This is a genomic window from Paenibacillus sp. RU5M, assembly GCF_900221055.1.
Lineage (GTDB): Bacteria > Bacillota > Bacilli > Paenibacillales > Paenibacillaceae > Paenibacillus > Paenibacillus marchantiae.
On record NZ_OBQM01000004.1, the window covers coordinates 346,030 to 461,372 of the forward strand.

Genomic DNA, 115,343 nt, shown 5'->3' on the forward strand with positions numbered 1-115,343 from the left:
TTCCATGCAGACCACCCTTTCATTGATTCAGATTGGAAAGCTTCTATATGAAATGAACCGACAATGTCTAAACGAACAGTTGCATCAAATTTTAGCTATTTCTCCAATCCGCGTCAATGATGACGTCAGGTAATTACGTTTTTATCGGGATGGGTCAGTTGGAATTGTCCCACAAGCTGTTGCAAGAAGACCGTGATGGCTTCGACATTGTGCGATGAATGCTGAACGTGCAGCATGTCGTTAATAAGCTCGACCATCTCGGCTTCCACCTCCGAAGACGTGGAACGATTTTTGTGGCTGATGGCAGCGATATTCTCCATCAATACCACGACCTGATCTACAACCTGTGTTCTTTGGGGTTCTTCAGCCGTTGCACTTTGGAGTAACTGCGAAGCAGCCTGAACAAGCGTGGTGCCTTCAGCCAGCACCTGATCGCCTTCCTTGATGGATTGCGAGGCTGCTCCTGCCGCTACTGAGATATTATCCAGAATCTGATGAATATCTTCCGTGGAGGAACGGGATAATTCTGCAAGTTTGCGGATCTCACCAGCAACGACGGCAAATCCACGTCCGTGTTCGCCAACATGAGCTGCTTCAATGGAAGCATTTAGTGCGAGCAGATTGGTCTGTGCCGAAATTTCATCAATGACAGCAAGTGCGCGGTAGATATCCTGCATGGTCGCCATAAAGGATAGAATCGTATGGTTGGTGTCGGACACGGCTCCCGAGATCTGAGTCATTTTGTCTCCAATACGCTCCACTTCCTGGCGGGCAACGTCAATCTGCTCTGTGGACGACACTTCAAGCTGTTGTAGGGTGAGGCGCATTTCGTCGGCGGCTACTTTGGCCTGATCCAGGTCCTCAAGCTGCTTGCGTATCCCCTGAATCATAGAGCCAAGTTTGAGATTTACACGTTCGGTTGTTCCCTGTGTAGTTTCCGTTGACGCCCGCATCTGGTGCTGGTTGTTCATCACATCCACGGTGGCAAGCTGTACCTTGAGCATAATTCCTTCCAGAGAGTCGATCATATTGTTGATCCATTTCGCCAGTTCACCTGATTCATCCTGGGCAAAAGCCGACGTGTCCAGACGCTGAGTCAGATCCCCTTTGCCTTCGGCGTTAATCCGAATAAAGCGGCTAATGCGGCGCAAATCCTCATGGCCCCGTTGAACATGTTTTCGTTGCAGCTGGCTTGCAGTCAGGAATCCATAGATGAAATTAAAGGCAGCGATGGCTGCTGCGCTCCATGCACTTCCAGTCAGCGCATATACAAGTGCAGCTCCCGCAATGCCTGACAACAGGATGTACAAGCTATGCTGCTTGAATTGGCGCCAGCCAATGCTGCGTATCCGATACACTTCCTCCAAATCGCCTTCACACATCATGCCCCACAGATCCGGACAGTGGGGAAGCTGGAACGTGATGCCTTTTCCAATAACTGATATATGACGATAGTCTGAATAACCCGGAAAAGCCACAAACAGATTGGAGCCATTGCGAATGGTATTCGCTACACCGGGATGAAGTTCGTTGGTAGAAGGATCGGTAAACATCAGTTCCAATTCGGTATGTTCTTTAACAGATACAACGCCCCATTCGGTGGTTACGCCGTCTTTCAGATTCTCCCCATGGGTGAATGTATGATCCTCGAAGCGGCTGCGGGACAGGGCAGTCCCGGGTTGAAGCGTGGGCCGCAGTTTTGATTCAGCCATAAAAAGATAATTATCCCCCGAATCAGGGTAGATGTGGCCTGATTCACGCTGGATCAGATCGCCCAATACATCATTAGGTACACGACTGCACAGGGAACCGATGTAACGGCCGTTTTCCATGATCGGTACGATAAACGTCAAGGTTACATCATCGTGAAACGTGGAAGAACGTGGTCCAATTTCTAGTGTGAGCGGATCAGAATAAGGTCCAAACAGGCACTTTTGTCCGTTGATATCCGCTTGGGTATACCTAAGTCCTGGCCCGATCAAAGCATTTCCATCTTCGTAGACTTGTCCAATATGATTCTTATATGTAGAAAATACAACCTGGTTTTGCTCGTTCAGCATAAAAAGCTCAGTACTATCCGTAGCGCGTACATAACTTGCTGCGAACCATACCTCCAATCCGTGTACATCTTCTGTGCCTTGTAACATACCCTGCGGATGAACGGCTCGTACCTGCTGAAGCAATCGATCCAGATGATTCCACTGCTCCTCAGCCCAATCCATCAAAAGCTGCCGCCGGGTCTCGGCGATACCCTCAAAGATTTCCTCCACGTCTTGCTTCATATTTGCATTCAACCGATACGACCGCCACAGCGGCCACCCTTTTCTCCATCCCAGCCAATCAAACATACGGACCACCCCGATTTCTGATTTTGAAAATCTTTTGCGAGACTGTTCGGAAACGCGATTATCCAGCCAATATGGGTGGTGGACGGGAATCAATGACACCGCCTTCATGATCCCAGAACCAGACACCGTATCGGGGCGAGAGTTCACGTCCTTCTATATGAGCATTTTGCAAAATGCTGTTATCAATGTTTATACAAGAAAATCAACAAGAATACGAGGGTATATGTCATATTTTCCGAATATTTATTCAATAAATACAAATGATTATGCGCCTTTACTTGGATATTACAAGAGTTCTGTATAAGTGAAGCAGATGTTAGATAACATACACGGACATTGACATGTTTAGGACTGAGAATCGGTATCATTTTACACTGTGTAACATGAACAGGCCCATACTCAAAACAGTCTGTATAATGTAATCCCCGCCCAAAGATATATAGTATTACCTAACAAGCAAAACCTGTTACGTTCGTGTATATAAACCTTCCATTCAGCCTTGGTGTGAAAAGATTGCGAGCTTCCCGCGAAAAGGAGAATGCCCATGTCCTCAATCATTGTCCCCGATACCTGCCATATTGAGCTGGATCACGTATCCGTTGTATTTGGCAGTGGAGCACAACAAGTTACCGCCCTGTCCCACGTTTCGTTTCAAATCCATTCCAATGAATTTGTCTCTCTGCTTGGCCCCTCGGGGTGTGGCAAGTCCACACTGCTGCGACTCGTAGCCGATTTGCTCCAGCCAACGACAGGCAGCATCCGGGTTGCCGGGGAAGAACCAGAGCGGGCGCGGTTGCAGCGCCAGTTCGGTATTGTCTTCCAGACTCCAGCTCTGTTCGATTGGCGCACGGTACGCCACAATGTGGAGCTTCCCCTGGAGCTGCTCGGCACAAGCCGGAAGGAGTGCCGTCGCATGAGTGGTGAACTGCTTGAAATGGTTGGGCTGACTCGCTTTGCTGACCATTATCCATGGCAGCTCAGTGGGGGCATGCAGCAGCGTGTTTCCATTGCACGTGCACTCGCGCTTAATCCGCCATTGCTGCTTATGGATGAACCTTTCTCCGCACTGGATGAATTCACGAAGGAGAAGCTGCAATTGGAGCTGCTCGATATTAAGCGATCTACAGGCAAGACATTCCTGTTCGTTACACACAGTATCCCCGAGGCCGTATTTCTATCTGACCGCATCATCGTCCTCTCCGCACACCCTGGTCAGGTGCACTCCATTCATTCCGTTAACCTGCCAGCCGAGCGGGATCGAGAGCTGAGGGAAACCGAAGCCTTTTACCGCATGATGACCACCATCCGCAATTGTTTCTATGAGGAGCGTGATCCAATCCATGTTCCTGCACACCAATAAGCTGGGTTTTCGCCCCTGGGTAGTGATCTGGATTTTGTCCGTATTGCTGCTGTGGGAAGGTATCGCCTGGATTCTCCATTTGTTCATGTCACCCCAGCAGGCAGCATCCCGTCTTCCTTATCTGCACGAGGTTCTAGCAGCCCTGTTTCGTTACTCAGGCACATTGGCTGAACAGGGGGCCGTAACGTTTGGGAATGCAGCAATTGGTTTTGCCGGTGGAACTGCGTTAGGCCTGCTGCTGGCCCTGCTCATGAGTGTGGCGGTTTGGGTGGAGCGTACCTTATCTCCGTATGTCATCTCTTCCCAGATGGTGCCCGTAATCGGTCTTGCGCCCATTGTCTATGGCATTATCCATAATGCCGAGTGGGCCCGAATTATAATGGCGGCTTACGTTACGTTCTTCCCGATTATCATCCACACACTCAAAGGATTAAAAAGTGCAGCGCCGGAGCATCTGGAGCTTATGCGTTCCTGTGGAGCTTCCCTGCCTGCTCGTTATATCAAATGTTTGCTGCCTTCTGCGCTACCGGGTCTGTTTTCCGGTATGAAAATAGCTGCTCCACTTGCAGTCACTTCTTCCATTGTGGTGGAGCTGATGGGAGCCCCGGATGGACTTGGTGTACTAATGGTCAGTTCCTTGTATTATGGTAGTGCCCAAATCGGCATGTTCTGGGCAACCATCATGCTCAGCATTGGCATTGGACTCATCTCGTATCTTGCCATCAGCCTTGCTGAGCGCTGGCTAACCCCATGGCAGCCCGAATTCAGGGCCAAGGGAGGGCGTGCTGCATGATGAATGAAAGTGTGGTGGTAAGCCGCAAAGGTGAGGAGGGTGCGACGGTCGCTGTCTCTGGCACGGGCTCCATTGGGGAATCTATTGTGGATTCGATTAAGGTGCCAACTGATTCAGGCTCGGATATCCATGGGCAACAGGGACAAGCCGGACAGAGACTGCGGGGTAGTAGTGTTCGCAAAAGATCAATTGGATTGCGCCTACTGCCGTGGCTTGCCGGAGCCTTATTTCTTACCTTATGGCAACTTCGATTGTTCCATCAGTTATTCTCGCTTGAAAGTTACCAACTGCCTGTGCCATCAGCAATTGCAACGTCCATCAGCGAAAATGCAGAAATGCTCTTCCGATACGCGATGTACAGCGGAACTGAGATGCTGGGTGGCTTTCTGCTCGGCTCCTTGCTGGGAGCCTTGGCGGCTGCGGGTGCATCCTTCTTCCCGACGAGTGGCAGGGCGGCAGTTGCTTTAATGTCAGCCCTGAACGCCGTTCCGATTGTTGCGCTGGCCCCGATTATGAACAACTGGTTTGGGGATGGTATCTGGTCCCGAATTGCCGTCGTGGCTGTAATTACGATGGCTGCCATGGCTGTGAGTTTATTTAAGGGCTTGACCTCGATTCAGCCGCAATACAGTGATCTGTTGGGTGGTCTTGCCGCCAGTAGGATGCAGGTTTTCGTGAAGCTGCGCTGGCCTCATGCACTGCCTTCCCTCTTCGCAGGTCTGAAAATTAATATGTCGACCAGCATTATTGGCGCCATTGTGGGTGAATTTTTCATCGCCTCCCAGGGGCTTGGATACTTGCTCTCGGATCAGATCCGACTGGCGAACATGCCACTTGCCTGGTCCTGTATTGTTATCGCGGCTGTGCTCGGTATTGTGCTGTATGAAGTCGTCGTTCTGGCCGAGAAACGGCTGATCCCGTGGAATCGTGCACGTACAGATCCATAAAAGCTCATTCAGATGCCAACCTTCCACAGATCGATTGACTCGTGAAGCAGGGCTACACAGTACCTGATTGAAAATCCTTATATAAACAGGGGGTTGTTCTGTATATGTACAAAACGTTAAAACCGGGTTTTCTGGTGTTGGTACTGTTGGTCGTTGCGATGCTGGGAGCGTGCTCCGCAAAATCAGAGCCGTCCGTCACTCCTGCTGCTGCCAGCTCTGAGGGAGCGGGAGGGTCAGATCAGCCCTTAACCAAAGTGAAGATCCAGCTCAAATGGGTACCGCAGGCTCAGTTCGCGGGGATATACGCCGCCAAGGAGAAAGGTTTTTTTGCAGATGAAGGTATTGATGCCGAGATCATTCCGGGCGGCCCGGATATTGTGATCGAACAGCAGGTGGTCAACGGCGCAGCCGATGTCGGGATCACCGGCGTAGATAGTTTGCTGGTCAGCCGGGATAACGGCCTTCCGCTCGTCTCCCTCGCCCAGATTTCGCAGAAGAGCAGTTATCGATTGATTGCCAAGAAGTCCGCAAGTATTACCGATCCCGCCCAGATGAAGGGCAAGAAAGTGAGCACATGGTTCGGCAGCCAGCAGTTTCAGGTTCTCGCTTTTATGGAGAAGAACGGCCTTGATCCCAAGAAGGATATTGAACTGGTGAAGCAGGGCTTCACGATGGATCAGTTCTTCAACGATCAGGTGGATGTTGCCACGGCGACGATCTATAACGAATATCACGTGGTACTGGAAAGTGGGACGAAGGAGTCCGATCTGGATGTATTCAACATTGAGGATGCCGGGGTAGGCATGCTGGAGGATACGCTGATCGCGAAGAAGGATTGGGTGGACAGTAATAAAGAGCTGGCGGTGAAAGTGACCCGTGCCGTTCTGAAAGGCTGGAACTACGCCATCGACAATCAGAATGAAACGGTGGATATCGTCATGAAGAACGTAACCGACGGCAGCACGACCCGTGAACATCAGGTGACCATGCTCGAAGAGATTGCGAAGCTGATTCGCCCGGAAGGATTTACGGAGAAACAGGTGGGCAGTTTCGTGGATGAGTCTTTTACCCGGACTGCGGATATTGCCCTGAAGTACGGCCTGATCAAGAAAGCCGCTAATCTGGACGAAGCACTGGAGAAAAGCATCTATGAAGAAGCGGTGAAGGATATCACGAACTAAATAAGTGTGGAGCGTTCGGAAGAGGGTACTGCAATCGAAGTGGTCAATTGTAAAGTCTTAGGTTCAGCTTGGAGAGGAGGATGACGAATGAGCTCAGTGGATCAGCAACCCCAGCCGTTTGGTGGTACGAAGGAAGAGTGGCTGGAGAAGGATCGCAAATATGTGTGGCATCACATCTCGCCTCATAACGATCATCCGATGATTGCCGTAAGCGGGGAGGGCAGCTGGATCACGGATCAGGATGGCACACGGTATCTGGATGCGATGTCGGGACTGTGGTGTGTGAACGTCGGGCATGGACGCGAGGAAATTGCCCAAAGTGCCTATGAGCAGATGAAAGCTCTCGCGTACGTACCCATGACCCAGAGCCATGAGCCGGCGATTCTGCTGGCAGAGAAGCTGAATGACTGGCTGGAGGGGGAATATCGCATTTTCTTCTCCAATTCAGGTTCGGATGCCAATGAGGTGGCGTTCAAAATAGCCCGTCAGTTTCATCATCAGAATGGTGAGCCCACTCGTCACAAATTCATCTCCCGTCACCGTGCCTATCACGGCAACTCCATGGGCGCACTGGGCGCTACCGGGCAAGCCGCCCGCAAAATCAAATACGAGCCGCTGGGCGTAGGCTTCTCTCATGTACCGCCTCCTTATTGCTACCGCTGTCCATTTGGACGAAACAAGGATGGATGCGGATTGGAATGCGCCACCATCTATGAGGAGGTTATTCGCTGGGAAGGGCCGGAGACGGTAGCTGCGGTCATTATGGAACCGGTCATTACAGGGGGCGGCATGATTGTCCCGCCTCCGGATTACATGCGCACTGTGCAGGAGATTTGTCAGCGCTATGGTGTGCTGTTGATTGTGGATGAGGTCATTTGCGGGTTTGGTCGCTCCGGGCAAAAATTCGGTCATCAGAATTATGGCGTGCAGCCCGATATTGTCACGATGGCAAAGGGCATGACGAGTGCGTACGCTCCACTATCGGCGACAGCCGTTCGAGCGGATCTGTATGAAACGTTCAGAGAACCCGGAACCGATTCACACTTTCGTCATGTGAATACGTTCGGCGGCAATCCTGTATCCTGCCGTGTGGCACTGGCGAATCTCGAAATTCTGGAACGAGAGAATCTGGTCAGCCGTGCCGATGAACTTGGATACCTGCTTCGGGATAAGCTGGAGCCGCTGCTGGAGTTATCGATGGTTGGAGATATCCGCACATTTGGCTTCGCCTGCGGGGTGGAGCTGATTGAAGCCGATGGTTCGCCTGCTCATGCGGATAAGGTCATGAACGTGCTGGCAAGCTGCAAACAGGACGGTGTCCTGATTGGCAAGAATGGCGACACCGTGCCGGGATTTGCGAATATTTTGACCATCTCACCGCCGTTTGTCACCACCGAGGAAGAATTGGACCTGATCGCTGGTAGTTTGCTGGCTGCACTACGCAGTCTGGATGCAGGGTAGCGATGGAGGAGAGGTACTAATCTAGTGGGATCTCTAATTATATCGTGCTTGTGAATATGTAAGGAGGCGATGGAGGATGCAGACCACCACCGGGAAAATCATCAATCAGCTGCGTCTGGATGATCGAATTGAACAGTTGTCCTGTATTGGCCGAATTGTAGAGACGGGTGTCTGCCGACTCGCGTTGACTCCGGAAGATATGGAGGGCATTATACAGGTTCGCCTCTGGATGGAAGAGGCCGGGCTTGTGACTCGCCTTGATCCGTTTGGCAATCTGATTGGTCGCCTTGAAGGTACAGATTCGTCCCTGCCGATCCTTATGATCGGTTCACATATTGATTCCCAGCCGTATGGGGGTCGGTATGATGGAGCCATCGGTGTTCTTGGTGCGTTAGAGGCTGTACAGTGTCTGATGGAACAAGGCATTCGCCCTCCAATGCCCATTGAGGTCATTGCCTTTTGTGATGAAGAGGGCTCGCGTTTTAACAAAGGATTATTTGGTTCACGTGGCATAACCGGACAGCTGGAAGAGGGAGAATTGGAGCGACAGGACAAAAATGGGGTGACCCGCCGAGAGGCATTGCAGGCCTTTGGCTGTGCACCAGAACAATTTGCTGAAGCGATCTATCCGGCTGGCTCTATTTGCAGTTATCTGGAGCTGCATATTGAGCAGGGACCTGTGCTCGAATCGCTGGACGCTCCGGTAGGCCTGGTGACTGGCATCTCGGGCCCGCTTTGGCTCACGGTGACCATGAAAGGCATGGCAGGGCATGCCGGGTCCGTACCGATGGGGATGCGGCATGATGCGCTGGTGGGCAGCGCCAAGGTCATTGCGGCTTTTGACGATATGGTCAGAGAAGATCCGGAAGCTCCAACAGTAGGGACCGTGGGGAGCCTCCGTGTCTTCCCAGACTCACGCAATATCATTGCTGAACAGGTCAGCTTTACGGTTGATTTGCGAGATATGGAGATGGAACGCAGAAATCGGCTTGAAGGAAGGTTAATGAGCCTCTTGGATGACGTTAGCTCGGAATACGGCCTGACCTACTCTTTGACCGAAGATACCAACAGCGAGCCGCGATATTGTGCAGAACGAATCAAGAATGCCATTCGCTCGTCTGCCGAAGAAATCGGCCTGCCTTTACCAGAGCTGATGAGTGGTCCGTTCCATGATGCACTTGCCCTTTCTTACGTGTGTGACTATGGCATGATCTTTGTTCGCAGCAAGGATGGCATCAGCCATCATCCAAGTGAGTATTCTTCGCCCGAGGACATTGCTCTCGGTACAGAAGTGCTGTACCGCACGATCAGGCAGATGTGCAGCCCGGAAACCGGTGAGTAACGAGGGGAACATACCAGGAGGGAGGACGATGGAAGTTCATTTCGTTGGTAACCATCCGATTGATATTTCAAATCCAATCATATTCGGTGGGGTTTTACAGTCATATAAGATGATGGTGATTTTCATATAAACGGACAGCGGACAGTTTCTTAGAGGAGGCGAAGTGGCGTTATGGGTAAAATCAGCATCGGGATGATTCAAGCTTCACACGAGGTGGAGGGCTCGGCCCCAATTGAAGTGCATAAGGAGGCCGCCATTCAGAAACACATTGCGCTGGTGCGTGAAGCGGCTGCTCGGGGAGCGCAGATTATCGGCTTGCAGGAAGTGTTCTACGGGCCTTACTTCTGCACGGAGCAGAGCCCCAAGTGGTATGCATCTGCCGAGCAGGTACCGGAAGGACCGACGACCAGGCGTTTTCAGGGACTCGCGAAGGAGCTCGGCGTGGTGATCATTCTGCCTGTATACGAGGTGGAAGGGATCGCTTCGTATTACAATACGGCTGCTGTTATAGATGCGGACGGCTCCTACCTGGGGAAATACCGTAAACATCATATTCCGCATGTGGAGGCGGGCGAAGGCACGAATGGGTTCTGGGAAAAATACTATTTCAGGCCCGGTAACCTGGGGTACCCGGTATTTGATACAGCCTATGCCAGAGTGGGTGTGTACATCTGTTATGATCGTCATTTTCCGGAAGGAGCACGGCTGCTTGGGCTAGCGGGTGCAGAGATTGTATTCAACCCTTCCGCAACGGTAGCCGGAACATCGGAATATTTGTGGAAGCTGGAGCAGCCTGCCCATGCGGTAGCTAATGGCTATTATGTGGCTGCCATCAACCGAGTGGGAGTGGAATCGCCATGGAATATGGGTGAATTTTATGGTCAGTCGTATCTGGTGGACCCGCGAGGCAGGATGGTGGCCATGGGCAGCAGGGATCAGGATGAGGTCATCATTGGCGAGATGGATACGGAGTTGATTCGGGAAGTGCGCAATGTATGGCAATTTTACCGCGATCGACGGCCTGAGACCTACGAACATCTTGTTAACTTGTAGCTGAGCGAAGATAGTTTTGGCATCGCAGTCCCTGTGTGAGTCAGTCATTAACTTTATCCGGCGGCGAAAGGAAAAACAGAGATCAACCTTATGGAGGTGCATGATATTGATGAACAGCGCAGGAGCAACGCTGTCCGACTACGGATGGGAGAGTCGTTTTACCGAAATGAAGCCTGCAATGACGGGCAAGGAAGCGATGGAGGAATCGAACCGCTGTCTGTACTGTTATGATGCACCCTGTATCAAGGCATGTCCAACCGACATTAATATTCCTTCGTTTATCAAAAAAATCTCAACAGATCACCTCAAAGGCTCGGCTCGGACTATTATGGAAGCCAACCCGGTAGGTGCTAGCTGTGCACGGGTCTGCCCGACAGAGGAACTTTGCGAAGGCGCTTGTGTACTGAACGAGTCATCTAAGCCGATTCGGATCGGTGATTTACAGCGATATGCAACAGACTGGGCACGGACGAATAATGAACCGTTATTCAAGGCAGCGCCTGCCAACGGAAGAAGTGTTGCAGTTGTAGGCGCAGGGCCTGCGGGATTGTCTGCGGCCAGAGAGTTAGGGCGTGCAGGGTATGAGGTGACGATCTATGAAGCCAAAGCGAAAGGCGGAGGACTTAACACGTATGGTATCGTGTCCTTTCGCCTGCCGGAATCCGTAGCCTTATGGGAAGTCGAACAAGTGCAAGCACTGGGGGTGCAGGTTCGGTATGGTGTACGCATTGGGGTGGATGTATCCGCTGAAGAGTTATTGGAGCAGCACGAAGCCGTTATTCTGGCTTGCGGGATGGGCGCTGTTCCGATGCTCGGCATTGAAGGAGAGACGCTGGAGGGAGTCTATGATGCCATTGAGCTGGTGGAATCCACGAAGCAGGGTGTGCCTCCGGCCCTGAACGGTCTGAAGGTTGCCATTATTGGTGCGGGCAATACGGCAGTGGATGCAGCGACCTGTTCGGTACGCCTAGGTGCCGAGCGTGTGCAGATGCTTTATCGACGCGGTGAGAGCCAGATGACAGCGTATGCCTTCGAATATACATTTGCGAAGCAGGAAGGTGTGGAATTTCGCTGGTTCACCATGCCGAAGCGCATTATTGGAGACGAGAATGGTCGAGTCCAGGCTATAGAATGTATGAAAATGAAGCTGGTTACTCTACCTGGAGGTGGTCGGGCATTGCCTGTGCCGATTGAGGGATCGGAGTTCATGCTTGAATGTGACACCGTTGTTCGAGCCATTGGACAGAACCGTTTGCTGCCATTAATTGAGGTATTTGGCCTGCGTCATCACTGGGGCGTTGTTGAAGTGGAACCACAGACGTACCGTACGTCCCATCCAAAGATCTATGCGGCAGGCGATGTTATCTTCGGACAGGGGCAGGGCGAAGCGATGGTGGTCTCCGCAGCTCAACAAGGCAAACTGGCGGCTGCATCGGTGATGAAGGCGTTGCCTGGACAGGTGGAAGAGACGGCTTGAAATACGAGGTGTACGGTTCGTTAGAATGTTTCAACAAATTATGCCAACAGGTTGGCAACACCAACCACTCAACTTAACCCTTATGAAGCAGAAGTCCTAGGTAATAAATACGTGAGGTTCCTGTGTAACTTGTGAAGTTGAAACAAACACCGTTGTGGGTTCTATCTACACCAAGGAGGGATCGTTATGGCTGACTTATCCATTAATCTGGCAGGTATTCGATCGCCCAATCCATTCTGGCTGGCTTCTGCGCCGCCGACGAATACCGGATATCAGGTTCAGCGCGCCTTTGAAGCAGGCTGGGGTGGTGCCGTCTGGAAGACGTTGGGCGAGCCGATCATTAATACCTCTTCGCGTTTTGCAGCCGTTCATTTTGGTGGACAGCGCGTCGCGGGTTTTAACAATATTGAGTTAATATCTGATCGTCCGTTGGAGGTGAATCTGCGTGAAATTGCTGAGACCAAGAGGCGTTTCCCAGATCGGGCAGTGGTTGCTTCACTCATGGTGGAACCGAAACGCGAGAAGTGGCATGAAATTGTGAAGAAAGTCGAAGCTGTCGGCGTAGACGGGCTGGAGCTGAACTTTGGTTGTCCGCACGGCATGGCCGAGCGTGGTATGGGAGCAGCGTCTGGTCAGCAACCGGATCTGGTTGAATTACAGACGATGTGGGTGAAGGAAGTGGCGACCACACCTGTTATTGTGAAGCTAACGCCTAATATCACCGATATTACGGCGACTGCCCGGGCGGCCGTGCGCGGCGGTGCGGATGCGATTTCCCTGATTAATACGATCAACTCCCTGGCGGGTGTGGATCTCGATTCCTGGAATACCGTGCCGCATGTAGGTGGCAAAGGGGCGCATGGCGGCTACTGCGGTCCGGCTGTGAAGCCAATCGCGCTGAACATGGTTGCCGAGTGTGCGCGCAATCCGGCAGTTGGGGTGCCGATCTCCGGCATCGGAGGCATATCCGATTGGCGAGATACCGCAGAATTTTTACTTATGGGCGCGACGGGGGTCCAGGTATGTACCGCAGCCATGCATCATGGCTTCCGTATCGTGGAGGACATGATCGATGGATTGAACGATTATTTGGATGAGAAAGGTCTGCGAAGTGTATCTGAATTGATTGGTCAGACGGTTCCGCGTTATTCGGATTGGGGCAATCTCGATTTGAATTACAAAGTGGTAGCCCGCATCAACCGCGATGTCTGCATCAATTGCAACAAATGCCATATCGCCTGCGAAGACACCTCGCATCAATGTATTGATATGTTGTCTGACCCCTCTGGCTCGTATCTGGAGGTCGTTGAGGAAGATTGCGTCGGATGTAATCTGTGCTCGATTGTTTGTCCGGTGGACGGCGCAATTGAGATGGTAGAGATCGCACATGAACAGGAACCGTTAACCTGGAATGACCGTCAGTCTGCGATTGCCCTGCTGCAATCGGCCAGAGATCAATCCACCAAGGAGGCTATATCATGAGTACCCGCAAATTGATTCGTAATGGAATGTTGGTCACGGCGTCGGATACGTTTGAAGCGGATATCTACATTGAAAATGGAAAGATCGTGCAGATAGGCTTGGGACTTGTGCCGGATGAACGAACGGAGGTTGTGGATGCGTCCGGCTGTTATGTCATCCCTGGCGGGATTGATCCGCATACTCATCTGGATATGCCGTTCGGCGGAACGGTGACGGCGGATGATTTTGCAACGGGTACCGCAGCTGCTGCCTTCGGCGGGACAACAACGGTCATTGATTTCTGTTTGACGCAAAAAGGCCGACCTTTGCTGGAATCCCTTCAGGAATGGCATGCCAAAGCCGAGGGCAAAGCCGCCATTGATTACGGGTTTCATTTGATGATTGGCGAGATGAATGATCAGGTGCTGGAGGAACTGCCACAGATCATTGAAGAAGAGGGCGTGTCTTCCTTCAAGGTGTTCATGGCTTATAAAAATCAGTTCCAGGCCGATGACGGTATTCTCTTTCAGACGCTGCAAAAGGCCAAAGAGTTCGGTGCACTCGTCATGGTGCACGCCGAGAATGGCGATGTTATCGATCTGCTGGTCCAGCAGGCGCTGGCGGATGGTAGAACCGAGCCGATCCACCATGCACTTACCCGACCTTCCATGTTGGAAGGAGAGGCTACAGGGAGGGCGGCCCGACTGGCAGCACTTGCCGATTCACAGCTCTATGTGGTGCACGTCACCTGTGCTGAAGCCGTGGAGCAGATCGCCCGTATGCGAGACATGGGCTATCGAATCTGGGGCGAGACCTGTCCGCAGTACTTAACTCTGGATCAATCGAAGATGGATCAACCGGATTTTGAAGGCGCGAAGTATGTATGGTCCCCACCGCTGCGTGAAGCCCATCATCAGGAAGTGTTGTGGAATGCACTCAAGAATGGTCAATTGCAGACGATTGGCTCGGACCATTGTTCGTTTAACTTCAAGGGACAGAAGGATCTGGGACGGGATGATTTCAGCAAAATTCCAAATGGAGGGCCTGTCATTGAAGATCGGCTCAGCATTTTATATTCCGAAGGGGTAGTGAAGGGGCGAATTTCGCTTAATCAGTGGGTGGATTTATGCTCTACACGGGCAAGCAAGCTATTTGGTTTATTTCCGCAGAAAGGAACCCTTGCTGTGGGGACAGATGCGGATATCGTTATTTTTGACCCATCTATCTCAAGGGTGATTTCGGCAGCTACCCACCATATGAATGTGGATTATAGCGCCTTTGAGGGCATGCAGGTTCAGGGATGTCCGGTGACAGTGCTATGCCGCGGGGAATATGTGATTCGGGATCGACAGTTTGCCGGAGTGGCAGGAGCGGGTCAGTATGTGAAGCGTGACAAATATGATGCCGGTGCACCATTACCTGTGAGACAGCCTGTGACGGCAGTGAATGGAGGGTGAAGCTGATGTCTGACCATGATGTATTTGAAGAGGAAAAGATAGCGATTGAACGAATGGTGGCCCAGGGTTACCGGATCTATGCCGTTCGGGAACATCTGGAGGGTGCTCATGTCGTGTGGGGGCACCCCGATCTTCCCGGAGAAAAACAGGAGCAATATGTGGGTACAGCGTCTGGACGGAAGTGGTTCAGTCATATCCTGATCAGGCAGCTTCAAGAGCAAAAAGGAGCGTAGAAGGTCACGCGAGTGGTCCGTGAACATATTCATATGCATAGATAGCTAGTTCGATGGCGACACGTTTCTCGGGGAGAGTATAGTCATCACCCAGGAGTGTCTCAATTTTGTGTAATCTGTGATATAACGTCTGTCGGACGATAAATAAAGCCGTGGCCGTCTCCTGTTTGGAGCAGCATAGAATAAAATATTGTTTAAGCGTCCGCAACAACTGACCGCCTTTTTCGGCATCATAACGAATGACTGGCCCAAGATATTCCTCAATGAAATCATCCAGACTGCCGCTCTGCTTCATGCTGGCAATAATGCGGTAGCAGTGAAGATTGCTATAAAAGGGCTGCTGCATCACACCGATGTCCTTCTGAATGCGCAGGGTATCCTTGGCTGCCTCAAGGCTGTCTTTCAGACGTGATAGATCAGCGCAGCTGTGACCGATGCCGAACAGACCCGAGAAGAGGCGATGGGTCTGTTCCTGTTCATGCTGCTGCAACTGTTCAATGCAGCGCCATAGACTGCTTTTTCGCTGAGATCCAGGCAGAGGGTCAACAATAATCAGAATGATCTGGTGGTTTAGCACGGTGCTGTACAGGGCGAATCCTTCCCGCGCGAACACGGAACGGGCAATGATGTTGCGTTGAATTAGCAGTTTCTGTAGCTTGAGACTGTCTGTGTAGCTGGGATTGCTATCGAACAAAATGACGGTACCTTTTCCAGAAGCAAGCTGGGCATTGGCAGCAGATACATATTCATGAATTTCTTTCGCAGAATGATGTCCGTTAAGCCAGTCAATGACCCACATATCTTCCTTGTAGCGTCGCTTTTCCTCCATGTATTTGGTGCGCATCCAGTCCTGAGCAATGGCGGCTGCGCAACGTTCCAGTGCCTGGATGATGAACTCATCAGAGGGTCTATTATGCAGATCCTGATCGTGATCCGACAGCTTGTCGAGCATCAGCACCAGATCGGCAAATGCATAATCAAGCGCCTGTACAGGCAGAGTGAGTGCATCCGGTGAATGCACCGAATGATTCCTCTGTAAAGAATGCTCTCCCAAATGCTCTCCCTCGTCCGAATGACCACGACGTGACAACCACTCCTGCCGACGAATCTCCAATTGGGCTGGAGGGCAGTAGGGAACGGCACTTGCTTCCCCATCCAGTGGATATAGCGCTACAGGATAACCCGTTGTTCGAGACAACAGTCGGAGCAGTGGTTGTACACCGTCTCCATTCAAAAGAAGTTGGTTGAACGAGGTAGTGAGGCTGTCGAGATCAGCGAGCATACGCTGGTGGCTGCGAATCAGGGCGAAATGCAGGTCCTGTGTAATATCGATATAACGTACTTGTTCGTGGAACCAGATCAGTGGAAAATCCTCTTCTGCTGCAAGTTCCTTCATAGGTCCGAGCTGGGACTTGGTGTGAGCCCCCAGTTCGATACAGAGTCCCGCAGCTCCACGAGCAATTAACTGGCGCATGAAAGACAGTCCCTGCTTTTCATCATCCTGCCAGCCAATGCCAGTCGTTAGCACCAGTTCCCCGCCATTCAGCAAGTTGCCTACTTCGGTAACCTCCATAATGTGCACCCAACGCACATATCGCTCCAATGCCCGTTCACTGGCGAGTACCTCAGCCTTGCGGAACACTGGACGTTTCAGCATGTCTCTCATCTGAATATGCAGCGTCGTTTCCCCCACAAAACCACCGTCCTTCCCTCAAATACATGCAGTTTACATACCCGCTTTGTAAGTCGAGCTTCTGAAGAGCGTTTGTCTTGATTATAAGTCTGTTAACAACAGATGAGCTGAAATCTCACGTTCATTTGTTTTATTTCACAAAATGATCTCTTCCTTTTATGAAATAAAACAAATGGGATTAATTCTATGTAGATTTATCTAACATTTAGATGTTGCTATGACCATTCATAAGAGCTCATATCTAAATGTAAAACACCCCTTAGCCGGAGATCAGAATGTACAAACCATTCTAATGTGGACTAAGGGGTGTTCTAAGTTAGAAGCTTATCTTAATTCTGAATAATGATTTAATTCGTTCAACAGAAGGTATCGATTAATCTTCAATTCTTTTCTTTTTGAACTTCATCAGGAACTCATACACGATTGGCACGATAACCAGAGTCAGCAGCGTAGAGCTGATCAGACCACCGATTACGGTAATTCCGAGACCTTTCGAGATGATCCCTGCGCTTTCTTCAAGTCCTGTCACCAGTGGCAGCAAGGCACCAATGGTAGCCAGAGCTGTCATCAGAATTGGACGCAGACGTGTTGCTCCGGCTTCCAGCAAGGCTTCACGAGTAGGCATTCCCTCTTTTTCCTTGTGAATAACACGGTCGATCAAGACGATGGCGTTGGTGACCACGATCCCGATCAGCATCAGTCCACCCATCATGGCAGATACGTCAAGCGTACCACCAGCTACGAACAGGCCGACCATAATACCAATGACGGTAAATGGCAGGGAGAACAGGATGGCAAATGGCGCCAGTCCACCGCCGAACGTAACAACAAGCACAAAGTATACAATCGCAATGGCTGCCAGCATGGCAAGACCAAGTTGGGTAAACGTGTCATTAATCTGTTCAGTTGTACCGCCAAACTTCACTTCAACACCATCTGGCAGATCCAGTTTGTCGATGTTCGCCTGCAAGTTTGATGATGCTTTTTGTACATCGGAAGCTAAGATGTTGGCTGATACCTGCACAACGACTTTGCCATCAATACGCATGATGGAGTTCGGTGAAGTGCCTTCTTCCACTTTCGCGACATCTTTGATTGGTACTTCAATGCCGAGTGGTGAAGTAACTTTTTCGTTTTCAATATCAGCAATGCTGGTAAATGTCTTTTTGTCAGTCTCTACATAGACCTTATACGTTTTGTTTTCAATATCCACTTCTGTGAGTACAGGGCGTTCACGTGCAGGGCTGAGGGTCATAGCCAGTTGGCCAGCAGTCAGACCGAGCGAGCTCAGTTTTTCCTGATCCGCGACGAGCGTGTATTGCCCGTAGGTATCAGAGAGCGTAGTGTCGGCTTTTTCAAAAGATTCGGTATCTGCTTCAACCAGCTTCAGAATTTCATCCGAGACAGGTTTGATCTGATCTACATTGTCACCATAGATGGAAAGGCTCAAGCTGCTGCCTCCCAGTCCCCCGGACATATCAAGCTCATTCCAAGTTCCTACAGTAACTTCTTTCTTCAGACCTTCCACAAGCTGTTCTTTCACTTTTGTAAAGTCTTTCGTATCTTCGTTATATTCAATATAGAAGAGAGCAGAGTTGGAGCTGCCTCCACCCATGCTGCTCAGTGGATTGCTGCCGCCGATGGAATACTGCATTTTCTCCAGACCTGGCTGCGTCAGCAACCATTTCTCGGCTACGAGTGCTTCTTTTTCAACATCTTCACGCAAAGCGCCAGTTTCCGGGCTATACGTAATGGTCACATATTTATCCTGTTGTTCCGGCAAGAAACTTGCACCGATGAACGGATACAGGAACAAACTGCCGACGAGCAGCAATACAGCAACGCCGACGGTGATGAGTTTGTGTGACAATGTCCAGTTCAAGAGACGTTTGTAACCTTCCGCCATCTTGCCTGGTTTTTCCTCATGATTCTGCTTGTTCTTCAGACCTTTGCGGAACAGCGTATGTGCCAGCATCGGTACAATCGTAACAGCCACAATCAGGGATGCCAGCAAAGCAAAGACCATGGTCAAGGCAAATGGCATGAACAGCTCACCGACCATACCACTCACCAGTGCCAGCGGCAGGAATACCGCAATGGTTACGATCGTGGAAGAAAGGATCGGAATGAACATTTCACGGGTAGCTTCCCGGATCAAATCACGGCCTTTAAGTTTCTCTCCCTTGAGTGTCAGTCTGCGATAGATATTCTCGATAACAACGATGGAGTCATCGACAACCCGTCCAATCGCGACCGTCATGGCACCCAGGGTCATCATGTTCAGCGTAATGTCCATCATATTCAGTGCTGTCAATGCAATGAGCAAGGAGAGCGGGATGGAGACAATGGAAATAATGGTGGAGCGAATATCACGCAGGAACAACAGAATGATCAAAATGGCGAACAAAGCACCAAACATCGCTTTGAACAACATCGTGTTTACGGAGTCCTGGATAGGTTTACCTTGGTCAAGCAAAACAGTCAACTCGGCGTTTTTGAACTGCGTCTGCAACTCTTCCGCTTTGTCTTTAACTGCCTTAACGACATCAACTGTATTGGCATCATTGGACTTAACGATGGAGATCCCGATGGATTCCTTACCGTCTGTCCGGGAAATGGACTCCGCCTGACCAATGACTTCAATTTTGGCGATCTCGCTTAATTTAACCGTTGGAATTCCAGGTGCGTTTGCGGCACCTGAAGTGCTGCCTACACTGGCATTTCCACCTGCGGCTTGTCCTGCAGCCTGGTCAGAACCTTGTGCAGAGCCTTGAGCTGCTCCACCAGCTTGTGCGCCGGCGCCTTGTGGTGCTGTGGCTGAACCACTGCCTGCTCCTGCACCGCTTGGTACAACCGGAATAGCGAGATTTTTCAAATCATCCAGATCGATGATGTTGCCATCAACAACAACAGCTTTCTGTGCTTTGTCCAGTTCAAACAGTCCGAGTGGTACACGGACAGAAGAGCCTTGAACGATGCCGTTGACTGTATCTTCAGTCAAACCGAGTTCATTCATTTTTTTCTGATCAAACTTCAGTTGAACTTCCTTAACATATTGGCCGGAAACTTGGACTTGAGCTACACCGTCAATATCTTCGAGTGCAGGCTGGATATCCGTTTCAACCAGTCGAGTCAATTGTTCCAGATCGCCGCCGTCCTTGTCAGACAAGCTGAGCGAGACAACCGGGAAGGAGTTGATGCTGAACTTCGAGATGGTTGGTTTCTGCACACCATCCGGCAACTGCACCTCATTCAGTGCTTCGCGTACCGCTGCGGTAGCGTTGTCCAGATCGGTACCATAATCAAATTCGAGGGTGATGGAAGAAGCATTCTCCATGGAAGTAGAGGTGAGTGTCTTAATTCCCTCTACATTTCTTAAGGTCTGTTCGAGTGGTTTGGTGACATCCTCGACAATACCTTCTGGAGCTGCCCCTGGATCAATGGCCGTTACACTCAAGAATGGCACATTGATGTTTGGAATGGTCTCCTGTTTCATCGTCAGTCCGCTGTACAAACCGGCGAAGGAAACGATGATGGTCAGAATCCAGATCGCAAACTTGTTGTTCAGTGAAAAATTAATAATCCCTTTCATACGATGGTTTCTTCTCCTCTCTGTTTCTCCCTGTATTTCTTTATTGTTGTGACGAGTCAGCCTGGATGAACCGGCTATACATGGCATCCATAATGTGCTGAAGCTCGGAGTGCAATGGCTGGATGACAGGAATGTGATCCAAATTACGCATCATGCCCAGGATAATGGCACGTCGCGGTGTGAATTCCATCATTTCCTGTCTCAGGATGGCGATGGTCTCCAACGCGTCATTGCGCAATTGCCCTGGAGGCATATCAGAAGTGATGATATCCTTCATCTGTTTGATGATATGAATGGGATGACGCATCATTGTGGAATCTGTATCTGAATCGCTGCTCCATGCTGGCCAATGTTCCAAAGGAACCAAAGGGGCAGGGCGTTGATCGAGCAATCCGCGAGCTGCATAATCGATCGTTTGCAGCATGTTGCTTGCCATCTTGGATACGGTAAGGGAGGGCATTTCCGTAAACCAGATTTTGATGTAGGAGAGGAACAGACCATGCGTGAGCAAAATAAGGTCTAAGGTATAGGGTCCAATCTCCGGTCCGTACAGATCCTCCAGTTTGTCCTTGAACCAGTGCAGGGTACGGATCTCCAGATCCTTGTTTTTCGGTTTGCACTTTTCCTTGCGATGCTGCTCTTCATCCATCATCATGCTGCGCATTTGCACGCGTAGAAATTCTTTCAGCTCGGATACATGGACAAGCAGTGTTTCAATCTGCCTGTGCAGACGTTCTCTCGAAGTGAGCCCAGCTTCATGTTCAATCTGGGAAATTTCGTCCATGAGCGTGAATATGCAGTACTCCATCGTACTGGCCTCTAATTCCTCTTTGGATTTGAACATGAGGTAGAGGCTACCTTTCGACATCCCACATATTTCTGCAATCTCCTGCATGGAGGTTGCAGCACTGCCTTTGGCTGAGAACAGTTTGAGTGCTGTGGTAATAATGAGCTTTTTCTTCTCATTCATTTCATGGATAGGGTTCATTAACGATACATCCACCTCACCTGCGGAACTTATGAGTTCTTGAATTGACTTTAGGGTCAAACCAAGTATAAACGATAAAGACAATGGAATTCAAATGGGAGAAAAATGGAAAAAGAAGAGGGTGTACTATATGGGGACTGGAGCATTTTTCCTACGTAATGCAGACGCAGTAAAGGCTGTATATATGAGCGACGAATGTTCATTGCAATATGTATGATCTATTTCATGATCCGCCTTTAAAGACGTAAATGGCTAGAAGAATAATAGCTACAAGAGCAATCAAATAAAAGGTTCCCACAGCGACCAGAAAGATATATCCGGTAAATGAACCCATACGCGCGAACCATTTCTTCATCATCACGACTTCCTTTCTTACGTAACAGAGTGTGGTGAGGTTTCTTACTTACATCATATCCCAAAAAGACGACTTTCTGATCGAAAGTCGTCTTTTTGGGATAATTAAATATTATGGAAGATATATAATGGAGGTATTTACGTTACGTAATCAGTTTCAATCCGATCGCCGCCACCAAAATCATGGCAATAAACAGCAGCCGCTTGGCTTCCTTCCGCTCACCGAACAGGAACATACCTGTTAACGTACTGCCCACCGTACCGATTCCAGTCCACACCGCATACGCGGTACCCATGGGAATAGAAGTCATCGCGTAGGATAACAGGGAGAAGCTGAATGCGAACGATACGAGCATGAGCACGATATAAGGCCAGCCTTTTCGGGTAGAAGCACCATTAATGCCGATGACGCCAAAAATTTCACATATGCCTGCGCCCACAATTGCCATCCAAGCCATTATGCTTCACCTCCTTTTGCCGATTGTTGATCCGTGACCAGTTTCAGTCCGATCACACCACATAGCAACAGGCCGATTAACAAAACCTTGGCAAGTGAGAATGCTTCACCAAATAGCAGCATTTCAGCCAGTACCGTACCTGCAGTACCAATCCCCGTAAATACGGCATACACCGTACCCACAGGCAATCTTTTGGAAGCAGCGATGATTAATCCAAAGCTCAGGATGATGGCTAAGGCCGTCAAAGCCCACTCCCAAACATTAGAGGCGTGTTTCAGCCCACTTACCCATACAATCTCAATGAGTCCTCCGATAAAAACATATAACCAGTTGCGGTTCATGATGATGAATCTCCTTTCAAAACAACGGGCAGTGCCTCTTGTTTCAGATGATGAATGCCATGCCAGTAGACTGGCCAGGAAGCTTCAATCCGTCTTCTGTATCGACGTGAACTTCCATAAATAATCTCAACCGTGATGCCATCGAGAAAAGTCATATAAGTTATCGCAGCTTGTTCTGCTGGAACAGCCTGTAGTTCCCCCTTGCGCGTCGCCCTTTGCAGCAGCCGTGTCAGTGACCGCTCCATACCGTCCAGAAACGGATAAACTAAATCCATCACTTCGCTATATAGCGAAAGCGGCGGGAAGTAACACATACGCAGCATAAAGCGGGCAGAGGCATTGCAGTTATACTCTTGCTCAAACCATATCAGCAAACCCTTCAACCTTTGTTCCAATGGCAGATCGGCGTGAACACGGAAGTATTCGAGCGTTCGACGCTGAACATCCTTAAACGCATGCGCAAGGGTTTGCAAAAACAGGTCATCCTTGCCGCTAAAATGTGCATATATAGACGGTTTTTTAATCCCGACTTCGTCAGCGATTGCTCTTAAGGAGGCTCCTTCATATCCATCTCTTGCAAAATGGAACAGGGCTGCATCCCGAATCGAATGTGCAGTCATTAATATCACCTTCCTAACGGTCGTTAGGTAACCTATATTTTCACATTTTACATTCCCTGTCAAGGCACAAAAAACGCCTGCACGATAGTGTACAGGCGGCTTTATGCTTGGAATTTCATTTTCCATTAGAAGGTCGTTAAACCCAAAATCAGTTGCAGCTTATATACGATTTCTTTCAAAAATGTAGTCTTTTCCTGAAATTCATCCAGGTTCAGGGTGAACTCGGCATCTTCATTATTCCATATCCGGTCAAAATAATTCGCCACATCATGAGTAAATGAGTTGTCTGGTGGTGCAGCAACCCAGAGGTCATTTTCCAGATTGTAATCATTCATGTTTCTGGGGGTGAAGTTGGTCGATCCTCCAAGGACGATATGATCCCCGGTGGCTTTGGCAATGTACATCATCTTGGTGTGATATTGCTCCTTGGTTGTGTTATACCAGCGAATTTGGATTTTGCCATCCGATTTATCATGTAACTCAGCAGCTACAGGACGATTGGGAATGCCAGTCTTCTCCTGACCAAAGGCATTTTCGTTCGGGTCGAGTACAAGCCGTATCTCGGTTCCCCGTTTCGAGGCTTCGAGCAGTGCATCCAGTACTTTGGGTGAAGCGATGTAAAACATGCCCATCCACAAGATATCACCTTTTGCCGATTGATTAATCTCATGGAGCACTGCGTCATTCACTTTGCCCTCGGTCAGATAGCGAATTCGCAAATCTCCTTTATTCGGGTCTGTGGTAGGAGCTGTATAGGAAGGAATTTTACCTCCACCCGAGATGTTTAGTACGGCCTGCTCGGACTGAAGAATATCTCCGATGATCGGTCCGGTTATTTCAAAAGCAATGTTCGAATGATAGGCACTGGCATCATGAACATTGCCTGAGGAGACAATAGCTGTCTTCTCGCTGACCACCACTTTGCGATGATTGGCCTTCACATTGAGCAACTTAAGGTAGGAACGCACGGTGACATCCGGTCCATCGGTTGCCATCAGGTTCGGAATCCAGCCATTGCCGGATTGTCCAAACCACTGGAAGAAGGTGCGCCAGACCGCAGAGTAGACAGGAGTGGAGTCACGTAAAGGGTCCACATCTGTGATGACCACGTGAATTCCGGCCTGCTTCATCTGCTCCAGTAACGGGTTCGGTGCAGAGTTATAGTTGGTGTTCACTTCATCCGTAATGAACCACATATCCATATCCGGTTTCTGAAGTTTTTTGGCAACCAGTGTTTCCGTAAACTCTGTGCTGATGGGTGGAAATTGCTGACCTTTGTGCTGGTAATTATTGAATAAAAACATATCAACGACGACGAACTGTTCCGCGTCCTCGATAACCTGAAGCATGCGCTGGAAGATCTGCTGTTCGTGCTCCATCTGTCCATCAGCGGATGGATAGGTCAGATCATGCAAAAACTGTACCTGATCCACCCGGTATTCAGGACTTTCATAGGCAATGCCGGATGGTAACGGTTTATAGGTCTGATAGAGCATGACGGCGATGAGCCATAGTGCCAATAGGACGAGTCCTGTTCGTATGTATGGAAATTTGCCGCGTGAAGACTTGCGGTCTGATGTCTGGCGGCGATAAGAAAACAACAATAACTCCCCTTTCTGAACGTGCTGACTTCTATTACCACCCGGATGACAACATTGACGCAGAGAGCCTGACAGATTATTTAAGTCGTCAGGAAAGGCAAAACCATTTCGATTGATTCAATCGACATGCATATGACCGTTGTGTATAATGAGTGTATTATTTTTGTGGAATGTTCGGATTTTCATATACCTGACAAAGACGGGATAAGGATTCGTTTAACCTGCGAAAGTCTGGCTATTTCAGGAAAGAAAGTGGGTAATAAGGTGTATTCCATCAAACAAGTCGCTGCCATGCTGGGTATTCCGACGGTAACGCTCCGGGCTTGGGAGAATCGGTACAGTGCGGTCACCCCTGAGCGGACGGAATCGGGTTATCGCTTGTACACGGAAGAGAATGTTGCAGATCTGCGCTGGTTAAAAGAGCAGGTGGAGCAGCACCAGACGAATATTTCGGAAGCAGTACGTATGCTCAAGGTGAACAAAACCAGTTCACATCAAGCTGCAGTGCCTACGTCGTTAACGCCTCCAGTACCCACGATGGAAGAGGCTTATGTACGTATAGCCGATCAGATCTATGACTCGCTATACAACTTTCAGGGTGAACGAGCCAATGGTCTGATTGATTTTGGCTTCACCATGTACGGATATGATTCCATGTTTTATCATGTGCTGGTGCCCATTCTGGTTCGGGTTGGGGATGCATGGGAGCAAGGCAGGGCTTCGGTCGCTCAAGAGCATTTTATGACACAACTGATCTCACAGCGCTTTTATCAGTTTTTCCATCTGTTCCCGATCTATCCGCATCTGCCCAAAGTTCTGGCCTTGTGCCCGGAAGGGGAGCATCATCAGGTGGGATTATTGTTGTTCTCCCTGTTTATGCGTAAAAATGGTGCAGAAGTGCTCTATCTCGGAGCCAACACACCGGAAGAGGGGCTATTCCCAATTATCCGGGAGCAGAACATCCGATTGGTCTGTCTATCGGTTACTAGTTCCGAACTTCTTGAGCGGTGTGATCAACTCATAGGGCGAATTGTGGACGAGTTCCCGCATATGCGTTTTGTACTTGGAGGCAAGGGTTATGAGCGTACAGAGAACGCACGATATCCGCAGTGGATTATGCCTGAAGATTCTGCGGATTGGCAATCGTGGATGGAACGTGAGTATTTTGTTGAACCATCGCCTGGGCGGAGATAACTGATTCGTGTCTTTTTAAAAATGTATTTTAAAATAGAATGTATAGGTTTGGGTATACAGGACATCCTTTGACGCAAGAGCGCAGAGGGTGTTTTTTTGTATTCCAAAATATCTTATTAGAGAATTTGACCAGTCGGTCATTTTTTGATTTAATAAGTTGTATAATATTTGTACTATATTTGTATAATGTTTTTGCGTTTACCCGCTTGAACTGTTCATGGGCGGTTTAATAATAGGTTAAAGACTATAGTCCTAGAGATAGTTCTTAACATAGGAAAGGTGAGTGGCATGATACCGAATCAGCAACGTAAACGTGCAGCTGTCATTGGTGCAGGTCCGGGTGGACTTGCAGCAGCGATGTTATTGTCCGGCCAGGGGTACGAAGTAGATGTATATGAGAAACAGCCAGTCATTGGGGGACGTTCTGCCAGACTGGAGCTGGGCGAATATCGGTTCGACCGTGGTGCCACATTTTTGATGATGCCGCAGTTGATTGAAGAGATGTTCGACGTTGTAGGACGCAAGCTATCAGACTATGTGGAGATGAAAGAGCTGACTCCGCTGTATGCCCTAAATTTCGGTGATAAGGTGTTTACGCCTTCTCGTAATCGTGAAGATACAGCCGCACAGATCAAGGAGCTTTTCCCCGGCAACGAGGACAATTACCTTCGGTTCATGCAGGAAGAGGAAGTGAAGTTTGGCAAAGTCATGCCTTTGCTGCGCAGGCCTTTCGGCAAGCTGGCAGATTATTTGCGAAAAGATGCCATGACAGCTCTGCCGAAACTCGATATTAACAATACAGTTTACGGCATTCTGTCCCGCTATTTCACAGATGAGCGCTTGCGCTGGGCATTCACGTTCCAATCCAAATACCTCGGCATGTCCGCTTGGGATTGCCCGGGTACGTTTACGATTCTGTCATTCATTGAGCACCATTATGGATTATTTCACCCCATTGGCGGCGTCAATCGCGTATTTCAAGCCATGGCTGATGTAGTTGAAGAATATGGAGGACGAATACATACATCCTGTCCGGTTAGACAAGTCATTGTTCGCAATGGCCGTGCAGAAGGCGTTTTGCTTGAAAATGGAGAACGCATTGAAGCGGATCATGTCGTTGTTAATGCAGACTTTGCACATGCCGTGAACCATCTGTTTGAACCAGGCGTACTCAAGAAATATACACCGGAGAAAATGAAGCGTAAAAAGTACTCTTGCTCCACAGCCATGTTGTATCTGGGCGTGGACGGTGAAGTGGATTTACCGCATCATTCGATCTATTTTCCCGAGGACTATCGACTGAACGTCGACGAGATTACGAAGCACAAAGTGTTGTCTGCGGATCCATCTCTCTATATTCATAACCCTTCCAGACTCGATTCGACGCTCGCACCGGAAGGAAAATCTGCTTTATATGTTCTCATGCCTACGCCGAACCTTACCGGAGACATCGATTGGGAGGTAGAACGGGAGAATGTGCGGGAGGCGATGATGAAGCGGATGGAATCGATTCCTGAGTTGTCAGACATCCGCAGTCGTATTGAAGAATCCATGATGTTTACACCGCTGGATTGGCAAAATGAACTCGACGTGTACCGTGGAGCAACATTTAACATGGCTCATAATCTTGGGCAGATGATGTATCTGCGGCCGCATAACCAGTTTGAAGAGTTGAAAAGGGTATGGCTGGTGGGCGGCGGAACGCATCCGGGCAGTGGGCTGCCGACCATCTTTGAATCGGCTCGAATCAGCGTGAAGCTGATCCAGGAAGAGGACGCTCGCAAGCGCTCCAAACCATCCTCGTATGTGAAAACGGCGGAAGCGGGAGGCCATTCATGAAACGGGCAGCCATCGTAGGTGCAGGCATTGGCGGTCTTACTTCAGCATTGCTGCTGAATAAACAGGGTTGGGACGTAACGGTATACGAACGGGGTTCCAGAGTTGGAGGTCGTATCGGCTACGAGCAGGAAGGGGACTATCGGATCGATCAAGGCCCGACCATCGTACTTCTGCCTGAGATGCTGCTTGGCATTTTGGAGGAAGCGGGTGTGGATCGTTCGAAGATTGAGCTGCTGCGTTGTGATCCATTGTACAGGGTGCATTACAGCAGCGGACGTGTGATGACCAAGATGACGGCACGTGAACAGCAGGCCGAAGAGATTGAACGTCTCTTCCCTGGAGAAAGCCAGGGATTCTCGAAATTTATGAAAGATATGGACACACTGTTTCCGGCGGGACGGGCTGCGTTTCTGGAACGGGCTTTTCCGCGAAAACGGGATTTCTTCACTCCCTCTCTGATGTCCCTGATGGGCCGATTACGTGCTCACAAAAGTGTACGGAAGGCTGTAGGCGATTATTTTCAGCATGAGGAACTGCTGGATGCATATTCGCTGCAAAGTCTCTATATTGGAGGATCTCCCTTCGGCACGCCGGGTATTTATTCCCTGCTTCCTTATGCAGAGCATGAATATGGCATCTGGATGGTGAAAGGTGGCTATGCTGCATTACCTGCCATACTGGAACAGGAACTGATATCACGTGGTGGTCGGGTGGTGCTGAACACGGAAGTGACGGGACTGAATATTAAAAATGGTGTATGCGAAGGTATAGAAACTGCCGCAGGCGCAGAAAATGTGGATGCAGTTATCTACAATGGCGATTTCCCCCACCTGTCGGGTCTGCTGGGTCAGACGACTGAATTTTCACGCAAACGAAAGCCATTTCGCCCCTCATCGGGATGTGTGTTGATCTATGCGGGCGTAGACAAGACCTGGGATGATGCAACGACGCATCAGTTTTTCCTGCCTCCAAGTCTGGACGGCAGTCTGCGGGAAGTGTTCGACCAGCGCCGCATTCCGGCGAAGTCCTCTTTTTATGTATTCAATCCGGCTGCATTGGACGAGACGGCAGCTCCGCCAGGTCAGAGTGTGTTGTACTTCCTCATTCCGGTGCCGGATGCCGATGGTGTCGACTGGTCTCGGGAGAGCGAAGCGCTGGCAGAACGAGTGTTGGAAGAAGCGGAACAACGCGGATTTCCGGGACTCCGTGAAGCGATCAAGTGGAAAAAAATACGTACTCCCGCTGACGCTGAGCGTGATGGGCTGTATGGAGGCGGCAGCTTTGGCATCGCACCCGTACTGTTTCAATCCGGTGTATACCGTCCGCAACCGAAGCCGTTCCCGGCAATTAAGGGACTATATGCGGCAGGAGCGTCTGTACATCCAGGAGGGGGGGTTCCTATTGTGATGCAAAGTGCACGGATGGCAGTGAACTTACTGACGAAGGAGATGGAAACATGAATGAAGCGATTTTGAACAAGTGTGAGGAATTAATGCAAAAGGGCTCGTCATCTTTTTATCAAGCCTTCAGAGGTCTGCCCAGCCCACGCCGCGAGGCCGTGTACGTGATCTATGCCTTTTGCCGCATGATCGATGACAGTGTAGATGAGCCGGAGCAGTCGCCCTATACGATTCATGAAATCCGCAATCTGTTCAATCAACTGGAAGAAGCGGAAGGACATTTTATCTGGCCGGCATTACGATGGCTGTTTACGAGTTTCCCTCATTTGGACAAGGGGCCTTTCTTCCGTCAAATGGACGGACAATTAACCGATCTTAAAGTCACACATTATACAACGATGGAGGAACTGGAACAGTATTGTTATCTGGTTGCCGGAACCGTCGGCGAGATGTTGCTGCCTGTATTGCGAGATGACAACGGTACAGACGTGGCTATGAACGGGATTGCGCTGGGCAAAGGTATGCAGATCGTCAATATTATCCGTGATGTGGGCGAAGACCGGGCAAGAGCCCGCCGCTATGTTCCGCTGGAGTTGATGGAGAAGCATGGATATTCCGAACAGGATTGGGCTAACGGTGTTGTTGACGAAAGGTTTAAAGCCATCATTCATGAATTAAAAGCAGCTGCGCTGGGCTGGTTCCGTATCGGTATGGACCGTCTGGATACGTATCCAACCGAAAGTGCATTTGCCATTGAGCTGGCTGCAGCCTTTTATTCGACCATTCTGCATGCGGTTGAGCGCAACGACTATGACGTGTATACGAAGCGTGCATTTGTTAGTGATGAACTGAAACTGGAGATGCTGGGTGCCATTGTGAAACGTTATCCAATGCTGGCTTACCAAGCCTCCCGCACGGCGGTATCCTGATGGTTCAGGGCCTGTACTGGGCGTGGTACTGCATCGGAGCGGTACTGATGCTGACGATCGGTGTTCCGGATGTACTGTCCTTCTCCAACGGTTTGTTTCTAATCTTCTACGCACTGTATGTGCTGGATCTGATATATCAAGGGCGGAAACGGACAGGGTTGTCCGACCAGTCAGTCATTTGGATGAAACCTAGACTCTGGTTGGTATCTTTTATTATATGGTTGGGTGGCATGGGGGTAGAATGGGTTGGCGTGCATACACACTGGCCCTTTGGCGAGTATTCGTATTCAGACTTCTTCGGAATCCACCTGTTCAGTGTACCTGTTACATTAGGCTTCGCCTGGATTGCCGTGGTGGGTAACTCGGCTCTGCTCAGTGGAGGCGGTTCCACCTGGACAGGCAAGCTGATCCGGGCGGTTAAGACTGGATTTTGGGCCATCGTGCTCGATCTGGTGCTGGACCCGGTTGCGCATGCCAGAGGATTCTGGCAATGGCAAGCCCCAGGTGGATTCTACGGTGTGCCCTGGACCAATTACATAAGCTGGTTTGTAATGGGAGCGTTCCTCTCTTTGTTTCTTCCGGCAATGCCTTCAGATCGAAGCTCATTGCTGCGTGCAAAATGGTTATATCAGCTGTTTATTCTTTTGTTTGGGTTGTTAGCTCTCAAAGAAGGAATTACAGGCAGCTTCATCATTGCTATTGTAGGTGTGCTTCTTGCTGAGGGGAGCTGGCTATATGATTCGCGCCGTAAAATCAAAACCGTTTAACCGGATTTTTTCCTTATACAATCATTATTATTTGCTGCGGAGACGTTTTCGCTCGTTTACGTTATCAGGGTCACTGGACCCGCTGCTCCCGAACAATGACTCACCCATGGACCCGGATCAACCGGTCATCTATTTCATGAACCACAGCTCGTGGTGGGATGGTCTGCTGCTCTATCATGCATCTCAGCAGACTTCCCGAGGCGATCATTATGTCATGATGGAAGAAGAGCAGCTGCGACAATATGCCTTTTTCCGCAAACTTGGCGCGTATTCAATCAATAAGGAGAATGCATCCAGCATTCGAACCTCCTTGCAATATACCACCGAGCTGCTTCACTCCGGCAAAAGGGTCTGGATCTTTCCCCAAGGGGAAATTCTGCATCAGGATGCCAGGCCAATCGAGTTTCGTCCAGGCATTGGTTTGCTGTTACGCCGCTCTCCACGCGCCGTAGCTGTACCTGTGACTTTATGTCATGGCATGGTTCAACATGATTTACCGGAAGTATCGATGCAGGTGGGTGCGCCTGTAATAGAAAATTGGAAGACATGGAAGAATGACGAGATTGCCACCAGATTGAGCAGGGTGCTGGAGCAGCAGTTGAATGACCATAAATCAGAGCTGGTACGCATCGGGCAGGGGAGTTTACCGGGCGCTTTTCCACTGATTCGTCATGTACGTTCTACGAGTGAAAAATACGATGCGGCACGAAAGCGGGTGAACCGTTAGCGATGAGTGCATCTGAAATAGGTTGGATTATACTGACTTGTGTATTGGGCGTTCAGTTGATGTTTGCAATATGGAACGTCTCCTGTCTGCCCAAAGTGCGTTCATTCAACGCAGATGAATTGAAAGACAGGGATATGCTGGTCTCTGTGCTGATTCCTGCCCGCAACGAGAAACTGCACATTCAAGGATGTCTGGAAAGTGTGCTTGCCAGCGATACATCTGGATTTCGGATGGAAGTACTGGTGCTGGATGATCGCTCGGAAGATGAGACGGCAGCTATAGTTCAAGCAATTGCCGATTGTGATCCACGTGTGCGCCTGCTGCATGGCGTGGAACTTCCCGTAGGCTGGATGGGAAAATCTCATGCTTGTCACCGACTGGTACAGGAGGCCAAGGGTGAATGGTTTATGTTCGTGGATGCCGATGTACGCTTGGAACCGCAAGCCATCCGGCAGACTATTGCTGCGGGGTGTGAGCAAGGCGGCGGCCTCGTAACGGGATTCCCCTATCAGGTGACGAAGACCTGGATGGAAAAGCTCGTTGTGCCTATGATGGTGTTCACCATCATCAGCCATCTTCCTATTTTCATGATACGCAGATCATCGAATCCGATGTTTGTAGCCGCTACTGGGGCGTTTTTGCTCATTCATCGTTCCAGTTATAAGGCCTCCGGTGGACATGCTGCAATCCAGGCTGATCTGGTCGATGACATGAGTCTGGCGAAGGCGGTTAAGCGTGCGGGACATCCCGTCATGCTGGCCGATGTTCATGATGTAACGAATACACGAATGTACCAGAATGGTGCTGAAGTGTGGAACGGCTATAAGAAAAACATGTACGAAGGTATGGGGCGCAAAGATGTGCTGCTGTTAGGCACGATGCTGATGTATACACTGATGTATATTGTGCCTCCCCTCGGTCTGATGATCGGTTTGTTGTCGGGTAATGCTACATCCATCATCTATGGTCTTGTGGGAACCGTACTCGGGATGGCAGTCAAAAGGGTATCGGATCACGCTGGAGGACAACCCTGGTGGCTTGCTTTCCTGCAACCGATAAGTATGGCCTGTGTCATTGCGATCGGCATCGCTTCCTGGCAGGCAGGTCGTTCCGGCAAGGGGTATGTATGGAAAGGTAGGCGGTACAGTTGAAGGGTAACGTCATTATTATCGGAGCAGGATTTGGAGGTCTATCGTGTGCCATTCGGCTAGCTTCGCAGGGCGTACGGGTCACCATTCTGGAGCGGCAGGAGCGGGTTGGTGGGAAGCTGCAACACATTGAGCAGGATGGATATCATTTTGACCGAGGGCCAAGTACGATCACGATGCCCGCAAGCTTCCGTTCCGTCTTCGATCACGCTGGTGTGGTGATGGAAGATTATGTGCAGCTATATGAGTTGGAACCTCGTACACGTAATATATTTGCAGATGGAACCGTTGTTGATTTGTCTGGCAATCGAGAGAGGATGAAAGAGCAGATTGCTGCCTACAGCCCAGAGGATGCAGCCCGTTACGATGCATTTATGGACGAGTCTGCAGCGCTGTATTTGGAAGCCAATCGTCATTTTCTTGGAAAGCTGCTGTTGTCGCCTAAGGATAAATATAATCTTCGAATGCTGCGCAGTCTGCTACGTGTACGGCCTACAGTGAAGCTGGATAAGCTGCTGCGTTCGTATTTCCAACATCCCCATACCCTTGCGATGTTCGGTCGGTACGCAACCTATGTTGGGTCATCGCCATATCAGGCGCCTTCGATCTTTGCCATGATGGGTCATGTGGAAGCAGAAGAGGGCATCTATGGGGTCAAGGGTGGAACCTATCAACTCATAGAAGCAATGACACGGCTTGCACAGGAAAAAGGGGTGCAGATCGTTACTGGCATCGAAGTCCATCAAATTGTTGTCAGACATGGTAAAGTGGCAGGTGTGGATACGGATCAGGGCTTCCGGGAAGCCGATCAGGTCGTTGCCAATGGAGATGTGCTGAGCGTCAATCGGCTGCTGCTTGCGCCAGAGCATCGCAAACAGATGAGCGATGAGCGAATTCGCAAGTATGAGCCGTCGATTTCGGGGTTCGTGACACTGGCCGGTGTGCAGAGACAGTATGAATCCCTGCTGCACCATACCGTCTTTTTCCCAGAACGGTATGAACCGGAGTTTGACCATATTTTCCGTGACCGAAAAATGCCTGCCGATCCGACGATCTACATCTGTTATTCCGGTTATTCGGAAGCGGGCATGGCTCCGACAGGAGCGAGCAATTTGTTCATTCTGGTGAACGCTCCGTATTTGTCGGACTCATGGAATTGGGGTGAACAGATGGACCGTTACGGTGAATTGGTGTTGGAGAAGCTGGCCGAGCGGGGAATTATGGGATTGAAGCAGTCGGATGTGCTGATCCGGTACACACCTCAACATATAGAACGGGATACACTCGCCCATCAAGGGTCGATCTACGGCATCTCGTCCAACTCCGTGAAGCAGACCTTCATGCGTCCCGGCAATAAAAGCAAGGATGTACAAGGGCTGTGGTACGTGGGCGGAACAACGCATCCGGGCGGTGGAACACCGATTGTGACATTGTCCGGGCAGCTTGTTGGAGCGCAGCTTGCATCGGAAATCGTAAAGTAATTTATAGAAGAGATTCATCTAACAGAATGACTGACCCAACCTCCAAATATCTAGTTATCAAATATATGTAGAACCTCGAAACTCAAGTTGTTATTGGGTTTCGGGGCACCCTTTCCATTGCTGGGCCGGAACGTTATACTGGTAGAGTTGACGCGCTGAGTGGGAATATCATTTATAATATAGATCCAAATCATACCGTTTGTACGTTACATAATAAGAATTAATATTTCTGAGAATCTCTCTGCTGTATCGGGCAAATCCTGAACGGAACCTAGCCCACGCTGGCAATGATCCTGTCCATCAGCACTATTCTCACATAAGGAGGTCTCATCATGAATGAACAAGAGCGAGCCGGCAAACGGCTGCTTCCCGAGGTGGCTACGGGGGAACGGAAGCTGGAGCATGTGCGCCTCTGTCTTGAAGAGAATGTGGCAGGAGAAGGGGTAACCAGCGGAATGGAGCGGTATGCTTTTCGTCATAACCCGTTACCTGAATTGAATTTTGAAGAGGTAAGTCTGGAGACTTCGTTTATTGGTAAAAGGGTGCGTACACCCTTGCTCATCAGTTCGATGACGGGTGGCAGCAAAACAACGGGTGCCATTAATGAGCGGCTTGCCCGTGTGGCAAACGCCCGAGGCTGGGCACTCGGCGTAGGTTCGATTCGGGCTGCCGTGGAACAGCCCGAACTGGCAACCACCTTTGATGTGCGGCGCTGGGCACCGGATATTCCGGTCATCGCGAACCTTGGCGCGGTGCAGCTGAATTATGGCTTCAACACTGCTGATTTCCAGCGGGCCGTTCAGATTGCTGGCGCAGATATGCTGGTGCTGCATTTGAACAGTTTGCAGGAAATCTTCCAGCCTGAAGGCAATACGGATTTTAGCGGATTACTTCATCGAATTGAGGATTTGTGTCAGCAATTGGACGTGCCTATTGGCGTGAAAGAAGTGGGTTTTGGCATCGATGGAGTAACGGCACAACGATTGTACGAAGCAGGTGTGGCTTTTATCGATGTGGCTGGAGCAGGTGGCACCAGCTGGGTGCAGGTCGAAAAGTTCCGAAATTCGAATCCGGTACGTCGTGCGGCAGCAGAAGCTTTTGCCGACTGGGGCATTCCGACAGCGGAGTGTATTCAGGAAGTGAGAGCGGTAAGCCCGGAAGGTGTTCTGATTGGCAGCGGTGGACTGTACTCAGGCGTTGATGCGGCCAAAGCGCTGGCGCTTGGTGCAGATCTGGCCGGATTCGGCCGATCTCTGCTGGAGTCTGCCGTCGCTTCCGATGATGCGCTGAATGAGCGGTTGGAGCAGGTTGAATTCGAGCTGCGTACCGTCATGTTTGGCATTGGTGCAGGGCGGATCGAGGATTTGAAGCAGACGTCGCGTCTGGTGGAACGGCGTTGAATTCGATTTGATTTTATGTGAGCTGAGCTAACGAACCTTAGAAAATTAAAAGGGGAACCCCGTCAGATCATGACGAATTGGGGAGCCTCTTTTTGTTGTTTAACGTGGGAGAGAAGGGCTACATACAATCTTCTCTCACGGTTATCGTTTCGTTGGTTACAGTCACATAGGAGTTGCCAGATAAGTATTCGGTATAGCCGCATACCGTTTTGTTATAGGTTTCACCACGGCTGTTCGTAAACTCCAGATAGACGGATCCTTCACCGGAAAGTTGCAGCTGTGGAGCGAACTTCACTTGTTCCCCGCTGGGGACTGCTTTATTTAAGTTGTATATAGTACCCTCATTGTTTGTATTGAACGAGTCAACGCCGCTGCTCACGCGTGCTGTAATATTTGAAAGATCATAGTCGGACTGATTATGAATCGTGATCCTTAAATGTCTGAAGGGGTCCAGCGCCTGGTAAACCATAGAAATACCTAATCCAATGAAGAGAATCACTGTAGATAGGATGATTATTTTCCTTTTTGAAAAGGGACGACGCGTATTCATAAGTAATCTGCTCCTTTCTTTCATATAGAAATAAACAGAGTGAGGTAACTAAAAGTTGTATAGGATTTGGCTTGAATTGCATCATGCAGACCATGGTATAACAAGATACAATACTATAGAGTGCAAAAAGATCATACATAGAACACTCGAACTAGGAGGGAAACCAATGGAACTGATCCCCATGAATCAAGTAGAATATGATAATTTCCGAATTCGCTCGATTAAAGATTTTGCAGAAGAGAAAGTGGAGGCGGGTACTTGGGCTGCAGAAGAGGCGCAGGGACTTGCGGAGGCATCCTACGACAAATATTTACCTGAAGGGCTGAATACACCGGGTGCTTACCTATATAATCTGGTACATGCCGTGGACGGGAATGTGGGTTATATCTGGTTTAACGTTACGGATAACCGCCGTGGCAAAGATGCTTTTTTGCTGGATATTGTGGTGGAAGAAGCCTATCGGGGCAAGGGTTATGGTACAGAGACGATGGAGGCACTTGAAAAGGAAGCCTTGCGCCTTGGCGTGGATCGCATTGGTCTACATGTGTTTGGACATAATGTGCGGGCGAGCAGCCTGTATCGCAAGATGGGATATGAGGTAACGGATCTGACGATGTACAAGGAAATAAAAGGGGAAGCCTGAAAACGGATAATCTAAGCCAAACGTATGATCTACGCAAAACGAATCATCCGCAGTAACCGGAGATTTCGGGAAGCGGAGGGTGCTCTGGTCGAATTGGCGAAGTTCCTTGATGCCTTGGGGTTTGTCATATATAATGTATAGGATTATCCATACCGAACAAGTAATCAATGAGGAGTTGTCATATACATGGCTTTGAAAGCTGGAATCGTGGGCCTGCCTAACGTTGGTAAATCCACACTGTTTAACGCAATTACACAAGCTGGTGCTGAATCGGCAAACTATCCGTTCTGTACGATTGACCCTAACGTGGGGATCGTTGAAGTACCGGACGAGCGTTTGGACAAATTGACAGAACTCGTTGTACCGAAAAAAACGGTACCAACGGCGTTTGAATTTGTAGATATCGCAGGTCTTGTTCGCGGTGCGAGCAAAGGCGAAGGTCTTGGTAACAAGTTCCTTGCACACATTCGTGAAGTAGACGCAATTGTACACGTGGTACGCTGCTTTGTAGACGAGAATATCACACATGTTGATGGCAAAATTGATCCGGTAAGCGACATCCAAACGATCAATCTGGAGCTGATCCTGGCCGATATCGAGAGTGTTGAGAAAAAAATCGATCGCTCCAAGAAAAACATGAAGGGCGGCAACAAGTCAGCTGCTCAGGAAGTGGAAGTACTGGAGAAAGTGAAGGCTGTTCTGTACGAAGACAAGCCAGCACGCAGCATGGAGCTTACGGACGAAGAGCGACTGATCGTGCGCGATCTGCATTTGCTTACCCTGAAGCCTGTTCTGTACGCAGCCAATGTAGCTGAGGACGAAATCGGTGATGTGGCGAACAATGCTTATGTGCAAAAAGTAAGAGAATTCGCAGCTGCTGAAAATGCAGAAGTGGTGCCGATCAGTGCGAAAGTGGAAGAAGAGATCTCCGAGCTGGAAGGCGAAGATAAACAAATGTTCCTGGAAGAACTCGGTATCGAGGATTCCGGTCTGAACCTGTTGATCAAAGCGGCTTACAAATTGCTGGGTCTGTACACGTACTTCACAGCAGGCGTACAGGAAGTTCGTGCTTGGACAATCCGTAAGGGTACGAAAGCACCTGGCGCAGCGGGTGTCATTCACACCGACTTCGAGCGAGGATTCATTCGTGCAGAGGTTGTTTCCTACGACGATCTGGTTGCTGCCGGTTCCATGAACGGTGCGAAAGAACGTGGACAACTTCGTCTCGAAGGTAAAGAGTATGTTGTAAGCGACGGCGATGTTATGCATTTCCGCTTCAACGTCTAATCTGGATAATCTAGATAAGAAAACATACTTGAATATACGAGTATAGCAGCTCTGTCGTCTTCTAATGAAGATGGCAGGGCTTTTTACATATTGCAGAATAATTTTCAATGAGCTTAAGACAATCGACAATAAATTTGTCTGGATATCCTGTACATTTACTGGATTGTTTACTCGCTCTGGATATAATAAAAGCAAGAAGGCTCATGGGAGATGAGCTCTTAAATCAATCTGGTTGCTTAAAATAAAGTAAATCAAAATTTGGATGCAGCTGCTGCAAATAGTTGCTATTCAGGAGCATAAGAATATGCTATAATTAAGAGTCGTATACCTATGTTAAATTTCTCGCTCGGCTTAATGAGTTGAAGCGGGTTTGACACCGGGTACGCGATTTCTTTTATATAACTTAAAAGTAAAGGATTTGATGACGTTGTAGCGATGTTATACGTCGATCATAAAATGAATGTTACGGTCAGGGATTTCTGAGAACTCCGTGCCTTGTGAAATATAAATGGTCTGATAACGCATGAATGAATTGAATGCCTATCGGAATCGAATGAATCGAATGAACGTTGAAATGCTGGAACGAAAATAATGCGTGAGGTGACTATACATGTTTGATAAATTACAGGCGTTAGCCGACCGTTACGAGAAACTCAGCGAGCTGCTGTGTGACCCGGATGTAGCAAGTGACAACAAGAAGCTGCGGGAATATTCCAAAGAGCAATCGGATCTGCAGCCTACCTATGAAGCATACAATGAGTACAAACAAGTGAGCCAGGATCTCGAAGCTGCGAAAGAAATGCAGGGCGAGAAGCTGGACGACGAGATGCGTGAAATGGTCAAAATGGAAATTGATGAACTGAGTACTCGCCAGAAAGAACTGGACGATCTGATTCGTGTTCTCATGCTGCCCAAAGACCCGAATGATGATAAAAACGTCATCGTAGAAATTCGTGGTGCAGCTGGTGGGGATGAAGCGGCGCTGTTTGCAGCGGATCTCTATCGGATGTACACACGTTATGCCGATACGCAAGGCTGGCGCGTGGAACTGATGGACGTTAACACAAATGATCTGGGCGGCTTCAAAGAGGTTGTATTCCTGATTAATGGACGCGGCGCTTACAGCAAAATGAAATACGAAAGTGGCGCACACCGTGTGCAACGTATTCCAACAACGGAATCGGGCGGCCGTATTCATACCTCTACGTCCACTGTAGCAGTTATGCCTGAAGCCGAAGATTTCGATATTGAAATCCATGATAAAGATATCCGTGTAGATACGTTCTGTTCCAGTGGTGCCGGTGGACAATCGGTTAATACCACGAAATCGGCTGTACGGGTAACTCACGTTCCAACGGGAATTGTGGCTACGTGTCAGGATGGTAAATCCCAGAACTCGAATAAGGAAAAAGCATTGCAGGTTCTGCGTACACGTATCTTCGATATGATGCGTCAGGAAGAAGAAGCGAAAATTTCGAGTGAACGGAAGAGCAAAGTGGGTACAGGTGACCGCAGTGAGCGGATTCGTACCTATAATTTCCCACAAAGCCGTGTTACGGATCACCGTATCGGATTGACGATGCACAAGCTGGATCAAATCATGAATGGTGAGATTGCTGATATCGTGTCTGCACTGACGATTGCCGAGCAGACGGATATGATGGATAGAGGAGAATAATGCTGTGACCCGCGCGCAGTTTGTCATGACGCCGGAACAGAGTTGTCGGGAAGCCTTCGTGGAGGCTTCCTCTTTTTTGGAGAAGTGCGGCGTGTACGAGCCGCACAACAATGCCCGGCTACTGCTGGAACATGTACTCGGCCGCGAAGGGGCCGCGTACTATCTGATGCAGCCGGAGCCCTTTCCCAGCGAGCTTCGCAGCCGCTGGGAAGACGCCGTCACGCGCAAGGCTGCGGGTGAGCCGGCGCAGTACATTATCGGCAGCCAGGAATTCTACGGGCTGCCGTTCGAGGTCACTCCGGCTGTGCTGATCCCGCGGCCGGAGACCGAGCTGCTGGTCGAGGCTGTGCTGCGCGAAGCCGACCGTGTGTTTCCCGACGGCGCTCCGCTCGCCGTCGACATTGGCACGGGCAGCGGTGCCATCGCGGTGACGATGGCTTCGCAGCGCCGGCACTGGCAGGTAGGCGCCGGAGATATCTCGGCGGCTGCCCTGCAAGTGGCCGCGCGGAACGCGGTCGCGAACGGGGTACAGATCGACTTCCGTGAAGGCGATCTGCTGGCCCCGTTCGCCGGGGTACGGGTGGACATCCTGGTGTCCAACCCGCCTTACATCCCGGCGGCAGATATCGCCGGGTTGCAGCCCGAGGTGCGCGATCATGAGCCGCGCACGGCACTGGACGGCGGCCCCGATGGGCTGGGGCCGTACCGCATCATGCTGGAGCAGCTGGTGCTGCTGCCTGCACCGCCGCAGATTATCGGTTTTGAGCTGGGCCAGGGTCAGGCTGGGGACATCGCAGCTCTGCTTGAATCGGCCGGATATTGGCCGGAAATTATCGTCGTGCCAGACCTTGCAGGCATAGAACGGCATGTACTGGGTGTTCGTACTTCGGAACAGGTGACGAAAATGTAAGGTTCCACGGGTTTTCTTTTTGCCGTGAAATCCTCTACAATGAGATATACCGAAGATTGCTGAATGCTTGGAGGAACATAACTACATGCTGCATAAATTCAAAAAAATAGACTATTCGATTGTTTTTATATTGCTCATACTGATGGCTATTAGTATTTTGTCGATTTATAGTACCACCTTCGGCAGACCAAAGCTGGAGGGACTCACGAAAAGTGCAGTGATGTATTATATTTTGGGCTTCGTGGTCTTTTTTGGGATGTCGATGATCAACTACAAATTCATTATCAAAAATTATTTGTATATCTATGGCGTGGGTATGCTGCTGCTCATTTTCGTTATGTTCTTTGGTAAAGAATATTATGGCGCCAAAGGTTGGCTATCCATATTCGGAGTCAGTTTGCAGCCTGCTGAATTGTTCAAGTTATGCCTGATTGTTTTTTTATCGGCCTTTTTAGCCAGAAAAAAGAATCGTCCGCTTTATTTTGGACGTGATGTCATTCCGATCTCACTCTGTGTACTGCCGCCATTACTACTCGTATTACTTCAAAATGACTTGGGGAATGCGTTAAGTTATGTGGTCATTCTTGTGGGGCTATTATGGATTGGTAATATTAAATTTACTCATGCCCTTATTGGTTTTATTATCGCTGTGGCTGCTTTTATCGGTGGTATACAGGCTTATATTCATTATCACGATGAGATTGTCAAATTTCTGAAGGATGTTGGACGTTCGCACTGGGCAGATCGTTTCGATCCATGGCTTGTGCCGGATTTGACCTCAAGAGATGTTCTCTGGCAGACGTATAACGCGAAGCTTGCAATTGGTTCTGGCGGCATTACGGGAAAAGGGTATTTGGAAGGAACAACGATTCAGTCGAATCGGGTGCCACTGGCATATGCCGATTCGATCTTTGTACAGATTGGGGAGGAATTCGGTTTTATAGGTGCATCCGTGTTGCTGCTACTGTACTTTATTCTTATTCACAGGCTTGTGCTGATTGCGTTGGAATGTAAGGACAGGGCAGGGCCATATCTGATTGTCGGTATTATAGCGATGCTGCTCTACCAGATTTTTGTTAATATCGGTCCGTTCATTGGTCTGATGCCGCTGACTGGGATTACCTTGCCGTTTATTAGTTCGGGTGGTACCTCAATTATGATCAACATGATCAGTATGGGGATTGTGATGAGTATCAAGGTTCACACGGAAGAGAACGAGGATATCCTTGGTTCCGCAGAACAACCAGGCATTACAGAACTGGTCATGAAGCTAGTTAGACGCAAATCAACATAGCAGGAGCAATAGTCTTTATCCTAGGACAGACTCTTTGCAAATGAATACGATATAAGTTAACCCTGAAATCAACAGATCGGAGCAAGACAGATCTGTGAGTTTCAGGGTTTTTCGTTGTTTTGTTTGACGGATTTCCATTTTCCCTTCCAATTCTATACAATGGTAATATTAAATACTAATGGAAATAATTATTGGGTGTTGAGCCTCAGGGGGATACGTGGGAACATGCTGAGAATGCTGAAGAAGATGGACGGGGTTATTCTGTTTGTGTTGCTGCTGCTTATGGTCATGAGTGTATTTACGGTGTACAGTGCGATTCAGTCCGATCCGAAATTGGGCAATCATCATATCAAAACCTTGCAGTTTTACGGAATTGGATTCGTAGCCCTCATTGGTATTGGATTGGTCAATTATAAACTGTATATCCAATATGCGTTTTATATTTACGGGTTTGGGATTGTCCTGTTGATTCTTGTTAATTTCATAGGGGGCACGATCAATAATGCGAATGGCTGGATAAAGATTAATGATTATCTTTCTTTTCAACCTGCAGAGTTGTTTAAAATGATCTTGATTCTGTTTCTGGCTCATGTATTGGTCAAAAGAAAAAATTCTACGCTTCGTTTCTGGAAAGACATCGTTCCTATTGGTTTATGGACGTTCGTTCCCTTTGCACTCGTAATGATTCAGAATGATCTGGGCAACGCCCTTGGATACATCGTGATTCTGGTCGCTGTGTTATGGATAGGGAATATCAAGTGGTCGCATGCACTAATTGCTCTTGCCATTGTGGGGATAACCTTTTTTGGATTCGTCAAAGCATATACGTCATATCACGATGAGATTTTTACCTTTCTGGAAAAGGCGAACCGGGAGCACTGGGCCGAGCGTATTGATCCTTGGCTTGTACCGGATAAAGCAACGTCGAAAGCTTCCTGGCATACGAAAAATGCGGGTCTCGCCATAGGCTCGGGGGGCATAACAGGCAAAGGCTATATGCAGGGAACATCCGTCCAATCGGGGCGTGTACCGTATACGTATTCGGATTCCATTTTTGTGGTCATTGCCGAGGAGTTTGGTTTTGTAGGTGGATCTGTTCTGCTCTTAATGTATTTTATCCTCATTCATCGTATGGTGTTAATCGCTTTACACTGTAGAGACCGGGCGGGACCTGTCGTGATTGTGGGGATTATCGGCATGTTGTTATATCAGGTGTTTGAAAATATTGGTGCTTTCCTTGGGCTGATGCCGCTTACGGGCATTACGCTGCCATTTATCAGCTATGGAGGCACTTCGTTGCTCATTAATATGGCATGTATCGGGCTGGTGATGAGCATTAAATTGTATGGCCAGGAAGAAGAGGACGAGCTTCTTATAGGTGAACAACGACCTACCTTACTGGAACGTTTATGGAGTATGGTCAAAAAGGAAAAGACAACAGCGTAATCTTGAAGTTTCGTATGATTCATCTCTGCTAGGGACATCCAGCTTCTCATTAAGAGGGGGAATATGTTATGGAGCAGTAAGTGATTTGTTTGTTATTCTGATCTTTGCCTGCGCAGCCAGGTGAAGATCTTTTTTTTTGTTAAAAAGGCAAGGCGATCTTTGGAACTTTGAATGAATGCCAAATTTAAATTTTATTGACAAATATTTCAATTCTGTATTATCCTGATTTTAACTAGATTATATACGTATTTTACCCGCCTACTTACACTCTACACGTCAGACAGTAATCAATACTTTGAAAGTCGGTTATCAACCTACTCCTCATCCATGCAACCAGTCATGCCAATGATGAATGTAATTGTAATTTCGTTGGTGTACTTCTTCCCTAGATTATCAAAATTGTTCAGCGACAAATTTCCTTTGATATCCCATTGCCCTTCAGCTCAACGTACTATGATCCTTTTTGAGTTAGCCTATTTTTTCTGCGAATCTATGTATTCCATCCACGAATGTTCAGCGGCTCAGGTTCCTTTTTCTTTAAATGAAATCGATTACATTTAATTGTAAACGCTTCCTTTATTTCGAGTCTGATTGGAACAGAAAGGGTGGAAAAGCGATGTGGATAAACAAACATAGCCTTTCAGCGGCATTAACGAGAGAAGCAGCAGGGAGTACAGGGCGTGATCCTCCTGCTAACCAAAACGTGAGGCTACCGCTGAATTCCTAAAATTAAAACCCAAAGGAGAGTTAAGTGATGAACCTAAATCGAGTTGGTACGATCCCTTCATTTGTAAAAGTGTTCATGCTCTTGTTTTTATCTTTTGCACTAACCGTTTCAACATTTGCCTTCGGACCAGCGAAACAAGCTGACGCAGCTCCTCTTCCAAAGAAAATTATTGCTTACGTGGCTGGTTGGGCTAATTGGACCGCGAATGATATCAAGGCAGAACAGCTCTCTCATATCAATTACTCCTTTGCACTCATCTCTAACGGCAAAGCAACCATTACAAACTCGGATCGTACCAAACTGCAACTTATGGTTGGACTGAAATCCAGAAACCCTGATCTGAAGGTGATATTGTCTGTTGGTGGCTGGGGAGCTAACGGTTTTTCAGACGCTGCGCTAACGGACGCCTCACGCACAACATTTGCCGACAGCATTGTGCAGTTGGTAACCTCCAACAATCTGGACGGCGTCGATCTGGATTGGGAATATCCGACCAACCCTGCTGCCGGTACAACTGCACGGCCGCAAGATAAACAAAACTTCACACAACTGCTCTCGAAGGTTCGTCAGAAGCTGAATGCTCAAGGACAAATGAATGGAAAACAATATCTGCTGACCATTGCCTCCGGAGCGAGCAGCAGTTATCTGAATGGTGTGGAAATCAATAATATCACGCCTCTGCTCGATTGGATCAATCTGATGACTTACGATTTTCATGGAACCTGGGACGCAACCACAGGTCATCATACGAATCTGTCCGGAAGAGATATTAGTGTAACGTCTGCGGTCAATCTGTTCAGAAATAGCGGTGTTCCCGCGAATAAACTGGTTATTGGCGGAGCCTTTTACGGCCGGGCTTGGACTGGTGTCCAGAATTCGAACAATGGTCTGGACAGGCCAGCTTCGGGTGGTTTTGAACCCGACTACAACACTATTGTCAGCCAATATTTGAATAAAAACGGGTATACACGGTACTGGGACAGCAGTGCCCAAGCTCCTTATCTGTTTAATGGGAATACCTTTATCTCCTATGACGACCCGCAATCGCTCAGCCTGAAGGTGCAATATGTGAAAAACAGCAATCTGGGTGGCATCATGTTCTGGGAGTACAGCAATGACCGCTCAGGTGCGCTGCTTCAAGCCGTATATTCGGAGGTTACGGGTGGGGGCACGGTGCAGCCTCCGAATCCAAGTGGATACAACTATCTGGTTGCTCAAGCCAATCAGCAAATCATCTCTGCCGAGAATCAAGGCAATGACCAGCTTGTCGCCAATCGGACGACGGCAGGAGACTGGGAGCTTTTTGAATGGATCACGAACTCCGATGGAACGGTGTCCCTCAAGTCCAAAATCAATAATAAATATGTCACAGCGGATGTTAATGTGGGTGGTGCCCTGATCGCCAAAGCCACAACCATTCAGCAATGGGAGAAGTTCAATCGTGTGGATTTGGGTGATGGAACAATCGCGTTGCAGGCACTCGCCAATAACCTGTATGTGACCTGTGATCTGAATAATGGCGGTAAGCTTGTAGCGAGCCGCAATTCGGTTGGCGGTGCTTGGGAAGCTTTTCGGGTGAATAAGTAACCGATACACTGATATCCATGCAGCATGCCATATTGGAACACCAAGGGTAGGTTAGAGATTTAGATTTGTCAAAGAAGTGCCAGCCGACAAGCGTTCCATAGGCAGGCGCTTCTTTGATTTTCGTCATACATAAAGCGAGCTAACAGTCCTTTCGTTTTAAGTATTACCCGCCTATTAAAATTTTAGTAGATTTGTAATCTAGCAGGTTTACTTCCGTCTCTTCCGGGCATACTGATAGACATGAGAGAGTTACAGGGATCATGATCACGGGAGCCGAGGGGGAGAACGGAATGAGCAGAAGAATCGTGAAACAAATTGGACTTATTATTGTATGTCTTATGATGATTATTATGATGTGGGAAGGTCAGAAAACGGATGCAGCTGTGGCGGCCACAGCCATTCCCGAACAATCCATTCGTTTGCGCATTCTGGCAAACTCGGATGCAGCGGGAGATCAGTTGGTCAAACGCGAGATTCGGGACGCCGTCGTTGCCCAAATGAATGGGTGGGTAACCGAACTGGAGAATCCGCAAAGTCTGGAAGAAGCGCGTGGGGTCATCCGTCAGCATTTATCTGAAATCGAGGATCGTGTAGGAGAAGAGCTTGCCAATCGTGGCCTAACCTATTCATATCAGGTGGAACTTGGGGTTGTTCCGTTTCCAACCAAATTATATGGGGGTACCGTATATCCGGCTGGAGATTACGAAGCAGTGCGGATAACACTGGGAAAAGGTGAGGGACAAAACTGGTGGTGTGTGTTGTTTCCACCATTATGCTTCATAGATGCAGGAACAGGTGATGCGCTGGCGAAGCCTGCAACAGCATCTGCAGCTGCCGTAGAGCCTGGGGACGCACAAGCATCTGTGCAGGCAGCTACACCAGAAGCGCGTTTCTTCCTGTGGGATATGGCGGTCAAATTGTGGGATTGGGTGACGGGATTGTTTGCATAACTGTATAACATGCTGCTGGATATAAGCTTTATCAGGGGACTTCGATTCATGGAAGTGCCCTTTTGTTTTATCATAGGCTCGAGTCAAAGATCGCATGATGTTAATCGCTGGGAAGATTCAGACCGCATCCTTGGGCAGAGCAGATATGTTATAATTATAGGAATCAGAAAACATAAGCGAAGAAGGCATCTCGGAAGCGGAATGTCTTGCATTAACTACCCTACTGAAGTTTAGGAATGATGGATATATGACGAGAGAGAACGAGCAATTGCATCAGTCTTCCATGAAAGGCATGGAGAACGATGAAAGTACAGAGAAAAAGGTTACAAGTATGTGGGATGTCAATGTACTGGTAACCAATGAGAACAAGAATGAAGTGGCAAAAGGGAGTGCGTATAAACAGGCACTTGCTGACTTACAGGATGCCGCAGCCTGTCTTCGTCAAGGACAGACCGTGGCATTCCCAACCGAGACGGTATACGGTCTGGGTGCAGACGCTCGCAGTACAGCTGCGGTGGAAGCTGTATTTGCAGCCAAGGGGAGGCCTTCGGACAATCCGCTGATTGTGCATATTGCACAGCGTGACCAGTTGGATTCACTGGTCACGGAAGTGAATGGCACAGCGGAGGCGCTGATGACGGCCTTCTGGCCGGGGCCGCTAACGCTTGTGCTGCCGGTTAGGCCAGGGGCGGTATCCCCGCGGGTTACCGCCGGCTTGGACACGGTGGCCGTGCGGATGCCGGACCATCCGGTGGCCTTGCAGTTGATCGCGGCGGCGGAATGCCCGGTCGCTGCGCCGAGCGCTAACCGCTCCGGGCGGCCAAGCCCGACCCTCGCAGCACATGTGCGCGAGGATCTGGCAGGCCGCATCGGCGGCATCGTGGACGGCGGCCCCACCGGGGTGGGCGTCGAGTCCACGGTGGTGCAGGTCGGTGACGACGGTACCGTCACCATCCTGCGCCCTGGCGGCATTACGGCGGAACAGCTGTCCGCCGTTGCCGCCCGTGTCGCCACGGACCCGGCGCTGCTCGCCGAGGGGCCCGGTGGCGATGACAGCCCGGCGCCGCGCTCGCCGGGCATGAAGTACACGCACTACGCGCCCACAGGTGCGCTGTGCGTGGTGGAGGGGCCGCCCGCAGCGGTGGCGGCCTGGATCAGCGCCGCCCTCGCAGAGGCGGCGCAGCGCGGGGAGCGCACCGCGGTGCTGGCGTTCGCCGAGCACGCGGAGCAGTACCGCGCCGATGCCGTGTTCTCGCTGGGCGAAGCCAGCGAGCTGGAGGAAGCAGCGCGCCGGCTGTACGCCGCGCTGCGCAGCTGCGATGAGCAGGGGGCCACATATATTGTGGCTGAAGCCTGCTCACGCGAAGGACTGGGAGCAGCCGTCATGAACCGGCTGCTCAAGGCGGCAGGTCACCGACTCATTCAGGTCGGTAACCGATAGCTCCCTTTTTCCATAATATCGCTAGAATATTTCCCTCTGGCACCCGTCCTCTAGTTACGACTAGCAAATCCATTTTTTTGAGCTGGGATTGCAAAATGTCTTCTCAGGTTATGTTTATGTCCTTGTCCGCATAAGGTGTACAAGAACCTTTACGTGACTTGGGGGTATGGGGATGTGGGATGTGTCTGCCCATGTAGGGCAGTTGGTAACCATTTTGATTATGGCCGTCGCTCTCGGACTCGACGCGTTCTCACTCGGCATCGGGATTGGTATGAAGGGCATTCGTATGAGAGACGTATTGCGAATCAGTACCGTAACGGCCCTGTTTCACATCATCATGCCGCTCATCGGCATGTATACGGGCAAATATGTCAGTTCCTTGCTTGGTGACATTACGACGTATGCAGCTGGCGGTCTGCTGGTCCTGCTCGGCGCCCATATGATCTTGAACGCTTTCCGGGAGGGAGATACCAAACTGGTGGATCATCGATCTTTGCTCGGTGTGATACTGTTCTCACTGAGTGTCAGTGTGGATTCGTTTTCCGTTGGAGTCTCGCTCGGCATGTTCAGCAGTGACTTGGTGTTAACGGTACTGGCTTTTGGTGTCTGTGGTGGAGCAATGTCCGTCATGGGTCTGATGTTGGGACGGCGTGTGAGCCAGAATATGGGCGATTACGGAGAAGCGGTCGGCGGAGCGATCTTGCTCGCTTTTGGACTTTTGTTTATATTTTAAAAAACGACGTTAACCATAATTACAGCCTAGTGCAGTCTTCAATATATAATTAAGAGTTTCATTGGTTCAGATGGAGTTTCAAACATGATTCGACAACATTTGCAAAATGGGGAGGCTAACCACAATGAAACATATTTTGTTTGTATGTACAGGGAATACATGTCGCAGCCCCATGGCGGAGGGACTTTTACGTAAACTGGCGTCTGAGCGGGGCATTCAGGTGGACGTTCGTTCCGCAGGTGTAGCCGCAACAACGGGCATGCCGATTTCCCGTCATGCGGAGGCTGTATTAAGGGATCACAACGTTGAGGGACCCCCACATTCGACGCTTCTTAGCTCGAACCTAGTCGGCTGGGCTGACCTGATTCTCACGTTGACACGCAGTCATAAACAGCATGTCATGCAGGTTTTTCCTGACTCGGTACAGAAGACGTATACCTTGAAAGAGTATGCGGAAAATGACGAGCAAGTCTTGAATGATCTTCAGGAATTGGACAGCCTGTTTGCGACATTCGAAATGAAACGTGCACTAGGTCAGGAGATTTTGGCATCTGAACGTGAGCGGGCAATCGAGATCAGACAACGCATTCCGAGCTTTGATATTTCAGACCCGTTTGGCGGCAGTCGCGACGATTACAACATCGCTGCGGCAGAGATTCGGACCGCGCTCGACAGACTTTTGGACAAGTTGGATTAATTGGATTTGTTTAATCATTCCCAGGTATCGATAGATTTCCATATAAAAAACGTACACAGGATGTAAATTACCCGTTGATTTTAAACGCAGGTTGTTTTATGATGAATGGGAAAACAGGGATCCGGTGTAACTGGCGACGAAGTGGGCATAACCACGATGGAGCACCGGAACAAACGGCCGGTCGCCTGGGCAAAAGAGCAATTCTGCGTTACCCGCAGACTGCTCTTTTTTTCGTCTTTCATCTGATTATTCGCTATAATAGTACCTGAAATGCCATACAAGAGAATACCAAGGGCAGCCAAGAGGAAGCCGGGCATGATTTTATCGGGAGGCGATAGGATGACTATTGAGTTAGATTCGGAACAACCCGGATTGCATGAACAGACCGCATCCATTCTGCGTGAACTGGCGCTTGCCGGACAGCTTGGTCCTGGACAGATCGTTGTGATCGGTACAAGTACAAGTGAAGTTGCAGGCAAACGGATTGGAACAAGCGGTGCTGTTGAAGTAGCGCAGCAGCTTCTTGCGGGTATACGCGAGGTGCAGCAGGAGTTCGGTTTTGATGTTGTATTCCAATGCTGTGAGCACCTGAACCGTGCGCTGGTTATGGAGCGTTCACTGCTTACACGTCTTGGATTGACTGAAGTGGGTGCAGTACCTGTGCCCAAAGCAGGTGGTTCCATGGCATCCGCAGCGTATCGCTCGCTGACCGATCCATGCCTGGCTGAACATGTGCAGGCCCATGCGGGACTGGATATTGGGGAGACGATGATTGGCATGCATTTGCGGCATGTGGCAGTACCTTTCAGAACAGCACTCCGCTACATCGGTGATGCCCGTGTAACTACAGCACTGACCCGTCCGAAGTTGATTGGCGGCGAGCGTGCAGTGTATCGTATGGAAGAGCAACCAGATTCGACATTTTGTGACTGATATCTTCAACCTATTTAAAGCCAAATTAGACTTTACACGAAAACGGAGAGTGCAACACCAATCTGAAGAAGCAAAGCGTTCGCCTTTATCCCCGGATTTCCCCCTTATTATAAGGGAGTTCAGAAAAATCTGGGGATAACAGCGATCGGAAGATGGTGATGCAATCGAAGTCAGGAGTGTAACCACTGTAGTTTCGCTTTATAACTTCACTTATAACTGGGAGGAATTTAATCATGGAACAATTGCGCAAGAATGACCCGGCAGTACTGGAAGCGATGAATCTTGAACTGAAACGTCAACAAAACAACATTGAGCTGATCGCGTCCGAGAATATCGTAAGCGAAGCGGTTATTGAGGCAATGGGATCTGTACTTACTAACAAGTACGCTGAAGGATATCCAGGCAAACGTTACTACGGTGGTTGTGAGCATGTGGATATCGTAGAAGATATCGCGCGTGATCGTGCCAAAGAATTGTTTGGAGCAGAACATGTGAATGTTCAACCTCACTCCGGTGCACAAGCGAACATGGCAGTATACCTTGCGGCTCTGAAACCAGGTGATACTGTGCTTGGAATGAACCTTGCGCATGGCGGACACCTCACACATGGTAGCCCGGTTAATGCTTCCGGTTTGCTGTACAATTTCGTAGCTTATGGTGTACAAGAAGATACATTCCTGATTGATTATGATGAAGTGCGCAAAGCCGCATTTAAACATCGCCCTCGTATGATCGTTGCAGGTGCAAGTGCATATCCGCGTATCATTGATTTTGAAAAGCTTGCTTCCATCGCTAATGATGTAGGTGCTTTGTTCATGGTGGATATGGCTCACATTGCAGGACTGGTAGCTGCAGGCTTGCATCCAAGCCCGGTTCCACATGCGCATTTCGTAACGACAACAACTCACAAAACGTTGCGTGGACCTCGTGGTGGTATGATTCTGTGCCGCAAAGCTTGGGCAGCAGCGATTGATAAAGCGGTATTCCCTGGTTCCCAAGGTGGACCTCTGATGCACGTGATTGCTTCCAAAGCGGTAGCATTCGGTGAAGCACTGCAACCTTCGTTCAAAACGTATGCACAAAACGTGGTAAAAAATGCACAAGTATTGGCTGAAACGCTGATTGCTGAAGGATTGAACATCGTATCCGGCGGTACAGACAACCACTTGATGCTGATTGACACACGCAGCGTGAATATCACAGGTAAGGAAGCTGAGCATGTACTTGATTCCATCGGCATTACCGTGAACAAAAATGCAATTCCGTTTGACCCAACTAGCCCGTTTGTAACGAGCGGTATCCGTATCGGTACACCTGCAGCTACTTCCCGTGGTATGAACGAAGAAGCGATGGTAGCTATTGGTAAGATCATTGCGAAAACATTGAAAAACCCTAAAGATACAGCTAAATTGGATGAAGCCCGTGCTGAAGTAACGGCACTTACGGACCAATTCCCGCTCTACACTGACCTTAAATACTAAAAAACTTGCTCATGGTGTTTGTATTTGAGATGTTCTTATGTAAACACTCAGACGGAGCAAACCGAAAGAACCTGAAGAAGCGTAGCGCTCGCCTGAAAGCTTTCTGAAAGAAAGCTGCTTCGGAAGCATATGCTATCACCGGAATTCCACCATTTATTTATGGATCAAAAGAATTCTGGGGATAACAGCGATCAGAAGGTCATTCGGTTTGCGGAGCTTCATAGTGTTTACACATTTTTAACATTCAACTGACATAACAGCGAGAGCAAAAAGGACCGGAAGACTCATTTTTCCGGTCCTATTTTTATAGGATTCGGTTTTCTGTAATGATTAAGTGCCCTTTGATGGTGTAATTCGGAGTAGGTGATGATATAATATACAGGATTTATCGGGCCTATGAATGATGATTAGGCATATTTGGTAATGCTGAACATGAAGAACATACCGGAGGGACAAATTAGATGGGAAAATTAGTAATATGTGATCACCCTTTGATTCAACACAAACTGACGTTTATACGCGACATGCGTACGAATACGAAAGATTTTCGTGAATTGGTGGATGAAGTGGCTACACTGATGGCTTATGAGATTACAAGAGATGTTGAGCTGGAAACTATTGATGTACAGACACCAGTAGCTGAAACACAAGGAAAAGTCATTTCCGGACGTATGCTTGGGCTGGTGCCGATTTTGCGTGCGGGCCTTGGGATGCTGGATGGTGTTGTCAAATTGCTGCCGGCGGCAAAAGTTGGACATGTAGGTCTGTTCCGTGACCCGGAAACCCTGCAACCGGTTGAATACTACACCAAGCTGCCTACGGACGTGACAGAGCGTCAGTTGATTGTCATCGACCCGATGCTGGCAACTGGCGGTTCTGCCATTGCTGCTATTGACGTGCTCAAAAAACGCGGCTGCACGCAAATCAAAATGATGAACCTTGTTGCAGCTCCTGAAGGAGTAAAAGCTGTTCAGGATGCGCATCCGGATGTAGACATCTACGTTGCTGCACTGGACGATCGTCTGGATGATCACGGCTATATCGTTCCCGGACTGGGAGATGCAGGAGACCGTCTATACGGCACTAAATAAGCATATCGCATGCTTTGTAAGAGGTTGTTCAAAAAGTCCAATTTTGATCGCCCAAGGGCATCATCGACATCGAATATGAAATTCAGCCGAAATGTCCGTTGCTCACGTAGTTTTCCCTACGCTCCGCTACTCCATTTCTACCTTCATTCCATATTCTTGGTACTGAAAACCGGACTTTTTGAACATGAACTTATAGAAAAGGGGCTTTGCTTCAATGTCCAAGAAAATTAAAGTCATGACGATATTCGGGGTGCGCCCGGAAGCCATCAAGATGGCTCCGCTTATTTTGGAACTGCAGAAACATCCCGAATCTATTGAATCGATCGTTTGCGTTACTGCACAGCATCGTCAGATGCTGGATCAGGTTCTTGAAGTATTCGATATTCATCCAGACTACGATCTGGATGTGATGAAAGATCGCCAGACGTTGAATGAAATTACGATTCGTGTGCTGGGAGGCCTGGAGCCGGTTTTGCGTGAAGCAAAGCCGGATATCGTGTTGGTTCACGGTGATACGCTGACAACATTTGTAGCCAGCTATGCTGCGTTCCTGCAGCAGATTCAGGTGGGGCATGTGGAAGCAGGTCTTCGCACGTGGAACAAGCTCTCTCCATATCCGGAAGAAATGAACCGTCAGTTAACCGGTGTGCTTGCTGACTTGCATTTTGCACCTACGGACTGGTCTTCTTCCAACCTTGCCAAAGAAAATAAATCGGAGTCTAGTACGTATGTCACAGGCAACACGGTAACAGATGTGTTTCAATATACAGTACGGCAGGATTACACACATCCGGTACTAGATTGGGCACAGGGCAAGCGTCTTGTGCTGATGACAGCTCACCGCCGTGAATCCCAAGGCGAGCCTCACCGTAACATTTTCCAGGCCGTCAAACGGATTGCCGACGAGTTTGAGGATATTGCCATCGTGTATCCGGTACATCTAAGTCCTGCTGTGAAGGAGCCGGCTCACGCGATTTTGGGGAATCACCCCCGTATTCAACTTATTGATCCACTAGACGTGGTGGATTTGCATAACTTTTACCCGCATACTCACTTGATTTTGACAGATTCAGGAGGTTTGCAGGAAGAAGCGCCTTCGTTTGGTGTGCCTGTTCTCGTCCTTCGGGATACAACGGAGCGTCCGGAAGGAATTGAGGCTGGAACACTGGAGCTGGTGGGTACCGAAGAGGAACGTGTATATGAGCGCACCAAAGCTCTGCTTACAGACGAAACACTGTATGCAAGCATGAGTCAGGCTGCCAATCCTTATGGTGATGGACATGCTTCAGAAAGAATTGTCAATGCGATTTTGCATCATTTTGGTGTGAATAGTGAACGTCCGGAATCATTTCACAGAAAATTCAAAAAATAATTCATTTTTTCTAACGGATTATTAAAGGGTACAGCATACAGTTAAACTGTACGGTTTACGCGGGTTTATGGGCTCTGAGGGCCTGTATTCCCGTCGTTTTCCCCTTTAAAACGCTAAAATCATTCAATTGACAAAGGCTCTCATCATTCAGTAAAATTAACTGGGATTGCAAGGGTGGCGTGGAAAATGGCCGATTCGAACAAACCAAATTCATCCCGTAACCATGACGATAATGTATGGAAAGCGATGGGGCTCGTGACAGCTTTTGGAATCGAGATTGCCATTCTCGCTGTTGCCGGATATTACGTTGGCTCCTGGGTGGACAAGACCATCGGGGGTAGCGGAATATGGATCGCCGTAAGCGTTCTCTTTTTTTTGGCAGCAGGCGGCGTAAGCATCTACTTTATCGCGAAAAAATTCATGGGGGAAAGTGATGAGTGAACTAACCAGATACCGCAGATGGATGACTGTTTTCATCATGTACTTTCTTATGATTTGTTTTCTAGCAGCGGCCTTTCTGCCCCGTGTGGAAACAATAGCTTTGGGACTGGCCCTAGGAACGGTGATCAGTTGGATCAACGCGTCTTATCTGGGTCGCAAAGTCAGGAGAATGTTGGATGGTGCAGCGGAAGGAAACCTTAAGCGTGTGAACCTGGGATTTTTGACTAGAGCAGCTCTCGCAGTACTCGCTGTTTTCGTGGCGATGCAGTATCCGCAATACTTCAATTTATATGCGGTTGTAGTTGGCTTGGTCATAGCGCAATTTTCCTTACTATTTATAGGGATATTGTTGTCCCGCAAAGCAGACTCATAGAGGTGCTGCAAGCTTTCGAATGAGAAAGGGGTGAGAAAAATATGCATGAATCTCCGATAATTAACCTGGGTGGGTTCCATCTGGATTTGTCTGTTCTGCTGATGCTGATCGTAACATCCGCCATTGTATTTATTGTTGCAAAACTGGCTACGCGGAACTTGTCAGTGGAAAATCCGGGCAAAATGCAAAACTTCCTGGAGTGGGCGATTGAGTTTGTACGTAACCTGATCTCGAGCACGATGGACATGAAGAAGGGGCAGCATTTCCTTACCTTGGCAACCACAATGATTATGTTTATCTTTGTGGGAAACATGTTGGGTCTCCCTTTGGGCTTTGTAACTGGGGCTACGGATGCAAGCCAAGCTGAAATCTTTGGCAAGCCAATTGTCTCGGTCCAAGAAGCGTTCCATGAAGCTCATGAGAAGAATCCTGAAGCTCATCCACATATCGAAGTTGCCTGGTGGAAATCACCTACGGCTGACCTTTCGGTAACCATGGGTCTAGCGTTGATCGCATTTGCTATCGCGCATGGATTGGGACTTTTCCGTAACACCAAAGCGTATCTCAAGCATTATTTCCAACCACACTGGCTGTTCTTCCCAATCAACATTGTGGAAACGGCATCCAAGTTGTTGACACACGGTATGCGTTTGTTCGCCAACATCTTTGCAGGTGAGGTTCTGATCTCCACGATTATGAAACTTACAGCATTCAAATGGATTGGCGCAATTGCAGCAATTCCGCTGTTGACGGCATGGCAGGGATTCAGTATTTTCATCGGAGCCATACAGGCATTCGTATTTACGGTTTTGATGATGGTATACATATCACAAACCGTCGAATCGCACGAGGAACATTAAGATTCAGGTCCAATACGGTTAAACCTGTAGGGCTGAACTATAAAATTTGAACGAACATTCTAAGGAGGATATACAAATGGGAGCAATGGCATTAGTGGCAGCAGGAATTGTTGCAGGATTGGGCGCACTTGGCGCAGGTATCGGTAACGGTTTGGTAATTAGCAAAACGGTGGAAGGTATTGCACGTCAACCGGAAGCAAAATCCACTCTTCAAACAACAATGTTTATCGGTGTAGGTTTGATCGAGGTATTGCCGATCATCGGTGTAGTACTCGCGTTCATGTTCTACGGAGCGGCTTAATAAAATCAGTGCAGGTTTGGCGGGGAAGGCCACAGCCATCCGCGCCTTCTTTTTAGGTAGCGTCCGTAAACCGGAGTTGCGGCCTGAGGATACCTTCAGGAAGGAGTGAACAGATTGAATTTCGTATGGGAAAATACAGTTCTGGCGATTATAGCATTTGGTATTTTATATTGGCTGCTTAGCCGTTATGCATTTGGTCCACTTTTCTCCATTATGGAAAAACGTCGTGAGCTCGTATTGGCGCAAATGAATGAGGCTGCCCAAACGCGGGATCAGGCTATTGCCTATGTTGAGGAACAGAAGCAGGCTCTTGAAAAAGCGCGTAAAGATGCTTATGACATCATTGAACAATCCAAACAAACAGGCGGCAAACAGGCTGAAACGATTCTGGCGGATGCAAAAGCAGAAGCGAATCGCCTGAAAGACGATGCTGTGCGTGAGATTGAGAGCGAGAAGAACAAAGCGGTTGCAGCCCTTCGCAGCGAACTGGGTACAGCTTCCGTTCAAATCGCTTCCAAGCTGATCAAAAAAGAAGTTGAGAACGGTCCTGCACAAGAGGAGCTTGTGAACCAATACCTCAATGAGGTAGGAGGCCGACAATGAGCCGCGATACGATTGTTGCTAAGCGTTATGCGAAAGCATTGTTTGAAGTTGCTCTCGGACAGCAGAAGGTGCTTGAAGTCGAACAAGAGCTACGTACTGTTGTAATTGCCATCACTGGTGATGCGGAAATCGGTAAATTTATCGAGTCACCCAACATCTCTGAAGAGGCAAAACAGAATGTACTTCGCACAAGTCTTGACGGCAAGGTGTCTGAACCTGTTCTGAAAACCGTCTTGCTTTTGATTGAGCGTGGACGCGTTGAACTGCTGGAAGCTCTGCTGAATGATTATGTGAAGATCGAGGGCGAATCGCTCGGCATAGCCGATGCACGCGTGTACTCGACTTATGCCTTGAATGATGAAGAACAAGAAGCGGTAGCCCGTGAATTCGGTGGCCGTGTGAATAAAAAGATCCGTATCGAGAACATTGTCGATCCGACTTTGCTGGGCGGATTGAAAGTTGCCATTGGCGATACGATCTATGACGGTAGCTTGGCTGGCAAGCTTGAACGTCTTGAGCAGTCTTTTAACAGACGAGTACAGTAGATTGGGGTGAGGACACTTGAGTATCAAACCAGAAGAAATCAGTACATTAATTAAGAGCCAGATCGAACAATACAAGAACGATATCGATGTAGTCGAAGTCGGGACGGTTATTGAGGTTGGTGATGGTATCGCTCGTGTCTACGGACTTGAGAATGTCATGTCCAACGAGTTGGTTGAATTCCCAAGCGGTGTTATGGGTCTCGCCATGAACGTGGAAGAGAGCAACGTCGGTATCGTTATCCTGGGACCTTACTATGATATTCGTGAAGGCGACCAAGTAAAACGTACCGGTCAAATCATGCAAGTGCCTGTTGGCGAAGCATTGATTGGACGCGTTGTTAACCCGCTCGGTATTCCAGTGGATGGCAAAGGGCCAATCGCTACAACGGAATTCCGTCCGGTTGAAGGTAAAGCACCAGGCGTAATGGATCGTAAATCGGTTCATGAGCCGATGCAAACAGGGATTAAAGCCATTGACGCAATGGTTCCAATCGGTCGCGGACAACGTGAGTTGATCATCGGTGACCGTCAAACAGGTAAAACATCAATCGCGATTGATGCCATCCTGAACCAAAAAGGCAGCGGCATGAAATGTATCTATGTTGCTATCGGTCAAAAACAATCTACAGTTGCACAAGTCGTAGAAACTCTTCGTCGTAAAGGCGCAATGGAGTACACAATTGTTGTAACTGCAGCAGCATCTGACCCATCACCATTGTTGTACATCGCACCGTATTCCGGTTGTTCGATGGGTGAGTACTTTATGTACAAAGGTGAGCACGTTTTGGTCATCTACGATGATTTGACCAAACAAGCTTCCGCATACCGTGAGCTTTCCTTGCTGCTTCGCCGTCCACCGGGCCGTGAGGCTTATCCGGGTGACGTCTTCTACCTGCACTCCCGTTTGCTGGAGCGTGCAGCGAAGCTGAATGATGAGCTTGGTGGTGGTTCTTTAACCGCACTGCCGTTCATTGAAACACAAGCTTCCGACGTATCTGCTTACATTCCGACGAACGTAATCTCCATTACGGACGGACAAATCTTCTTGGAAGCTGACTTGTTCAATGCTGGACAACGCCCGGCGATCAACGTAGGTATCTCCGTATCCCGTGTTGGTGGTTCTGCTCAGATCAAAGCGATGAAAAAAGTTGCAGGTTCCCTGCGTCTCGACCTCGCTCAATATCGTGAGCTTCAAGCGTTCTCCCAGTTCGGTTCCGATCTGGATAAAGCGACTCAGGCCCGCCTGAATCGTGGTGCTCGTATGATGGAAATCCTGAAGCAAGGTGTAAACCAGCCTCTGCCTGTAGAACAACAGGTAGTCAGCTTGTACACAGCGGTTAAAGGGTTCCTGGATGAGATTCCTACAGGTGATGTTACTCGGTTCGAGGGTGAGTTCCTCGCGTTCATGGAGAGCAGCCATCCGGAAATTCTCGGGTCTATCCGTGATACAAAAGAATTGACTGCAGACAATGAATCCGCTCTGAAAGATGCTATTGAGAAGTTCAGAAAGAGCTTTGCTGTCTCTGTCTAAATAGATGATATGCAGTTGCGGAGTTGTTTAACCGATTCCGCATGTCTGCATGTAAAACTTTGATCTATCAAAGTTTCAATATGCTTACGAAGTAGTTTTGACTATGTCAAAACTAGTGAATGCTTACGAAGTAACTTTGGCTCGCCAAAGTTTTGAGGTGGTGAAATCATGGCAAAAGGCATGCGCGAAATAAAGCGGCAAATTAAAAGCGTACAAAGCACCAAGCAGATCACCAAAGCAATGGAAATGGTAGCTGCCGCAAAACTGCGTAAAGCGCAGGAAAAAGCGGAAGCAGCTCGTCCTTATTCGGAGAAGCTGAAAGAAGTTGTGGCAAGTATTGCAAAAAGCACGCAAGGGGTTCAGCATCCGATGCTGGAAAGTCGTCCGGTCAAAAAGACAGCTTATCTGGTTATTACATCGGACCGCGGTCTTGCGGGTGGTTACAATGCGAATATTTTGCGTCAGGTCAACCTGACACTCAAAGAAAAGCACAACTCTCAGAATGACTACGAATTGTTCGTCATTGGACGTAAGGGACGCGATTATTTCAAACGGCGTGAAATGGCGATGACATCCACTACAACGGATCTTTCCGATTCGCCATCATTTGCAGATATCAAATCCATCGCACACGAAGCTGTTAAAGGGTTTGAAATGGGTAAATTTGATGAATTGTACATTTGTTATAACCGCTTTGTAAATGCGTTGACCCAGATTCCTACGGTAGAACGTCTTCTTCCGATGGAAACACCTGAGGTAACTGCTGCAGAAGGACCGACTGCAAGCTACGAGTATGAGCCGTCTCCTGAAGCAGTACTGGAGGTTTTGCTTCCGCGTTATGCGGAAACGCTGATCTATGGTGCACTTCTGAACGGTAAAGCGAGTGAGCTGGGTGCGAAAATGACGGCCATGGGTAATGCAACCAAAAATGCATCTAAACTCATTAATGACTTGTCATTGACTTATAACCGTGCCCGTCAAGCGGCGATTACGCAGGAGATTACGGAAATTGTGGCAGGTGCCAACGCAGCACAAGGCTAACCGTTTTTTATTAATGAAGGCTTGCAGAGCAAAGATAAACGAACGGTACATTATTTTTGCAAAAGTAGCAGGCTTGTAGGAGGGGAACGTTAAGATGAACAAAGGACGCGTTGTGAGCATCATGGGTCCGGTTGTTGACGTCGAGTTTGATCGCGGCGGTCTGCCGGAAATCCTCAATGCCATTACGATCACTACAGTAAGCGAAGCCGGCGTAAGTGTTAATCTGACACTCGAAGCTTCGAAACATCTGGGTGACAACCGGGTACGTTGTATCGCGATGTCCTCCACGGACGGACTCGTTCGTGGTATGGAAGCCGTAGATACAGGAGCTCCAATCTCTGTACCTGTTGGGGAAGCGACACTGGGTCGTGTATTTAACGTACTCGGCGAAGCCATTGATACTGGCGGCACTGTAGCTGCTGCACATAAAAATCCGATTCACCGCTCGGCTCCTGCATTTGATGAACTGACTACCCAGGCTGAAATGCTGGAGACAGGAATCAAAGTTATCGACTTGTTGGCTCCTTACGCCAAAGGTGGTAAAATCGGTCTCTTCGGTGGTGCCGGTGTAGGTAAAACCGTAACGATTCAGGAATTGATCAACAACATCGCACAAGAACACGGCGGTATCTCCGTATTCGCAGGTGTTGGTGAGCGTACACGTGAAGGTAATGACTTGTATCACGAGATGAGTGATTCCGGCGTTATCAACAAAACAGCAATGGTCTTCGGACAAATGAACGAGCCTCCAGGCGCACGTCTTCGTGTAGCCCTCACTGGTCTGACTATGGCGGAATACTTCCGTGATGAAGAAGGCCGTGACGTGTTGCTCTTTATCGATAACATCTTCCGTTTCACCCAAGCAGGTTCAGAAGTATCTGCCTTGCTCGGACGTATGCCTTCCGCGGTAGGTTACCAACCAACGCTGGCAACGGAAATGGGTCAACTGCAAGAACGTATCACTTCGACTAAAAAAGGTTCCGTAACATCCATCCAGGCCATCTACGTGCCTGCGGATGACTATACTGACCCGGCTCCAGCAACGACGTTTGCCCACTTGGACGCAACGACGAACCTGGAACGTAAAATTTCCGAGATGGGTATCTACCCTGCGGTAGATCCGCTGGCATCCAGCTCCCGGATCTTGTCCCCTGAAGTTGTAGGCGAAGAGCATTACAACGTAGCTCAAGGCGTTAAACGTATCTTGGCACGTTATAATGAATTGCAGGATATTATTGCGATTCTGGGTATGGACGAGCTGAGTGAAGAAGACAGAGCGCTCGTTTACCGTGCTCGTAAAATTCAACGTTTCTTGTCCCAGCCATTCCACGTTGCTGAAGCATTTAACGGTATTCCGGGTAAATACGTTCCGGTTAAAGAAACGGTGCGCAGCTTTAAAGAAATTCTCGAAGGCAAGCATGACGATCTTCCGGAAGCAGCTTTCCTCTTCGTGGGTACAATTGAAGAGGCAGTGGAGAAAGCCAAAACACTGGTATAATCTGAATCCAGGATTGTCCTTATGAAGCGAGCTATCGGATAGTTTCAGGAGGGATGGAATTGAGCACCTTTTTGTTGGAAATTGTAACGCCTGAGCGTTTGGTATTTACAGAGCAAGTGGATAGTATCATCGTTCGTGGTGTTGAAGGGGAACTGGGTATTATGCCAGGTCACATCCCTATGGTTACACCATTGCAGATCGCACCAATCATTATCAAAAACGGAAAACAGAACAAACAGGTCGCTATTGGCGGCGGTTTTATCGAAGTCCGTAAAGATAAGGTTGTTGTCCTCGCAGAAAGTGCCGAATTCCCGGAAAGTATCGATGTGGACCGTGCGCGTGCGGCGAAAGAGCGGGCAGAACGCCGTCTCAGCAGCCAAAGCAATCAGGATCATTTTGATCACCGTCGGGCAGAGATTGCTCTGCAAAAAGCGGTTAACCGGATCAACGTATACGGCAAATAAACTGTTCATTGGAGCCTGGCGGCTTAGTCTGCCGGGCTTTTTTGAGTTTTTGGAACGTTGCCTTTTCCAGTTTCAGTAAAATCTATGGTCATTTTCTTCGGTTGAAGCTCTTGATTTAACGGCAAATAAAGTTAATTGTATTCACCGTTTATGGGCAGTTGAATAGAATGTAGGACTAAAGTCGTGGCGATAATGATCACTGTTGGAACCATTTTTAACGACGGAAATCCAAATTATTTCCGAGGAAATGACAGGATCGATATCGAAATAACGCTCTTTTATGTCGTTTTAGTCACAAAATCCCGGCATTTTGAATTTAAAATATTATCAAAGTGGAAATCAATGTAATTGACAATGTATGATGAAAGAGCCTATATTCCATAGAGTCAGCAGATGCAGGAAGCTGCGTTGATGAATTCCATAGTCATTCACAGCCAGATTGTTGCTGCTCCGTGATTGGGCATCCAGATTTCCTGCATAGCAGGAGTAAGTCTGACAGTAGGCTCAGTACGTTGTGTTCAAGTCATTCCATTGTTCTAACAAGTTATGGATGCCAGGCATAATTATGCTGATCGCTGCAACAAATGTGGAGGTAATGAATATATGGATACTGACCTGACGAATCAGTTGAACCAGACATTAAGTACGAATGGCTTAGTTTCGATTATCGTCTCTCTTTTATGTATAGCGTTGTCGTGGTGGGCTTTGCAGAATCTCAAGCTGGATTTAATCATCAGGCAGCCACGAGGAGCACAGGGAAGACTGTTACATTTACTGTTGGCTATTATACTTGGGCATGCTGTTTCAGGCTTTGTCATTGACTATTTGTCATGGACACAAATGTTGCGCCATTTGTTTTAATGTTGAGATGGTTGGTTAATCATCTGTTAGGTTCTTCAAGCAGTGTAATGTCGAATAACATCGATTAATTGTGTTAACAATTAGAGTATGAGTTGTCGGCAAAGAAATTAAGAAAAAAGTGTGACGTGCAATTGGATGAATTTGAGATGTTTTATGTAAAAATGCTTGTATCGTACAATTCAACAATGTTATGATGGAAGTTAGGGAATTCACAATTGTTCACTTATTTTGTGGTTATAAACGGGATATCCGGTTGAATCCGGCTACTAATAATCCCAATCTGTCTGTTCAGATGTTTGCTGGCCTGTAAGGCATTACATTTACAAGTCGGAGGGCATCATGCAACGCACGTGGTATCATCGATATGGATCATAAACCAATTCTTTTCTGAATAGACATCAAGGGCATTATTTGCCAGGCTATGTCGAAATTCCACACACAGCAACAGTCTTTTCTATTACAGAAGGGCTAACGTATTCCGGAATGAAGAAAAGGGAATAAAAGCGCGGAGGGAACCATGATGAGCAAATTTATCGTCCGCGGTGGCAAAAGGTTGACCGGAAGTGTCAAAGTTAGCGGCGCTAAAAATTCTGTTCTTCCGATCATCGCTGCCTCTCTCTTAGGGGAAGAAGGACAAAGCGTTATTATTGACGCTCCTCCTCTAGACGATGTGATGACGATTAACAAGGTGTTGGAATCGCTGGGAGCGGGTGTTACATACCGGGACGAAGTGATTACCGTAAATGCGGAGAAACTTACTTCCTGTGAGGCACCGTATGAATGGGTAAGTAAAATGCGGGCGTCATTTCTGGTCATGGGGCCATTGTTGACGCGTATGGGTCATACAAGAATTTCGCTTCCTGGTGGATGTGCCATCGGTACACGGCCTATTGATCAGCATTTGAAAGGTTTTGAAGCCATGGGCGCTGAGATTAGCTTGGGCCAAGGCTATATAGAAGCTCGTAGCCAAGGACGGTTGCGTGGCGCGAAAATTTATCTAGATGTGGCTTCTGTAGGTGCCACTCAAAATATTATGATGGCTGCAACATTGGCTGAAGGGGTAACTGTTCTTGAGAACGCGGCAAAAGAACCAGAGATCGTGGATCTTGCCAACTTCCTGAATGGAATGGGTGCCAAAGTACGAGGTGCTGGAACAGGAGTCATCCGCATCGAAGGTGTGGAGAAACTGTCTGGTGTGAAGCATACCGTCATTCCTGACCGGGTTGAAGCGGGTACCTATATGGCTGCTGCTGCAATCTCCGGTGGTGATGTGTATATCGAAGGTGCGATTTCAGACCACTTAGGTTCTGTTATTGCGAAGCTGGAAGAGATGGGTGTAACCATTCATCCTGACGAGAATGGCGTTCGTGTCATTGCAGATCGTCCGCTCAAGGCTGTGGATGTGAAAACATTACCATACCCAGGTTTCCCTACCGATATGCAATCCCAAATGATGGCGCTTTTGCTTGCCTCTGAAGGTACTTCTGTTGTAACAGAGACTGTTTTTGAAAATCGCTTCATGCATGTGGATGAATTCCAATTGATGAATGCGGAGATCAAAGTTGAAGGACGTTCGTCCATCATCACGGGCAATGCCAAGCTGAAGGGTGCCAAAGTAACTGCTACCGATTTGCGTGCGGGTGCCGCACTTATTATCGCGGGTCTTGTTGCTGAAGGTACAACGGAAGTGGGTGGTGTTCATCACATCGACCGTGGCTACGTACATCTCGCTGAGAAGCTTAACGGACTTGGAGCCGATATTTATCGTATTTCGGTTGAAGAGCCTAAGCTGGATGCAGTTAAAGCATCGAATGAAAAAGTCGGGGAAGAAGTACCGCTGTTCAAAGTACAACCGACCTGGGCATAACATCGAATTGGACAATAGGCGTTGCTCTCTAATATGAATCACACATCATTGTATATTGCGGATACGAGAGCATGCGTGCTGTCATTTAAATTCAGATCAAAAGCTAAGCCATCTGGCTTGGCTTTTTTTTTGTGTTCAACGATCCATTGAATCAGTACCTGATTCTATTAATAGCTGGTCCTAACTTATATAGCATAACATCATATTCTGTACCAATTCTGAACAAATGAAAGAGCATGCTTTTGGAGGAACGGGTGGTACCTTATGGAAACGGATTCCGCGACAGATCAATGTTTTTTAATAATACATAGCAGAATTAAGTTAGAAATCGCCACATATGGAATGCCTTCGTTTCTCTTAAATCAGGTTCTATCAGATCCAGCCAGCTCATACCCTAAACTATGGATTTGAACAAAAGGACCGGCGCTTGACCGGCCATGGACAACGGAGGGTTATATCGAAATGAAAGAAGCCCGTGTGCAGGTTAAGGTACCTCTTGTCCCTCGTCCACTAGTGAAGGAGCCAGAAGAGATTGCTGGTTTCGGTGTGGAAAAAGACAAGCTTGCTTCAACGAACATCAGAACTGTTCCAGATGAGCCCGTAACAACATCTCCTAGACGGCCTAGCTCCCAACAGGAGTCAGCTCAACACACTGCGGCACGTATACACATACCTGTCATTGAATTAGACCAGTTTCGTCGTGTGAAGCGCCGCCGAATGCGTACGTTCGGCCGAGGCCGCAGATGGGGCAAGAACAATACTCGGTGGCAGCCAGCGGCCGCTGTATCGGCAGTGCTTGCACTTGCGCTGTTGATCCCCGCCATTCTGGTCTGGCCGCGGACGGATGATCCGGTTAAACCGATCCCTGTCCCACCAGGTACAGGCAGTGTAACGACTCGAGCACCTTCTCCAGCTGTACCTGTTACCTACCCTGAACCCCAAGTAAGGGTGTACCTGTCTGCAACCGGTACGACGATGAATCTTCCGCTTGAAGATTATGTTACCGGAGTTGTAGCTGCCGAGATGCCAGCTGAGTTCAGATTGGAAGCTCTGAAGGCACAGGCCATCGCTGCAAGGACATTTATCGTGAGAAGGCTGGCAGCCAACGATACAAGCGGTGTACCTTCAGGAGAAGCTGATGTAACGGATACCGTGAGTCATCAGGTGTTCATACCACCAGAACAAGTGAAAGCGGACTGGACGCGTCTGGGGAAAGCGAAGGAATGGGAGAAGCTGCAGCAGGCTGTCCGCGAAAGCAAGGATTCCGTCATGACATATCAAGGCAAGGCGATTACCGCATCCTTTTTCTCCACAAGTAATGGTTATACTGAGAATGCAGAGGATGTATGGGGGAACCCTGTACCTTATTTGCAAAGTGTAGCGAGTCCGTGGGATAAAAACCTGGCTCCGGGCTTTGAGGAAACCATCACGATGAAGCGCAGTGAGATTCTCCAGAAGTTGAATCTGGGGGCAAATGCCATCCCTGTGAGCGCGCAGCAGAGCGGTGGTTGGATGGAAGTATTGTCTACAACGGAAGGCCATCGGATCAAGGAGATACAGATTGCAGGTAAAACGTTTAGCGGACCGGAGGCTCGAAAGTTGCTTGGGCTTCGATCCAGCCAGTTCAGCTGGAAGACCGATGGAGATGAGGTTCAGATTACAACGTATGGATACGGTCATGGAGTCGGCATGAGCCAATGGGGAGCCAACGGCATGGCACAAGAGGGTCACACCGCGACCCAGATTCTCAAACACTACTACACAGGCATCTCCTTCGGACAGGCATCCAAGATGCTAGCCTCAAAGTAAGCCAACATGGAAGTCGGTATCGTCCGGACCATTTGAATTGACCAAACGTTAGTCTATTAGCAGTAATGGGCCACTGAATAATATAAAGCGAGGCATCGCAGGCAATCTATGAAGTTGCTAAGCTTAGAATCAAAACCCACCGTTTGCTCTACTAATGAACTTAAAACTATAACGCCATGTTCAATCTCACAAACTCAATTTATAAGGATTGGCTGCTAAATTCAATCCATGCATTTCTGTCTATCACCCCTTCCGGGCTTTCAAGACTTGGCTATATATGCGGAGTGTGCGAGCGTATGGAGAGCGCAGGGGACAGAAAAGGCCTGTAGAAACGAAGTGTCCGCCTTTACTCCCGGATTTCACCTTTAAAGAAGGTGATAGAAGAAATCTGGGAGTAACAGCCGGTCGAAAGGTTTTCTGGCCCCGAAGCGGCGCACAAACTGAGCTCATCTCCTAACTTATATAGCACTCTTTGAAAGTTCTGTGAAAATAATTAGAGTCGCGCGTGTATAAAAGAGTTGCACCCGGTAACACTTGTTACTGAGGTGATTAAGATGAATGAACAAAACAAAAAAACAGGCCAAGAAGAAACTCCTAAAACAACTCAAGGAGTACCGGCTAGCCAGCCCTCTTCATGGAAAAGAGCAATGTCCAAACGTTGGGTCTTCCCGGCAGCCTACATCGCAGCAGCAGGCATTATACTAACCTTAGTGTGGGTCTATCAGGGCACAGGCGACAAAACGCTGAACTCGGACCCTACAAGTGGGGTAGTAGAAACGGGCGCATCGGGTACAGAAGGAACAGCGGTTAACGGAGAACAGGAAAGTGTGGAAGTTGTTGCAAAGTCGGAGAATTTTGTATGGCCGGTAGCGGTTCCGTCCGAAATTTCGGTAGTAAAACCTTTCTATGACAACGAAGCTTCAACTGAGGAACATGAAGCAGCGATGGTGCAGTACAATGACACATTTATTCCGAACACGGGTGTAGATCTGGCACGTGGGGATAACAAAACGTTCGAAGTCAAAGCAGCACTCGGTGGAAAAGTTACCCGGGTTGAACAAAACCCGCTGACAGGTCAAGTTGTGGAAATCACACACAGTGATAACCTCAAAACCGTATACCAAAGCCTGGCTGACGTCAAAGTGAAACAGGATGATGAAGTGAAGCAAGGAGATGCAATTGCATCGGCTGGCGTTAATGAACTGGAAAAAACGCTGGGCAACCACCTTCACTTTGAAGTTTACGAAGACGGACAACCGGTTAACCCGCAAGGATATCTTCCGGAAAAATAAATGATTTTTACCGCAGCAACATGACGGGCAGAGGGAATTCTCCTCTGCTCTTTTTGTGCTTTTCAGAAAATAATGGGACCTTCGAAGCTTGTCACACCTTTAAACCGCGAATATATAGGCATGCTCCTCATATAATGTACCAAACTATCCACACAGTAGGGAGGCGGGAGCGTGCACGATTACATCAAGGAACGGACCATAAAAATTGGTCGCTGCATTGTTGAGACGAGGAATACGGTCCGTACCATAGCCAAGGAATTCGGCGTGTCAAAGAGTACTGTGCATAAGGATCTGACGGAGCGTCTGCCGGAAATTAACCCTGATCTTGCTGACCAGGTGAAACACATTCTGGAGTATCACAAGTCCATCCGTCATTTGCGGGGCGGTGAAGCGACCAAAATTAAATACAAAAAAACAAGCGGTAAAAAACGCGAGGTGCTGGCTTCCGCTAAATCGTAGAGACCTGCGGAAAGACGTAGGCCAAAAAGCTCACACATGCATTGAATCCCTCCCCTGAAGTATGATATGTTAAAAGCTGGTACAGGATCGAATTATGACATCTTATCAGCCCGATTTTTACATATATATGTTGCACTTTGTCGAACGAGCGGTGACGTGATAAGGGACTCTTTTTCACAGGATACGCTGACCAAATAATATCACTTTGGGGGCTCTTTTATGTTTAGCAAGGATATCGGTATTGATCTTGGCACGGCAAACGTGCTTATTCACGTGAAAGGAAGTGGGGTTGTCCTCGATGAACCTTCCGTCGTGACCATTGAAAGCGATACGAAGCGGGTCCTTGCTGTTGGGGAAGAAGCGCGTCGTATGGTGGGGCGTACTCCAGGTAACATTGTTGCCATTAGACCGCTGCGTGACGGTGTTATTGCGGACTTCGAGATTACGGAAGCTATGCTTAGACATTTCATTAATCGTGTGGGGGCAAGAAGCTGGTACAGCCACCCGCGTATTCTGATCTGTGCACCAACCAACATTACTTCCGTGGAGCAGAAGGCTATCCGTGAAGCTGCTGAGCGCAGCGGTGCCAAAGAAGTATTTCTGGAAGAAGAGCCGAAAGCGGCAGCGATCGGTGCGGGGATGGATATTTTTCAGCCGAGCGGCAATATGGTCGTGGATATCGGCGGCGGAACGACTGACGTTGCAGTCCTGTCTATGGGCGACGTAGTCACCGCCTCTTCTATTAAAGTCGCAGGGGACAAGTTCGACGAAGCGATTACCAAGTTTATCAAAGCCAAATACAAGCTCATGATCGGTGAACGTACAGCCGAAGATCTCAAGATTGCGATTGGTTCCGTGCATCCGGGTGGTCGTCAAACAGAGATGGACATTCGCGGTCGTGATATGGTATCCGGTTTGCCTGTTACCGTAACGGTGTCGGGAAATGAAGTGCAAGAGGCGCTATGGGATTCCGTGCAATCCATCATCGTGGCAGCCAAGTCGGTATTGGAGCGGACGCCACCAGAATTAGCGGCAGACATTATTGACCGAGGTGTCGTGTTGACAGGTGGAGGCGCTTTGCTGAACGGACTGGACGAACTGTTGTCCAATGAATTGCATGTACCGGTATGGGTTGCAGAGGATCCGATGCATTGTGTCGTGAAGGGAACTGGCATTATGCTGAATAATTTGGATCAAGTGGTTAAGAAAAAGTTCTAATCTGCCGATATAAAAAGCAAAGGTTCGCCCAAGCTCGGGAAGCAGAACGGACAAGCAGCCATCCTGTAATGCAGGACAAGCGCTTGAGGAGAGGGGTTAATACATGTTAAGAGGTCTGTACACCGCTACCGCGGGAATGATTACGCAACAACGCCGCCATGACACCGCAACGCAGAACATCGTAAATATGAACACAACGGGATATAAACAAGTGAACAGCGTAAGCCGTTCTTTCCCGGAAATGCTCATTACTTTGGTAGGCGGAGATGCCAATCTTCCGACAAAGCGGCTGGGCAAGCTGAACACAGGTGTGTTCGCGGAAGAAAGTTTGTCCATGAATTTGCAGGGAGCCATTATGGAAAGTGGGCAAAAGAGTGATTTTGCCATTTCGTCCAATCTGGCCGTGAATGATCCACAGACAGGACAACCTGTCCCGTTTGACGGTTCAGGCAAATTTGTACGAGCTGATGGCACGGTAACTTACCAACCTCAGGCGTATTTTACAGTACAGGATGCAGAAGGCAACACAAGATATACACGTGATGGTCACTTCGAGGTTACCGGAACTGGACAGCTGCTCAGCTCAACAGGTTCACAAGTTCTGGATAATAATGGACAACCTGTTATATTGACAGGCTCGGTAGACCAATTTAAAGTGGATGAGCAAGGTCGTCTCGTCAATGCAGAGACGGGTGCACCCACAGGAGTCACATTGGGAATCAGCGTCATCGATCAACCCAACCAACTGGTACGTCAAGGCGATGGTAATTTCAGCCTGAATGATCAGAATGGAGCAACCGCTCGGATGATGGCTGCCGGTGATAATGTGCAGATCCTTCAAGGCTACCTGGAAGGTTCGAATGTGGATGCATCACAGGCAACTGTAGATATGAACGCAGCATTCCGTGCATATGAAGCGAACCAGAAGGTCGTACAATTCTACGACCGCAGTCTGGATAAAGCCGTCAATGAAGTTGGGCGTGTATAACGCTGGCGTTTGAATATAGATTGCGCAGGGAAACAGGGAGGGTAACCACCGAATGAATAATTCCATGATTAGTGCAATGGTCTCCATGACCGGAATACAGCAGCGTCTGGATGTCATTTCCGATAATATTGCCAACGTGAATACGGCAGGCTATAAGAGTAAGCAAGCAGCCTTCGAAGATGTACTGACACGTGTGCAGCAGCAACCGGACAAGTACAAGCTGGATGGACGCTCGACCCCGATGGGATACAACCTCGGGTTTGGTGTACGTTTGGCTGATGTGACAAAGGATATGAGTCAGGGTACGCTCAATGAGACAGGTAGTCCTACCGATCTGGCGATTGAAGGCAATGCGATGTTTGCCGTTGAAGCAAATGGTGAGAAAATGTGGACGCGTCAGGGTTCATTCCATTTTGTCCCTGATACAAGACCCAAAACGAATCCCAATGCGCCAGACATGATGGTATTGGTCAATGGCGAAGGCCACTTTGCATTGGATCGTCAAGGTAATCGCATTACGGCACCGAATAACAGCAAGGTTGCATTTGATGAAAAAGGCAATCTGTTGATCCGTCGTGGCAATGAAGCCAATGCAACGATTGGAGCCCAATTGCAACTCGTAGATATCGAGCGCCCGGAAGGGCTTGTGCAGTATGCGGATAATCTGTTTGGTCTGGATGCGGGTCTGACCGAGGATGATGTATTTGGAGCTAATGCAGCTACACGTGAAGCAACAGCTATGATTCGTGCAGGCTACATTGAACAATCCAACGTGGATTTGACACAAGAGATGGCTTTGTTGATGCAAGGACAGCGGACTTACCAACTGGCGGCACGTGCGCTGACATCCAGTGATTCCATGGCGGGTCTTGCCAACAATATGAGAGCATAAAAGGTGAATGTGATGACAGATACACAGCAGCAGAACAGTAAGCCGGATAAGACGAAAGTCAAGAAGAAGAAGAGTGGATGGCGCATCGCAAGATGGTTTTTGGTTCCGGTCCTGCTTGTTCTTGCCCTCGCTGGCGGATTGGTGGCTGGCTACGTGGTACTGGGCAAACAGGATATCGGTTCCGTATTGCAGTGGAGTACATGGGAACATGTATATGATTTGGTGTTCGCTCCGTAGATGAACGATATATGCAAAACTCCTGCGCAGGCAGGAGTTTTCTTTTTGGCGTTGAAAACAGTATAATGATGGATGACGTTTGACGTTTGACGTCAAAAGAGGCCTCCCCTGCGAAAGACATTCGTCATCGCGAAGAGAGACCCCTTATCTCAACCTTCACTACTGCAGTCATGAAGGATATAACTAGTGTTAACCGAAAATATGCTTTTCATACAACATTAAAATTAAAAACCTTTTATATGAGGCCCGACTTGATCATAATCAGATTTCCCATGTCCGGACTAAAGTCAGTGGAGGGAACGGAATCGTTTGAAAGAAGCGAAGCGTTCGCCTTTGTTTCCGAATGTTATCCATCTGAAAATAGTTCAGAAACATTCGGAAACAACAGCGATCGAAAGAACGATCCGTAACCGTAACGGCCACCTGTGCGCACATGAGAACTTTATGATGGAGGATTCTCATATAAACATCCCGAGAGGAGATTATACTGTGCTCGATATCAAACAGATCCAAGAGATTATTCCACACCGTCCCCCGTTTCTGCTGGTGGACAAGATTGTAGAGTTAGAGGATGGCAAACGTGCTGTTGGTTTGAAAAATGTAACCATTAATGAACCTTTCTTCATTGGTCATTTTCCAGAGTATCCGGTAATGCCGGGTGTGTTGATTACAGAAGCTCTGGCACAGGTCGGTGCAGTAGCCATTCTTAATTTGGAAGGCAACAAAGGCAAAATCGGCTTTTTGGCGGGACTGGACAATTTCCGATTCCGTGGACAAGTTGTGCCTGGAGATACGTTGATGCTGGAAGTGGAGATTACGCGTCTCAAAGGTTCAATTGGTAAAGGCAAGGCTACAGCCAAAGTAGGCGACAAAGTGGTAGCTGAAGGCGAAATCATGTTCGCACTGTCTGACCCAAGCTAAGGATTGTATAGTTCAGCATTTAATTGAATTTTATATAGAAGGAAGGGGTTTGCAGGAATGGAACAGTTAAGCACAACAGCAGCACAAACATTGCAGCAGTGGTTGGAGGATGCTTCGATTGATGAAGTGACGAAACAGGAGCTTCGTGATTTGCAGGATCAGCCGAAAGAGCTGGAGGATCGTTTCTACAGAAATCTGGAGTTTGGTACAGGTGGATTGCGTGGTGTGATCGGAGCGGGAAGCAACCGGATGAACCGTTATACCGTGGGTCGTGCAACGCAAGGGTTTGCCCGTTATTTGCTGGAGCAGCATGGCGACAAAAAAGGTAAGCCTTCTGTAGTGATCGCACATGATTCCCGTCATTTCTCACCTGAGTTCACACTGGATGCTGCCCTGGTTCTGGCTGGAAATGGCATTGTGGCTAAGTTGTTTACATCCCTGCGTCCTACGCCTCAGCTTTCCTTCAGTGTACGTCATCTGCAAGCAACCGGCGGTATTGTGGTGACGGCGAGTCATAATCCTCCTGAATACAATGGCTACAAAGTGTACAACCATGAGGGTGGCCAACTGGTACCACACGAAGCAGAGAAAGTCATTCAATACATTCAGGAAGTTCCTTCCCTCGCGGATGTGAAAAAGCTGACGCAGGAAGAAGCCGAAGCTCAAGGGTTGCTCGTATGGCTTGGGGAAGAGGAGGATCAGGCATTTGTTGATACCGTTGCCAGCCTAAGTCTCAGTCGTGACCTGATTCAATCCGGCGTCGGCCTTGATTTCAAAATCGTCTTCACTCCACTGCACGGAACAGGTAATGTGCCTGTACGTCGTGTGTTGGAACAGATCGGTTTTGAGCAGGTTCACATTGTCGCAGAACAAGAACAGCCTGATGCTGAATTTTCCACAGTAAAATCCCCTAACCCTGAAGAGCGCGAAGCATTTACGCTTGCAATGAAGCTGGGTGAATCTGTGGGTGCGGACATTCTGATCGGTACAGATCCGGATGCAGACCGCATGGGTGCAGTAGTGAAAGACAAGGATGGTAAGTATTTCGTACTGTCGGGTAACCAATCCGGAGCGATCATGGTGCATTATGTGTTGAGTCGTTTGCAAGAGACAGGTAAGCTGCCGAAGAATAGTGCAGTTGTCAAAACGATTGTAACAAGCGAGATGGGAGCGGTCATTGCTGAGCATTACGGTGCAGAAGTGATGAACACCCTGACAGGCTTTAAATATATCGGTGAAAAAATGAACCAGTTCGAAGCAAACGGCAGTCATACGTTCTTATTCGGTTATGAGGAGAGCTACGGCTACCTGGCAGGCAGCTACGCACGTGACAAGGATGCAGTCCTGGCTGCAATGCTGATTGCTGAAGCAGCTGCTTATTATAAAAACCAAGGCAAAACACTCTATGATGTCCTGCAAGAGCTGTACAGCCAATTTGGATATTTTCTGGAGAAGCTGGAGTCCCGTACGCTGAAAGGCAAGGATGGCGTAGCTCAAATTCAGGCGAAAATGACCGACTGGCGTTCTAATCCGCCACAAGAAGTAGCCGGCATCGCTGTACAAGATGTGCTGGATTACTCCCTTGGCTTGGATGGCTTGCCGAAAGAGAACGTTCTGAAATTTATTTTGGCAGACGGATCATGGTTCTGCCTGCGTCCTTCGGGAACAGAACCGAAGATCAAAGTATACTTCGCTGTGCGCGGAGAGAACCTGGAAGACGCCGAAAGCCGTATTGAGCGTTTGGCTACTACGGTGATGACGCGTGTAGACGCACAATAAATACGTATGCAGTACTGAGCAAGAACATGAGAAAGCCTCTCCGCACCGTAAGGTTGGTTGGCGGAGGGGCTTTTCTTTTAGGTAAAAAGGGTGAATTCCTACGTCTATTTTGGATGAATTGCGGATAGATGCACGTTTGTTGACACAAGCTGTTTGTATCCGGTATTTATTCACTATTTTGCAATGAAAATCATGAGCTGAACGTGCATTTGGTTCCAACACTTGAGGAGGTACATGTAGTGCGTCAAAAATGGCTTTATTGGAATACCGCTTCACGGAAGTGGCTGTGGATTGTTGTCATTATCGGTTTGATTGCTTCCATCCCTGTCATCAGTGATCGGGTGCAGACGGAATCTTCCGCCAAAAAGGTGGAGCTTGTCTTCAATTACCGGGGTCTATTGGATATCTCGGCTTATCAGGCCCATCCGCAAGACTTTATGAATGAACAACTGACTCGGTTGAAAGACGCCGGAGTGACAACCATGGCGGTGTTCGAAAGTACACTGGATGAGTTGAAGAAGTCCCGCCGTCTGATGGTATATAACGGGCAGGATCTTGCGAACATGACCAAAAATGTCATTCCTGCTAACGATAATTACACGTATGTGCTGTTCACAAACGAGGAAAATGCACAAACGTATACCCCTATCATTGAACAAACGTTCGCCGATCGGGAGATTCCTGTGCTTCCATGGGAATATGAAGGTCGTAGCGGCTTAATATTGCAGACTCCACCGGAGAATGCCAACATGCAGCCTTTGCAACCAGATCCGGTTGCCGTGAAGATGCTGCGTGATAAAGGATTTTACATTTTGCCACGGATCTCAGACAGTGTGCCTTATAATCAGGAATCCATGGAACGCCTGCTTACCTTCTTCGAAGAGAATGGGGTAAAGCGCATCTTGTTTGATGGTGATGCTGTGAAAGGGTACAATGATAATGCAGAGATGAAGAGTATCGATATGTTTGCCCAGTTGCTGAACAAGCACCATATTGGACTGGCGGCTATTGAGAATTTGAAGAAACCACAATCCGGTTTTGAGACTCTCTCCTATAAAATTGACTACAATGTAACTCGTCTGTACTCCTTAAGTGACGGGGATGCCAATCTGGATGTAGACACCATTGCTGACCGTTTTGTTTTGGCTACCAAAGACCGCAACATTCGTATGATTTATATGAATGCTTCGCCAAGTCGGAATACAGCCAAAGCCATGATCACCAATCCGATTGACAATCTGATCAACAGTTTGGGTGAGCCTGGTCATGCGATTGAACGTATGGGTAAACACGGCTTTGAACTGGGACAAGCTGAAGCGTTCACGGTTAAAGATTCTTCCATTCAGCGTTATGCCAAGCTGGTTGCCCTGATTGGTGCAATCGCAATGATTTCGCTTATGGTTTCTTATTTTGTACCACTGCTGACATTGCTTATATTTGCACTGGCTCTGGTGGGTAGTGCCGGGTTATTCTTGCTCAAACCGACGTTGCTGGAGCAAGGAATTGCATTACTGGTAGCCATTAGTGCGCCAACCATTGCGATGGTGCTGGCGGTTCGTACAGTGAACTATCAGCAACAGCGTCAGCCAGACGAGCCTGCGGGTCGTCGACTGGCACAAACGTTATTCTTATATGTAAGAACATCGATTCTGTCGTTCCTGGCGGTGCCTTTTGTCATCGCATTGCTGAACAGCATTACGTACAGTCTGGTTATCAACCAGTTCCGAGGCGTTAGCCTGTTGCACTTTGCACCTATGGCGCTGGTAGCGATATATATTGTGTTTTACCGTGGTTCGGGTACGTTCTCCATTAAGCAAATTAAGAACCTGCTTCGTACTCCGATCACCGTTGTGATGGTTGTATTGGCACTTGTTGCTGCCGTTGTTGGGTATTACTATTTGAGTCGTACAGGCAACTCGGGTTCGGTTACGCCATTCGAGATGTTCCTGCGTGTGGTGTTGGAAGACACGTTCGGCGTGCGACCAAGATTCAAAGAATTTATGCTGGGACACCCGCTGTTTATCGTTGGCGTGTTCGCCGCTTTAAAATATCGTAAAGTCATCTTTGTGCTCATTATTGCAGCAATTGGACAATTGTCCATGGTGGATACGTTCGCGCATATCCATACGCCAGCTGTATTGTCACTCATTCGTGGAGTGATGGGATTGGGACTTGGCTTAATCTTCGGTATCGTTGCTGTGGGTGTGTGGCAAGTAGCGGAAGGATGTTGGAAAAAATGGTCACCACTTCTCAAAAGTTAGTCATCTCAGGATATTACGGATTCCACAACAGTGGAGACGAAGCGGTACTAAAGTCAATTTTGACTGCGCTGGAAGAGGAGAGTCACAGATCGAATGTCACGATTGAGCCGATTGTGCTCTCCGGTGATCCGGAGTGGACCACTTCAATGTATGGTGTACGTTCAGTACATCGGATGAAGTTGAAGGAAGTTCGCGAAGCGATCAAGGAAAGTGATGGTTTAATAAGTGGAGGAGGAAGTCTGCTGCAGGATGCAACTGGACTGAAATCCATCCCTTACTACCTGGGTGTCATCAAACTGGCCCAATGGTTGAAAAAACCAACATTTATCTATGCGCAGGGCATTGGACCTGTAAATCGCAAAATGTTCAATCCGATGATTCGTTCGGTCTTCAAAGCCTGTAATTATGTATCTGTGCGTGATGAACAATCTGCTGAATATTTGCGCGGGCTCGGATTGCAGTGGAATCAGATTCATGTGGTTCCTGACCCGGTGATGGGTCTGCCGTTGCCTGAAGCCAAAGCGGAAGAAGTAAGTTCAGTCGCGGTTAATGCTCAAGGAGCAAGCGTTCATACCAAACTCCCTGTGATCGGCGTTTCGGTACGTTTTTGGGAGTCGGATCGTAAAGAGCTTACAGCGATTGCTGCTGGACTGAAGAAGCTTTGCTCCAAAAAAGCCGTTCACTTGCGCTTTATGCCATTTCACTTACCGATTGATGAGCAGGCTTCCCGTTTTGTCATGGAAATGCTCGGTGACCTCGGTAACAAAGGTAGCGAAGTAAGTATTACCAAGGATCTCACTGATCCGCAGCTGATGCTTCAGGAAGTCAGCAATTGTGATGTCGTTATCGGCATGCGTCTGCACAGTCTGATCTATGCAGCATCACAGTATGTTCCACCCGTTGGTATCTCGTATGATCCGAAGATTGATCAGTTCATGCTGCGTCTGGATAGTGAAACCGTGGGCAGTACGGATGCGCTGGATGGGGATAAACTGGCGAAGACAGTGGCTAACCTGTTGGATCAGCGTTCACAGTGGCTGAAGGAACATGAAGAAGGCATTACCGAATTGAAGCAGGAAGCCAAAGTGCCTGCTCAGCAAATTATTAAATATTTAGGCCGCAAAGGGTGAAATAAGATGAATCAGACCGGACCAATACCTACCGTTTTAATCTATGGTATTCCTTTTTCCAAACTAACGATGAAAGAAACGGTGGACGTTCTTCGCGAAGCTGTGCTCACGAAGCAGCCGCACCAAGTCATCACAGCCAATCCCATCATGGTCATGGCCGCGCTGGAGAATCCAGCGATGATGAAGGTTATGCAATCTGCAGAAATGATTGTTCCCGATGGAACAGGTGTTGTATGGGCTGCCAATTATTGTGGGGAGCCTGTGGCAGAGCGGGTGCCTGGATTTGATCTTTTACATGAATTGCTGCGTGTTGGAGAAAACTATCGGTGGGGCGTGTATCTGCTCGGTTCCACACCTGAGGTGATTCAAGAAACGGCAGTTCGGTTACAAGAGCAATATCCGGCGATTCGAATTGTAGGTTATCGCGACGGTTATTTTGGTCCGGCTGAGGACGAGCAGGTTATCGCTTCAATTCGTGAAGCTGCACCTGATCTGCTGTTTGTTGCCCGTGGGGCAGACACGCAGGAACCGTGGATTCACAAGTATAAAGATGCGCTTCAAGTTCCCGTTACCATGGGGGTTGGAGGCAGTTTTGATGTGATTTCGGGCAAATCCAAACGTGCACCTAAAGTGTTCCAAAAGTTAAGACTGGAATGGTTTTATCGTCTACTTCGGGAACCTAGCCGGGCTGGCCGAATGCTTGCGCTTCCGAAATTCGCTGTCAAAGTGATGCGGGACAAAGAAAACGTGACTAAAGTCCGTTAAAATTAGGCTATTACGCGTAAAATGCACGTTTTTGCTAAAAATTGAGGTTGGCATTTCGCCTGTGATCAGCGTATAATTCATTCCGGATTACATGTGTGCCACTCAAATAAAAACTTTTAGTTGCACATGGCCACTCCGATGTCAGAATAACCTTTTGATCGCTGTTATCCCTGGATTTCTTTTATCCAACCTTTGTAAGGTTGAAATCCCGTGATAAAGGCGAACGCTTCGCTTCTACAGGTTATTTCTGTCCTCTCCGTTCTGGTGCAAATGGTATTTTTATTAAAAGTGACGAACAATAATTTATATATAAAAAGAGATCAGGGGATTTATAATTTCTTACAGGTATTATAATTGGGGGTCGAATGTTCAAATGGTAGCGATCTTTATCATTGGATTTATCGTGTCAATGGGACTGGCTCTTGCCCTGACACCACTTGTCAAAAAGTTCGCAGTCAGAATCGGAGCAATGGATACGCCGAATGCTCGTAAAGTGCACACTCGGATTATGCCACGTCTTGGTGGTCTAGGGATTTTCCTGGCATTTGTCATTACCGTTGCTGCACTGCTTCCTTTTGTATCGGCATGGTTTACGACAAGAGACATGAGCTTTGTCAGTGCTTTTCTGATTGGTGGATCGATCATCGTACTGATTGGTGCATTGGATGACCGTTTTGAACTGTCAGCCAAAGTCAAACTGCTCGGACAAATTGTTGCTGCTGCTGTAGTCGTATTCGGATTCAATATCCGTGTAGACTTCGTAAATATTCCTTTTCAGGATGCTTACTCCTCACTGGAAGCTTGGGTGTCCATTCCACTGACGATTCTTTGGATCGTTGGTGTAACAAACGCGATTAACCTGATTGATGGTCTAGATGGTCTGGCTGCCGGTGTATCCGGTATTGCCATTGGTACCATTGCCGTGATGTCCTTCCTGATGGGTAACATGATGATTGCCTTGATGTGTCTTGTACTGCTTGGTAGTATTGTTGGATTCTTGTTCTTCAACTTCCACCCAGCCAAGATCTTTATGGGGGATACGGGATCTCTATTCCTTGGCTTCTCTCTGGCAATGCTGTCCATGCTGGGATTCAAACAAATTGCTGTCGTGTCCTTCATTACACCGTTGATCATTATCGGTGTGCCGCTCTCGGATACCTTCTTCGCGATCATTCGTCGTGCGGTACAACGGAAACCGATTTTCTCACCGGATAAAGGTCACTTGCATCACTGCCTGCGTGAGCTTGGATTCAGTCACCGTCAAACAGTCCTGATCATCTACGGTATTGCCGCATTCTTCGGTGTACTGGCGATTATCCAATCTTCCGCTGCGATGTTCGAAGCCAACTGGGTAACGTTCGTCGTGATCTGTATCATGATGTTCTTCCTCCAGGTTGGAGCAGAAGTCATTGGACTTGTAAGCAAAACCAGAAGGCCGGTCATTAACTTCCTGATGCGTATGCGCGTCAAGTTGAACCCGGAGACCCGCTCGAAATCCTAAATAGAAACGCTCGTTTACTGATCTTATTGAATATTCTTTCAACCCAAACCTTGTCCCTCGTGGACAAGGTTTTTTGTTTATTTTGCTGTTTTTACTAAATAATTGGAACCTTTCGGCCGATATATAACGGTAACTGACTTAAAAAGAGGAGAGATGATACGTAATGCAACAAAAGAAACGGCCGTTGGCATGGATCATGTTGGTCGCTATGGTGTTCTCATTGTTCCCACAAGGTCTGTTCGGTGGGGCCGTTGCTTCGGCTGCGGACGGTGACGGTACAGGATCTAACGCATATTCAACTTACTTTACGCCAGATATTAAGGTATTAAGGGAAACATCCATTTTGTCTTTGGTTTCAGGACAGACAGGCAAAGAATTCCTTTCCAGAAGTAACGCATATACCACATCAACATCAACCATTAGTATCTCGGGTTCATATGCATTTGTTTCCAAGGATACGATGAAAGTAAAAGTAGAACAGCTGAATTCCACGACTGAAGGCAGTGTGAATAAGTGGGTTCCAGATGAAACGAAATCCATTACAACTGCAGTCACTGCAGATAGCAGTGGGAACAACAAGTTTAACGCAAACAACCTTACATTGTTTCCCGGATTCAACAAGATTACCTTCCTAGGAGTACAGGGTTCTGTTGAACGTTCGGATACATTTTATGTTTTGTATGATCAAGCTCCATATATAGAGAACTTCAAAATCTCCACGGTTGTTTCTGGAGGTACAGGGAATGCAACCTACGACCTTAACGCAGGTTCTGAGACAGTCGTTAATACGGAACGTGTATCTATCCAAGGTAAGGTACAAAACGCTACGCAGGTTACCGTTACAGTAAATGGTAGCGATTCTTTTGATTCGGCTATGTTACAAGATGGATCATTTTTCTTGCCGCAGCTTAAGCTTAAAGCAGGAATAAATACGTTGAAATTTAAAATATCAAGTGCATCAAACTCCATTGAAACGGAGCGTTCGGTGTATTATTTTGATAAAAACCAACCATTCACCAAGCTCGACTTAACGGTAGGGACAGAGACGCAATCCATATTAAACGATGCAAATCCGAATTTTACAATAGTGGGACAAACAGAAGGCAAATTGTCTGGACAAGCATTATTGCCTTATTCAGCAAGTAGTTCAGATTTTAGTCCAACGAACGGAACGATTACATTATCGAATAGCAATATAGCTCAACCTACAACATTCACTTTTCACGTAACCAAAACAACTGCGATTGCAGGAGCAGACGGAATTAGTTTGGAATATCGACTCGTGGATTTTGTAGTGGACACACCTTTCAAAATGGAGTTAGAAGAAGGCGGGACTGATGTCAAGAAGAATCAGGAAGTCAAAGTCAGCCTTACTTATGGTAACTTCAGCACAGGATTTACTGGAGGATACGTGTATTCGCCAGGTTCCCAGGATATCTTGAATATGTACTACCTCCCGGATTACAAAAGTGGCCCGATAGAGTCCAAGACCAAACTGGATGGATCAAGAGTGAAAAGCGATACATTCTTTATTTTGGTAGAATCCAGCAAAAAAATTGATGCAGCAGAATTATTTGGTGAATACCTTCCTACAGGAACTACTAAACTGAAAATCGCTGCAGTACCAACAACGCTTGACATGAAGCTAGAAGATACGCAACAGATATATCAAATCTCAGGATTCATTCCTGGTGAACAGCAAATTCGTTTTTATTTCGGTAAACCGACTGACTTGCCCAAAGTTGTCAAGATTTCTTATTCATCCGTTAGTTCGATCTATGTAGAGAATTTGCAAGATGGACAGACGTATAGTTTTGATTCGAAGAGTACGGAAGAGACCATGTCTGTTAAAGGTAAATTTATCGGTTTTAAGACGCTGGGGAGTAACTTTAAACCCGAGCTTGTAGTGAATGGTAAGGTGCTTAAAGATACTGAATATACACAGGTTACATCCGGTTTCCCGAACAGCGATGGAGATTTTTCCATTAAATTAAAAGTGTTGAAAGAAGGGCCAATAGTATATGGTGAGAACACGATTGTGATTCGTGCAATTGATGAGGATGCCAACAAAAAGCCTACAACCATAACAACAACGCTTAGAATCAATGTTATTGACACGAACCAATCAACAGTTACCACCTTTATGCCTACGCTGGTTCCTAAGGATTCGAGACAACCCTTTGTTGATAAGGCTCTAACCAGTTATACACAGGACGAACTGAAGAAAATCTTCGCGGTTACGCCGGAATTTGCATTCAAAGAAGATAAATATGTAACAAGTGAAGAAAATTATGATCTTGTGATTAATGGCGGTGGAGCACAAATTGCTAACGTTTATTTTGGCTCCAAATTAGTGTTCACCCATACACAAGCTACTGATCGTGTACTACAAACGAATAAATTAGGCGAAAATGGCATGCCTACATTTGATTTTGTAGGTAATGAAAATCAGTTCTTCGTAAGAATTCAAAACCTGAAATTTGATGCACCTGGAACGCACGTATATACACTCGAACTTATTAATAGAACAGGTGCTAGAACAACTCAGCGCTTAGAGATTGTACGTGAACCATCTTCTTATCGCATTCTTGCTCCTCAGCCAACCGTAGGAGATAAGATTGTTGTTAATAAAAACTTTGTAAGATTCGATATTGAGGCAGAAGGGGCTACTCAAGTACTGATTGATAAGCAGCCTGCTGTTAAACGTACGGATTCTAACAATCGTTTTGTACTGGACTACGTAGGTTTGAAACCTGATAAAAATAACGCAATCAAGATTCAAATTACCCGTCCGGGTGGAACAATTAATGACACAGTCAATGTATTCTATACCTCTACAATTACAACGGATACACAATACATGGCTCCGAAAGTGGCCAATAAATATACTGTATTTAACAAAGAGCTGCAGCTTTCACTTCCGAAAGGTACGGTTCTGCAATCTACAACAGTAAGGAATATGACCAAGTTCTACCCAGATAACAAGATTTTGTTCGGAATAGCTGATCCGGATAAAGGGATTGTAGAGAGGAAAAATGACTACGGTAACTGGATCGGATCTCCGGATGAAGGTAGTGAAAATGCACAAAGCTTCATTACTGTATCGCCTGAACTTACGGGTTTGTTCAGTTCAACACTTAATACAAGCAACTTTACGCCAATCTCAGATATTTACTGGATTCACGGTGGCGTTGGTGAACTTGGAGATAAAGGTGAAAGTGGTTATAGCGCAGGAACCAATGGTTTGGCTCCTTATAGTCTGGAAGGGAACTTCACGCAATATGCTGCTGAGAGAGTCCTAACTCCATCCCAAAGAGGTAGCCTGACGATCGCTTATGATCCATCGATTGTAGACGATGTAGGTTCTACCATTACTGTTTTCAGATACTCAGATAAAACCAATGTAGGCAAGTGGATTCCTATTGGGGGAGTCGTAGATACAAAAGGTCACACAATTACGGTACCATTTGATGAATTCGGATACTATAAAGTAATGAAATTGAGCAGAAGTTATCCTGATATTACAAACCACCCATGGGCTCGTAATTTGCTGAATGCTTTGTATTCCAAAGGAATTATGAACCCATTGAGAGCAAGTTCTTTTGGAGCAGATGACCAGACAACTCGTGGAGAATTTGCAACGTTACTCGTTAGAGGTCTGGATATTCCGTTGAATTATGCTAACCAGCAAACGTTCCAAGACGTCTCGATTAGTACCAAGTCCGATCGTTGGACCTACGAAGCTATTGAGACAGCTGCTCGGGCAGGTATCGTTACGGGGTTGAGTGATGGATATTTCCAACCGGAAATGCCAATTACACGCGAACAAGCGGCTGTTATGATTGCTCGTGCAATGAACTCCAAATTGGCGACGAACGACAGCAAACTAGCTGATACACTTGGGAAGTCATTCCTGGACTCAGGCTCTATTGAATTCTATGCTCGTCCTGCTGTGCTCGCGATAACCAAAGCGAAAATCATGGAAGGTAGCCCGGTCACGGTGCCTGGCGCAACCAAAGCTCAATATCAGTTCAATCCAAAGGGTAATATGACTCGTGCAGAAGCTGCCAAAATTGCAGTTGAATTACTTAAGAAGAGTACGAAGCTGTTCCCTAAAAACTTGAGCTAATCCGTATAGAAAACTATTCAATTCTGAAAGACCTGTCCCTTGGACTAAAGGGACGGGTCTTTTTATGACTGTAAATCAACTGGTAAAGAACACTTTTATAATAGAAGAAATCTGTTTTTTACCAATATCTATTTTTGTAATTTGCTAGAGATTAAGATACAATAGCGGTAAATACACAATGATCTAGAGGGTGAAGTTAGCTAATGAAACCGATTTATTCGAAAGCCCAGCTGGGCTACATGAAGGCAAAGACACAGTTCGAGAAACAAGCAGTCATTCTGGAGAAGAAAATAGAAGATACACGTAAAACGCAGGAAGTTTCCCAAGAAGTGATGGAAGGGCTTGTCAAGGCGACTGGCTTCCATGATGCGTATAACAATTTGGTTCTGGCTGAGAATGACTTAATTGAATGGTCTCACACCACGATGAAGCATGAAAAGACATACCGGGAAAATAGACAACCCATTGACGACATGTATCTGAGATTGAATAGTGATCCGAATATGCGTGCTCAAATTATTGATCTTGCGATGAAAATTCGCTAAGTTATAGAACCAGAGCATTACGAAAGGCATTCCACATGGAATGTCTTTTATTTATTTTGTATTTAGAAGAATTTGTCGCTTCATGCAGCAGATTATCGGGTATAAATAAACGTCCCCATCAACCCAGACACAACATAATCTCATGCAGACTGTTCCATCATTGATGGTCTAAAGGTTTTGAACCTCGCATTTACCCGCACTGCATCAATACATAATTAAGTTCAAAACTTTTTTTGCTGAATCCGCAACTTTTTGAAATCTGCTGCGTTTAAGATGTAGAGTCAAAAACATTGGGGAACTTACCAAGAATGACCTCGTGAAGAATCTTGTCTATTTATTAGAAAAAATTGCTTTACGGCACGGAAGACCCATTGTATAATACGTAAGGTAGGATTAGGAAACTACTCTATTTCCGTATGTATCTATCATTATTCTCGTTTACAAGTTTCTGTGATATGCTCACAGACATCATTTATATTAACTTGCTCACAACTCTGGAAAGGGGGTGCAACAATATATGAGGAATACGAGCGACCCTATTAAAGAAAATTCAAATGTTATGAACGCCCAAGGAGGAGAAAAAAAGGTTATGAAGAAAATTTTATCCGTAGCTCTGTCTACAGCAATGGCATTCTCAATGTTTGCATCTGTAGCATTCGGTGATACAGCGGTTTCGCCACAACAACAGTTTGATGCATTGAAAGCAAAAGGTGTTTTCACTGGTTACCCAGATGGAACAGCTGGTTTGGACAAAGAGATGACTCGCGCTGAGTTCGCAAAAGTTATCACTAAATTGCTTGGCCTGAAAGAAATCACTGGTGTATATTCTTACAACGATAAAAACTACAATGCTAAAAACTGGGCTGCTCCTTACATCGAAGCAGTAACAGCTGCAGGCATCATGGAAGGTAAAAACGTTGAGAAGAAAATCTTCGACTTCAACGGTAAAGTAACGATCGAAGAAATGGCGAAAGTTCTGACAATCGCTTTGGACCTCGAAGTTCCTACTGAAACTAACAACACAGCAACAGCTTGGGCTAAAGGTTATGTTCAAGCAGCAATCAACGCTGGTCTGCTTGACACTAGCTTGAACTTCCAATCCAACGCTTCCCGTCAATTGCTTGTAGGCGCTGCTTACGCAATTGATCAAGCTCAAAGCTTGAAAGTTGCTTCTTATGAAGTAAGCGAAGCTGGTAAAGTTGTTACTTTCAAAATCAGCGACGGTGAATCCGTTAAAGTAACTTTGGATAAAGCTCTCGAAGCTAACAAAGAAACTGAAGTGAAATTCACTTACAAAGATAAAGAGTTCACTGAGAAAGTTACTTATGTAGTAACTGCAGCTACTAAAGTTCAAAGCGTATCTGCTGACAACTTGAAACAAGTAACTGTAACTTTTGATGGTGATGTTGACGCTGCTACAGCAGAAGATGTTAACAACTATCAATTGAGCAAAGATATCAAATCTGCGGTTCTGTCTGCTGACAAAAAAACTGTAGTTTTGACTTTGGATAACGAGTACTACACAGGTGGTAACAAACTCGATAACCAAAAAGCAATCAAATTGACTGTTAGTGGCATCAAAAACTCTGATGGTTCCAAAACAATTGCACAAGAAGTTACTTTCACACCAGTTGATGTAACTACACCTTCTGTGAAAGAAGTTAAAGGTTTGGGTACAGGAGCATTCCAAGTAGTGTTCTCTGAGCCAGTTGATCGTGCTTCTGCAATCACTACTTCTAATTACAAAGTAGATGGTAAAGTAATCTCTGGTACAGTGGAATATGCATTCCCTGACAGTGTTATCATCACTACTGGTTTGACAACTGGAGATCACAAACTCACAGTTAGCAATGTTCAAGATTTCTCAGGGCTGAAAGTAGTTCCAGTAGAATCTGACTTCGCTGTTGCTGCTGATACTGAAGCTCCAACTGTAACTACTGCCAAATCCTATGACTTGCAAAAAGTTGAAATTGAATTCAACGAGCCAATCAGATCCTTCACACGTGTGTACAATGGTACAACTGCTAAAACTGGTGAAGTTACACGTTCCGGTAACAAATTGACTGTTACATTCACAAGAGCTAATGCGTTGAGCGTGGGTGAAAACACAATCGTTATCGAAGGTGCTACTGATTACAGTGGAAACACTGCTACTCGTGAAGTGAAAGTTACTCCAACATTGGATACTGTTAAACCAGCAGTTAGCAATGTTGCTGTGTCTACTGATAATGGTAACCATGTATTGAAAGTTAAATACGGCAAATCCGTATATTCTTCTACCAATGCTACTGGTGTCACTAAAGCTAATTACACAATTAAAGATAAAGATGGTAAAGTTGTTGTAGGATATGGTCTGGATGGTAATGGCCACCCAGTTAAAACTATTACTTACGATTCTAACACTAACGAAGCACAAATTATTTTGTCTGGTTATCTTCCACAAGGTAATTACACTGTAGAAGTATCTGGTGTTCAAGATAACGCTTATGTACCTAACACTATCGTTCCTTCTTCTACTGCAATTACTATTGGTAATACGTCGACGTTTGAAGTGAATAGATTCTGGAGTACAACTGAGAATACTAATGGTTCTAAACGTGACGTTAGCTTCTTCGTTACTTTCAGCAAAGCTGTTGCTACTGAAGGAACTGGTAACGCACTTGAGAAATCCAAGTATGCATTGAAATGGACTACAGGAGCAACTTCATTCGAAGCTCTGCCAAGCAATGCTACCGTAGAATTGGTAACTCCTGAAACTGTTAAAATTACAGTTCCTTATACTGACAAGGTTCTGGATGCAGCTGACGCTAAACTTCGCGTATCTTTAGTTGCTGATCAAGCTGGAAACTTTGCTTACACTGGTAACAGTTATGTAAGTGGAGAAATCGGTGTAGTAGGTAGAGCAGTATCATTGGTAAATGATTCCGTTAAAGCTACTGCTACTAACAAAATTACAGTTAAATTCAATGGTGTTTTGAATACTGTAGATGCTAACGACTTTGCAGTTCGTGTAGGTACTACAAACTACAATGTAGTGCTTGATGGACAACCGACTTACTCCGATGGTAATACAGTTGTTAAATTTGCCCTTACTGGAGATACCAAATTGAATGCTGCACCAGTTGCAAAATTCGGTTTGAAACCTAGCGCTGCTAATCCGACTGTGGCTATTACTCCTAACACTCAAGACAATCTGGGTGTTCGAGTAGATGTACCAGTTGTAAGTGTTGGTGCAGATCTTATTGACAACATTAAACCTGAAACTGTTAAGTTCGGTGATAATGAGATTCAACTTGTTGCAGGTGGAGCTGCTAATGAGTATGTAGCTAAAGTTAAGTTCAATGAGGAGATTGATGTTGTTCCTGGTACTAACGTTGTAAAACTTAGCGTAACAGGTAAAACAGTATCCGGTGTATCTTATGCTAAAGATACAACTGATCCAACTGTATTGAATGTTACATTTACTACTAATACTACTGTTGCAGATGATTCTGTTGTAACTGTTGAATTGAACAGCAGCAACGCTGCTTCTAAAGTAATCACTGATAGTTCCACTGAGAAAAACGCTGCTGAAGCTTTCTCATTGAGCGGTGTGGTTCAAGCTATTAAATCCGGCTTCTAATAAAACATTTTAGAAGTTCAATTAAGCCATACACCTTAGGGTGTGTGGCTTTTTGATTTCTTGTTTTTAAAACGCAACAACATCGTAACTTTCTCCCCTTTCCAAACGTTTATACTATAATAGCAACAAGCAACTTATGGGAGGTTTGGAAGTGGATCAAAAGAAAATGTTAGTGAGCTTGCTCGCAAGTGCGTTGTTGATCAGTTCAACCGCTGGCAATGCGATGGCAGCGAGCACAACAAATAAAACGTCTGCCAGCAGTTCAAATAGCAGTGCATCAAAGAAAACAACATCAACGAACAAGGTCGTACATACACTGAGTAACTTGTCTCCTGTCAAAGTAACTGCACGTAGCTCCGTGAGATTAACGGATGTGAACATCTTGACACAGGATGATGGTAACGTCGTCACGTATACCCTGTCATACAAGAACAATGACAATACCCCAATGATGATGCTCGATTATTGGAGCAAGGTAAAAACCAAAGGCGGTACGCTGTTCTCACCTAAACTGATTGCGAAGGATCAGGAGAAGAAAACAATCGCACCTGGATCAACTGTAGATTTGACTTATGTCATGAAGGTTGGTCGGGAAGTGAAGCTAAGTGATCTGAACTTCCTCATTGTGAAGTGGGATTTCAGTCAATCTAACTATGAACGTACGCTGGGTAAGTTTAATGTACCCGCATCCTATAGTATTACGACACCCGTAGGCAAACCGAAGACGGTTCGTCTAGGTGATTCTGCTATGAAGGTGAAAGTGTCTGGCATTAAAGTGTTCCCAGGTGAAGATAAGAATCAGTATGTCAAAATTGGTGTGAATTTAAACAATATTAGTTACAAATTGCTTGAAAACCCGAATATCAAATGGATTTTGCGTACACCAAGTGGTACGAATTATCCGTTGACGCCAGACAAGGATAGTACAAGCGTTAGCATTCAGGCTCAGGCTAATAAGGCACTCAGTCTGATGGCATCTATCCCCACATCGGTGAAGCTGCAAAAGTCTGAACTATTGCTCGTGGAAGAGCAGGGTGAAGAGAAGACGGTCTTACCAGTTGCTGCGTTGCAGCTGCCTGAGGCAAGCAAAGCAACGAACGTAGAGGTGGCTGCAAATCAACCGAATATCATATCTGTTGAGGGACAACGATTATCTACATTGCTTGAGTCAGCAAAGGTTCGTATGGATGACGGTGAATATGATCTGAATATGCAATTTGTACTTAAGAACGAAGGTAAGAAAGCCGTTAAAGTCCCAACATATACATTTGAGGTACGAACTGCTGACGGAACAGTTTATCCGATTGAAACCAAAGCATTGGACGCATTAAAGCTTAATCCGGGAGATATTAAAACGATTAAACTCAACGCGACCTTACAAGGTGATGGAGACACAAGCAAAATTAAGCTGTACGCAATGAGTCCTGTGGATAAAAATGAAAACACGGAGTCAACGACTCCAACGAGTACAAGTAGCTTTGTTTTCTCCTATCCTGTGGGCGTATATGCGATTCCGCAATCTGTATCTACTGGAGACGGTTTGACAACAGAGACGGTCATTAAGAATAGTAAAGGAACGTTTGGTGTTTCGTTGGGATCGTTACAGCGTTTACCTTGGGCAGATAGTGACATTGTGGCTGCAAAAGTAACGATTCGTAATGCCGGCAACAAAACGGTGCAGCTCCCAGAGCTCGAAGCCATGTTCACCATTGACTCGGCTCAAATTGATGGAGATAAGAAGTTAATCTATACGCAAAGCGGAAAACTGCTTGGGGTTGGTATGACGACGGAGGCTTATCTGTTGACCAAAATTCCTTCTGAGCTTCGTATGGGTCGTCTGGAAGTAAGTTTAATTGAAAAGGTTAGTGAAGAAGAAACAAATGAGTGGATCACATTAAATACGTCCGGTTTGATCCAGCCTGTATCCTACGTAGCAACGGGTAAGACCTATACAACTGGCATTGCGGATAAAGAGACTGAAATGGGTGTGCGTAGAACGATCCGTTACCCAGGAACCTCATCTGATATCGTATATACCGAATTCGAAATGACAAACAAATCGTTGCGTCAAAGTGGGCTTGGCAAACTGGTGGGTTACTTCAAAACATCGGACGGTCAATATTACAGAGCAACTGCAAAACAATCCGAGCGTTCACCTGGGCCAGGCCAGAAATCAATTATTACATTCTGGGCTAAGGTTCCGAAGTCAGTCACATTCTCGGATATGCGGTTGGTTGTGGGTGAAGGCATAGCAGATAGCAAGTTTGTCATCGGCGAAGGGGAAGCCACAGCCTATGTGAATGCTCTAGCATTCGAAGTGCCACCAACTTCTATCAGTGTTCAAGGGACGCTGAACAATATTGATCTCTATCCATATACGCTCTCTGCTAGTAGTGTACGTGCATATCTGGCGGGAAGCTCATCTGTGCAGGTAGAGATGAATTATAGCCTATCCCGCAATGAAGAGATCGAGATGGGCGAGAATGAACATAAATTGATTCTGGCTCTTACCGATCAAGCAGGTAAAACATATGAGAAAGAGTTAGTCTTGGGAACCGATCTGAAAGCGGGAACGAATCAAACACTCACTTGGAGTGTAGAAGACAGCTTCTTCGAGAAACTGCGTGGAGGCTCGTATCGTTTGGCGGTATATGACCAGTTCCAGGGACAACGTATTCGTCTTGCGGAACAAGGCTATGGATACGATCTGACCAAGCTTCCAAAGGAAGAACCTGTAGATTCAAGATAAACGAAGTCTTTCTACAATTAATGATTTATCCACAAAACCTCGTTTCCACCCTAACGGAAACGAGGTTTTGCTTGTCGCATCTCTACTTTTTCTCTATAGTTAAAGTTAATAGATTACCAGAGGAGGAAAATAAATCACATGAAACCTTATATGAAAGTATCCCTGGCTGCACTAGCGATTGGTGTTGGCGTGTGGGTAGGGTCTGTATACAGCAATACAGCAATAGGTGCAGGCACAAGTCAACCGGGAACAGCAGATGATCCGGTAGTGACGAAGAGTTATGTTGATCAGCAAATTCAAAAGGCTTTGGGTGGAGGCACGAACACAGGGTCTGGAAGTACATCAGGAAGCAACAGCGGCTCTACGGGAACTGGCAACTCGGGCAGCACGGGTGGAGACACAACACTTCCTCCATTAGTCTCTGGAGCCTCTGATGCTGTTGAGATTGTGACCGTGAAGCCAGGTCAACAGCTGATCGGTGCATCTGGCGCGGAGTTCATTGTGCGTAGCGGTAAAGCTGTGATCGTCAGTGAAGGTACGAATGGTGTAGCTGATCTGACGGACGGGGTTGATTTGACGAATGGTCAGACAGCACCGACCAATCACTTGCTCTCTTTTCCAAGAGATGGACGGGGTATAACGGTATTGGATGGTAACAAGTACAGCCTGACTGTCATGGTACGTGGTGGATATTCTCTGAAATAGGATAAGCACTTATCAGACTTTTTATTCATTTCATTTGTTCAGATTACCCAGTTCTAACAAACATTAATACGGCTAGCCAGCCTTGTTCCTGCTCACTCTATAACTGTACACAACTAATAACCGGAGGTGCAGGAATCATGGCTAGAAGCAACCGCAAAGTGGTACCTGAAAGTCGTCAGATGTTGGATCAAATGAAGTATGAAATTGCCGCTGAGTTTGGTCTGAATGTGGGATATGGCGGTAGAGGTCTTGCTGGTGCAGATACCGAATTTGGTTCTGAACTGGGTGAGGTAAGTGATCACTCCTATGGCCAGTACAAAGGCTGGGGCCATCTGACTTCCCGTGAGAATGGATCGGTTGGTGGAGAGATTACAAAAAGGCTGATTCGCCAGGCACAGCAGCACTTATAGGATGTTTTCCTTATCCCAATCTGTTTGACACGTCTTGACAAATACGTTAAGATGGCAGTTGAGGTACGCAACCTTTTCCGCTAGGGAAAGGTTGATTTTTTGTTGAGGCCATTACCTGAAAAATCCTTATCTTCGTAACTGCGGACCCTGCGTCCTTATTCCGCCCGGAAAGCTTTCGAGGGTACAGTGAACGAATCAACGTAAATGTTTTGTTCGGGCAATCGCCATACTACTCGTTATGGGAGGTTGAAACTTCAATGTCTATTAAAGGCCGACATCTATTCACATCGGAGTCTGTAACTGAAGGACATCCGGATAAAATTTGCGACCAGATCTCGGACGCCGTATTGGATGCGTTCCTGACGAATGATCCAAATGCTCGTGTAGCGTGCGAAGTTTCCGTAGCAACAGGACTTGTGCTTGTCATCGGTGAGATCAGCTCCGCGTCTGAATATGTGGATATTCCGTCCATCGTTCGTAATACGATTAAGGAAATCGGGTACACTCGTGCCAAGTTCGGTTTCGACTATAATACTTGTGCAGTCCTGACTTCTCTGAACGAGCAGTCTGCTGACATCGCACAAGGCGTTAACGCAGCTCTGGAGAACCGTGACCCGGAACAAATGGCTCGCGAGACAGAGAATATTGGTGCCGGTGACCAAGGCCTGATGTTTGGTTTTGCAACCAACGAAACACCTGAACTCATGCCTTTGCCAATCGCATTGTCCCACCGTATCGCTCGCCGTTTGGCTGAAGTGCGTAAAAACGGTACATTGGAATATCTTCGTCCGGATGGTAAAACTCAAGTAACGATTGAATATGACGGTGACAAACCGGTACGTGTTGATACCATCGTCGTGTCTACTCAGCATGCTGAAGAGACTCTACTTGCGCAGATCCAAAAAGACATCAAAGAACATGTAATTCTGCCTGTCGTTCCAGCTGAATTGCTGGATGAGCAGACTAAATATTTCATCAACCCAACAGGACGTTTCGTTATTGGCGGACCTCAAGGAGATGCAGGTCTGACTGGACGTAAAATCATCGTAGATACCTACGGCGGTTATGCACGTCACGGCGGTGGCGCGTTCTCCGGTAAAGATCCAACAAAAGTAGACCGTTCCGCGGCTTATGCAGCTCGTTATGTTGCGAAAAACCTCATTGCTGCAGGTCTTGCCGACAAAGTGGAAATCCAGCTCGCTTACGCGATTGGTGTAGCCAACCCGGTATCGATCAACGTGGATACATACGGAACAGGCAAAGTCAGCGAAGAGAAATTGGTTGAGCTTGTGCGTAACAACTTCGATCTTCGTCCAGCTGGTATCATTCGTATGCTCGATCTGCGTCGCCCAATCTACAGACAAACAGCTGCTTACGGTCATTTCGGTCGTACAGACCTTGATGTACCTTGGGAACAAGTGGACAAAGCAGACGTTTTGAAAGAGCAAGCAGGTCTGTAAGTTAACGATACGATCTTTAAATGAAGCCCTTGGTTCCGATATGGAATCAAGGGCTTTTTGTGTGCAAACATTAAGAACTGTGGAGAAAAACAAAAGAATTCCTTTTATTACCTTTTAACTAAAGAAAATTGGTAATGTAGCCGACATACATAATGAGGTCTGTACATCAGACAGTTGAAATGAAACAGGATGAGGAGGAAGGAACGGTGAGTTTAAAAAGAACGGCTCGCAGGGGGATCATCGGACTGTTAATCGTGCTAATGTCTATTCAAGGTTGGCAAGGTATTCCGTTTATGGACACAAATACGGTGTATGCCGCCGATGAATTTAACGACACATTGATTGAAACTACAATCCCTGCTGTGGGAGCAACGGAGATCGATGGTGCAGCACCGCTAATTATTCGGTTCAAGGAAGCGGTTAAGAAGTCTGAAAACGCTGTAGGAAATGTAGTAATCAGACGTTTTCAGGATAATTCACCAGTGGCTACTATTAGAATTGATAGTCCGGATGTAAAGATTAAGGGAACTCTAGCAGATCCGGATGCACCTGAGAGTGTTGAAGGGGTAGGAAAAGAAGTAAGTATTACTCATCCACTGTTACGTGGAGGAACATACTATGTACAATTCGATTCAGGTTCCCTGCTAACTGCTGATGGAGCTGCGGTCAAAGGTTTGACATCGCAACAATGGAAATTTAGCACAAAGGGAATCGGAACGGCTAAGGTAACCTCCTATTTCCCCAATCTAGGAGCAGCTTCTGTTCCAACTACGTCCAACATACAATTGACTTACAGTGATAGTATTTCAGCGGGTGCAGGCAAAATTCAGCTTCTACAAGGAAGTACGGTTGTTGAAGAACTGGATATAGGTGCAGGTACACCGCGAATTGTGATAAATGGTAGAACGCTCACCATTGATCCAACGAACAACTTTTCGAATAACACTACATACTCCGTTGTGATACCTGAAGGGGTATTAAGGGACAGCGTTGGTAATGATGTAAAAGGGATTAGTCGAGGAGAATGGAATTTCACTGCATTTTCTTCTGATCCATCAGCATTAACCGTATCCTCGTTATCTCCGACCAATGGAGCAAGCAATGTTTCTTTAACGAATGAACTTACAGTGACATTCAGCAAAGAATTGAGTTCAGCTTACATCACTGGAGCGGTTACATTAAAAAATGCAAATGGAGTTGCAGTACCGGCAACAGTATTGCTCAACAGCACTAATAATCGGCAATTACGGATTATTCCAATAAGTGGCCTAACAAGCAATACCACATACACTGTAGATATTTTGGGGGGCTTTCTGCGGGATAACGCAGGAAACCTGTTTACAGGATTGAATGGGACAAACTCATGGACATTCAGGACATTGGGTTCGGATACCACCGCTCCAGTTTTAAAGACCGCAAAAATGTACAGCAATAGCATCATTCGTTTGACATATGACGAGTTGCTCTCAAGTCTTGATCCGTTTACTTCCAGCTTCACGGTCACGGTTAACGGAGAGAACCGGAATGTGAGTACTTCCTATGTCTCAGGAGATAGTGTCTATGTTGTACTGGACACGGGTGTAGCGGTAGGACAGGTTGTTAGAATTGCGTACGCCCCGGGAACAGGAACTCGTAAAATTCAAGATTTGTCTTTTAACGCTGCAGCAGCATTCTCTGCCAGAGATGTGGAGAATAATCTGGATTCCATCATGTCCAAACCACGTGAAGGTACAGCTTATAATAGTACGATTAGCTTGTATTACCCAGAGACGGTCTATATCAATTCAAGTGATGCTGTAAGACAGTTTAGTGTTACTGCTGACGGCACATCAGTGGGAATTAACAGCATTTCTACCAACAATAGTTCTCTGGTGACACTCAGCCTCAGTCGTTCCATACAAAATGGGGAAGTGGTTAGAGTATCGTATGAACCAGGCTCATGGCCTGTAAAAGACACTCGTGGACAAGCGCTTGCGGGCTTTAGTGGATTCTACGTTCGTAATAGTCTTGATACGAAAGCTCCCGAATTTAAAAACGCAGAAGTAAGCGGATCTACATTATGGATTCGTTACAATGAACCGCTGAGCAGGACGAACAAGCCCCTAAAGAGTCAATACTCCGTATTGGTAGATGGGAAGGCAGTGTTTGTAAATGATACAGAGATTGAGGATGACTTGGTTACCTTAACATTGGCAAGTGCCGTTTCAAGTACGCAAAACGTTAGTTTATCCTACGTGCCTGGAACATTGAGATTAACTGACTTAAATGGCAACCCGGCTGGTTACATTAATTTGGCGCCAGTGACCTACACCTATGGAAACGGAAAAATTCTTTCGGCTGTCCTTCAAGGAGATACCGCGTCCATTAACTTTAAGGAACCACTTCAAGCTCAGACGGCTCTTACCGCGTCGCAATTCAATGTACAGCTCGGTGGCTCTTCGGTAAGTGTACTTTCAGCTGCAAGTTCAGGTTCCGTAGTAACTCTGAAGCTTTCAAGTTCAGCTACCTCGGGACAGAAGGGAACCGTTAGTTACGTTCCGGGAGCCGTTCCACTAAGAGATGCATTAAATAACACAATTGTAGCTTTCGGGCCACTTAACTTACAGGTTAATGGCAGTTCCACAGGCAGTCAGACGAATGGCCGTCCTTCCTGGCTGACAGAATTAGATGCATCGAGTTATGGTCAGGCTGTTCTTGTCATGAGTAACGATACGGCTACCAATGTGTCAGCAATGACTCGCAACAATCTCTCAACTCGTCAATTTAACGTAGATGCTGCCAAATTGCTACAGGCCTTTGAGTATGCAAGGACGGTTGGAAAAACGGCACAGCCTGTTGTATTTGAGATGAATGCTGATGAATCTTCGGCATATGTCGGCTTCCCCTTAAGCGCATTGGCTCAGTTGGCATCGAGCAATCGCACGGGTTCAATTGGAATCAAATATGGTGATCGCCTATGGACACTTCCCCTGTCTGGTTTGGATGTGTCTTCCATGATTCAAGACGTGGGGGGATCAACAAGTGTAGGTTCTTCCTATCTTTACGTGCAGATCGAGACAGTACCGGTATCCGGATCAGGTACATTGGATGGCTTGTTACTAGCTGCAGGCGCACAGAAGTTAGGCAATAATACGAATATATACTTATCTGCATTTAACGGAAATAACAACCTACGTGTGGAGCAGAACATTAAAAGCCTGCTCGCTATACAATTGCCACTGAAAACACCGACGACAACTTCAGGGCTAACCTATATGGATCCAGGTACATTTATCCTATCTAACGTGCCTAGTTCGTTTAAAACCACGATCAATGGTGTGGTTATCCAAGGACAGTTGAATGGCAATCAAACGGTTGTTCCTGTTACTCATATTGTAAACTACCAGGATACATCATCCCACTGGGCTAGTGCAGTCATTAAAGAGCTTTCTGCCAAATGGATTATCGGTACGCCGAACGGTTCTTTCTATGGACCGAATCAGAATATTACACGCGCAGAATTTGCTGAATTAGTAGCTAGAGGATTAGGGCTGCCGGGGAACCAAACAGCAGCAGGTCGTTTCCGTGATGTTTTGGGCGGTGGCACAACGAGTGCTTATATCGGTGCAGCTGCTGAAGCAGGAATCATTACAGGGAATACGGATGGTACCTTTAAGCCAGACCGTCCAATTACCCGTGAACAGATGTCCATTATGATGGTTCGGGCTATGAATTTTGGTGGAAAAACGGTCTCACTGCAATCTTCAGCTGCCTCCACGTTATCGAAGTTCAAGGACAGCAACAAAATCCAATCCAAGGATTCTGTCGCCAAAGCAGTGCAAGAAGGAATTATCCAGGGTATGACGTCAAAAACGTTTGTCCCTCAAGGTAATGCTACTCGTGCACAAGCAGCGGTAATGTTGAAGCGTGTGTTGGATAAGTTAGGATACTTGTAAAACGAAATGATATTTCAATAATGTTATTAGGAATAGTCATGATAACGATACGTAACATACTGGACCATTTCAAGGAAGTTCATTTCTTGAAATGGTCTTTTTTTATATTTAAAACTAGATAGTCCTGGTCCTGCTCCAGAACAACGAACACCTGAAGAAGCGTTGCAATGGCAGAGCCAGCAGAAGATGGATCGAGGCATAACCGTGTACGAGAATGATGGAACAACAATTATTGGTGAATTTCTCATTTCAAAACCGTCATCGTAAATATTAGCTTCAACATTCCTAAATGTAGAAACAACGTTGATTTGGTTACATCAATTGTTTCAACAGCCAGATTTACTCCAAATAGACTTCGGTTGTGCTAACTCAAGCATAACTGAAGTCTATTTTTTGACTGTAAAAACGTATAACAGAACAATAGGATATCGCATAACCCAATAAATACCTGAATTCAGGCTCGGGGCGTAACTTTTTCCACAAAAAGTAGTCTATTAATAGAAGAGTATACTAGAAATCTCGCTGTCTGCTGCCACATGGTAGAGATCGTGATATCTAAGATTGATATACAAGATGGGAGAGACGTTTCAAACATGCTGGGGAAACAAGGGAAACGGCTGAACGACGTTAAGGGTAGTAAGGCGAAGAAGTGGGCAATTGTAACGCTGGCAGGCGTGATCTGGATTGCACCGGTTCTGGGAGCGGGACAACAGGTGTGGTCGGGAAGTTCATGGCAGTCTGTGGCTGCAGCGGCCTCTACAACAACAAACAAATTGAGCGAAGAAATTCTGACTTCGGGTGCGAAGTTAATGAAATACAATTATACAACAACACGTTCCGGCTCGAAGGTGAACGTACTGGCAGATGTAATTCAAGTGGATTTGCAAAATCCCTATGTGAAGCTGGATGTCATGACAGGCAAGGGTGGCAATCTGAACAGTAAACAAAGCACGGGTGGCATGGCTAAGGAAAATGGTGCAGTAGCCGCCGTGAACGGCGATTATTTTAATGTATCCGGTGAACTTGCTCCAATCGGTGGACAGGTCTCTGACGGGGTCCTCGTATCTACTCCATCAGAGCTGTCAGGGATGTATGCCCTCACCGTAACCAAAGACGGTAAGCCGATGATTGATGAATATTCATTCGATGGCACCGTGAAGGCAGATGATGGTTCAACGTTTGCTTTGCGTGGGATAAATAAAGAGGACTACACGGTCGAATCGAGCTCGGTGAAATACAGTCACGCCAATTCGATGTATATTTATACACCGGCTTGGACGTCCACAAAACGGCCGAATGATCCTTCCACAACACCAACTGAGGTACTTGTGCAGAACGGAGTAATCACCCAAATTTCGGATAAAAAAGCGTTGAACATGACGGTGCCGGCAGATGGGTACATTTTGCGTGCGCATGGAACGGCAGCGACATGGATTATGACTCACCTGGCGGTAGGGCAGACGCTGAATGCAGATTACAAGTTGAAAGCCAAAACGACGGGGGAGACCGTTGATCCAAGCAACCTGCAGATGATGATCGGTGGTCATACCATTCTGGTGAATGATGGCAAGGCGGCTACGTTTTCCCGTGATATTGCGGCTTCCGGCATCGGCGGCATTCGTGCGAGAACAGCAGTCGGCTACTCCCAAGATGGTCGGTATGTCTACATTATTGCAGCGGAGAAAAACAGTAACAGCAGCGGTTTGTCGCTGACTGAACTGCAATCCTTCATGACCAGCATTGGTGTATGGAAAGGCATGAATCTGGACGGAGGCGGCTCCACAACGATGGTAACTCGTCCGCTTGGTGAGGAGACAGCAGGGCTTACGTTCAACACGGAGTACGGTACAGAGCAGCGTCAGGTCGTAAACACGCTGGGCGTGTTCTCTACGGCTCCGGAAGGTAAGCTGCAGGGCTTTGCCGTGAGTGGCAGCCAAACGTTGCTGGTAGGGCAAGAGGGCAAGTATACAGCCAAAGGCTATGACACCTACTATAACCCGATTGCGACAGGCGATATCAAGATGACGTGGAAATCGAGCAACAACGGCATCGTGAGTGTAAGTAATGGAACGATCAAAGGTGTGAAACCAGGTACAGTGACGCTGACTGCAACAAGCAATGGAGCTTCATCTTCCATTAAAGTTACCGTGTTGGGCGGAAGTGAACTGGCTTCGCTGACAGCCGGATCTGGCTTGGGATCGCTCCAAGCGGGTACAACGATTTCCATTCCAGTAACGGCGAAGACCAAAGACGGACAAAGTTTGACAGTTCCGGCGGATTCGCTGACATGGGAGTTTATTGGATTCAAAGGTAAAGTGTCTGCAGACCAATTAACCGTATCCTCCGTGAACGCTGGCGCTCAAGTTGGCTATGCGATCGGTCGTTATGACGGCTACAGCACGGTGGTTGTGCTCTCCGCTGCGGCAAGTGAAACGATATGGGAGAACTTCGAGAATGTAAGCTACCCGATCAACTTCACGACCAACGCATCAGGTGTAACTGGATCGGCGTCCGTGACAGCGGGAACAGGTGAAAAAGCTGGCTCCAAGGTGTTACAGCTGAGCTATGACATGACCGCAGGAATAGGGAAAATGTATGCTTATGCCCAATTGAACGGTTCCACTGGCAAAGAGGTATCTGCAACAGCGACATCCATGTCAATGGATGTTATGGGAGATAAGAGCCTGAACTGGCTGCGTGCCGAATTTACAGATGCCAGTGGCAAAACGGTATATGCCGATCTCGCTAAGGCAATTGATTGGGATGGTTGGAAAAAACTGAACGTGGACCTGAATGGGCTGAATATTTCTTATCCGGCGAAGCTGAAACGGGTTTATGTGGTGAATGTGGAAGAAGGTCAGGATGAGCGTGCGAAGACAGGCACGGTTGCTTTTGACAACATTGCTTTCACCATGCCATCCAAATCCAGTGAAGTGGGCTTGCCTACAGGAACTGCTTCGCTGGTGCTTGGACAGAAATCCATGACAGTAAACGGAACGAAAAAGGCAATCGATTCTGCGCCTGTACTGAAAAATGGTACAACATATGTTCCAATCAAGCATGTATTGGATGCTTTTGGCGGACAGGCGAGCTGGGATAGCAAAAATCAACGAGTTACCGTCGTGCGCGGTGGCAAGCTGATTGATCTGGTTGTAGGCCAGAAAGAATTCATCATCAATGGCAAAAGACAAAGTGCAACAGTAGCACCTTACGTATCTGGTGGTAGGACTTTAGTCCCTCTCAGACTCGTTTCAGAGCAGCTTGGACTGACTGTAAAATGGGAACAGAACACGAAGACCGTTACCATCTCATCGTGATATGGTATGATATATACCGGAAACGATAGAAATGGAGTCGAACAAACGTGGATTTACAAGCCGATGCCATAGACCGCGTCATAAAAAACGCCATACAAGTCATGGAAAACAGTAAATATCAAATGTTTGAGATTATGGACTCGACTCGGAATGAGCTGAAAACGCTGAACGAGGAATTGAAGTCGGTTCTGAAGGAGACGGCGGAAACGATCGAGAAAGTAGATCAATTGGAGCTCAACTACCGCCGCTCCCGGATCCGGCTAACTGAGGTTAGCCGCGACTTCGTCCGTTATTCCGAGCATGATATCAAGCAGGCGTATGAGAAAGCGACGCAGTTACAGCTGGATCTGATGATTTACCGTGAGAAGGAAATGTATCTGAAAGCCCGTCGGGATGATCTGCAGAAGCGTGCCAAAAATGTGGAAGCTTCCGTGGAGCGCGCCGAGACGATCGGTTCCCAGATGGGGGTTGTACTGGAGTATCTGTCGGGTGAGCTGGGTCAAGTGACCCGCATCATTGAATCCGCCAAAAATCGACAAATGATTGGTTTGAAAATAATTTTGGCCCAGGAAGAAGAGCGGAAACGTATTGCCCGTGAGATCCATGACGGACCTGCGCAGATGCTCGCGAATCTAGTGCTTAGGACGGAAATTGTAGAAAGAATGCTCATAAAGCAGGATTTTAAGATGGTCCAGGCCGAAATAGTAGATTTGAAAGGCCAGGTTCGTTCGAGTCTTGGAGAAATGAGAAAAGTTATTTTCAATTTGCGTCCTATGGCACTGGATGACCTGGGATTGATTCCAACGCTTCGGAAGTACGTGCAGGATTTTGAAGAAAAAACAAAAATCCGCTCGCTTTTTGAAACGAGAGGCAAGGAACACCGTTTATCTTCGGCAATGGAGGCTGCGATCTACCGCCTCGTGCAGGAAGGTCTGTCCAATGCTGCAAAGCATGCTTATCCCACTTATGTTGTAGTGGAAATTACATACCAGGCTCAGCTCGTTAAGATTGTCGTGCAGGACAATGGGCTTGGGTTCAAACCGGAGCTTCTTGCGAAGAAGAGCAAGGATCATACCCACTTCGGTCTGATTGGGATGAGAGAGCGGGTTGAACTGTTAGAAGGAAGAATAGAGATCGAGTCCGCGGAAAATCAAGGAACCAAAATAGTGATTCATATCCCGACAAACGTGGATAAGGGAAAGGAGTAGCAGGATGGAAAACCGTGATACTGGAAAGACATCAATTAAAGTTCTTTTGGCTGATGATCATCAGCTGTTCCGTGAAGGTCTGAAACGCATTTTAAATATGGAGGACGACATTGAGGTCATCGGCGAATGCGGCGATGGGATTCAGGTGCTCGAATTCTGTAATCAGGATAAACCGGACATCGTATTGATGGACATCAACATGCCTGTGGAAAACGGGGTTGAAGCGACGGAGAAATTGCGTGAGCTGTTCCCGGATGTCAAAGTCATTATCTTGTCTATTCATGATGATGAGAGTTATGTGTTCGAGACGCTGCGTAAAGGTGCTAATGGCTACCTGCTCAAAGATATGGAGGCCGAGTCCCTGATCAATGCGATTCGTTCTGTTCATGAAGGGCATGCATTCATCCACCCTAAAGTAACTGGCAAACTGATCATGCAGTTGCGTCGGATGACGTACCTTAATGAGACAGGGGCAATGAGCGAAGGAGCTTCGAAGGAAGCAGGCGTTAAATTTGTCGCTGGCGACAATAATCCGCTTACTCGTCGTGAGGCTGAAGTATTGCGTCTGATGGCTGAAGGTAAGAGCAATAAAATGATTGGTGAGTTCCTGTTCATCAGTGAGAAAACAGTAAAAAACCATGTCAGCAGTATTTTGCAGAAGATGGAAGTGGATGATCGTACGCAAGCGGTTATCAACTCGATCAAATATGGTTGGGTTACCCTTTAATATACGATTGTATTTAGATGCAGTTTGATTATAGCAATTATAGGATTCTGTTTACTCGCGCCCATTCCAGAATGTTGGACTGGTTAGCGGGTTAATGGACTTTATTACTGCAAATGAGCAAAGTGTGAAGTTAGGAGAACTTATGTTCAAGCTTCGGCATGAATGAGTGAACGACCTGGCCTGTCTTCTTCGTCCTGTGTCGATCAGAATGGAATATGAACGTTTGGGATTTGCAAGTGTAACCCTTCGGGGAATGCAGCATATACTGCTGTATACAGGGATGTTCGCCATGGGTGAGCATGACCTTCCGAGGAGGTGCAGTTGCCATGGTTGCTCATCTGACTATGATTCTGCTCATATACTTCCTGGCGGCAATGGCCGTTCATGCCATGCACCAGCGCCATCTTTCCCGTCCGGACCCCGAAGGCTACGAGCAGATTATGCTCATTCCTTCCAATCAGGAGCAGCGGATTGAAGGCATTGTAAGAGCGCTTTGCCGGGAATTATTTTACCGTGGAAAGAGCTTCACATTGACGGTTGTCGCTGATCGTACGGAAGCCGAAACGGTTCGTATTATTGAGAAGCTTATGCTTAGGCAAGGAATGGAGTTATCCTACCTGTCTGCTGTCCCTTCGGATATGGAACAGTGGAATCAATCCGGAAGTCATTCTATTCGCCTTATCGATTTGCGTGAGCCAAAGCAGTAGATGCTTTTTTTGCAACAGTTGGGTCCATTAATCGTGCAAGCTGCTGAGACAGACTGGCTAAAGCGTGTCATCAGTCAGAATGCACTTTCAATGAGGTCATGCAAGCTTGCCAAAATAAGCGTGAATTTCATCATGTTCGAGGTTAAAGATTACAGCTTATGCTGTAGTCTTTTTTTGTCATTGTAGCCAAGCTTGCTGTTAAATTAAATATGGGTTTTTATGCAATCTATGGTTATTGTCCCTGTTGGAGCCTTGTGGGGATCGCTGCACGAACCTTTTTGAAATCAGAACTCTTAAGTTAAAAGTATAGACGAAGCAGATTGGAAAAAGTTTCGCATGATCAAAGAAAGATTAACGATGCTAATTGAATTGGTAAAATGATCGTTACGGTTGCTTTTGGAAACTAAACGACTTGTGGGACGACTCCACAATTGATATAGTGATAATACAAATGAATATTGAATAAATGAGATATGGACATGAAGCACATGCTCCGACGAAGAGTCGGTTGGCATGTGCTTTTTTTGCGTTTTGGGACATGGAGGATGAGGGAGGAGAGCAGATGAAGGTTGGGTTGTATGTGTGCCGAGTGAAGGAAGAGTGGAAGATGGTGCTGTCACTAGATATCCGAGTGGATGTGGCGTGGTGGCTTGAGGGGGTGAGTGAACAGCGGGTATTGCGATGGTTGTTGTTAGGCAGGGAGTTACCTTTAAGTCAAGCCTCGTGGATGGTAAAGAATTTTGAGGTGGAGCGAGGTATGGATCAGTGGGGAGAGGAGCATTGGCAGACGTATATGCTGCGCGAACTGGAAGAGTACGAGAGGGCCTCCGGGGAACTTGCGGCTAGGGGAGAGATGGCAGGCAATGTAGGGATTGTCGCTGAAAGAGGTGCGGAGGTGGGCGGGATGCCAGAGTCGTATCCCGCCGGGGAATGGGCTCAGCTGGAGCAGGGCGAGGCCCTGCTGGCTGAGCGGCTTCGCGGCCGCCAATTGCTAGCGGCCGAGGCAGAGGCGCTGCTGGCGGACACATCGCTGCAGCTTGCCTCGGTTTGGCGCGCGGCTGCACAGCTCGCGCACCTGCGTGGGCGGCTGAGCATAACAGCCGCCCTGGAAGGGCCTGCCACGCGGCGGCAACGCCTCGCGTGGCTTGGTCGCGCGCATAGCGCGCCCCGCTGCCGCCGATGCGGCAGCTTTGCCGGGCAGCGCGTGCCCTGCGCTGCCTGCGGCCTGGCGGCGTGCGCCTACTGCGAGGCTTGCCTCGCGCTGGGGCGCAGCCGTGCCTGTGCGCTGCTGCTGCGCAGCGCAGCGCCAGGGGCCGTGCCACGCGATTCATCGCAGCGTGGCACGGCCGTTATCCCCACCGAGGGCGGACTTGCCCGGTGGGGACTTAGCCCTGCGCAGAGCGCGGCTGCTGCCGCGGCGCTGGCGTTTTTGGCCCAACCATACGCAGGGGATGGGCCGGGGCGGTTTTTGTTGTGGGCCGTGACCGGGGCAGGTAAAACCGAGATGATATTCCCTTTGCTCCAATACATATTGGAGCGCGGTGGACGAGCGCTTGTTGCTACGCCGCGCCGGGATGTCGTGCTGGAGCTTGCCCCTCGTCTGGCGAAGGCATTCCCTGACATCTCGCTCGCTACGCTATACGGAGGCAGCACCGAGCGCTGGAAAGACGCGCAGCTCACACTCGCGACCACGCACCAACTGATGCGTTTTTACCAGGCATTCGATCTGGTTATTATCGATGAACTCGACGCATTTCCCTACCATAATGATCCCATGCTCGCTCATGCGGCTGCGTCCTCATGCAAGCCTGATGGTCATTTTGTTTATCTGTCCGCTACGCCACCAGCTAGGCTGCAGCGGGAAGCAGCGCAAGGGAAACTCACTCACGCCAAAGTTCCAGTCCGCTTCCACCGCCACCCTTTACCCGTACCGCGAATACTGAAAATGCCTACCGTCGCCGAGTGTATTCGGAAGCGAGAGCTGCCCGCCACACTAAAAAAGAGTATTCAAACCTCCTTGCTGCGCGAAGCTCAGGTATTTGTATTTGTGACACGGATCGCTCAGATTGAGGCATTTGTAAATCTCATGCGTCGCATGTTTCCACAAATCCATATCGAAGGAACATCATCCCAAGATCCGGATCGCGCGAGCAAAGTAATTGCGTTTCGTGAACGGACCATACGTTTGCTCGTGACCACCACTATCTTGGAGCGGGGCGTCACCATTCCGCGCAGCGATGTATTTATTTTGGATGCAGATAATGGTCTCTTCGACGAAGCATCTCTGGTACAGATGGCGGGTAGAGCAGGTCGATCTATGGATGATCCGGCAGGAAGAGTCGTCTTCGCATCATCCCGCCGTACGCGTTCCCAGGTGAAAGCGGTGGCCCAGATCCAAAAAATGAACACCATCGCAAAACGCAAAGGCTACCTTCACCCGCCAACACACCAATAGATACTGAGGGAGGCAACAACCTAATGTCGAACTGGCTAAGCAGCATAACAGACCACGTGCACCAACTCACCCATCGCCTGCATGGATTACTCGCCCCACCCGGAGCGACTTGTCTAACCTGTGGTACAAGAGCGATATTGTCTCCGATCTACCCCGGCATCTGTCCGCGTTGTGTGCAGCAAATTCCATGGATTCGTTCCGTTCGCTGTCTGCGTTGTGGTCGAGGGATCGGCTGCCCGGACTGCGTCCGCCCACACATGCAAAACCGTTCTTTCATATGCAACCGCAGCGCCGTCCAGTATAACGCTCTAATGAAGGAATGGATTGGGATGTACAAATTCAGAGGCCACGAGCGCTACGCGCCACTGTTAACGGCACTTATTATTCAAGCATTCCAAGCAATGAGTGAAGAACTCAACCCTGTTATGGCAAAAGAAACCCTGGCCCCCGTAGCTCATCCCGCCACGCCTGCTCAATACCATGTGGATGCCAACTCACATCCACCCGGCTCGAGTGCGTCCACAAACGCACTCGTTCACCAACCTGACGGGCGCGTATCAGTACCCGCGCCCGTTCACGGAGCTGGCTTACGCGACTCAACCTGCGTTCGCCCTCATTCACCTAACGCGAGTGTGCCTCTGTACACGCGCGCGCAAAACCACAGTGCATACGCGTACTACACGCACGCTCATCCCGGAGCAGCGACGCGCAACCGTCAGTCGCTGCTCCAAAACAACAAGCCGCGATGGCGGCCAGACGCGGTGACCTATGTCCCCGTCAGCGAAGAACGCCTTGCCGAGCGCGGCTTCAACCAGGCCGAGCGGCTCGCAGCAGGACTTGCCGCAGCCGTCCGCCTGCCTGTAGTTGATCTGCTGCAGCGTCGGATCAACACTACCAAACAAAGCTTCAAAACACGCGGCGAGCGTATCCAGACGATGCAGGATGCATTTGCAATTCAGCCAGGTGGAATAGATATGTTGCTTGAACTCTATAAAGCAGCCAAAGCCGCTTCTCAATCCGTTCAAAAGAACATGTATTCACGAGCAGCTAATTCATACGCTAATGGAGAAGAAGGGTCTTCACATGTCACACCAACAACAGAAGGTAGGCCGTTAATTCCCTTACGCTTGCTAATGATCGATGATATCTACACAACCGGTAGCACCTTGGATGCTTGCGGACAGGTGATCTTAAACGCTGGATATTCTATTAACCTTCCAATAGAGATTTACACGCTGACTTTGGCCAGATCCTGACTGGAAAATGTATATGTACTTAATAAATGGCTATCATACTCAAATTATTTGATGATAATAACTAATAAATTTTATATAGAAAAGAGAAAGTACGTTCTTATATGTACAGCGTTGTGACTTTTTTGAATTATCATATATATGCATATGATTTGAAAAGTAGTTGTTTAACGAAATTATGAAAGGGGATTAGACAAGAATATTTTTACATGTAAAAAAGAGGAATTGATTCTGCCGTGTAGAATAGATAGTTCTGCCGTTCACCAGTAGGTGACAGCACAGGGAGTGGCATAACATATCTTTTGAAGGAGAGAACAACGGTGGGTGCAGGAAAAAGAAAAAATGGGTTTTACTTATGGACCGTCCGTTTACTGGTGCTAATGCTGGTATTCGGACAGTTTGGCGTGTACGGGGGGAACCGGGCACATGCCGCAACGAGTAGCAGGGTTGTATCCAGTAACTACGATTATCGTTATGTGTTATCAGAGCAGGATGGAAATTTAAGCGTCAATCAGAAACCAATTGATCTGGGGTGGGCAAGATCCTACAGCTTTTCTGCAACAGGATATTCTTTCTCCAGAATGCAGTCGGTTCGTGGGACGGTTCCTAAGATGACCAATGTATCTTTTGGCTCATACACGTCCACCTATGCAGGTAAAATCAATAATGCAATCCTGATCGACTTCTCAGAGGTATGGCACTATTACACGGTAATGGAATACAGACAATCCGGAACCAATGTCGGAGGTTGGAATATATCTCATGTGGATGAATTCGGCTATGAAACACCAAGATACGTCCAAAGCTACGAGGCTTCGCAGTTAAGTCTTGTGGTTAACGCTGACACAGGAACTGTGGTTGATTTTGTCTCAGACCTCAATCCATATTACACACGAAAAGCAGAATCATTCAGTTTTGTGAAGGAAACGGGAACGAAGGTACCTATTACTACAGTTCCATCTATTCCAGTTGATATAGTTGCCGCTGCCAATGATGTGGCCATTAATCTTAATTGGTCTGCTGCCCAACAAGCAGTTCAATACGAAATTGAAGAAAATGGTGTAGTTAAAGGTCCTTATTATGGAGTGAACTATACGAGTGCACCATTTAAACCGAATACTACCTATACCTACAAAGTGCGTGGGGTAAATCCACGTGGCGTCAGTGAATGGAGCACTCCATACACCCTTAGGACATTACTTGAGAAACCCGTTCTTACGGTAACAGCAGAAGAAAGTAAAAATACAGTGAAGTGGAAATCTGTTGAATATGCAGATCGATATCAACTGCAGATTGATGGGGGTACACCCATTGAACTAGGTAATGTTACCACATACGAACATGAAGGGTTGGCAGCCAATTCAACTCATACGTATGTGCTGAAAGCATTCTCACCTGACAATGAGAGTACGTGGAGCAAACCTCTCAGTCAATTAACAGTGCCGGACCGAGCAGATGGCTTAAAAATTACGGATGCTACATTCAATAAATTGTCCATATCATGGACAGCTGTAAAAGGAGCAACGGGATACGATCTGGAGATAGATGGTACCATTGTTGCAGTAACTGGTACAACATATAGTAAAACTGGACTTACGGCGAATACAGAGCACACGTTCAGAATCAGACCTAAAAATACAGGTGGTGTTGGAAGCTGGAGTGATAAAGTAATCGGATTCACCCAGCTTAGCACACCTGTGATTCAATCCAGTTCCTCAGAAGAAGAAGTGGTCCTCGTATGGGCACCAATTGAAGGAGCGACTTCATATGAAGTTGAAGCTGATGGGGTTGTGTTCGGAGATATAGAGAATCCAATCTTCAGTCATACTGCTCTAACTTCGGGGACAGCACATAAGTATCGTGTTCGTGCACTGAATGATGCAAATAACAGTGCATGGACCACGGTTATTACGCAAAACACATTGCCAAGCTTGGTTAGCGGATTGACTGTGAGTGCCGTAACAAACGCAGCCATTACTTTAAAATGGAATGCGGTCACAGGGGCTACAGGATATGACCTTGAAATTGACGGAACTCCAGTCGCATTGACAGCGACAAGTTATACAAAGAGTGCATTGGCTGGGAACACGGAACATACTTTCCGCATTCGCTCCAAGAATGCTGCCGGTGCAGGAGCGTGGAGTGAAGTGGTGACGGGGCGGACACAATTCAATCTACCTGTACCTAAAGCTTCTTCCGAAGAAACGGCTATCACTTTAACTTGGCCTTCCATACCTGACGCAACAGCGTATGAAGTTGAAGCAGACGGTGCGGTCGTTGCAACGGTTAATGAACCAACATATACGCATGGTAATTTGCTTCCGGGTACATCACATAAATACCGTGTTCGTGTAGCTACGGATACGAATACGAGCGCATGGACAGCGATTGTGACACAGAGCACATTGCCATCGGCTGTAATGGGTCTAGGTATATCATCCGTAACGAATACAGCAATTGTCTTGAAATGGTCCACTGTAACAGGTGCCAGTGGGTATGATCTGGAGGTAGATGGAACAGTAGTTCCGGTCACCGGATTAACATATACAAAGAGCGGCCTCGCAGCAAATACGGAGCACACGTTCCGTATTCGTTCCAAAAATACCGCAGGTGTTGGTACGTGGAGCGACGTAATAAGTGGCACTACCCAATTGAACACACCTGTATTAAAAGCCAATTCCGAAGAAACAGCAGTTGTATTGACATGGGCAAACGTAGCTGATGCAACCAAATATGAAATAGAAGCAGACGGTATTAATGTAGCCACAGTTACGGATTTAAAATACGTGCACGAAGGTCTACTCGCAGGTACATCGCATAAGTATCGTGTACGTGCATTGACCGATACGAATGCAGGTGCCTGGACAGCGATCCTTACTCAGAACACTTTACCAGGTTCTGTTACCGGATTAAGTGTTACATCTGCGACCAATGTGGCCATTGCTTTGAAATGGAATGCGGTCACTGGGGCGACGGGATACGATCTTGAAATCGACGGCAACGTGGTAGCTGTCAGTGGATTGACGTATACGAAGACGGGCCTTGTAACAAACACGGAGCACACCTTCCGAATCCGCTCCAAAAATACAGCAGGCGTTGGAGCATGGAGTGATATAGTGGATGGTACCACACAGTTAAATACGCCAGTGGTAAAAGCATCTTCTGAAGAAACGTCTATCACCCTAACTTGGGCTGAGGTCACCGGTGCAACGAAGTATGAAATCGAAGCCGATGGAGTGATTACTGGCACTGTTAATGAGTCGAAGTATGTGCATAACAGCCTGTTGGCTGGAACAGCGCATAAATATCGAGTACGAGCTTTGACGGATACAAATATGGGTGCCTGGACAGCAATTCTTTCTCAAAATACATTGCCAGGTTCTGTAGCTGGATTGAGTGTAACATCGGTTACGAATGCAGCGATTGCTTTGAAATGGAATGCGGTCACTGGAGCGACGGGATATGATCTTGAAATCGACGGTAACGTTGTAGCTGTCAGTGGATTGACGTATACCAAAACAGGACTATTAGCAAACACTGATCATACATTCCGTATTCGTTCTAAAAATGCTGCGGGTGTAGGAACATGGAGTGAAGCGATAGAGGGATTAACCCAGTTAAACACGCCTGTATTGAAAGCTTCTTCTGAAGAGACTTCCATCACGGTAACATGGATAGATGTAACAGATGCTACCAAGTATGAAGTGGAAGCCGATGGAATTATTGTAGGTACAGTTAACGAATCGAAATATGTGCATATGAATTTGCTTCCAGGAACAGCGCATAAATATCGCATACGTGCTTTGACGGAAACAAACACGGGTGCTTGGACGGCACTTTTGACGCAAAATACCTTGCCTGCGGTTGTAACGGGACTAAGCATAACATCAGCAACCAATGCAGCCATTGCATTGAAATGGAATGCTGTCACTGGAGCAACAGCGTATGATCTAGAGATTGATGGCACCGTAGTAGCTGTTAGTGGACTGGTTTATACGAAGAGTGGACTTGGAACAAACACAGAACATGTTTTTCGAATTCGTTCCAAGAATGCTGCAGGGGTAGGAGCGTGGAGTGAGACGATAACCGGTATAACCCTATTAAATACGCCTGTTCTGAAAGTGTCATCTGAAGAAACGACGATTACCTTGACATGGCCTGAGATTAAAGAAGCAACAAAATATGAAATTGAAGCGGATGGAATTATTGTAGGAACGGTAAATGATCCTATTTACATCCACAGTAATCTATTGGCAGGAACAACACATAAATATCGCGTACGTTCGTTGACCAATACAAATGTTAGTGCCTGGACAGCTATTGTTACGCAAAATACATTACCTGGTGCAGTCACTGGGTTATCTGTAACAAGTGTAACCAATACAACCATTGCCTTGAAATGGAACGCGGTAACTGGTGCAACGGGATATGACTTAGAGATTGACGGTACGCTGGTACCTGTAAGTGGATTGACGTACACTAAAACCGGGCTTGTAGCCAATACAGACCATACTTTCCGCATACGTTCCAAAAATGCCGCAGGTGTGGGGGCTTGGGGAGATGTGACTGGTGTTGCCACTCAGTTAAATACACCTGTGCTTAAGGCATCATCTGAGGAATCAGCAATTCATTTGACATGGATTGAGATTAAAGATGCAACAAAATACGAAATTGAAGCCGATGGTACAGTGATTGCTTCAGTGACCGAGTCAATGTTTACTCATAAAGGTCTGCTTCCTGGGACAGCACATAAATATCGTGTACGTGCTCTGACGGATACGAATACGAGTGCCTGGACAGCATTGCTGACACAGAATACTTTACCTGATGCAGTTACTGGATTTATGTTAAACACAGCAACGCCTGCGGCAATCTCCCTTAAATGGAATGCGGTGTTAAGTGCATCCGGGTACGATTTGGAGATTGATAATGCCATTACACCAGTTAGTGGAGTAACCTATACGAAGTCTGGACTTGCCGCCAACACAGAGCATACCTTCCGTATTCGTGCGAAAAATGCTTCAGGTACAGGTGCCTGGACTGAAGTTGTAATAGCTTCCACCCAATTGAACGTACCAACGTTGAAAACAACATCTGAAGAAACCGCCATTACATTGACATGGACTGAAGTTGCTGGTGCGACCAAATATGAAATTGAAGCAGATGGTACTGTAGTAGCGACTGTTAGTGATCTTATGTATGTTCATAATGGATTGCTGGGTGGAACCATTCATAAATACCGTATCCGTGCTTTGACGGATACCAATACAAGTGCCTGGACAGCTATATATTCTCCAATTACGTTACCCGCTGTTGTTTCAGGACTTAGTATGAATACAAAAACCGCCACTGCAGTCTCCGTTAAATGGAATGCAGCCACTGGTGCAAATGGTTATGATCTAGAGGTAGATGGGGTGATCATTGCTGCAACCGGAACAGTGTATACACGGAATGGACTTACAGCCAACACAGAGCATACCTTCCGTATTCGTGCCAAGAATGCTACTGGAGCTGGTGCTTGGAGTGAGAATTTAACAGTTACTACGCAGTTGGCTACACCTGTTCTGAGGGGAGCAGCGGATAAAAACAATGTAACCTTAACATGGGATGCCATTAATGGAGCTACCTCTTATGTGATTGAGGATGATGGCAAAACGGTAGCGACGGTAAGTGAATCAACCTGGGTTCATATAGATTTGTTACCATCGAGCCTGCACAAATATCGGATTATTGCAGTGAATGATCAAAATACAAGCATTTGGTCTTCAGTAGTAAGCATTAGAACATTAAACTAATGATCTAGATCAGGGGTATAGGTTGCGCATACATGCACCCTATACCCCTTTTATATTCGCAAAGAGGCTATGGACTTGAAGTGAGAAAATAAGGTAATGTATAGTTATTATCCATTCGGAAGAGGAAGTTTGAGAGGGGCGTTTTAGCGATGAATCTGGGTAATTGTCCGCGTTGTGGCAAATTATATGCGTTGAATTTTCGGGATGTATGCTCGAACTGTATCAAGGAAATTGAACTGGAATACCAGACTTGTGTGGAATATCTGCGCGAAAACAAGGGTACAAACATACAGGAACTATCTGATGCAACAGACGTTTCAATCAAAAATATTACCAAGTTCATTCGTGAGGGGCGGATTTCCATCGAAAACGCCCCAAATATGATGTATCCTTGTGAAGTGTGCGGAACCCTGATTCGTGAAGGCCATATGTGCGACTCTTGCCGGAATCGTTTGACGAAAGATTTGGCTGGAGCGGCTAGAGAAGTAGGTCAGAAGGATAACGGCAGCATAGGCGGACGAACCTATAATGCTGTCGACAAACTACGGGATCTATAGGAACGAGGGCTTAAATACAAGTTTTGCTATAACAAATGTTTTGGAACGTACCGATAAACTTATTAAAGATTATCGGTTTTTTTTATTATCCTAATCGTTCGAGAACATAAAGATAATGTAAAAATCCTAAGGTGGAAGGAAGTGCAATTCGTATGAAAATCAATGAACCGAGTAGAATTGGTGCAATCAATTCATATCAGAGGAACGTTGAATCCAATCAGCAGGCTGATGCCAAAAAGAGCCGCCGTAAGGACGAGGTATCCATTTCTCCGGAGGCGATGAAGATGCTTGAGGAACAAGGTCGTACACAGGATGCAGGACGTATACAACGGATACAGGAACTGAAAGAACAGGTTAGTTCGGGAACTTACCAAGTGGACAGCAGCAAACTTGCTGACAAGTTACTGCCGTACTTTAAGTCTTTTGATAAGGAATAGGTGATCACGTAATGGCAGCACTGGACAGATTAATTGCAGTTTTGCAGCAAATGGAACAAAGTCACCGCGAGATGTTGGCACTCAGCGAGATCAAGAGGCAGGTCATTGTCAAAAACGATGTAGATCAACTCATTGCTGTAATGAATAAAGAATCCAAGTTTATGAAACAGCAGGAGCCACTTGAGAGCGAACGATTGAGTGCAGTTCATGAACTGCTTCAGGAGCGGGGCATCAAATCGATGCTTAACCTGAATATCACAGAGATCTCCAAGTTGATATTTGATCCGGCTGATAAACAGCGATTGCTTGAAGTCCAGAAGAAGCTAGCGGGAACATTGCAGGAATTGAAAGAAATTAATCAATTGAATCAAAAACTGATCGAGCAATCATTGATGTTTATTGATCTCTCAATGGACATATTTGCTTCTCGGCCGGAACAGGATGCCACATATCAGCATCCTGCTGATAAGAACGGTAATCCAGGGCGAATCGGTCTCTTTGATACACGTGCCTGATTAATTAGGGGGAAACAAGGTGACATCTACTTTTCATTCAATCGAAACAGCTAAACGAAGCTTGTTTACACAGACGACAGCGCTTAGCACAACAGGACATAATGTGGCCAATGCCAACACGGAAGGGTACTCTCGGCAAAAGGTAAACATGCAGGCGTCCATTCCTATGGAGCCGTTTGCATTTTTACACAGTACAACACCAGGACAACTCGGAACAGGGGTGGAGTTCGACTCCATTACCCGTGTGCGTGAGAAATTTCTGGACGACCAGTATCGCAATGAAAACACCAACTTCGGGAGTTGGTCGATTCAACGAGACACGCTTGAGAAACTTGAAGCCATTGTGAATGAACCATCCGACACCGGATTTCGGACTGTGATGGATAACTTCTATAAATCTTGGTCCGATCTGAGCAAAAATCCGGAGGATGTTACTGCTCGTCGAATCGTTAAAGAGACAACACTGGCTCTGACAGATGCGATGAATCAGATTAGCCGCCAACTGGACAATCTTAGTCAGGATCTGGATAACAATATTGAAGTGAAAGCAAACGAAATTCAGGGTTATCTTGGTAATATCGCTAATCTTAACAGTGCTATTGTTAAGGTCGAATCGCTAGGCGATAATGCCAACGATTTGCGTGACCAACGGGATTTAATGGCGGACAAATTGTCCAAGATAATGAATATTACTGTAACGGATTCTCCGCAAGGA

At 47.4% G+C, this 115,343-nt stretch carries 92 protein-coding genes and 1 riboswitch (2 of these 93 only partly in view); of the genes, 80 read left to right on the top strand and 12 right to left on the bottom strand.

Annotation, left to right across the window (positions count from 1 at the left end):
• Positions 1 to 6, bottom strand: partial view of a GTP 3',8-cyclase MoaA gene (moaA, locus tag CRO25_RS15365; RefSeq protein WP_063566937.1) — the 5' portion only. Its footprint begins 996 nt before the window's first position; the window shows 6 of its 1,002 coding nt (coding positions 1-6); the start codon lies at positions 4 to 6; its stop codon lies off the left edge, out of view.
• Between the two features lie 119 nt (positions 7 to 125).
• Positions 126 to 2,348, bottom strand: coding sequence for a methyl-accepting chemotaxis protein (locus CRO25_RS15370; protein WP_079695598.1), 2,223 nt, complete (start codon positions 2,346 to 2,348; stop codon positions 126 to 128).
• A gap of 544 nt (positions 2,349 to 2,892) precedes the next feature.
• Between CRO25_RS15370 and CRO25_RS15375 the strand changes: the two genes are divergently transcribed.
• From CRO25_RS15375 to CRO25_RS15425, 11 genes are all read left to right on the top strand, one after another.
• Entirely contained in the window at positions 2,893 to 3,708 is an 816-nt protein-coding gene (locus tag CRO25_RS15375) for an ABC transporter ATP-binding protein (protein ID WP_079695600.1), read from the top strand.
• Positions 3,677 to 4,501 (top strand): ABC transporter permease, encoded by an 825-nt coding sequence (locus CRO25_RS15380; RefSeq protein WP_306291811.1) that lies wholly within the window; start codon positions 3,677 to 3,679, stop codon positions 4,499 to 4,501. Before CRO25_RS15375 ends, CRO25_RS15380 begins: the two co-directional genes overlap by 32 nt.
• Entirely contained in the window at positions 4,498 to 5,448 is a 951-nt protein-coding gene (locus CRO25_RS15385) for an ABC transporter permease (protein WP_256863655.1), read from the top strand. The genes CRO25_RS15380 and CRO25_RS15385 overlap by 4 nt, the downstream gene beginning before the upstream one ends.
• Positions 5,449 to 5,552: 104 nt before the next feature.
• On the top strand, positions 5,553 to 6,629 hold the full coding sequence (locus CRO25_RS15390; RefSeq protein WP_079695602.1) for an ABC transporter substrate-binding protein: 1,077 nt from the start codon (positions 5,553 to 5,555) through the stop codon (positions 6,627 to 6,629).
• An 87-nt stretch (positions 6,630 to 6,716) separates the two neighbouring features.
• On the top strand, positions 6,717 to 8,090 hold the full coding sequence (locus CRO25_RS15395; RefSeq protein WP_079695604.1) for an aspartate aminotransferase family protein: 1,374 nt from the start codon (positions 6,717 to 6,719) through the stop codon (positions 8,088 to 8,090).
• A 76-nt stretch (positions 8,091 to 8,166) separates the two neighbouring features.
• Complete coding sequence (locus tag CRO25_RS15400; RefSeq protein ID WP_079695605.1) at positions 8,167 to 9,432, top strand: M20 family metallo-hydrolase; 1,266 nt, start codon at positions 8,167 to 8,169, stop codon at positions 9,430 to 9,432.
• Between the two features lie 171 nt (positions 9,433 to 9,603).
• Entirely contained in the window at positions 9,604 to 10,485 is an 882-nt protein-coding gene (locus tag CRO25_RS15405; RefSeq protein ID WP_079695607.1) for a nitrilase-related carbon-nitrogen hydrolase, read from the top strand.
• 109 nt (positions 10,486 to 10,594) lie between these two features.
• Positions 10,595 to 11,962 carry an NAD(P)-dependent oxidoreductase gene (locus CRO25_RS15410; protein ID WP_079695609.1) on the top strand — a complete coding sequence of 456 codons (1,368 nt, stop codon included), beginning with the start codon at positions 10,595 to 10,597 and terminating at the stop codon, positions 11,960 to 11,962.
• A gap of 186 nt (positions 11,963 to 12,148) precedes the next feature.
• Positions 12,149 to 13,444 carry an NAD-dependent dihydropyrimidine dehydrogenase subunit PreA gene (gene preA, locus CRO25_RS15415; protein WP_063566946.1) on the top strand — a complete coding sequence of 432 codons (1,296 nt, stop codon included), beginning with the start codon at positions 12,149 to 12,151 and terminating at the stop codon, positions 13,442 to 13,444.
• On the top strand, positions 13,441 to 14,880 hold the full coding sequence (hydA, locus tag CRO25_RS15420; protein ID WP_079695610.1) for a dihydropyrimidinase: 1,440 nt from the start codon (positions 13,441 to 13,443) through the stop codon (positions 14,878 to 14,880). The genes preA and hydA overlap by 4 nt, the downstream gene beginning before the upstream one ends.
• A 5-nt stretch (positions 14,881 to 14,885) precedes the next feature.
• Positions 14,886 to 15,113: a hypothetical protein gene (locus tag CRO25_RS15425; protein ID WP_063566948.1), complete on the top strand. Its 228-nt coding sequence runs from the start codon at positions 14,886 to 14,888 to the stop codon at positions 15,111 to 15,113.
• A 4-nt stretch (positions 15,114 to 15,117) separates the two neighbouring features.
• Here the strand turns inward: CRO25_RS15425 and CRO25_RS15430 are convergent, their stop codons facing one another.
• The 8 genes from CRO25_RS15430 to CRO25_RS15460 all read right to left on the bottom strand — a co-directional run bounded on the left by CRO25_RS15430 (position 15,118) and on the right by CRO25_RS15460 (position 24,760).
• Positions 15,118 to 16,806, bottom strand: a complete 1,689-nt coding sequence (locus CRO25_RS15430) for a PucR family transcriptional regulator (protein ID WP_079695612.1) — start codon at positions 16,804 to 16,806, stop codon at positions 15,118 to 15,120.
• Positions 16,807 to 17,179: 373 nt separating this feature from the next.
• Positions 17,180 to 20,398, bottom strand: coding sequence for an efflux RND transporter permease subunit (locus tag CRO25_RS15435; RefSeq protein WP_079695613.1), 3,219 nt, complete (start codon positions 20,396 to 20,398; stop codon positions 17,180 to 17,182).
• Positions 20,399 to 20,438: 40 nt separating this feature from the next.
• Positions 20,439 to 21,368, bottom strand: coding sequence for a TetR/AcrR family transcriptional regulator (locus tag CRO25_RS15440; RefSeq protein ID WP_179132190.1), 930 nt, complete (start codon positions 21,366 to 21,368; stop codon positions 20,439 to 20,441).
• A gap of 241 nt (positions 21,369 to 21,609) precedes the next feature.
• Positions 21,610 to 21,741, bottom strand: a complete 132-nt coding sequence (locus CRO25_RS33900) for a hypothetical protein (protein ID WP_256337978.1) — start codon at positions 21,739 to 21,741, stop codon at positions 21,610 to 21,612.
• Positions 21,742 to 21,883: 142 nt separating this feature from the next.
• On the bottom strand, positions 21,884 to 22,198 hold the full coding sequence (locus CRO25_RS15445) for a multidrug efflux SMR transporter (protein WP_063566950.1): 315 nt from the start codon (positions 22,196 to 22,198) through the stop codon (positions 21,884 to 21,886).
• A complete protein-coding gene (locus tag CRO25_RS15450; protein WP_063566951.1) occupies positions 22,198 to 22,539 on the bottom strand; it encodes a multidrug efflux SMR transporter in 342 nt (113 codons plus the stop codon). The genes CRO25_RS15445 and CRO25_RS15450 overlap by 1 nt, the downstream gene beginning before the upstream one ends.
• Positions 22,536 to 23,159, bottom strand: coding sequence for a TetR/AcrR family transcriptional regulator (locus CRO25_RS15455; RefSeq protein WP_063566952.1), 624 nt, complete (start codon positions 23,157 to 23,159; stop codon positions 22,536 to 22,538). The genes CRO25_RS15450 and CRO25_RS15455 overlap by 4 nt, the downstream gene beginning before the upstream one ends.
• Positions 23,160 to 23,284: 125 nt before the next feature.
• Positions 23,285 to 24,760: a phospholipase D family protein gene (locus CRO25_RS15460; RefSeq protein ID WP_063566953.1), complete on the bottom strand. Its 1,476-nt coding sequence runs from the start codon at positions 24,758 to 24,760 to the stop codon at positions 23,285 to 23,287.
• Positions 24,761 to 25,024: 264 nt separating this feature from the next.
• Between CRO25_RS15460 and CRO25_RS15465 the strand changes: the two genes are divergently transcribed.
• From CRO25_RS15465 to fni, 9 genes are all read left to right on the top strand, one after another.
• Complete coding sequence (locus CRO25_RS15465) at positions 25,025 to 25,954, top strand: MerR family transcriptional regulator (RefSeq protein ID WP_063566973.1); 930 nt, start codon at positions 25,025 to 25,027, stop codon at positions 25,952 to 25,954.
• A 288-nt stretch (positions 25,955 to 26,242) separates the two neighbouring features.
• Positions 26,243 to 27,793 carry an NAD(P)/FAD-dependent oxidoreductase gene (locus CRO25_RS15470; RefSeq protein ID WP_063566954.1) on the top strand — a complete coding sequence of 517 codons (1,551 nt, stop codon included), beginning with the start codon at positions 26,243 to 26,245 and terminating at the stop codon, positions 27,791 to 27,793.
• Complete coding sequence (locus tag CRO25_RS15475; protein WP_079695617.1) at positions 27,790 to 29,253, top strand: NAD(P)/FAD-dependent oxidoreductase; 1,464 nt, start codon at positions 27,790 to 27,792, stop codon at positions 29,251 to 29,253. Before CRO25_RS15470 ends, CRO25_RS15475 begins: the two co-directional genes overlap by 4 nt.
• Entirely contained in the window at positions 29,250 to 30,122 is an 873-nt protein-coding gene (locus CRO25_RS15480) for a phytoene/squalene synthase family protein (protein WP_063566956.1), read from the top strand. The genes CRO25_RS15475 and CRO25_RS15480 overlap by 4 nt, the downstream gene beginning before the upstream one ends.
• Positions 30,122 to 30,889, top strand: a complete 768-nt coding sequence (locus CRO25_RS15485; protein ID WP_063566957.1) for a carotenoid biosynthesis protein — start codon at positions 30,122 to 30,124, stop codon at positions 30,887 to 30,889. Before CRO25_RS15480 ends, CRO25_RS15485 begins: the two co-directional genes overlap by 1 nt.
• Positions 30,858 to 31,616: a lysophospholipid acyltransferase family protein gene (locus CRO25_RS15490; protein ID WP_079695618.1), complete on the top strand. Its 759-nt coding sequence runs from the start codon at positions 30,858 to 30,860 to the stop codon at positions 31,614 to 31,616. Before CRO25_RS15485 ends, CRO25_RS15490 begins: the two co-directional genes overlap by 32 nt.
• Positions 31,617 to 31,618: 2 nt before the next feature.
• The gene (locus CRO25_RS15495; RefSeq protein WP_079695620.1) at positions 31,619 to 32,767 is read left to right on the top strand and encodes a glycosyltransferase family 2 protein; all 1,149 of its coding nucleotides are present in this window, start codon (positions 31,619 to 31,621) and stop codon (positions 32,765 to 32,767) included.
• Positions 32,764 to 34,245 carry an NAD(P)/FAD-dependent oxidoreductase gene (locus CRO25_RS15500; RefSeq protein ID WP_079695621.1) on the top strand — a complete coding sequence of 494 codons (1,482 nt, stop codon included), beginning with the start codon at positions 32,764 to 32,766 and terminating at the stop codon, positions 34,243 to 34,245. Before CRO25_RS15495 ends, CRO25_RS15500 begins: the two co-directional genes overlap by 4 nt.
• Before the next feature lie 332 nt (positions 34,246 to 34,577).
• Positions 34,578 to 35,645, top strand: coding sequence for a type 2 isopentenyl-diphosphate Delta-isomerase (gene fni / locus CRO25_RS15505; protein ID WP_079695623.1), 1,068 nt, complete (start codon positions 34,578 to 34,580; stop codon positions 35,643 to 35,645).
• A gap of 118 nt (positions 35,646 to 35,763) precedes the next feature.
• On the opposite strand, the gene CRO25_RS15510 is transcribed toward fni, so the two are convergent.
• Positions 35,764 to 36,195: a hypothetical protein gene (locus CRO25_RS15510; protein WP_079695625.1), complete on the bottom strand. Its 432-nt coding sequence runs from the start codon at positions 36,193 to 36,195 to the stop codon at positions 35,764 to 35,766.
• A 166-nt stretch (positions 36,196 to 36,361) separates the two neighbouring features.
• On the opposite strand from CRO25_RS15510, the gene CRO25_RS15515 reads away from it, so the two are divergent.
• From CRO25_RS15515 to CRO25_RS33385, 54 genes are all read left to right on the top strand, one after another.
• Complete coding sequence (locus CRO25_RS15515) at positions 36,362 to 36,838, top strand: N-acetyltransferase (protein WP_079695626.1); 477 nt, start codon at positions 36,362 to 36,364, stop codon at positions 36,836 to 36,838.
• A 186-nt stretch (positions 36,839 to 37,024) separates the two neighbouring features.
• Entirely contained in the window at positions 37,025 to 38,125 is a 1,101-nt protein-coding gene (ychF, locus tag CRO25_RS15520; protein ID WP_063566964.1) for a redox-regulated ATPase YchF, read from the top strand.
• A gap of 610 nt (positions 38,126 to 38,735) precedes the next feature.
• Complete coding sequence (gene prfA, locus CRO25_RS15525; RefSeq protein WP_063566965.1) at positions 38,736 to 39,803, top strand: peptide chain release factor 1; 1,068 nt, start codon at positions 38,736 to 38,738, stop codon at positions 39,801 to 39,803.
• Positions 39,804 to 39,828: 25 nt separating this feature from the next.
• Positions 39,829 to 40,713, top strand: coding sequence for a peptide chain release factor N(5)-glutamine methyltransferase (prmC, locus tag CRO25_RS15530; RefSeq protein WP_097115782.1), 885 nt, complete (start codon positions 39,829 to 39,831; stop codon positions 40,711 to 40,713).
• Positions 40,714 to 40,798: 85 nt separating this feature from the next.
• On the top strand, positions 40,799 to 42,007 hold the full coding sequence (locus CRO25_RS15535) for an FtsW/RodA/SpoVE family cell cycle protein (protein WP_079695628.1): 1,209 nt from the start codon (positions 40,799 to 40,801) through the stop codon (positions 42,005 to 42,007).
• A gap of 225 nt (positions 42,008 to 42,232) precedes the next feature.
• Positions 42,233 to 43,453: an FtsW/RodA/SpoVE family cell cycle protein gene (locus CRO25_RS15540; protein WP_079695629.1), complete on the top strand. Its 1,221-nt coding sequence runs from the start codon at positions 42,233 to 42,235 to the stop codon at positions 43,451 to 43,453.
• Between the two features lie 754 nt (positions 43,454 to 44,207).
• Complete coding sequence (locus CRO25_RS15545) at positions 44,208 to 45,767, top strand: glycosyl hydrolase family 18 protein (RefSeq protein ID WP_256863656.1); 1,560 nt, start codon at positions 44,208 to 44,210, stop codon at positions 45,765 to 45,767.
• Between the two features lie 290 nt (positions 45,768 to 46,057).
• Positions 46,058 to 46,717: a stage II sporulation protein R gene (gene spoIIR / locus CRO25_RS15550; protein WP_079695631.1), complete on the top strand. Its 660-nt coding sequence runs from the start codon at positions 46,058 to 46,060 to the stop codon at positions 46,715 to 46,717.
• 283 nt (positions 46,718 to 47,000) lie between these two features.
• A complete protein-coding gene (locus CRO25_RS15555; RefSeq protein ID WP_372828776.1) occupies positions 47,001 to 48,158 on the top strand; it encodes an L-threonylcarbamoyladenylate synthase in 1,158 nt (385 codons plus the stop codon).
• A gap of 172 nt (positions 48,159 to 48,330) precedes the next feature.
• Positions 48,331 to 48,891, top strand: a complete 561-nt coding sequence (locus tag CRO25_RS15560; protein ID WP_063568347.1) for a manganese efflux pump MntP family protein — start codon at positions 48,331 to 48,333, stop codon at positions 48,889 to 48,891.
• Between the two features lie 124 nt (positions 48,892 to 49,015).
• The gene (locus CRO25_RS15565; protein WP_079695633.1) at positions 49,016 to 49,588 is read left to right on the top strand and encodes a low molecular weight protein arginine phosphatase; all 573 of its coding nucleotides are present in this window, start codon (positions 49,016 to 49,018) and stop codon (positions 49,586 to 49,588) included.
• A 116-nt stretch (positions 49,589 to 49,704) separates the two neighbouring features.
• A riboswitch (ZMP/ZTP riboswitch) is annotated at positions 49,705 to 49,786 on the top strand.
• Between the two features lie 141 nt (positions 49,787 to 49,927).
• Entirely contained in the window at positions 49,928 to 50,521 is a 594-nt protein-coding gene (locus tag CRO25_RS15570; protein WP_063568349.1) for a TIGR01440 family protein, read from the top strand.
• A 233-nt stretch (positions 50,522 to 50,754) separates the two neighbouring features.
• On the top strand, positions 50,755 to 52,002 hold the full coding sequence (gene glyA / locus CRO25_RS15575) for a serine hydroxymethyltransferase (protein WP_162842473.1): 1,248 nt from the start codon (positions 50,755 to 50,757) through the stop codon (positions 52,000 to 52,002).
• A gap of 461 nt (positions 52,003 to 52,463) precedes the next feature.
• A complete protein-coding gene (gene upp / locus CRO25_RS15580) occupies positions 52,464 to 53,093 on the top strand; it encodes a uracil phosphoribosyltransferase (RefSeq protein ID WP_053782842.1) in 630 nt (209 codons plus the stop codon).
• Positions 53,094 to 53,307: 214 nt separating this feature from the next.
• The gene (gene wecB / locus CRO25_RS15585) at positions 53,308 to 54,465 is read left to right on the top strand and encodes a non-hydrolyzing UDP-N-acetylglucosamine 2-epimerase (RefSeq protein ID WP_072733625.1); all 1,158 of its coding nucleotides are present in this window, start codon (positions 53,308 to 53,310) and stop codon (positions 54,463 to 54,465) included.
• 186 nt (positions 54,466 to 54,651) lie between these two features.
• Complete coding sequence (locus tag CRO25_RS15590) at positions 54,652 to 54,906, top strand: AtpZ/AtpI family protein (protein WP_063568352.1); 255 nt, start codon at positions 54,652 to 54,654, stop codon at positions 54,904 to 54,906.
• Positions 54,899 to 55,279: an ATP synthase subunit I gene (locus CRO25_RS15595; RefSeq protein ID WP_063568353.1), complete on the top strand. Its 381-nt coding sequence runs from the start codon at positions 54,899 to 54,901 to the stop codon at positions 55,277 to 55,279. The genes CRO25_RS15590 and CRO25_RS15595 overlap by 8 nt, the downstream gene beginning before the upstream one ends.
• A gap of 41 nt (positions 55,280 to 55,320) precedes the next feature.
• Positions 55,321 to 56,139, top strand: a complete 819-nt coding sequence (gene atpB, locus CRO25_RS15600; protein ID WP_063568354.1) for a F0F1 ATP synthase subunit A — start codon at positions 55,321 to 55,323, stop codon at positions 56,137 to 56,139.
• 76 nt (positions 56,140 to 56,215) lie between these two features.
• Complete coding sequence (gene atpE, locus CRO25_RS15605; protein WP_062321699.1) at positions 56,216 to 56,440, top strand: F0F1 ATP synthase subunit C; 225 nt, start codon at positions 56,216 to 56,218, stop codon at positions 56,438 to 56,440.
• A gap of 114 nt (positions 56,441 to 56,554) precedes the next feature.
• Complete coding sequence (gene atpF / locus CRO25_RS15610; protein ID WP_063568355.1) at positions 56,555 to 57,043, top strand: F0F1 ATP synthase subunit B; 489 nt, start codon at positions 56,555 to 56,557, stop codon at positions 57,041 to 57,043.
• Complete coding sequence (locus tag CRO25_RS15615) at positions 57,040 to 57,588, top strand: F0F1 ATP synthase subunit delta (protein WP_064641894.1); 549 nt, start codon at positions 57,040 to 57,042, stop codon at positions 57,586 to 57,588. The genes atpF and CRO25_RS15615 overlap by 4 nt, the downstream gene beginning before the upstream one ends.
• 16 nt (positions 57,589 to 57,604) lie before the next feature.
• Positions 57,605 to 59,119, top strand: a complete 1,515-nt coding sequence (atpA, locus tag CRO25_RS15620) for a F0F1 ATP synthase subunit alpha (RefSeq protein WP_063568357.1) — start codon at positions 57,605 to 57,607, stop codon at positions 59,117 to 59,119.
• Positions 59,120 to 59,287: 168 nt separating this feature from the next.
• Positions 59,288 to 60,160: an ATP synthase F1 subunit gamma gene (gene atpG, locus CRO25_RS15625; protein WP_079695634.1), complete on the top strand. Its 873-nt coding sequence runs from the start codon at positions 59,288 to 59,290 to the stop codon at positions 60,158 to 60,160.
• 94 nt (positions 60,161 to 60,254) lie between these two features.
• Complete coding sequence (gene atpD / locus CRO25_RS15630; protein ID WP_063567728.1) at positions 60,255 to 61,658, top strand: F0F1 ATP synthase subunit beta; 1,404 nt, start codon at positions 60,255 to 60,257, stop codon at positions 61,656 to 61,658.
• A 59-nt stretch (positions 61,659 to 61,717) separates the two neighbouring features.
• Positions 61,718 to 62,122, top strand: coding sequence for a F0F1 ATP synthase subunit epsilon (locus tag CRO25_RS15635; protein WP_062321712.1), 405 nt, complete (start codon positions 61,718 to 61,720; stop codon positions 62,120 to 62,122).
• 603 nt (positions 62,123 to 62,725) lie between these two features.
• Positions 62,726 to 62,983: a DUF1146 family protein gene (locus tag CRO25_RS15640; RefSeq protein WP_062321714.1), complete on the top strand. Its 258-nt coding sequence runs from the start codon at positions 62,726 to 62,728 to the stop codon at positions 62,981 to 62,983.
• 520 nt (positions 62,984 to 63,503) lie between these two features.
• Complete coding sequence (murA, locus tag CRO25_RS15645) at positions 63,504 to 64,850, top strand: UDP-N-acetylglucosamine 1-carboxyvinyltransferase (protein ID WP_083678749.1); 1,347 nt, start codon at positions 63,504 to 63,506, stop codon at positions 64,848 to 64,850.
• A 462-nt stretch (positions 64,851 to 65,312) separates the two neighbouring features.
• Positions 65,313 to 66,659 carry a stage II sporulation protein D gene (gene spoIID / locus CRO25_RS15650; RefSeq protein WP_079695635.1) on the top strand — a complete coding sequence of 449 codons (1,347 nt, stop codon included), beginning with the start codon at positions 65,313 to 65,315 and terminating at the stop codon, positions 66,657 to 66,659.
• A 554-nt stretch (positions 66,660 to 67,213) separates the two neighbouring features.
• Positions 67,214 to 67,951 (top strand): M23 family metallopeptidase, encoded by a 738-nt coding sequence (locus tag CRO25_RS15655; protein ID WP_063567731.1) that lies wholly within the window; start codon positions 67,214 to 67,216, stop codon positions 67,949 to 67,951.
• A gap of 171 nt (positions 67,952 to 68,122) precedes the next feature.
• Positions 68,123 to 68,410, top strand: coding sequence for a sporulation transcriptional regulator SpoIIID (gene spoIIID / locus CRO25_RS15660; protein WP_024632710.1), 288 nt, complete (start codon positions 68,123 to 68,125; stop codon positions 68,408 to 68,410).
• 219 nt (positions 68,411 to 68,629) lie between these two features.
• The gene (locus CRO25_RS15665) at positions 68,630 to 69,628 is read left to right on the top strand and encodes a rod shape-determining protein (protein WP_063567732.1); all 999 of its coding nucleotides are present in this window, start codon (positions 68,630 to 68,632) and stop codon (positions 69,626 to 69,628) included.
• Between the two features lie 103 nt (positions 69,629 to 69,731).
• On the top strand, positions 69,732 to 70,616 hold the full coding sequence (locus CRO25_RS15670; protein ID WP_079695636.1) for a flagellar hook-basal body protein: 885 nt from the start codon (positions 69,732 to 69,734) through the stop codon (positions 70,614 to 70,616).
• Between the two features lie 52 nt (positions 70,617 to 70,668).
• On the top strand, positions 70,669 to 71,508 hold the full coding sequence (locus CRO25_RS15675; protein WP_063567735.1) for a flagellar hook-basal body protein: 840 nt from the start codon (positions 70,669 to 70,671) through the stop codon (positions 71,506 to 71,508).
• 12 nt (positions 71,509 to 71,520) lie between these two features.
• A complete protein-coding gene (locus CRO25_RS15680; RefSeq protein WP_024632706.1) occupies positions 71,521 to 71,745 on the top strand; it encodes a DNA-directed RNA polymerase subunit beta in 225 nt (74 codons plus the stop codon).
• Positions 71,746 to 72,234: 489 nt separating this feature from the next.
• The gene (gene fabZ / locus CRO25_RS15685) at positions 72,235 to 72,666 is read left to right on the top strand and encodes a 3-hydroxyacyl-ACP dehydratase FabZ (protein WP_063567749.1); all 432 of its coding nucleotides are present in this window, start codon (positions 72,235 to 72,237) and stop codon (positions 72,664 to 72,666) included.
• A gap of 57 nt (positions 72,667 to 72,723) precedes the next feature.
• Positions 72,724 to 74,445 carry a phospho-sugar mutase gene (locus CRO25_RS15690; protein ID WP_079695637.1) on the top strand — a complete coding sequence of 574 codons (1,722 nt, stop codon included), beginning with the start codon at positions 72,724 to 72,726 and terminating at the stop codon, positions 74,443 to 74,445.
• A gap of 239 nt (positions 74,446 to 74,684) precedes the next feature.
• Complete coding sequence (locus CRO25_RS15695) at positions 74,685 to 76,706, top strand: DUF5693 family protein (RefSeq protein ID WP_079695638.1); 2,022 nt, start codon at positions 74,685 to 74,687, stop codon at positions 76,704 to 76,706.
• Positions 76,682 to 77,836 carry a polysaccharide pyruvyl transferase CsaB gene (gene csaB / locus CRO25_RS15700; protein ID WP_079695639.1) on the top strand — a complete coding sequence of 385 codons (1,155 nt, stop codon included), beginning with the start codon at positions 76,682 to 76,684 and terminating at the stop codon, positions 77,834 to 77,836. The genes CRO25_RS15695 and csaB overlap by 25 nt, the downstream gene beginning before the upstream one ends.
• A 6-nt stretch (positions 77,837 to 77,842) precedes the next feature.
• A complete protein-coding gene (locus CRO25_RS15705; protein ID WP_079695640.1) occupies positions 77,843 to 78,601 on the top strand; it encodes a WecB/TagA/CpsF family glycosyltransferase in 759 nt (252 codons plus the stop codon).
• A 373-nt stretch (positions 78,602 to 78,974) separates the two neighbouring features.
• Positions 78,975 to 80,102, top strand: a complete 1,128-nt coding sequence (locus CRO25_RS15710; protein WP_053782860.1) for a glycosyltransferase family 4 protein — start codon at positions 78,975 to 78,977, stop codon at positions 80,100 to 80,102.
• 163 nt (positions 80,103 to 80,265) lie between these two features.
• The gene (locus tag CRO25_RS15715; RefSeq protein ID WP_079695641.1) at positions 80,266 to 84,231 is read left to right on the top strand and encodes an S-layer homology domain-containing protein; all 3,966 of its coding nucleotides are present in this window, start codon (positions 80,266 to 80,268) and stop codon (positions 84,229 to 84,231) included.
• A gap of 203 nt (positions 84,232 to 84,434) precedes the next feature.
• Complete coding sequence (locus CRO25_RS15720) at positions 84,435 to 84,776, top strand: hypothetical protein (protein WP_079695642.1); 342 nt, start codon at positions 84,435 to 84,437, stop codon at positions 84,774 to 84,776.
• Positions 84,777 to 85,293: 517 nt separating this feature from the next.
• Positions 85,294 to 88,398, top strand: coding sequence for an S-layer homology domain-containing protein (locus CRO25_RS15725; protein WP_079695643.1), 3,105 nt, complete (start codon positions 85,294 to 85,296; stop codon positions 88,396 to 88,398).
• 151 nt (positions 88,399 to 88,549) lie between these two features.
• Positions 88,550 to 91,147, top strand: a complete 2,598-nt coding sequence (locus tag CRO25_RS15730; RefSeq protein ID WP_079695644.1) for a hypothetical protein — start codon at positions 88,550 to 88,552, stop codon at positions 91,145 to 91,147.
• Positions 91,148 to 91,285: 138 nt separating this feature from the next.
• Positions 91,286 to 91,852 (top strand): hypothetical protein, encoded by a 567-nt coding sequence (locus tag CRO25_RS15735; RefSeq protein ID WP_079695645.1) that lies wholly within the window; start codon positions 91,286 to 91,288, stop codon positions 91,850 to 91,852.
• A 137-nt stretch (positions 91,853 to 91,989) separates the two neighbouring features.
• The gene (locus tag CRO25_RS15740; RefSeq protein ID WP_053782866.1) at positions 91,990 to 92,262 is read left to right on the top strand and encodes an alpha/beta-type small acid-soluble spore protein; all 273 of its coding nucleotides are present in this window, start codon (positions 91,990 to 91,992) and stop codon (positions 92,260 to 92,262) included.
• Positions 92,263 to 92,519: 257 nt separating this feature from the next.
• Positions 92,520 to 93,722 (top strand): methionine adenosyltransferase, encoded by a 1,203-nt coding sequence (gene metK / locus CRO25_RS15745; protein ID WP_072733612.1) that lies wholly within the window; start codon positions 92,520 to 92,522, stop codon positions 93,720 to 93,722.
• 206 nt (positions 93,723 to 93,928) lie between these two features.
• Positions 93,929 to 97,657 (top strand): Ig-like domain-containing protein, encoded by a 3,729-nt coding sequence (locus tag CRO25_RS15750; RefSeq protein ID WP_179132191.1) that lies wholly within the window; start codon positions 93,929 to 93,931, stop codon positions 97,655 to 97,657.
• Between the two features lie 593 nt (positions 97,658 to 98,250).
• Positions 98,251 to 100,974: a stalk domain-containing protein gene (locus CRO25_RS15755; RefSeq protein WP_079695647.1), complete on the top strand. Its 2,724-nt coding sequence runs from the start codon at positions 98,251 to 98,253 to the stop codon at positions 100,972 to 100,974.
• 47 nt (positions 100,975 to 101,021) lie between these two features.
• A complete protein-coding gene (locus CRO25_RS15760) occupies positions 101,022 to 102,182 on the top strand; it encodes a sensor histidine kinase (RefSeq protein WP_024631628.1) in 1,161 nt (386 codons plus the stop codon).
• A 4-nt stretch (positions 102,183 to 102,186) separates the two neighbouring features.
• On the top strand, positions 102,187 to 102,909 hold the full coding sequence (locus CRO25_RS15765) for a response regulator transcription factor (protein ID WP_063567747.1): 723 nt from the start codon (positions 102,187 to 102,189) through the stop codon (positions 102,907 to 102,909).
• A gap of 299 nt (positions 102,910 to 103,208) precedes the next feature.
• Entirely contained in the window at positions 103,209 to 103,616 is a 408-nt protein-coding gene (locus CRO25_RS15770; RefSeq protein WP_143813188.1) for a hypothetical protein, read from the top strand.
• A gap of 562 nt (positions 103,617 to 104,178) precedes the next feature.
• Complete coding sequence (locus CRO25_RS34285) at positions 104,179 to 106,071, top strand: helicase-related protein (RefSeq protein WP_079695649.1); 1,893 nt, start codon at positions 104,179 to 104,181, stop codon at positions 106,069 to 106,071.
• Positions 106,072 to 106,180: 109 nt separating this feature from the next.
• Complete coding sequence (locus CRO25_RS33385; RefSeq protein WP_143813189.1) at positions 106,181 to 106,375, top strand: hypothetical protein; 195 nt, start codon at positions 106,181 to 106,183, stop codon at positions 106,373 to 106,375.
• Between the two features lie 119 nt (positions 106,376 to 106,494).
• Here the strand turns inward: CRO25_RS33385 and CRO25_RS33390 are convergent, their stop codons facing one another.
• Positions 106,495 to 106,671 (bottom strand): hypothetical protein, encoded by a 177-nt coding sequence (locus CRO25_RS33390; RefSeq protein ID WP_177031202.1) that lies wholly within the window; start codon positions 106,669 to 106,671, stop codon positions 106,495 to 106,497.
• A gap of 161 nt (positions 106,672 to 106,832) precedes the next feature.
• Here CRO25_RS33390 and CRO25_RS33055 point away from each other — a divergent pair, with 161 nt between their 5' ends.
• The 6 genes from CRO25_RS33055 to flgK form a co-directional block, all read left to right on the top strand.
• Positions 106,833 to 107,327, top strand: coding sequence for a ComF family protein (locus CRO25_RS33055; protein ID WP_143038131.1), 495 nt, complete (start codon positions 106,833 to 106,835; stop codon positions 107,325 to 107,327).
• A 299-nt stretch (positions 107,328 to 107,626) separates the two neighbouring features.
• Positions 107,627 to 113,119 (top strand): fibronectin type III domain-containing protein, encoded by a 5,493-nt coding sequence (locus tag CRO25_RS15785; RefSeq protein WP_143813262.1) that lies wholly within the window; start codon positions 107,627 to 107,629, stop codon positions 113,117 to 113,119.
• Positions 113,120 to 113,268: 149 nt separating this feature from the next.
• Entirely contained in the window at positions 113,269 to 113,676 is a 408-nt protein-coding gene (locus tag CRO25_RS15790) for a TIGR03826 family flagellar region protein (RefSeq protein ID WP_079695652.1), read from the top strand.
• A gap of 152 nt (positions 113,677 to 113,828) precedes the next feature.
• Positions 113,829 to 114,113: a flagellar biosynthesis anti-sigma factor FlgM gene (gene flgM, locus CRO25_RS15795; protein WP_053779526.1), complete on the top strand. Its 285-nt coding sequence runs from the start codon at positions 113,829 to 113,831 to the stop codon at positions 114,111 to 114,113.
• Between the two features lie 11 nt (positions 114,114 to 114,124).
• The gene (locus tag CRO25_RS15800) at positions 114,125 to 114,628 is read left to right on the top strand and encodes a flagellar protein FlgN (protein WP_072733605.1); all 504 of its coding nucleotides are present in this window, start codon (positions 114,125 to 114,127) and stop codon (positions 114,626 to 114,628) included.
• Between the two features lie 19 nt (positions 114,629 to 114,647).
• Positions 114,648 to 115,343: the start of a flagellar hook-associated protein FlgK gene (flgK, locus tag CRO25_RS15805; protein ID WP_079695653.1), read on the top strand. It continues 861 nt past the right edge of the window; only the first 696 of its 1,557 coding nucleotides appear in the window; its start codon is at positions 114,648 to 114,650; its stop codon lies off the right edge, out of view.

Coding starts and splice junctions, on each gene's coding strand:
- CRO25_RS15370 (WP_079695598.1), bottom strand. CDS start 2,348: ATGTTTGATTGGCTGGGATGGAGAAAAGGGTGGCCGCTGTGGCGGTCG.
- CRO25_RS15375 (WP_079695600.1), top strand. CDS start 2,893: ATGTCCTCAATCATTGTCCCCGATACCTGCCATATTGAGCTGGATCAC.
- CRO25_RS15385 (WP_256863655.1), top strand. CDS start 4,498: ATGATGAATGAAAGTGTGGTGGTAAGCCGCAAAGGTGAGGAGGGTGCG.
- CRO25_RS15390 (WP_079695602.1), top strand. CDS start 5,553: ATGTACAAAACGTTAAAACCGGGTTTTCTGGTGTTGGTACTGTTGGTC.
- CRO25_RS15395 (WP_079695604.1), top strand. CDS start 6,717: ATGAGCTCAGTGGATCAGCAACCCCAGCCGTTTGGTGGTACGAAGGAA.
- CRO25_RS15400 (WP_079695605.1), top strand. CDS start 8,167: ATGCAGACCACCACCGGGAAAATCATCAATCAGCTGCGTCTGGATGAT.
- CRO25_RS15405 (WP_079695607.1), top strand. CDS start 9,604: ATGGGTAAAATCAGCATCGGGATGATTCAAGCTTCACACGAGGTGGAG.
- CRO25_RS15410 (WP_079695609.1), top strand. CDS start 10,595: ATGAACAGCGCAGGAGCAACGCTGTCCGACTACGGATGGGAGAGTCGT.
- preA (WP_063566946.1), top strand. CDS start 12,149: ATGGCTGACTTATCCATTAATCTGGCAGGTATTCGATCGCCCAATCCA.
- hydA (WP_079695610.1), top strand. CDS start 13,441: ATGAGTACCCGCAAATTGATTCGTAATGGAATGTTGGTCACGGCGTCG.
- CRO25_RS15425 (WP_063566948.1), top strand. CDS start 14,886: ATGTCTGACCATGATGTATTTGAAGAGGAAAAGATAGCGATTGAACGA.
- CRO25_RS15435 (WP_079695613.1), bottom strand. CDS start 20,398: ATGAAAGGGATTATTAATTTTTCACTGAACAACAAGTTTGCGATCTGG.
- CRO25_RS15440 (WP_179132190.1), bottom strand. CDS start 21,368: ATGAATGAGAAGAAAAAGCTCATTATTACCACAGCACTCAAACTGTTC.
- CRO25_RS33900 (WP_256337978.1), bottom strand. CDS start 21,741: ATGAAGAAATGGTTCGCGCGTATGGGTTCATTTACCGGATATATCTTT.
- CRO25_RS15445 (WP_063566950.1), bottom strand. CDS start 22,198: ATGGCTTGGATGGCAATTGTGGGCGCAGGCATATGTGAAATTTTTGGC.
- CRO25_RS15450 (WP_063566951.1), bottom strand. CDS start 22,539: ATGAACCGCAACTGGTTATATGTTTTTATCGGAGGACTCATTGAGATT.
- CRO25_RS15455 (WP_063566952.1), bottom strand. CDS start 23,159: ATGACTGCACATTCGATTCGGGATGCAGCCCTGTTCCATTTTGCAAGA.
- CRO25_RS15470 (WP_063566954.1), top strand. CDS start 26,243: ATGATACCGAATCAGCAACGTAAACGTGCAGCTGTCATTGGTGCAGGT.
- CRO25_RS15475 (WP_079695617.1), top strand. CDS start 27,790: ATGAAACGGGCAGCCATCGTAGGTGCAGGCATTGGCGGTCTTACTTCA.
- CRO25_RS15480 (WP_063566956.1), top strand. CDS start 29,250: ATGAATGAAGCGATTTTGAACAAGTGTGAGGAATTAATGCAAAAGGGC.
- CRO25_RS15485 (WP_063566957.1), top strand. CDS start 30,122: ATGGTTCAGGGCCTGTACTGGGCGTGGTACTGCATCGGAGCGGTACTG.
- CRO25_RS15490 (WP_079695618.1), top strand. CDS start 30,858: ATGATTCGCGCCGTAAAATCAAAACCGTTTAACCGGATTTTTTCCTTA.
- CRO25_RS15495 (WP_079695620.1), top strand. CDS start 31,619: ATGAGTGCATCTGAAATAGGTTGGATTATACTGACTTGTGTATTGGGC.
- fni (WP_079695623.1), top strand. CDS start 34,578: ATGAATGAACAAGAGCGAGCCGGCAAACGGCTGCTTCCCGAGGTGGCT.
- CRO25_RS15510 (WP_079695625.1), bottom strand. CDS start 36,195: ATGAATACGCGTCGTCCCTTTTCAAAAAGGAAAATAATCATCCTATCT.
- CRO25_RS15515 (WP_079695626.1), top strand. CDS start 36,362: ATGGAACTGATCCCCATGAATCAAGTAGAATATGATAATTTCCGAATT.
- ychF (WP_063566964.1), top strand. CDS start 37,025: ATGGCTTTGAAAGCTGGAATCGTGGGCCTGCCTAACGTTGGTAAATCC.
- prfA (WP_063566965.1), top strand. CDS start 38,736: ATGTTTGATAAATTACAGGCGTTAGCCGACCGTTACGAGAAACTCAGC.
- prmC (WP_097115782.1), top strand. CDS start 39,829: ATGACGCCGGAACAGAGTTGTCGGGAAGCCTTCGTGGAGGCTTCCTCT.
- CRO25_RS15535 (WP_079695628.1), top strand. CDS start 40,799: ATGCTGCATAAATTCAAAAAAATAGACTATTCGATTGTTTTTATATTG.
- CRO25_RS15540 (WP_079695629.1), top strand. CDS start 42,233: ATGCTGAGAATGCTGAAGAAGATGGACGGGGTTATTCTGTTTGTGTTG.
- CRO25_RS15545 (WP_256863656.1), top strand. CDS start 44,208: ATGAACCTAAATCGAGTTGGTACGATCCCTTCATTTGTAAAAGTGTTC.
- spoIIR (WP_079695631.1), top strand. CDS start 46,058: ATGAGCAGAAGAATCGTGAAACAAATTGGACTTATTATTGTATGTCTT.
- CRO25_RS15555 (WP_372828776.1), top strand. CDS start 47,001: ATGAAAGGCATGGAGAACGATGAAAGTACAGAGAAAAAGGTTACAAGT.
- CRO25_RS15560 (WP_063568347.1), top strand. CDS start 48,331: ATGTGGGATGTGTCTGCCCATGTAGGGCAGTTGGTAACCATTTTGATT.
- CRO25_RS15565 (WP_079695633.1), top strand. CDS start 49,016: ATGAAACATATTTTGTTTGTATGTACAGGGAATACATGTCGCAGCCCC.
- CRO25_RS15570 (WP_063568349.1), top strand. CDS start 49,928: ATGACTATTGAGTTAGATTCGGAACAACCCGGATTGCATGAACAGACC.
- glyA (WP_162842473.1), top strand. CDS start 50,755: ATGGAACAATTGCGCAAGAATGACCCGGCAGTACTGGAAGCGATGAAT.
- upp (WP_053782842.1), top strand. CDS start 52,464: ATGGGAAAATTAGTAATATGTGATCACCCTTTGATTCAACACAAACTG.
- wecB (WP_072733625.1), top strand. CDS start 53,308: ATGTCCAAGAAAATTAAAGTCATGACGATATTCGGGGTGCGCCCGGAA.
- CRO25_RS15590 (WP_063568352.1), top strand. CDS start 54,652: ATGGCCGATTCGAACAAACCAAATTCATCCCGTAACCATGACGATAAT.
- CRO25_RS15595 (WP_063568353.1), top strand. CDS start 54,899: ATGAGTGAACTAACCAGATACCGCAGATGGATGACTGTTTTCATCATG.
- atpB (WP_063568354.1), top strand. CDS start 55,321: ATGCATGAATCTCCGATAATTAACCTGGGTGGGTTCCATCTGGATTTG.
- atpE (WP_062321699.1), top strand. CDS start 56,216: ATGGGAGCAATGGCATTAGTGGCAGCAGGAATTGTTGCAGGATTGGGC.
- CRO25_RS15615 (WP_064641894.1), top strand. CDS start 57,040: ATGAGCCGCGATACGATTGTTGCTAAGCGTTATGCGAAAGCATTGTTT.
- atpG (WP_079695634.1), top strand. CDS start 59,288: ATGGCAAAAGGCATGCGCGAAATAAAGCGGCAAATTAAAAGCGTACAA.
- atpD (WP_063567728.1), top strand. CDS start 60,255: ATGAACAAAGGACGCGTTGTGAGCATCATGGGTCCGGTTGTTGACGTC.
- CRO25_RS15640 (WP_062321714.1), top strand. CDS start 62,726: ATGGATACTGACCTGACGAATCAGTTGAACCAGACATTAAGTACGAAT.
- murA (WP_083678749.1), top strand. CDS start 63,504: ATGAGCAAATTTATCGTCCGCGGTGGCAAAAGGTTGACCGGAAGTGTC.
- spoIID (WP_079695635.1), top strand. CDS start 65,313: ATGAAAGAAGCCCGTGTGCAGGTTAAGGTACCTCTTGTCCCTCGTCCA.
- CRO25_RS15655 (WP_063567731.1), top strand. CDS start 67,214: ATGAATGAACAAAACAAAAAAACAGGCCAAGAAGAAACTCCTAAAACA.
- CRO25_RS15665 (WP_063567732.1), top strand. CDS start 68,630: ATGTTTAGCAAGGATATCGGTATTGATCTTGGCACGGCAAACGTGCTT.
- CRO25_RS15670 (WP_079695636.1), top strand. CDS start 69,732: ATGTTAAGAGGTCTGTACACCGCTACCGCGGGAATGATTACGCAACAA.
- CRO25_RS15675 (WP_063567735.1), top strand. CDS start 70,669: ATGAATAATTCCATGATTAGTGCAATGGTCTCCATGACCGGAATACAG.
- CRO25_RS15680 (WP_024632706.1), top strand. CDS start 71,521: ATGACAGATACACAGCAGCAGAACAGTAAGCCGGATAAGACGAAAGTC.
- CRO25_RS15690 (WP_079695637.1), top strand. CDS start 72,724: ATGGAACAGTTAAGCACAACAGCAGCACAAACATTGCAGCAGTGGTTG.
- csaB (WP_079695639.1), top strand. CDS start 76,682: ATGGTCACCACTTCTCAAAAGTTAGTCATCTCAGGATATTACGGATTC.
- CRO25_RS15705 (WP_079695640.1), top strand. CDS start 77,843: ATGAATCAGACCGGACCAATACCTACCGTTTTAATCTATGGTATTCCT.
- CRO25_RS15710 (WP_053782860.1), top strand. CDS start 78,975: ATGGTAGCGATCTTTATCATTGGATTTATCGTGTCAATGGGACTGGCT.
- CRO25_RS15715 (WP_079695641.1), top strand. CDS start 80,266: ATGCAACAAAAGAAACGGCCGTTGGCATGGATCATGTTGGTCGCTATG.
- CRO25_RS15720 (WP_079695642.1), top strand. CDS start 84,435: ATGAAACCGATTTATTCGAAAGCCCAGCTGGGCTACATGAAGGCAAAG.
- CRO25_RS15725 (WP_079695643.1), top strand. CDS start 85,294: ATGAGGAATACGAGCGACCCTATTAAAGAAAATTCAAATGTTATGAAC.
- CRO25_RS15735 (WP_079695645.1), top strand. CDS start 91,286: ATGAAACCTTATATGAAAGTATCCCTGGCTGCACTAGCGATTGGTGTT.
- CRO25_RS15740 (WP_053782866.1), top strand. CDS start 91,990: ATGGCTAGAAGCAACCGCAAAGTGGTACCTGAAAGTCGTCAGATGTTG.
- metK (WP_072733612.1), top strand. CDS start 92,520: ATGTCTATTAAAGGCCGACATCTATTCACATCGGAGTCTGTAACTGAA.
- CRO25_RS15755 (WP_079695647.1), top strand. CDS start 98,251: ATGCTGGGGAAACAAGGGAAACGGCTGAACGACGTTAAGGGTAGTAAG.
- CRO25_RS15765 (WP_063567747.1), top strand. CDS start 102,187: ATGGAAAACCGTGATACTGGAAAGACATCAATTAAAGTTCTTTTGGCT.
- CRO25_RS15770 (WP_143813188.1), top strand. CDS start 103,209: ATGACCTTCCGAGGAGGTGCAGTTGCCATGGTTGCTCATCTGACTATG.
- CRO25_RS34285 (WP_079695649.1), top strand. CDS start 104,179: ATGAAGGTTGGGTTGTATGTGTGCCGAGTGAAGGAAGAGTGGAAGATG.
- CRO25_RS15790 (WP_079695652.1), top strand. CDS start 113,269: ATGAATCTGGGTAATTGTCCGCGTTGTGGCAAATTATATGCGTTGAAT.
- flgM (WP_053779526.1), top strand. CDS start 113,829: ATGAAAATCAATGAACCGAGTAGAATTGGTGCAATCAATTCATATCAG.
- CRO25_RS15800 (WP_072733605.1), top strand. CDS start 114,125: ATGGCAGCACTGGACAGATTAATTGCAGTTTTGCAGCAAATGGAACAA.